Annotated in this window: 108 protein-coding genes, 1 tRNA gene, 1 pseudogene and 1 riboswitch (1 of these 111 only partly in view); of the genes and pseudogenes, 61 read left to right on the top strand and 49 right to left on the bottom strand. The window is 70.5% G+C overall.

Features of this window, described 5'->3' with window-relative positions:
* A protein-coding gene (locus tag ABD333_RS30320) for a DEAD/DEAH box helicase (RefSeq protein WP_410556126.1) crosses the window boundary here: on the top strand, positions 1-1,398 show its 3' portion. It extends 123 nt beyond the left edge of the window; the window shows 1,398 of its 1,521 coding nt (coding positions 124-1,521); the start codon falls outside the window, past its left edge; the stop codon is at positions 1,396-1,398.
* Between the two features lie 225 nt (positions 1,399-1,623).
* Here ABD333_RS30320 and ABD333_RS30315 read toward each other — a convergent pair whose 3' ends face one another.
* Both ABD333_RS30315 and ABD333_RS30310 read right to left on the bottom strand, forming a co-directional pair.
* Positions 1,624-2,388: an acyltransferase gene (locus ABD333_RS30315; RefSeq protein ID WP_344545947.1), complete on the bottom strand. Its 765-nt coding sequence runs from the start codon at positions 2,386-2,388 to the stop codon at positions 1,624-1,626.
* 144 nt (positions 2,389-2,532) lie between these two features.
* Positions 2,533-2,970 carry a hypothetical protein gene (locus ABD333_RS30310; RefSeq protein ID WP_344545946.1) on the bottom strand — a complete coding sequence of 146 codons (438 nt, stop codon included), beginning with the start codon at positions 2,968-2,970 and terminating at the stop codon, positions 2,533-2,535.
* Between the two features lie 162 nt (positions 2,971-3,132).
* On the opposite strand from ABD333_RS30310, the gene ABD333_RS30305 reads away from it, so the two are divergent.
* Together ABD333_RS30305 and ABD333_RS30300 are read left to right on the top strand one after the other, a co-directional pair.
* Positions 3,133-3,699 (top strand): peptidylprolyl isomerase, encoded by a 567-nt coding sequence (locus ABD333_RS30305; protein ID WP_410556094.1) that lies wholly within the window; start codon positions 3,133-3,135, stop codon positions 3,697-3,699.
* Positions 3,700-3,738: 39 nt separating this feature from the next.
* The gene (locus ABD333_RS30300) at positions 3,739-4,650 is read left to right on the top strand and encodes a rhomboid family intramembrane serine protease (RefSeq protein WP_344545944.1); all 912 of its coding nucleotides are present in this window, start codon (positions 3,739-3,741) and stop codon (positions 4,648-4,650) included.
* A gap of 306 nt (positions 4,651-4,956) precedes the next feature.
* On the opposite strand, the gene ABD333_RS30295 is transcribed toward ABD333_RS30300, so the two are convergent.
* Positions 4,957-5,199 (bottom strand): cell division protein CrgA, encoded by a 243-nt coding sequence (locus ABD333_RS30295; RefSeq protein WP_410556098.1) that lies wholly within the window; start codon positions 5,197-5,199, stop codon positions 4,957-4,959.
* Positions 5,200-5,349: 150 nt separating this feature from the next.
* Between ABD333_RS30295 and ABD333_RS30290 the strand changes: the two genes are divergently transcribed.
* From ABD333_RS30290 to ABD333_RS30250, 9 genes are all read left to right on the top strand, one after another.
* Positions 5,350-6,021, top strand: coding sequence for a DUF881 domain-containing protein (locus tag ABD333_RS30290; RefSeq protein ID WP_344545942.1), 672 nt, complete (start codon positions 5,350-5,352; stop codon positions 6,019-6,021).
* A 13-nt stretch (positions 6,022-6,034) separates the two neighbouring features.
* On the top strand, positions 6,035-6,655 hold the full coding sequence (locus ABD333_RS30285; RefSeq protein ID WP_344545941.1) for a class E sortase: 621 nt from the start codon (positions 6,035-6,037) through the stop codon (positions 6,653-6,655).
* Between the two features lie 8 nt (positions 6,656-6,663).
* Positions 6,664-6,849: a hypothetical protein gene (locus ABD333_RS30280; RefSeq protein WP_344545940.1), complete on the top strand. Its 186-nt coding sequence runs from the start codon at positions 6,664-6,666 to the stop codon at positions 6,847-6,849.
* 12 nt (positions 6,850-6,861) lie between these two features.
* Positions 6,862-7,437, top strand: a complete 576-nt coding sequence (locus ABD333_RS30275) for an anthranilate synthase component II (RefSeq protein WP_344545939.1) — start codon at positions 6,862-6,864, stop codon at positions 7,435-7,437.
* A gap of 1,073 nt (positions 7,438-8,510) precedes the next feature.
* Complete coding sequence (locus tag ABD333_RS30270) at positions 8,511-9,482, top strand: sensor histidine kinase (RefSeq protein WP_344545938.1); 972 nt, start codon at positions 8,511-8,513, stop codon at positions 9,480-9,482.
* Positions 9,475-10,224: a response regulator transcription factor gene (locus ABD333_RS30265; RefSeq protein ID WP_344545937.1), complete on the top strand. Its 750-nt coding sequence runs from the start codon at positions 9,475-9,477 to the stop codon at positions 10,222-10,224. Before ABD333_RS30270 ends, ABD333_RS30265 begins: the two co-directional genes overlap by 8 nt.
* Before the next feature lie 143 nt (positions 10,225-10,367).
* Positions 10,368-12,500 carry an AfsR/SARP family transcriptional regulator gene (locus tag ABD333_RS30260; RefSeq protein ID WP_344545936.1) on the top strand — a complete coding sequence of 711 codons (2,133 nt, stop codon included), beginning with the start codon at positions 10,368-10,370 and terminating at the stop codon, positions 12,498-12,500.
* A gap of 70 nt (positions 12,501-12,570) precedes the next feature.
* Positions 12,571-13,848, top strand: a complete 1,278-nt coding sequence (locus ABD333_RS30255; protein ID WP_344545935.1) for an activator-dependent family glycosyltransferase — start codon at positions 12,571-12,573, stop codon at positions 13,846-13,848.
* Between the two features lie 76 nt (positions 13,849-13,924).
* The gene (locus ABD333_RS30250) at positions 13,925-15,538 is read left to right on the top strand and encodes an FAD-binding oxidoreductase (RefSeq protein WP_344545934.1); all 1,614 of its coding nucleotides are present in this window, start codon (positions 13,925-13,927) and stop codon (positions 15,536-15,538) included.
* On the opposite strand, the gene ABD333_RS30245 is transcribed toward ABD333_RS30250, so the two are convergent.
* Entirely contained in the window at positions 15,535-16,755 is a 1,221-nt protein-coding gene (locus ABD333_RS30245; RefSeq protein WP_344545933.1) for a nucleotide disphospho-sugar-binding domain-containing protein, read from the bottom strand. The genes ABD333_RS30250 and ABD333_RS30245 overlap by 4 nt on opposite strands.
* A gap of 9 nt (positions 16,756-16,764) precedes the next feature.
* A complete protein-coding gene (locus ABD333_RS30240; RefSeq protein WP_344545932.1) occupies positions 16,765-17,943 on the bottom strand; it encodes a class I SAM-dependent methyltransferase in 1,179 nt (392 codons plus the stop codon).
* 188 nt (positions 17,944-18,131) lie between these two features.
* On the opposite strand from ABD333_RS30240, the gene fabG reads away from it, so the two are divergent.
* Genes fabG through ABD333_RS30225 form a run of 3 tightly spaced genes read left to right on the top strand, consistent with a single transcriptional unit; the run spans position 18,132 to position 21,248 of the window.
* On the top strand, positions 18,132-18,917 hold the full coding sequence (gene fabG, locus ABD333_RS30235; protein ID WP_344545931.1) for a 3-oxoacyl-ACP reductase FabG: 786 nt from the start codon (positions 18,132-18,134) through the stop codon (positions 18,915-18,917).
* Positions 18,918-18,946: 29 nt separating this feature from the next.
* A complete protein-coding gene (locus tag ABD333_RS30230; RefSeq protein ID WP_344545930.1) occupies positions 18,947-19,930 on the top strand; it encodes an aromatase/cyclase in 984 nt (327 codons plus the stop codon).
* 34 nt (positions 19,931-19,964) lie between these two features.
* Complete coding sequence (locus ABD333_RS30225; RefSeq protein WP_344545929.1) at positions 19,965-21,248, top strand: activator-dependent family glycosyltransferase; 1,284 nt, start codon at positions 19,965-19,967, stop codon at positions 21,246-21,248.
* A gap of 7 nt (positions 21,249-21,255) precedes the next feature.
* On the opposite strand, the gene ABD333_RS30220 is transcribed toward ABD333_RS30225, so the two are convergent.
* Positions 21,256-22,008: an NAD-dependent epimerase/dehydratase family protein gene (locus tag ABD333_RS30220; protein ID WP_344545928.1), complete on the bottom strand. Its 753-nt coding sequence runs from the start codon at positions 22,006-22,008 to the stop codon at positions 21,256-21,258.
* A 192-nt stretch (positions 22,009-22,200) separates the two neighbouring features.
* On the opposite strand from ABD333_RS30220, the gene ABD333_RS30215 reads away from it, so the two are divergent.
* The gene (locus ABD333_RS30215) at positions 22,201-23,148 is read left to right on the top strand and encodes an NAD-dependent epimerase/dehydratase family protein (RefSeq protein ID WP_344545927.1); all 948 of its coding nucleotides are present in this window, start codon (positions 22,201-22,203) and stop codon (positions 23,146-23,148) included.
* 84 nt (positions 23,149-23,232) lie between these two features.
* Entirely contained in the window at positions 23,233-24,006 is a 774-nt protein-coding gene (locus ABD333_RS30210; protein ID WP_344545926.1) for a phytanoyl-CoA dioxygenase family protein, read from the top strand.
* Here ABD333_RS30210 and ABD333_RS30205 read toward each other — a convergent pair.
* Positions 23,994-25,211, bottom strand: a complete 1,218-nt coding sequence (locus ABD333_RS30205) for an acyl-CoA dehydrogenase family protein (protein ID WP_344545925.1) — start codon at positions 25,209-25,211, stop codon at positions 23,994-23,996. The two genes, ABD333_RS30210 and ABD333_RS30205, sit on opposite strands and share 13 nt — an antisense overlap.
* A 234-nt stretch (positions 25,212-25,445) precedes the next feature.
* On the opposite strand from ABD333_RS30205, the gene ABD333_RS30200 reads away from it, so the two are divergent.
* From ABD333_RS30200 to ABD333_RS30180, 5 genes are read left to right on the top strand one after another with little or no spacing between them, the layout of a single operon-like run.
* Positions 25,446-26,750, top strand: a complete 1,305-nt coding sequence (locus ABD333_RS30200) for an activator-dependent family glycosyltransferase (protein WP_344545924.1) — start codon at positions 25,446-25,448, stop codon at positions 26,748-26,750.
* Between the two features lie 33 nt (positions 26,751-26,783).
* Positions 26,784-27,713 (top strand): NAD-dependent epimerase/dehydratase family protein, encoded by a 930-nt coding sequence (locus ABD333_RS30195; RefSeq protein ID WP_344545923.1) that lies wholly within the window; start codon positions 26,784-26,786, stop codon positions 27,711-27,713.
* 36 nt (positions 27,714-27,749) lie between these two features.
* A complete protein-coding gene (locus ABD333_RS30190) occupies positions 27,750-29,216 on the top strand; it encodes an NDP-hexose 2,3-dehydratase family protein (RefSeq protein WP_344545922.1) in 1,467 nt (488 codons plus the stop codon).
* 47 nt (positions 29,217-29,263) lie between these two features.
* Entirely contained in the window at positions 29,264-30,586 is a 1,323-nt protein-coding gene (locus ABD333_RS30185) for a cytochrome P450 family protein (RefSeq protein WP_344545921.1), read from the top strand.
* Positions 30,587-30,606: 20 nt separating this feature from the next.
* Complete coding sequence (locus ABD333_RS30180) at positions 30,607-31,875, top strand: methyltransferase domain-containing protein (RefSeq protein ID WP_344545920.1); 1,269 nt, start codon at positions 30,607-30,609, stop codon at positions 31,873-31,875.
* 66 nt (positions 31,876-31,941) lie between these two features.
* Here the strand turns inward: ABD333_RS30180 and ABD333_RS30175 are convergent, their stop codons facing one another.
* The 9 genes from ABD333_RS30175 to ABD333_RS30135 all read right to left on the bottom strand — a co-directional run bounded on the left by ABD333_RS30175 (position 31,942) and on the right by ABD333_RS30135 (position 39,879).
* On the bottom strand, positions 31,942-32,751 hold the full coding sequence (locus tag ABD333_RS30175) for a methyltransferase domain-containing protein (RefSeq protein ID WP_344545919.1): 810 nt from the start codon (positions 32,749-32,751) through the stop codon (positions 31,942-31,944).
* Positions 32,748-33,809: a dTDP-glucose 4,6-dehydratase gene (gene rfbB / locus ABD333_RS30170; protein ID WP_344545918.1), complete on the bottom strand. Its 1,062-nt coding sequence runs from the start codon at positions 33,807-33,809 to the stop codon at positions 32,748-32,750. The genes ABD333_RS30175 and rfbB overlap by 4 nt, the downstream gene beginning before the upstream one ends.
* Positions 33,806-34,945, bottom strand: coding sequence for an aromatic ring-hydroxylating oxygenase subunit alpha (locus ABD333_RS30165; RefSeq protein WP_344545917.1), 1,140 nt, complete (start codon positions 34,943-34,945; stop codon positions 33,806-33,808). The genes rfbB and ABD333_RS30165 overlap by 4 nt, the downstream gene beginning before the upstream one ends.
* Positions 34,939-36,285, bottom strand: a complete 1,347-nt coding sequence (locus ABD333_RS30160) for an activator-dependent family glycosyltransferase (protein WP_344545916.1) — start codon at positions 36,283-36,285, stop codon at positions 34,939-34,941. Before ABD333_RS30160 ends, ABD333_RS30165 begins: the two co-directional genes overlap by 7 nt.
* 10 nt (positions 36,286-36,295) lie before the next feature.
* Positions 36,296-37,102, bottom strand: a complete 807-nt coding sequence (locus tag ABD333_RS30155; RefSeq protein WP_344545915.1) for a phytanoyl-CoA dioxygenase family protein — start codon at positions 37,100-37,102, stop codon at positions 36,296-36,298.
* Complete coding sequence (locus ABD333_RS30150; protein ID WP_344545914.1) at positions 37,099-38,268, bottom strand: nucleotide disphospho-sugar-binding domain-containing protein; 1,170 nt, start codon at positions 38,266-38,268, stop codon at positions 37,099-37,101. The genes ABD333_RS30155 and ABD333_RS30150 overlap by 4 nt, the downstream gene beginning before the upstream one ends.
* A gap of 43 nt (positions 38,269-38,311) precedes the next feature.
* A complete protein-coding gene (locus ABD333_RS30145; RefSeq protein ID WP_344545913.1) occupies positions 38,312-38,470 on the bottom strand; it encodes a hypothetical protein in 159 nt (52 codons plus the stop codon).
* Between the two features lie 16 nt (positions 38,471-38,486).
* The gene (locus ABD333_RS30140; protein WP_344545912.1) at positions 38,487-39,266 is read right to left on the bottom strand and encodes an SDR family NAD(P)-dependent oxidoreductase; all 780 of its coding nucleotides are present in this window, start codon (positions 39,264-39,266) and stop codon (positions 38,487-38,489) included.
* 112 nt (positions 39,267-39,378) lie between these two features.
* Positions 39,379-39,879: a nuclear transport factor 2 family protein gene (locus ABD333_RS30135; protein ID WP_344545911.1), complete on the bottom strand. Its 501-nt coding sequence runs from the start codon at positions 39,877-39,879 to the stop codon at positions 39,379-39,381.
* A gap of 43 nt (positions 39,880-39,922) precedes the next feature.
* On the opposite strand from ABD333_RS30135, the gene ABD333_RS30130 reads away from it, so the two are divergent.
* Both ABD333_RS30130 and ABD333_RS30125 read left to right on the top strand, forming a co-directional pair.
* Entirely contained in the window at positions 39,923-40,831 is a 909-nt protein-coding gene (locus tag ABD333_RS30130; RefSeq protein WP_344545910.1) for a cyclase family protein, read from the top strand.
* A gap of 31 nt (positions 40,832-40,862) precedes the next feature.
* Positions 40,863-41,573, top strand: a complete 711-nt coding sequence (locus ABD333_RS30125; RefSeq protein ID WP_344545909.1) for a class I SAM-dependent methyltransferase — start codon at positions 40,863-40,865, stop codon at positions 41,571-41,573.
* Between the two features lie 54 nt (positions 41,574-41,627).
* On the opposite strand, the gene rfbA is transcribed toward ABD333_RS30125, so the two are convergent.
* Positions 41,628-42,503 carry a glucose-1-phosphate thymidylyltransferase RfbA gene (gene rfbA, locus ABD333_RS30120; protein WP_344545908.1) on the bottom strand — a complete coding sequence of 292 codons (876 nt, stop codon included), beginning with the start codon at positions 42,501-42,503 and terminating at the stop codon, positions 41,628-41,630.
* A gap of 174 nt (positions 42,504-42,677) precedes the next feature.
* Here rfbA and ABD333_RS30115 point away from each other — a divergent pair, with 174 nt between their 5' ends.
* Positions 42,678-43,790 (top strand): DegT/DnrJ/EryC1/StrS family aminotransferase, encoded by a 1,113-nt coding sequence (locus ABD333_RS30115; protein WP_344545907.1) that lies wholly within the window; start codon positions 42,678-42,680, stop codon positions 43,788-43,790.
* Positions 43,791-43,896: 106 nt separating this feature from the next.
* Here ABD333_RS30115 and ABD333_RS30110 read toward each other — a convergent pair whose 3' ends face one another.
* The 5 genes from ABD333_RS30110 to ABD333_RS30090 all read right to left on the bottom strand — a co-directional run bounded on the left by ABD333_RS30110 (position 43,897) and on the right by ABD333_RS30090 (position 47,480).
* Entirely contained in the window at positions 43,897-44,154 is a 258-nt protein-coding gene (locus tag ABD333_RS30110; RefSeq protein ID WP_344545906.1) for an acyl carrier protein, read from the bottom strand.
* On the bottom strand, positions 44,142-45,404 hold the full coding sequence (locus ABD333_RS30105; protein WP_344545905.1) for a ketosynthase chain-length factor: 1,263 nt from the start codon (positions 45,402-45,404) through the stop codon (positions 44,142-44,144). The genes ABD333_RS30110 and ABD333_RS30105 overlap by 13 nt, the downstream gene beginning before the upstream one ends.
* Complete coding sequence (locus ABD333_RS30100; RefSeq protein WP_344545904.1) at positions 45,401-46,669, bottom strand: beta-ketoacyl-[acyl-carrier-protein] synthase family protein; 1,269 nt, start codon at positions 46,667-46,669, stop codon at positions 45,401-45,403. Before ABD333_RS30100 ends, ABD333_RS30105 begins: the two co-directional genes overlap by 4 nt.
* 15 nt (positions 46,670-46,684) lie before the next feature.
* On the bottom strand, positions 46,685-47,005 hold the full coding sequence (locus ABD333_RS30095; RefSeq protein ID WP_344545903.1) for an antibiotic biosynthesis monooxygenase family protein: 321 nt from the start codon (positions 47,003-47,005) through the stop codon (positions 46,685-46,687).
* A 160-nt stretch (positions 47,006-47,165) separates the two neighbouring features.
* A complete protein-coding gene (locus tag ABD333_RS30090) occupies positions 47,166-47,480 on the bottom strand; it encodes a muconolactone Delta-isomerase family protein (protein ID WP_344545902.1) in 315 nt (104 codons plus the stop codon).
* Positions 47,481-47,623: 143 nt separating this feature from the next.
* On the opposite strand from ABD333_RS30090, the gene rfbD reads away from it, so the two are divergent.
* Positions 47,624-48,505 (top strand): dTDP-4-dehydrorhamnose reductase, encoded by an 882-nt coding sequence (rfbD, locus tag ABD333_RS30085; protein ID WP_344545901.1) that lies wholly within the window; start codon positions 47,624-47,626, stop codon positions 48,503-48,505.
* Here rfbD and ABD333_RS30080 read toward each other — a convergent pair.
* Both ABD333_RS30080 and ABD333_RS30075 read right to left on the bottom strand, forming a co-directional pair.
* The gene (locus tag ABD333_RS30080; protein WP_344545900.1) at positions 48,486-49,295 is read right to left on the bottom strand and encodes an SDR family NAD(P)-dependent oxidoreductase; all 810 of its coding nucleotides are present in this window, start codon (positions 49,293-49,295) and stop codon (positions 48,486-48,488) included. The two genes, rfbD and ABD333_RS30080, sit on opposite strands and share 20 nt — an antisense overlap.
* A 126-nt stretch (positions 49,296-49,421) precedes the next feature.
* Complete coding sequence (locus ABD333_RS30075) at positions 49,422-50,246, bottom strand: NAD(P)H-binding protein (RefSeq protein ID WP_344545899.1); 825 nt, start codon at positions 50,244-50,246, stop codon at positions 49,422-49,424.
* A gap of 185 nt (positions 50,247-50,431) precedes the next feature.
* Here ABD333_RS30075 and ABD333_RS30070 point away from each other — a divergent pair, with 185 nt between their 5' ends.
* A complete protein-coding gene (locus ABD333_RS30070; protein ID WP_344545898.1) occupies positions 50,432-51,721 on the top strand; it encodes an activator-dependent family glycosyltransferase in 1,290 nt (429 codons plus the stop codon).
* Between the two features lie 27 nt (positions 51,722-51,748).
* The gene (locus ABD333_RS30065; protein WP_344545897.1) at positions 51,749-53,035 is read left to right on the top strand and encodes an activator-dependent family glycosyltransferase; all 1,287 of its coding nucleotides are present in this window, start codon (positions 51,749-51,751) and stop codon (positions 53,033-53,035) included.
* A 38-nt stretch (positions 53,036-53,073) separates the two neighbouring features.
* Here the strand turns inward: ABD333_RS30065 and ABD333_RS30060 are convergent, their stop codons facing one another.
* Positions 53,074-53,655 carry a TetR/AcrR family transcriptional regulator gene (locus ABD333_RS30060; protein ID WP_344545896.1) on the bottom strand — a complete coding sequence of 194 codons (582 nt, stop codon included), beginning with the start codon at positions 53,653-53,655 and terminating at the stop codon, positions 53,074-53,076.
* 104 nt (positions 53,656-53,759) lie between these two features.
* On the opposite strand from ABD333_RS30060, the gene ABD333_RS30055 reads away from it, so the two are divergent.
* The 8 genes from ABD333_RS30055 (at position 53,760) to ABD333_RS30020 (ending at position 62,226) form a co-directional block, all read left to right on the top strand.
* On the top strand, positions 53,760-54,776 hold the full coding sequence (locus tag ABD333_RS30055; RefSeq protein WP_344545895.1) for an ATP-binding cassette domain-containing protein: 1,017 nt from the start codon (positions 53,760-53,762) through the stop codon (positions 54,774-54,776).
* Complete coding sequence (locus tag ABD333_RS30050) at positions 54,773-55,600, top strand: ABC transporter permease (protein WP_344545894.1); 828 nt, start codon at positions 54,773-54,775, stop codon at positions 55,598-55,600. Before ABD333_RS30055 ends, ABD333_RS30050 begins: the two co-directional genes overlap by 4 nt.
* A 179-nt stretch (positions 55,601-55,779) precedes the next feature.
* Positions 55,780-56,991 (top strand): methyltransferase domain-containing protein, encoded by a 1,212-nt coding sequence (locus ABD333_RS30045; RefSeq protein WP_344545893.1) that lies wholly within the window; start codon positions 55,780-55,782, stop codon positions 56,989-56,991.
* A 68-nt stretch (positions 56,992-57,059) separates the two neighbouring features.
* Positions 57,060-57,662, top strand: coding sequence for a dTDP-4-dehydrorhamnose 3,5-epimerase family protein (locus tag ABD333_RS30040; protein ID WP_344545892.1), 603 nt, complete (start codon positions 57,060-57,062; stop codon positions 57,660-57,662).
* A gap of 3 nt (positions 57,663-57,665) precedes the next feature.
* Positions 57,666-58,976 carry an activator-dependent family glycosyltransferase gene (locus ABD333_RS30035; protein WP_344545891.1) on the top strand — a complete coding sequence of 437 codons (1,311 nt, stop codon included), beginning with the start codon at positions 57,666-57,668 and terminating at the stop codon, positions 58,974-58,976.
* 39 nt (positions 58,977-59,015) lie between these two features.
* Positions 59,016-60,284, top strand: a complete 1,269-nt coding sequence (locus ABD333_RS30030; RefSeq protein ID WP_344545890.1) for a cytochrome P450 family protein — start codon at positions 59,016-59,018, stop codon at positions 60,282-60,284.
* Positions 60,285-60,377: 93 nt separating this feature from the next.
* Entirely contained in the window at positions 60,378-61,520 is a 1,143-nt protein-coding gene (locus ABD333_RS30025) for a DegT/DnrJ/EryC1/StrS family aminotransferase (RefSeq protein ID WP_344545889.1), read from the top strand.
* Positions 61,507-62,226 (top strand): class I SAM-dependent methyltransferase, encoded by a 720-nt coding sequence (locus ABD333_RS30020; protein ID WP_344545888.1) that lies wholly within the window; start codon positions 61,507-61,509, stop codon positions 62,224-62,226. The genes ABD333_RS30025 and ABD333_RS30020 overlap by 14 nt, the downstream gene beginning before the upstream one ends.
* A gap of 54 nt (positions 62,227-62,280) precedes the next feature.
* Here ABD333_RS30020 and pknB read toward each other — a convergent pair whose 3' ends face one another.
* From pknB to ABD333_RS29985, 7 genes are all read right to left on the bottom strand, one after another.
* On the bottom strand, positions 62,281-64,086 hold the full coding sequence (pknB, locus tag ABD333_RS30015) for a Stk1 family PASTA domain-containing Ser/Thr kinase (protein ID WP_344545887.1): 1,806 nt from the start codon (positions 64,084-64,086) through the stop codon (positions 62,281-62,283).
* A 22-nt stretch (positions 64,087-64,108) separates the two neighbouring features.
* Positions 64,109-65,395 (bottom strand): serine/threonine-protein kinase, encoded by a 1,287-nt coding sequence (locus tag ABD333_RS30010; RefSeq protein WP_344545886.1) that lies wholly within the window; start codon positions 65,393-65,395, stop codon positions 64,109-64,111.
* Between the two features lie 82 nt (positions 65,396-65,477).
* Positions 65,478-66,932: a penicillin-binding transpeptidase domain-containing protein gene (locus ABD333_RS30005; RefSeq protein WP_344545885.1), complete on the bottom strand. Its 1,455-nt coding sequence runs from the start codon at positions 66,930-66,932 to the stop codon at positions 65,478-65,480.
* Positions 66,933-66,989: 57 nt separating this feature from the next.
* Positions 66,990-68,576 (bottom strand): FtsW/RodA/SpoVE family cell cycle protein, encoded by a 1,587-nt coding sequence (locus ABD333_RS30000; protein WP_344545884.1) that lies wholly within the window; start codon positions 68,574-68,576, stop codon positions 66,990-66,992.
* A complete protein-coding gene (locus ABD333_RS29995; protein ID WP_344545883.1) occupies positions 68,573-70,171 on the bottom strand; it encodes a Stp1/IreP family PP2C-type Ser/Thr phosphatase in 1,599 nt (532 codons plus the stop codon). The genes ABD333_RS30000 and ABD333_RS29995 overlap by 4 nt, the downstream gene beginning before the upstream one ends.
* Positions 70,168-70,647 carry an FHA domain-containing protein FhaB/FipA gene (locus ABD333_RS29990; protein WP_344545882.1) on the bottom strand — a complete coding sequence of 160 codons (480 nt, stop codon included), beginning with the start codon at positions 70,645-70,647 and terminating at the stop codon, positions 70,168-70,170. The genes ABD333_RS29995 and ABD333_RS29990 overlap by 4 nt, the downstream gene beginning before the upstream one ends.
* An 11-nt stretch (positions 70,648-70,658) precedes the next feature.
* Positions 70,659-71,411, bottom strand: a complete 753-nt coding sequence (locus ABD333_RS29985) for an FHA domain-containing protein (protein WP_344546241.1) — start codon at positions 71,409-71,411, stop codon at positions 70,659-70,661.
* A gap of 133 nt (positions 71,412-71,544) precedes the next feature.
* On the opposite strand from ABD333_RS29985, the gene ABD333_RS29980 reads away from it, so the two are divergent.
* Positions 71,545-71,627: transfer RNA gene (locus ABD333_RS29980), tRNA-Leu, on the top strand.
* A gap of 369 nt (positions 71,628-71,996) precedes the next feature.
* Here the strand turns inward: ABD333_RS29980 and ABD333_RS29975 are convergent.
* A complete protein-coding gene (locus ABD333_RS29975) occupies positions 71,997-72,143 on the bottom strand; it encodes a hypothetical protein (RefSeq protein WP_344545881.1) in 147 nt (48 codons plus the stop codon).
* A 160-nt stretch (positions 72,144-72,303) separates the two neighbouring features.
* Here ABD333_RS29975 and ABD333_RS29970 point away from each other — a divergent pair, with 160 nt between their 5' ends.
* From ABD333_RS29970 to ABD333_RS29945, 6 genes are all read left to right on the top strand, one after another.
* Positions 72,304-73,167 (top strand): aldo/keto reductase, encoded by an 864-nt coding sequence (locus ABD333_RS29970; protein WP_344545880.1) that lies wholly within the window; start codon positions 72,304-72,306, stop codon positions 73,165-73,167.
* A 93-nt stretch (positions 73,168-73,260) separates the two neighbouring features.
* Positions 73,261-73,857, top strand: coding sequence for a TetR/AcrR family transcriptional regulator (locus ABD333_RS29965; RefSeq protein WP_344545879.1), 597 nt, complete (start codon positions 73,261-73,263; stop codon positions 73,855-73,857).
* A 71-nt stretch (positions 73,858-73,928) separates the two neighbouring features.
* Positions 73,929-74,423, top strand: a complete 495-nt coding sequence (locus tag ABD333_RS29960) for a hypothetical protein (RefSeq protein ID WP_344545878.1) — start codon at positions 73,929-73,931, stop codon at positions 74,421-74,423.
* 92 nt (positions 74,424-74,515) lie between these two features.
* Positions 74,516-75,157 carry a TetR/AcrR family transcriptional regulator gene (locus ABD333_RS29955; protein ID WP_344545877.1) on the top strand — a complete coding sequence of 214 codons (642 nt, stop codon included), beginning with the start codon at positions 74,516-74,518 and terminating at the stop codon, positions 75,155-75,157.
* Between the two features lie 55 nt (positions 75,158-75,212).
* Complete coding sequence (locus ABD333_RS29950; RefSeq protein ID WP_344545876.1) at positions 75,213-76,073, top strand: SDR family oxidoreductase; 861 nt, start codon at positions 75,213-75,215, stop codon at positions 76,071-76,073.
* Positions 76,066-76,620: a carboxymuconolactone decarboxylase family protein gene (locus ABD333_RS29945; protein ID WP_344545875.1), complete on the top strand. Its 555-nt coding sequence runs from the start codon at positions 76,066-76,068 to the stop codon at positions 76,618-76,620. Before ABD333_RS29950 ends, ABD333_RS29945 begins: the two co-directional genes overlap by 8 nt.
* On the opposite strand, the gene ABD333_RS29940 is transcribed toward ABD333_RS29945, so the two are convergent.
* A complete protein-coding gene (locus ABD333_RS29940) occupies positions 76,568-77,359 on the bottom strand; it encodes an alpha/beta fold hydrolase (RefSeq protein WP_344545874.1) in 792 nt (263 codons plus the stop codon). The two genes, ABD333_RS29945 and ABD333_RS29940, sit on opposite strands and share 53 nt — an antisense overlap.
* A 252-nt stretch (positions 77,360-77,611) precedes the next feature.
* Entirely contained in the window at positions 77,612-78,418 is an 807-nt protein-coding gene (locus ABD333_RS29935; protein ID WP_344545873.1) for a glutamate ABC transporter substrate-binding protein, read from the bottom strand.
* Between the two features lie 299 nt (positions 78,419-78,717).
* Here ABD333_RS29935 and ABD333_RS29930 point away from each other — a divergent pair, with 299 nt between their 5' ends.
* Positions 78,718-79,326 carry a TenA family protein gene (locus ABD333_RS29930; protein WP_344545872.1) on the top strand — a complete coding sequence of 203 codons (609 nt, stop codon included), beginning with the start codon at positions 78,718-78,720 and terminating at the stop codon, positions 79,324-79,326.
* Between the two features lie 13 nt (positions 79,327-79,339).
* On the opposite strand, the gene ABD333_RS29925 is transcribed toward ABD333_RS29930, so the two are convergent.
* Positions 79,340-80,428 carry an alkene reductase gene (locus ABD333_RS29925; RefSeq protein WP_344545871.1) on the bottom strand — a complete coding sequence of 363 codons (1,089 nt, stop codon included), beginning with the start codon at positions 80,426-80,428 and terminating at the stop codon, positions 79,340-79,342.
* A 65-nt stretch (positions 80,429-80,493) separates the two neighbouring features.
* Positions 80,494-80,880 (bottom strand): RidA family protein, encoded by a 387-nt coding sequence (locus tag ABD333_RS29920; protein WP_344545870.1) that lies wholly within the window; start codon positions 80,878-80,880, stop codon positions 80,494-80,496.
* Positions 80,881-80,987: 107 nt separating this feature from the next.
* On the opposite strand from ABD333_RS29920, the gene ABD333_RS29915 reads away from it, so the two are divergent.
* The gene (locus ABD333_RS29915) at positions 80,988-81,410 is read left to right on the top strand and encodes a MarR family winged helix-turn-helix transcriptional regulator (RefSeq protein ID WP_344545869.1); all 423 of its coding nucleotides are present in this window, start codon (positions 80,988-80,990) and stop codon (positions 81,408-81,410) included.
* A 254-nt stretch (positions 81,411-81,664) separates the two neighbouring features.
* A complete protein-coding gene (locus ABD333_RS29910; RefSeq protein ID WP_344545868.1) occupies positions 81,665-83,128 on the top strand; it encodes a M28 family metallopeptidase in 1,464 nt (487 codons plus the stop codon).
* A 40-nt stretch (positions 83,129-83,168) separates the two neighbouring features.
* Here the strand turns inward: ABD333_RS29910 and ABD333_RS29905 are convergent, their stop codons facing one another.
* On the bottom strand, positions 83,169-83,924 hold the full coding sequence (locus ABD333_RS29905; RefSeq protein ID WP_344545867.1) for an SDR family oxidoreductase: 756 nt from the start codon (positions 83,922-83,924) through the stop codon (positions 83,169-83,171).
* A gap of 65 nt (positions 83,925-83,989) precedes the next feature.
* Complete coding sequence (locus ABD333_RS29900; RefSeq protein WP_344545866.1) at positions 83,990-84,742, bottom strand: hypothetical protein; 753 nt, start codon at positions 84,740-84,742, stop codon at positions 83,990-83,992.
* A gap of 1,315 nt (positions 84,743-86,057) precedes the next feature.
* Between ABD333_RS29900 and ABD333_RS29895 the strand changes: the two genes are divergently transcribed.
* Positions 86,058-86,303: a hypothetical protein gene (locus tag ABD333_RS29895; protein ID WP_344545865.1), complete on the top strand. Its 246-nt coding sequence runs from the start codon at positions 86,058-86,060 to the stop codon at positions 86,301-86,303.
* Positions 86,304-86,350: 47 nt separating this feature from the next.
* On the opposite strand, the gene ABD333_RS29890 is transcribed toward ABD333_RS29895, so the two are convergent.
* The 3 genes from ABD333_RS29890 to ABD333_RS29880 are packed head-to-tail and all read right to left on the bottom strand — an operon-like array spanning position 86,351 to position 89,844.
* Positions 86,351-88,639 carry a heavy metal translocating P-type ATPase gene (locus tag ABD333_RS29890; RefSeq protein WP_344545864.1) on the bottom strand — a complete coding sequence of 763 codons (2,289 nt, stop codon included), beginning with the start codon at positions 88,637-88,639 and terminating at the stop codon, positions 86,351-86,353.
* 31 nt (positions 88,640-88,670) lie between these two features.
* Positions 88,671-89,630, bottom strand: a complete 960-nt coding sequence (locus ABD333_RS29885) for a hypothetical protein (RefSeq protein ID WP_344545863.1) — start codon at positions 89,628-89,630, stop codon at positions 88,671-88,673.
* Between the two features lie 7 nt (positions 89,631-89,637).
* A complete protein-coding gene (locus ABD333_RS29880; RefSeq protein ID WP_344545862.1) occupies positions 89,638-89,844 on the bottom strand; it encodes a heavy-metal-associated domain-containing protein in 207 nt (68 codons plus the stop codon).
* A gap of 363 nt (positions 89,845-90,207) precedes the next feature.
* On the opposite strand from ABD333_RS29880, the gene ABD333_RS29875 reads away from it, so the two are divergent.
* Positions 90,208-91,071 carry an Fpg/Nei family DNA glycosylase gene (locus ABD333_RS29875; protein WP_344545861.1) on the top strand — a complete coding sequence of 288 codons (864 nt, stop codon included), beginning with the start codon at positions 90,208-90,210 and terminating at the stop codon, positions 91,069-91,071.
* A 190-nt stretch (positions 91,072-91,261) separates the two neighbouring features.
* Here the strand turns inward: ABD333_RS29875 and ABD333_RS29870 are convergent, their stop codons facing one another.
* Positions 91,262-91,696: an SSI family serine proteinase inhibitor gene (locus ABD333_RS29870; RefSeq protein ID WP_344545860.1), complete on the bottom strand. Its 435-nt coding sequence runs from the start codon at positions 91,694-91,696 to the stop codon at positions 91,262-91,264.
* A 73-nt stretch (positions 91,697-91,769) separates the two neighbouring features.
* On the opposite strand from ABD333_RS29870, the gene ABD333_RS29865 reads away from it, so the two are divergent.
* From ABD333_RS29865 to ABD333_RS29845, 5 genes are all read left to right on the top strand, one after another.
* On the top strand, positions 91,770-92,102 hold the full coding sequence (locus ABD333_RS29865) for a rhodanese-like domain-containing protein (protein WP_344546240.1): 333 nt from the start codon (positions 91,770-91,772) through the stop codon (positions 92,100-92,102).
* 49 nt (positions 92,103-92,151) lie between these two features.
* Positions 92,152-92,269: riboswitch (TPP riboswitch) on the top strand.
* Entirely contained in the window at positions 92,262-93,641 is a 1,380-nt protein-coding gene (locus ABD333_RS29860; RefSeq protein WP_344545859.1) for a purine-cytosine permease family protein, read from the top strand. Its footprint overlaps the riboswitch before it by 8 nt.
* Positions 93,642-93,744: 103 nt before the next feature.
* A complete protein-coding gene (locus tag ABD333_RS29855; RefSeq protein WP_344545858.1) occupies positions 93,745-95,607 on the top strand; it encodes a sensor histidine kinase in 1,863 nt (620 codons plus the stop codon).
* 40 nt (positions 95,608-95,647) lie between these two features.
* Positions 95,648-96,331, top strand: a complete 684-nt coding sequence (locus ABD333_RS29850) for a hypothetical protein (protein ID WP_344545857.1) — start codon at positions 95,648-95,650, stop codon at positions 96,329-96,331.
* A 344-nt stretch (positions 96,332-96,675) separates the two neighbouring features.
* Positions 96,676-97,221, top strand: a complete 546-nt coding sequence (locus ABD333_RS29845; RefSeq protein WP_344545856.1) for an ATP-binding protein — start codon at positions 96,676-96,678, stop codon at positions 97,219-97,221.
* 191 nt (positions 97,222-97,412) lie between these two features.
* Here ABD333_RS29845 and ABD333_RS29840 read toward each other — a convergent pair whose 3' ends face one another.
* Complete coding sequence (locus ABD333_RS29840; RefSeq protein WP_344545855.1) at positions 97,413-98,630, bottom strand: arginine deiminase; 1,218 nt, start codon at positions 98,628-98,630, stop codon at positions 97,413-97,415.
* 67 nt (positions 98,631-98,697) lie between these two features.
* Between ABD333_RS29840 and ABD333_RS29835 the strand changes: the two genes are divergently transcribed.
* Together ABD333_RS29835 and ABD333_RS29830 are read left to right on the top strand one after the other, a co-directional pair.
* Entirely contained in the window at positions 98,698-100,317 is a 1,620-nt protein-coding gene (locus tag ABD333_RS29835) for an MFS transporter (RefSeq protein ID WP_344545854.1), read from the top strand.
* A gap of 120 nt (positions 100,318-100,437) precedes the next feature.
* The gene (locus ABD333_RS29830; RefSeq protein WP_344545853.1) at positions 100,438-101,463 is read left to right on the top strand and encodes an NBR1-Ig-like domain-containing protein; all 1,026 of its coding nucleotides are present in this window, start codon (positions 100,438-100,440) and stop codon (positions 101,461-101,463) included.
* 724 nt (positions 101,464-102,187) lie between these two features.
* Here ABD333_RS29830 and ABD333_RS29825 read toward each other — a convergent pair.
* On the bottom strand, positions 102,188-102,544 hold the full coding sequence (locus ABD333_RS29825) for a hypothetical protein (protein ID WP_344545852.1): 357 nt from the start codon (positions 102,542-102,544) through the stop codon (positions 102,188-102,190).
* On the bottom strand, positions 102,541-102,843 hold the full coding sequence (locus ABD333_RS29820) for a hypothetical protein (RefSeq protein ID WP_344545851.1): 303 nt from the start codon (positions 102,841-102,843) through the stop codon (positions 102,541-102,543). The genes ABD333_RS29825 and ABD333_RS29820 overlap by 4 nt, the downstream gene beginning before the upstream one ends.
* A gap of 276 nt (positions 102,844-103,119) precedes the next feature.
* On the opposite strand from ABD333_RS29820, the gene ABD333_RS29815 reads away from it, so the two are divergent.
* The 4 genes and pseudogenes from ABD333_RS29815 (at position 103,120) to ABD333_RS29800 (ending at position 106,724) form a co-directional block, all read left to right on the top strand.
* On the top strand, positions 103,120-103,899 hold the full coding sequence (locus ABD333_RS29815) for a helix-turn-helix domain-containing protein (RefSeq protein ID WP_344545850.1): 780 nt from the start codon (positions 103,120-103,122) through the stop codon (positions 103,897-103,899).
* Positions 103,896-104,084, top strand: a complete 189-nt coding sequence (locus ABD333_RS29810; RefSeq protein WP_344545849.1) for a DUF397 domain-containing protein — start codon at positions 103,896-103,898, stop codon at positions 104,082-104,084. The genes ABD333_RS29815 and ABD333_RS29810 overlap by 4 nt, the downstream gene beginning before the upstream one ends.
* Before the next feature lie 271 nt (positions 104,085-104,355).
* Positions 104,356-105,300, top strand: a pseudogene (locus ABD333_RS29805) (elongation factor Tu); the annotation flags it as partial.
* Between the two features lie 533 nt (positions 105,301-105,833).
* Positions 105,834-106,724, top strand: a complete 891-nt coding sequence (locus tag ABD333_RS29800) for an endonuclease/exonuclease/phosphatase family protein (protein ID WP_344545848.1) — start codon at positions 105,834-105,836, stop codon at positions 106,722-106,724.
* A 42-nt stretch (positions 106,725-106,766) separates the two neighbouring features.
* Here the strand turns inward: ABD333_RS29800 and ABD333_RS29795 are convergent, their stop codons facing one another.
* From ABD333_RS29795 to ABD333_RS29785, 3 genes are all read right to left on the bottom strand, one after another.
* Complete coding sequence (locus ABD333_RS29795; RefSeq protein ID WP_344545847.1) at positions 106,767-108,317, bottom strand: long-chain-fatty-acid--CoA ligase; 1,551 nt, start codon at positions 108,315-108,317, stop codon at positions 106,767-106,769.
* Between the two features lie 121 nt (positions 108,318-108,438).
* Positions 108,439-108,609, bottom strand: a complete 171-nt coding sequence (locus ABD333_RS29790; protein WP_344545846.1) for a hypothetical protein — start codon at positions 108,607-108,609, stop codon at positions 108,439-108,441.
* Positions 108,610-108,673: 64 nt separating this feature from the next.
* Positions 108,674-109,492 carry a hypothetical protein gene (locus tag ABD333_RS29785; protein ID WP_344545845.1) on the bottom strand — a complete coding sequence of 273 codons (819 nt, stop codon included), beginning with the start codon at positions 109,490-109,492 and terminating at the stop codon, positions 108,674-108,676.
* Between the two features lie 124 nt (positions 109,493-109,616).
* Between ABD333_RS29785 and ABD333_RS29780 the strand changes: the two genes are divergently transcribed.
* Positions 109,617-110,327, top strand: a complete 711-nt coding sequence (locus ABD333_RS29780; protein ID WP_344545844.1) for a response regulator — start codon at positions 109,617-109,619, stop codon at positions 110,325-110,327.
* Positions 110,324-111,442, top strand: coding sequence for a sensor histidine kinase (locus ABD333_RS29775; RefSeq protein WP_344545843.1), 1,119 nt, complete (start codon positions 110,324-110,326; stop codon positions 111,440-111,442). The genes ABD333_RS29780 and ABD333_RS29775 overlap by 4 nt, the downstream gene beginning before the upstream one ends.
* Positions 111,443-111,864: the final 422 nt, after the last annotated feature.

Raw genomic sequence — 111,864 nt, 5'->3', positions numbered from 1 at the left:
TCCGGAAAGACCCTGGCCTTCGGGCTGCCGATGCTGGCCCGGCTGGCCGGCCAGAAGGCCGGGCCCAAGCGCCCGCTCGGCCTCATCCTCGTCCCCACCCGCGAGCTCGCCCAGCAGGTGCAGACCAACCTCGAACCGCTCGGCCGCACGCTCGGCCTGCGGTTCAAGACCGTCATCGGCCAGACCTCGATGTTCAAGCAGATCGACGCGCTGCGGCGCGGCGTCGAGGTGCTCGTGGCCACGCCCGGCCGGCTCAAGGACCTCATGCGCCAGGGCGCGTGCGACCTCGGCGATGTCCGGATCGTCGTCCTGGACGAGGCCGACCACATGGCCGACATGGGCTTCCTGCCCGACGTCACCGACATCCTCGACCAGGCCAAGCGCGGCGGGCAGCGCATGCTGTTCTCGGCCACCCTGGACAAGGACGTCGACGTCCTGGTCAAGCGTTACCTGAATGACCCGGTGACGCACGCCATCGGCCAGGTCGACGAGTCGGTCGACACCATGGACCACCACCTCCTGCTGGTGGCGCCCAAGGAGAAGGCCGCCATCACCGCTGAGATCGCGAACCGCGAGGGCAAGACCATCATGTTCGCCCGCACCAAGCACGGTGTGGACCGGCTGGCCAAGCAGCTCGCGCAGGCGGGCGTGCGGGCCGCGGGCCTGCACGGCGGCAAGAGCCAGGGGCTGCGCACCCGGACGCTGGCCGAGTTCATGGAGGGCTCGTTCGACGTCCTCGTCGCCACCGACGTCGCCGCGCGCGGCATCCACGTCGACGACATCAGCCTGGTCCTGCACGTCGACCCGCCGGCCGACCACAAGGACTACATGCACCGCGCCGGGCGTACGGCCCGCGCCGGTGAGCGCGGCACCGTCGTGACGCTCGTGCTGCCGCACCAGGTGCGCGCCACCCAGCAGATGACCAAGCGGGCGGGCATCCACGCTCCCCGCACGCGGGTGGCCGCCGGTGACGCCGACCTGGTCAAGGTGACGGGAGCGCGCCGGCCGTCCGGCATCCCGATCGAGGGTCCGATCATCCCCGAGCGCCCCAAGCGCGAGGGTGGCCGTGGCCGCCAGGGCGGCCGCCGCGGTGGCGGCGGCGGTGGCGGTGGCCGTGGCTTCAACGGCCGTGGTTCGCGCCCGTACGACCGCGGAGAAGGCGGCCAGCGCCGCGAAGGCTCCGCCTCGTACGGCGGCGAGCGCCGCGGCTCCTACAGCGGCGGGGAGCGCGGTTCCTACAGCGGCGGGGAGCGCGGCTCCTACGGTGACCGCTCCCCGCGCGGTGAGCGCAGCTCCTTCGGCGGCGACCGCCGCGGAGGCGGCGCCGCTGCGCACGGTGCACGTCGCGGAGGCCCGCGCCGCGAGGGCGGCGACCGCCGCCCCGCCCGCACCACCTGACGAACGACTCCGAGGCCCCGTCCAGAACCCCTGGACGGGGCCTCACCCTTATCCAGCGACTTTTAAGGGTGGAGGGCGCGGCGTCCGTGCGGGGGCGGGCAACCCCCACCCTCGACGAACGCCCAAGCCACCTCACCCAGACCGAGCGGGGGCGTCTGCCCTCCGCTGTCCACACCGGGAGGCGGGGCGTGGGGGGTGGGGCTGCCTGCTATTCAGGCTGGTCTGTTAGCCGGCTTCTTCGCGGAGCTTGTCTTGGAGGATCTGGAGGCCGTCCAGGCCGTCGACTGACAGGGCGGCCAGTTCGTCCAGCGAGATCAAGGGGTGCTTGCGCAGCGGTGGTTGCCAGCCCTGGTCCGGGTCATGGCTGCGCAGGACCTTCGCGGGGACGCCGCCGATGACCGAGTGGTCGGGGAACTCGCCGCGTACCACCGCGCCGCCCGCGACCGCCACGTTCCTGCCGAGGCGGGTGCCGGGCAGGATGATCGCGCCGGTGCCGATCCAGCATCCGTCGCCGATCGTCACGGGGTTGTTCTCCGGCCACTGGCGTCCGATGGGCACGTCCAGGTCGCCGTAGCTGTGATTCTGGTCGGTGATGTAGACGTTGGGGCCGGTGAACACATCGTCGCCGATCTCGATCGACTGGTGCCCGACGATGTGCGTACCGCGGCCGAGCGAACAGCTCGACCCGATCTTCACGATCACGTCGGGTCCGAGGTCCAGGCCGGGCACGAAACCGGCCGAGATCGTCACATGCGTGCCGACCAGTGTGTGGTCGCCGATCGAGATCCAGGGCTCTCCGTAGATCGCGCCCACCGGGAAGCCGATGCACGCCCCCTCGCCCAGATAGGCGAACTTCCGCCGCCCCGGCGTGTGCGGTGTGATCTCTCCGTGCCGCCGCACCCAGTCCCAGCCGCGATGCACGGCCGTATGCACGCCTTGGCGGGCCTTGGCCGCCAGTAGCTGCCGGATCGAGCTGGCTCTCGGAGGCATGCGGTGTACCTTGCTTTCTCTGCCGTGAACGGATGTCAAGGTACCGGTAGGTAGCCCTGACTCGGCAAAGCCCCCCTCCGCTTCCACGGCAGTACATGCGAAAGGCCCGGCCTGGTGTGGCCGGGCCTTCCTTACGCCGTTCGGCTAGGGCGTGTGCACGTGGCTGTTGGCTTCAGACCTCACCGGCGTTTCGTGCTCCGATTTGGTCGTGTCGTCCATCAGCGACTGCATGGAGCTCCGCTTGGTCATGATCGCTCCGGCGACCCCGACCGCGGCCATGGCGGCGAGCATCATCAAGGTGATGTTGCGTCCGCGATGGCTGGGCTTGGGCGGCTCGACCCTGCCGGCCATGTCGGTCAGGAACGAGCTCACCCGCGGAGCGAGCCCACCTTCCACATACCGGGCGGCAGAGTCGATCCGGGGAGCGCTCCAGCTGCGAGCATCCATGATGCGGTCAGCGGCGACATCGCGGGTGCGCTGCGCCGCCGGGGCGATACGATCCGCCGCGACGGACGCGTTCTGCCGCCACGACTCGGCGCCGTGCCGACATGCTTCACGCACACGCCCGTACCGCGAGAGCACTTCGTCACGCGGCTTCCGGCGGATACTCATCATTAGGGACACGCTAACCTCCCTGTTTGCGAGGTCCTGCCAAGCAACCTTCCCCGAGCACGGAAGGTAAACCCTGTGCGCGGGATCATTGGGTCACGCACAGTAGGTACACGTGTGTGTCCGAAACCGCATATGCCCATATCGACGAGGAGGCGGCCATCCGTGGCTGAACAAATCTTTGCGACGCTCAACACCACCCTGGGCAAGATCGTCATCCAGCTCTACCCGGAGCAGGCGCCCGTCACGGTCGACAACTTCGTCGGCCTCGCGGAGGGCACCCGCGAATGGCGGCATCCCGAGACCGGGCAGAAGCAGTCCGGCACGCCGCTCTACAACGGCACGGTCTTCCACCGCGTCATCCCCGGCTTCATGATCCAGGGCGGGGACCCGCTCGGCAGCGGCACCGGCGGGCCGGGCTACGAGTTCAAGGACGAGTTCCACCCGGACCTGAAGTTCAACAAGCCGTACCTGCTGGCCATGGCCAACGCCGGGGCCGGCACCAACGGCTCCCAGTTCTTCATCACCACCGACAACATCGGCCAGGTCCAGCACCTGACCGGCCGCCACACGATCTTCGGCAAGGTCATCGAGGGCACCGACGTCGTCGACAAGATCAGCAACACGCCGACCGGGCGCAATGACAAGCCGGCGAACGATGTCGTCATCGAGTCGGTGACGATCGACCGCCGTCAGTCGTAATACCTGAAGAGACCCCCGCGCCGGCCCTACGGAGCCACGATGAGCACAGATCCCAACCCTTCGTCCGGGTCGGACACCCCAGTGCCGACCTGCTACCGGCATCCGGGGCGCGAGACCTACGTGCGCTGTACCCGGTGCGACCGTTACATCTGCCCGGACTGCATGCGCGACGCCGCGGTCGGGCATCAGTGCGTCGAGTGCGTGGCCGAGGCCAACAAGGGCGTCCGCCCGGCCCGAACGCGGCTAGGGGCCCGAGACACGCAGGACGCCCCGCCAGTGGTCACCTACTCGCTGATCGGGCTGTGCCTGCTGGCGTACGTGGCCGAGCTGGCCTCGCCGAGAGTGGTCGACGAGTTCGCGATGTTCGGCGGCGAGAGCCGCTTCGGCCAGATGATCCCCGGGTTGGGCGTCGCCGGCGGCGAGTGGTACCGGATGATCACCTCGATGTTCCTGCACCAGCCGCTGAGCGCGGGTGGGTTCGCGCTCACCCACATCCTGTTCAACATGTGGGCGCTGTGGGCACTCGGCCCGGCGCTGGAGCGGGAACTGGGGCGCCTGCGGTTCTTCACGCTCTACATGATCGCCGGATTCGGCGGGTCGGTGCTGATCTATCTCGTCGACGCGGGACAGGTCGCCGTCGGGGCCTCCGGTGCCATCTTCGGACTGTTCGCGGCGTTCTTCGTGATCGGGCGCAAGCTGGGCGGTGATGTCAGGCCGATCGTGTTCCTGCTGGTCCTCAACCTGGTGATCACCTTCTCCGCGAGCTCCGCGATCTCGTGGGAGGCCCACATCGGCGGTCTGGTGACCGGGGCCCTGGTGGCCGTGGCGTACGCGTACGCACCCGAGGCCCGGCGCAAGATCGTCCACCTGGTCGCTCCGCTGGTCGTGCTGGCGGGGCTGGTGGTGCTGGTCGTGGTGAAGACGTCGCAGCTCACCTCGGGTGTTGCTTAGCGGCTGCGGAGCGGGTCGGCTGGACGCGGGGTACCCAGGGAACGATCAGAGCCCGGCATCAGGCAATGCCTGGCGCCGGGCTCTTTCGTTCGTGGCGACGTCCTGCGCCGAGGAAGTGAACGATCCTTGGCGCTTGCTCCCGGGGTCGCTGAATGGCCACGTGTGGCCTTTCCTGGGCCGCTGCCGTTGAACGGGGGCGGCGGCACCTCGGAGAACGCTTCCCTGTGGAAAAGCTGTGGGAAACTCAGTCGCCCATCCCCAGGCTGTGGATAACTCTGGTGGATTACGCGACGTGAATGTGGGTACTCAGCGCCAGCGCGTGGAGAGGATCACGCCCAGGATGATCGCGGTGAAGCCGATGCCCAGGTTCCAGTTCCCCAGATCGGTCATCACCGGCACATCGGTGCCCGTGCTCGCCGTCACGTAGAACACTGCGATCCAGGCCAGCCCGACCAGCCAGAGGGCGATCATCGTCGGAACCAGCCAACGGGGGCTGACCTCGGGCGCCTTCGACTTCTGCGGCGGGGTGTAGACGGCCTTCTTGCGCACTTTGGACTTGGCCACGGTGGGATCGATCTCCTCGGGCGGGCGACGGCCGGAGCGCCGGTCCGCGCATGGGTGTTTTGTCGGTTAGCGTAGTCGCTGGTGAGCAGCGTACGGCGTCGAACGTGGGGAAGCATCATTCCAGGCCTCACGCTTGTGGCGGGAACTTTGTTCGCGGCGAGCGCGAGCACGGCCCGCGGTACCGACCTGCGTGAGGAGGGCCGGACCCGGATCACCGAGCTGATCAGCGCCGAACAGCGCAGGACCCGCCACGACCGCGCCGGCTACCAGCGGCTTCGCCGTGAGGTCGACTCGATCGCCCGTCAGGCCGGCCGCCGTGACGCGCGAGTCCAGGAGGCCCAGGCCCGGGCCGACGCGCTGGCCGCCCGTTCCGGCTTCACCCCGCTGCGGGGTTCCGGCGTCCGCGTGATCTTGAACGACGCTCCGCAACGAGACTATGGCCGCCAGGTCAGTCCCGATGACCTCGTGGTCCACCAGACCGACGTTCAGGCCGTCGTGAACGCCCTGTGGGCGGGCGGCGCGGCCGGAATGCAAATTATGGACCAACGCGTGATCTCGACCAGCGCGGTGCGGTGCGTGGGCAATACCCTCATCCTGCAAGGGGTCGTCTACTCGCCTCCGTTCACGATCACCGCTGTGGGAGATCCGCGACGGCTGCGGGCCGCGCTCGACGGCTCCCCGGAGATTTCGATCTACAAGCGCTACGTTCGTGAGTACGGGCTCGGCTACTCGGTCAGGGCCGCGGACCAGGTCACCCTGCCCGGCTACAGCGGGAACGTGACGTTGAACCACGCGACGGTGCCGTAGGAGGAGACGCGCAGTGCGGATTCTGCTCCGTAACGTAGGCGAACTGTGCATCACCGCCGGCCTCGTCATGCTCCTGTTCGTCACGTACTCGCTCTGGGGCACCGGTCGCTACACCCGCCAGCAGCAGGACCAGCTCAACAAGGAACTCCTCAAGAGCTGGCAGGCGCCGAACGTCACCACCGAGCGGGTCACGCTCGGCAAGGGCCTGGCCATGATCCGCATCCCGCGCTTCGGGCCGAAGTACCGCTTCGTCATCATCGAGGGCGTCGACCTCGCCGACCTGCGCAAGGGCCCCGGCCACTACCCCGGCAGCGCCCTGCCGGGGGAGGTGGGCAACTTCGTGGTCTCCGGCCACCGGACGACCTACTCCGCCCCGTTCAACCGCGCGAGCGAGCTCCGCACCGGCGACAAGATCCTCATCGACACCCGGCAGAAGCAGTACGTCTACGAGGTGACCGGCAAGAGGATCGTGAAGCCCTCGGCCGTCGAGGTCACCGCGCCCGTCCCGTTCAAGCCCAAGGACAGTCCCAGCAAGCGGTTGATCACTCTGACCACCTGCCACCCCAAGTACTCCGCCGCCGAGCGGCTGGTGATCTTCGGTGAGCTGGCCGGTGAGCTGCCCCGCCGCGCCTAGGAGGAGCCGTGTACGCCTGGATCTGGCGCCATCTGCCCGGTCAGTGGCAGACCAGGACCGCCATCGCGGCGGCCCTCGTCCTCGCCGTCACGGCCGTTCTCTGGTACCTGGTCTTCCCGTGGCTCGAACCCAAGGTCCAGTTCGACCGCGGCGTCATCGACACCCCGTCGTCCCCCGCCACCGACCGCCGCTGAGACACTGAGGGTGTGCGTCTCCTCGTCGTCGACAACCACGACAGCTTCGTCTTCAACATCGTCCAGTACCTCCTCGAACTGGGAGCCGACTGCACGGTGAAGGACCGCTCGGACGTGACGCTCGCCGACGCCTCCGTGGACGGGATCCTGGTGAGCCCCGGACCGGGCCATCCCGCCGACGCCGAGATCTGCCTGGATCTCGTCCGGCACGCGCACGAACGCCGCACACCGCTCCTCGGGGTCTGCCTGGGCCACCAGATCATCGCCCACGTCTACGGAGGGGTGGTCTCGCGCGCCCCGGACATCGTCCACGGCTACACGAGCCAGATCCACCATGACGGCCGCGGGGTCTTCGAGGGCCTTCCCGACCCCCTGGAGGCCACCCGTTACCACTCGCTCGCCGTGGAGCCCGCCACGGTCCCCGCGGAGCTGGAGGTCAGCGCCCGTACGTCCGACGGCGTCATCATGGGGCTCCGTCACCGCGACCGCCCGATCGAGGGCGTGCAGTTCCATCCCGAGTCCGTGCTCTCCGCCCATGGCCACGACCTGCTCCGCAACTGGCTCACGACCTGCGCGTCCACCGTCTGAACGCCCGGCCGCGAGCCGTCCGCGCAACCCGGGAGAAGTTTCCGGGAGAAATCTGTAACACCGGAGCTCCTTGATCCGAAAACCATGACAGAGGGCTTCCGCCATTGCCCCCGAGTGGCGGAAGCCCTCCTTCGCGTCTTCAGGCCCGCGTCGGCGTCGCCGGCGGCGGCGGTAGAGGTGGAGGTGAGGCTGCGGCGCGCGTCCTGCCACGCGGGCCGGCGCGCCGTTCGTCGGCGTCGAGCGCCACATCGGGCTCCCCGGCGGGGTTGAAGCGCGTCCATCAGGTCATGCTGCCGGGCGGCCCGGGTCACCGAAACCCAGGGCCGGATGCGCAAGGGCGCCGGGGCGGCATTGCTGCCAGAAATGAGTGGTAGGGACCTCGCTGAATAGCCGCCGAGTTGCAGAAGCGCGGTCCGGAGGCGTGAACCTGATTCGGAATATAGCGAGGCGCCCGGCCGGCGGCGCTCCCGGCCGGCGGACGCGGCATGGCCCCGGCGGGGTCGTCGGTTCAAGGGCCGCCACGTGGACCATTGTCAAGGAAGACGAACGACTTTGTGTTTCTTTTAACTAACTCGCGTCACACCAGTCACACCAGAAACACCGGTCACAAGCCCGCCCTGCTGGTCTGTAGTCGAATTGTGACTGTGAATGATTTCAATGCCGATCAAGGGTGAGGTGTTGACCTTTCTTCTGACTATTTGCCAGTATTTGTGCCGAAAGGGGCGTGGCGGTCCTTCCGGGATGCAGGGGTATTGTCGCGCGATCGTTTCGAGCCGATGCAAGAGCCGACTCACTAGCCGTCCGGTCAAGCGGCGTTGGTCAGGACAGTCGTTCGATGGTCATGCCCCTCCGCGTGTCTTCGCTTCCTCCCTACGGGGTGGGCACACCGTCGGTGGCCGGCAGCCGGACGATCGCAGACGGCGGCCGCGACGGTTCTTGGAGTTCGGGGACAAGGGGTGTCGAGGTCAATGGAATGTTGCCAACACCGGGAAATCGATTCACCGGACCTGGCATCACTGATGGAAGCGGAAAGGACGAGATTCAGAGAAGCCTGCGAGCGCGCCCTCAACGCGATGAACGGGCCGATCGCGGCCGACGCGGCCGCCCGCCGGCGCCTGCTGTCCGACTCCGAGCTGATCGTGTCCGAGATGGTGGAGAGCCTGCGCGCCGGACGACCCCGGGTGGCCGAACCCAGCCTCGTGACGGCCGGTCCGCAGGTCGACCCACGCGACTCCCTGCTGTTCTGGGAGGAGTTCTTCTCCATCGTGCTGCGGCGGCTGATCGCCTACGCCGACATCGACGACAGGTCGCGCGAACCGTTCATGCTGGCGGTCTCGGTTCTCTACGAGGGAATCACCGCACGGCTGTCGGAGAGCCTGGTCTCCTACTCCGGCCACCTGCTCGACAAGGTGCACGAGGCGCAGCGCGACGAGCGGAGCCGCATCACGCGTGAGCTTCACGACCGCGTGGGGTTCTGGCTCAACACCGCCTCCCGGCAGATGGAGCTGTTCGAGGTGGCCCGCGAGCGCGGGGCCGACCTGATCGGCGCCAGCCAGCGGGTGGAGAAGGCACGGTTCGCGGTCCGGGAGGCCATGCGGAGCCTGCGCGCGACGACCACGGAACTGCGGTTGCACGAGCCGGTGCAGCATCTGGAGAAGGCCCTGCTCACGGCGTTCGCGGCGCTCCCCGCCGGCGAGGCGACGATACGGCTCAACATCAACGGTGACGAGGACTGGGCACCGCACGGCGTCAAGGACGAGGTCTTCCTCATCGTCCGGGAGGCGGTCCGCAACGCGCTCGTGCACGGACGCTCCCGGCTGGTGGTCGTGGGCGTCCACATCGCGCCGCACGAGCTGCGCGTCTACGTCGACGACGACGGCGTCGGGTTCGACACCGGGACGCTCTCCAACGGCAAGGGCATCGGCCTGTCGGTGATGCGGGAGCGCGCCGAGGCCCTGAACGGAACGCTGACCGTGTCGGGAACGCAGGGAAGAGGTGCCCATGTCGGGCTCTACGTTCCGCTCCCCGGGCACGCCGATGCCTGAGCCGGCGCGGACCGGGATTCTGATCGTTGACGACCACGCTCTCGTACGGGACGGCGTGCGGGAGATCCTGGAGACCCAGGAGGACATGGTCGTGGTCGGGGAGGCGAGCGGCAGCCACTCCGCCGTCGCGCTCGTCGCCGAGACCCGGCCCCAGGTCGTGCTGCTCGACGTCAGCATTCCGGGCGACGACGCCGTCACCACCGTGGGCCGCATCCGGGCGCTCTCACCCGGGACGGCCGTCGTCATCCTCAGCATGTTCGAGGGGCCGTACCTGCTGCGCAGCCTGCTGGACGCGGGTATCCGGGGCTACCTGCTCAAGAGCGCCACACGCCAGGAACTCGTCGCCGCGATCCGCAGCGTCGCGGCCGACGAGGCGCGCACCGTGCTCTCGGTCTCCCAGGAGAGCCTGCTCCACCTGCACGGACCTACCGAAGACGTGCTGACGCCGCTGGAGCGCGAGATCCTCCAGCTCACCGCGGAGGCGCTGAGCAACGCCCAGATCGCCGCCCGGCTGTCGCTGACCGAGGCGGCGGTGAAGCGGCATCTGGGCAAGATCTTCGGCAAGCTGGGCGCGGTCTCGCGGATCGACGCGGTGAACAAGGCGGCCGCCGCGTCACTGATCACCGTGGCGACGGTGCATCCGGGACCCGCGCCGCCCGAGGCCGGCGGCCGGCGAGGGCGCCGGCTCGACCAGCAAAGAACGAGTGGAATTCGAGGCGAGCGTGCCCCGGGCACCCGATGACCGGCGTTCGCGAACTTTCGGTACGCCTCTGCCGCGCCGACAGTTCGCGGCTCACGGACTTTGGTCGTAAGCGTCTTGTGAGCGACGCAGTGGCTGAGTAGTTTCGATGGCATCTGCACCGATTTACATGCCTTGGGGGCTTCGTGGACTTTCGCGTGCTCGGTCCGGTGGAGATTATCAGTAACGGGCGCAATGTGTTGCCCACCGCGTCAAAACCCCGTCAGGTCATTTCCCTCTTGCTGCTTCGCAGGAACACCGTTGTGCGGACCGATGAGCTCATCGACGAGCTCTGGGAGGAACGTCCGCCCATGAGCGCCATGACGACGCTCCAGACCTACATATACAAACTGCGGAAGATTCTGGCCGGGCTCGGTGGTGAGGAACTTCTCAGCACCCGGCCGGGTGGATATCTTCTGGCGATCCCCGACAACTCGATCGACCTGTACCGGTTCGAGCAGGACTCGACTCTCGGGCAAGCGGCGCTCGATGGCGGCGACGCGGCCGGCGCGGCCGAGACACTGCGCCGGGCGCTCGGACTGTGGCGCGGCCAGGCCCTGGTCGACGTCGTCCACGGTGGGCTGCTGTCCTCGTACGCCACCCGGCTTGAGGAGCTGAGGTCCCGCGCCCTGGAGCTGCGCATCGAGGCCGATCTTCAGCTCGGCCGCCACCGAGAGCTGATCAGCGAGCTCAGGTCGCTGGTGGTCACCTATCCCCTCCACGAGCACCTGCACGCCGCCCTGATGATCGCCCTGCACCGCTCGGGACGTCGCCACGAGGCGCTGGAGATCTACCGGGCGCTGCGCGAGAACATGGTCGAGAAGCTCGGCCTGGACCCGGGCCGGGAACTGCGCGAGCTCCACCAGGCGCTGCTGGCGGACGCCCCGCTCGGCGGGCCGTACGAGCAGGAGCGGGTCACCGTGGTGGCCCAGGCGACGGCGGCCGTCGCGTCCCGTCCCGTCCCCCTCGCCCACGAGACCGTCCTCTCCGGCGCCGCCCTCAACGGCAACGGCCACATCAACGGGAACGGCCACATCAACGGGAACGGCCACATCAACGGGAACGGCCAAGGGCAGCTCAATGGCCACCCCGACGGGAACGGCAATGGTTCGGTCGCCGTCGTCGCCGCCCCCGAGCTCGCCGAACCGCTCGTCCGGCCCGAGCTGCTCGTCCTGCCGGCCGAGCCACCGGGCGGCGCCGAGCCGGAGCCGCCCGGGCTCATGACCCCGCCGTTGGGCCCTCCGGCGCAACTGCCGGCCGACATCGCGGACTTCACCGGCCGTACGGAGATCGTCGAGGAGGTCCTGGCCGGCCTGGCGTCCGCCGGAGCGGCCCAGGACTGGACCGCCACCCCCGTCGTCACCATCAGCGGAACGCCCGGAGTCGGCAAGACCGCGCTGGCGATCCATCTCGCCCACCGCCTGCGGCCCCGGTTCACCGACGGGCAGCTCTACGCCGACCTGGGCGGCTCGGCCGGCGGCTCCCGCGACCTGCCCGAGGTGCTCGGCGGTTTCCTCCAGGCGATGGGCGTCCCCGAGACGCACATCCCCTTCGGGCTTGAGGAGCGCAGCACGCTGCTCCGCTCGGTCACCGCCGGGCGGCGCCTGCTGATCGTCCTGGACGACGCGCCCTCGTCGGCGTACGTGCGGCCGCTGATCCCGGGCGACCCGGGGTGCACCCTCATCGTCACCAGCAGGCGCAGGCTGCACGGGCTGGCCGGCAACTGGGACATCGACCTCGACGTCATGGACCACGCCGAGAGCGTCGAGCTGCTGCGCAGCGTGGTCGGCCGCGCCCGGCTCGACCGGGCGCCGAGCGCCGCCGACCGGCTGGTGGAGCTCGGCGGCCGCCTGCCCCTCGCCCTGCGGTGCATCGGCAGCCGCCTGGCCACCATGCCCGACGTCTCGATCACCGAGATGGCCGAGCGCCTGGCCGAGACGCCGCGTTCCCTCGACCTGCTGAGCATCGGCGAGCTGGACCTGCGCGCCCGCTACGACTCCAGCTACGGCGCGCTGAGCCGCCGCGAGCAGGCGGTCTTCCGGCTGCTCAGCATGCTGCCGTCGCCGCGCTTCACCGCGCAGGAGGCCGCCGAGCTGCTCGGCTGGGACGCCGCAGACATCCAGCCCGCCCTCGAAGGCCTGGTGGACCATCGCCTGATCCGGGCGACGCAGGGTGAGGACGGGCAGATCCGTTACCGGTTCCCTGAGCTGGTGCTCAGCTACGCACGTGAACGGCTGAACGAGGCACTTGATCCCGGACACCCCGTTCCGACCGGCTGACAGTCGAGCACCGTTCAAGGGGATGTTCCTAGGTTCGGTCGCGGACGCCCAACGCCCCGAGGAGAGTTCCATGCGGGTTCTGTTCTTCGCGCCGCCCGCGAAGGTGCACATCTTCGCCCAGGTGCCCATCGCCTGGGCACTGCGGGCGGCGGGGCACGAGGTGCGCGCCGCCAACCGGCCCAACATGCTGGACGACATCACCCGGGCCGGCCTGGCGGCGGTCCCGGTCGGCCCGTCCTTCGACCCCGGCTCGTTCGCCGCCGCCGAGGAGCGGGAGCCGCTGCCCTGGGAGTCATGGCAGGAGGTACTGGAGTTCGCCGAGCTGCGTCCCGAGAGACTCACCTACGACTACATGCACGCGGTGTTCGCCGCGTGGACGCTGGTCTTCCAGGGCGTCTCACCCCCCGAGGTCGTGAACGACCTCGTCCGGTACGCCCGGGCGTGGAAGCCGGACCTGGTGGTCTGGGACACGCTGGCCTTCGCCGGCCCCGTGGCGGCCCGGGCGTGCGGAGCCGCCCACGCCCGCGTGATGTTCGGCCTCGACGTGATCGGGCGGATGCGGGGAACCTACCTGGAAGCGGTGCGGCAGCGTCCCGCAGAGCTGCGAGAGGACCCCCTCGAAGAGTGGCTGAGCCCCGTCCTCGCACAGCACGGCGGGTTCGACGAGGACGTCGTCATGGGCCAGTGGACCGTCGACCCGCTCCCGACGTCGCTGCGCCTGGAGGTGGATCACCACTACGTGCCGATGCGCCACGTGCCCTACCACGGCCCCGCCGCCGTCCCCGGCTGGCTGCTGGAGCCGCCCAAGCGGCGCCGCGTGTGCCTCACCCTCGGTCTCTCGGTCCGCGAGGTGCTGGGCGGCGACAGGGTGTCGATCGGCAGCCTGCTTGAAGCGGTCGCGGACCTGGACGCCGAGGTCGTGGCCACGCTGAACGACGACCAGCTGGCCGGGATCTCCCGCCTTCCGGACAACGTGCGCGCGGTCGACTTCGTCCCGCTGAACGAACTCCTGCCGAGCTGCTCGGCGATCCTGCACCAGGGCGGCTTCGGCACCCTCCAAGCGGCGACGACGCACGGCGTCCCCCAGGTGATCCTGCCGCCCCGGGCGGGGGACTGGGACAGCCGGATCTGGGCGCACCGGGTGCAGGACGCCGGGGCCGGACTGAGCGCCCCCGACTCCAGGCAGGTGACGGCCGGCGAAGTGCGGGCCATGCTCGACCGGGTGCTGGCCGAGCCCTCCTTCCAAGCCGGCGCCGACCGCCTGCGCACCGAGATGGTCGGCACCCCGGCACCCCGCGAGGTGGTTCCGGTCCTGGAGCGACTGACCACACGCTGCCGCTCCCTCTAGCCACGTTCGAGCGCCCAACGAGCCCGACCGCCAAAGCTCGGGCAGGCGTGGGCGTACGACGGGCAGGCGTGGGCGTATGACGGGAAGGTCGGTGGTGACGGTGGCCGGGACGACGCGGCGGGGGTTCCTTGGCGGGACTCTCGCGGGCGGCGGCGTGCTCGTTGGCGGCAAGGTGCTCGACGTGCCCGGGACGCCTGCGGAGTGCCCGCCGCCGCTCGGGCCGGTGAGCGTCGGCGCCGATGACCCTCGATATGCCGAGCTCGTTTCGCGGGGCCGTAACGGCCGCTTCGTGGGACGTCCGGAGTCGGTGCATCTTGTCGGGTCCACGGACCAGGTCGTGCGCATCGTGGGGGACGCGGTGCGGGCGGGTAAACGTGTCACCGTACGCAGCGGCGGCCACTGCTACGAGAACTTCGTCGACGACCCTGACGTGCGGGTGCTGATCGACCTCTCAGAGATGAGGTCGGTGTACTTCGACCCCGGCAGGAAGGCCTTCGCCGTCGAAGCCGGCGCGACGCTCGGGGAGGTCTACCGGACCCTGTACCTCGGGTGGGGCGTCACCGTGCCGGGTGGGTCGTGCCCGAGCGTGGGCGTTGGAGGACACATCGCCGGTGGTGGTTACGGACCGCTGTCGCGCCGGTACGGCCTGGCCGCCGACCATCTGTACGCCGTGGAGGTCGTCGTGGTGGACGCGGCGGGACGGGCTCGCGCGGTGGTGGCGACGGCGGACGCCTCCGATCCCAATCGCGACCTGTGGTGGGCGCACACGGGAGGCGGCGGCGGGAACTTCGGGATCGTCACCCGCTATTGGCTTCGCTCGCCGGACGCCCGCGGCGCCTCCCCTACCGGGCTCCTGCCCAAGCCCCCTGGAACCCTGGTAAGCGCTTCGGTGAGCTGGCAGTGGACGGGGTTGACTGAGCAGGCCTTCACCGGCATCGTCCGCAACTACGGCACCTGGCATGCGTCCAATACCGGGCCGGGTTCTCCGTACGCGGGGCTGATGAGCGGGATGACCCTCGCGCACCGGGAGAACGGGGCGCTCACCGTGCACGGGTCGCTCGACGCCGAGGAACCCGGGGCGGGCCAGTTGCTGGAGCGTTTCGTTAAGGAGATGGCCAAGGGCGCCGACGTACCGCCCACCTCGCACACGACCCGGTCGCCGTGGTTGAAGGCCACGCTTTCGGTGCCGCAGGGCATCGGCACCGTCTCGTTCAAGGTGAAGTCCGGGTTCCTGCGCCGTCCGTGGTCGGACCGGCAGATCGCCGTCCTGCACCGGTTCCTCACCGAGAGCGGCGGTGACCGCTGGGGCACCTCGGTCAACCTCACCCTTCTCGGCGGCCGGATGAACGCGGCGCGCCCGGCGACGGCGATGCCCCACCGCGACGCCCTCTTCAGCGCGGTGTACGAGACCATGTGGGGTGATCCGGCCGGGGCCGAGAGCCAGCTGAAGTGGATTCGCGAGTTCTACCGGGATCTGCATCAGGACACCGGCGGCGTTCCCGCTCCCGGACCCGCCAATGCGGGGGCGTACATCAACTATCCAGATGTGGATCTCGCCGACCCGCGCTGGAACACCTCGGGCGTGCCGTGGCAGACCCTCTATTACGGGAGCAACTACCCCGCTCTACAGCGGGCCAAGAAGCGCTGGGATCCCCGCAACGTTTTCCACCACGCCCTCGGAATCCGTTAACGAGCGGCTAGTTCCTCTAGGGACTCTACGAACTTGGCTGGGGTTGGGCGGGCTAGTAGTTCGCGGCGGAGACGGTCGGCTGCCACTCGGTAGGTCGAGGTGAAGAGGAGGTCTTTCACCGCGTCGCGGATGGTCTCGCGGTCGGCCAGGTGGCCGAGCGTGTGGCGGCCGGCTCCGGCGGCGGCCACGCGTTCGCCGGTGACCGTCTGCTCGGCGGCGAAGGTCGCGATGAACTGGGGGATTCCGGCGCACAGTGCCGTCATCGCGCTGCCGCTGCCGCCGTGGTGCACGACGACGTCGCACCCGGGGAGCACCATCCGCAAGGGGACGTGCTCGACGACGCGCACTGAGACCGGTACCGGGCCGAGTGCCGCCACGTCCGCGGACGTGGCGGTGACGATCACGTCGCAGTCCAGGTCGCGGAGGGCGTGGATCACTTCGGGGAGCAGGTAGGAGTCGGGTCCCGAGACCGTGGACAGCGCCGTCGACCAGGTGACGCAGACGCGTGGCCGGTCGGCGGGGTGCAGCAGCCAGGCCGGGGCGGGCCGGTTGCCGTTGTAGGGGACGTAGCGGACGGGGAGACGAGCCGCCGGGGTCGGTGGGGCGAGCGCGGCGGGGCAGGGGTCCACCACGTGCTCGATCATGTCGAGGTCGAACTCGCCCAGCCCGTGGCGGGGGAACGAGCCGCTGTGGTCGGTCGGCACGATGCGCATGTGCTCGGCCTCGTGGGTGCCGACCGGACCCCACAGGCACAGCGCGGCGGGCACCCCGAGGACCCGCGCGGCGAGCAGTCCCTCCAGGCTCGCCGGATCGTGCAGCACGACGTCCGGCCGCCACACGCGGGCGAACTCGACGGCGGCGTCGAAGCTGCGCGCGGCGCGGGCGGCGAGCTCGGGCGCCACCTCGGCCCGGAAGCCGTCGACGTCGAAGTCGGCGAGGTCGCGCAGCCGCTCCCCGGACACGGGATGCGGTGGGAGCCACGGAAAGGGCCACACCCCGGCGACCGCCTCCTCGTAGTACTGGAGCCGCAGCCGGGTGACGACCTCCATGCCGTCCAGCACCGGGACGGGCGGCAGCGCGGCCTGGCTGACCGGGCCGACCTGTGCAGGCGTGCACAGCACGCGGATCTCGTGTCCCGCCGCCTGCAACGCCCAGCCCAGCGGCACCATCGCCGAGTAGTGGGTCGGCCAGGACGACACCGTGAACAGCAAGCGCATGAGTACTCCTCAGGCGTCGGTCGCTCCCAGCGCGTCCCATGCCGCCACGTCCATCCATCCGGGCAGGCCGTCCTCGCCGTTGGTGCCCTTCTCGACGAACGCGATGTTGTGGTAGACGTGCACTCCGGTCACCGAACGCTGGGTGACGCTCGGCTCCGCGCCGTTCCGCCGGGGACGTTCCCGGTGGTGCAGGTCGTCCAGGAGTCCCTTGACGAGCCCGATCGAGGTGCCCGGTCCCGCGGAGTCGTCGGGACTGCCGCCGAAGCTCGGCAGGTAGGACGTCTGCATGTCCTCGATCACGTAGATCCCGCCGTCGCGCACGTACGGGAACAGCGTGGCGAACGAGGTGTGCACGTGCTCGTTCATGTGGCTGCCGTCGTCGATGACGATGTCGAACGGTCCGTGCCGCTCGGCCAGGGCCACCAGGCAGTCGGGGTCGTTCTGGTCGCCGACCAGCGCGGTCAGCCGTGACTCGGTCAGCTCGGTCTTGTCGAAGATGTCGAGCCCGAAGATCAGGCCGCGGTGGAAGTAGCGCTTCCACATCCGCAGCGAGCCGCCGCCGAGCTGCTCGTCGTAGCCGCCGATGCCGATCTCCAGCACCCGCACCGGCTCGTCGCGGAACCGCGCGAAGTGCCGTTCGTAGTGCGGCGTGTACCAGTGGAAGCTCGCCCACTTGTCCGACCCCGAGCGCACCGACAGGCTGCCGAGGTCGGCGCTGTAGGCGGCGCAGCCGGCGATCACCGTGCCGGTCGCCTGGGTCGCGGAGTTGAAGATCTCCGGCAGCTCGAAGTACATGTCCTGCGGCGACGGGGCGTCCGGCACGAACGAGTTGTGGAAGTCGCCGGTGCGCCGGTGGCCGGTCCGGCCGTAGAGGCGGCGGATGAGGTCGGTCGCGGTGATGCCGAGGCGGCTCCAGACCACCGGCGCCGGCTCGTCGGCGACCCGGACCGGCTCGTCGCGGTGCACCCGCAGCACCACCCGGCGCCGCTCGTCGCCGTGGTCGACGTCCAGGGCGATGTGCACGGCCTTGATGTTCACCGGCTGCTCGCACCGGGAGAGGATCTCCTCGACGAGGGCGTCGACCACCGCGTCCAGCCCGGCGTCGTCGACCAGCTCGGCGATCTCGCGGTCCGAGGCGGTCCCGGCGAGGATGAGGCTTTCCGTCAGCGTCGTGCTCGTTTTCGGCATTGACCGTCCCTCTTCCTGCTGTCTCGGGTGCCCCCGCAGCTTGCCGGGGTCTCCTCGGATCGGGCTCAACGATCGCTCGGCGCCCGGCCGTCCGGGCGTCAAGCGTCCGGCCGTCCGGGCGTCAAGTGCGGCACGAGCGGCCGGTGCGAGGCTCGTCCCCAGGCTTGGCCGAACCACAAGGAGCGCCGATGACCAGCGAAGAGACGAGGAGCGCCGTCGTCACCGGAGGGACGAGCGGGATCGGGCTGGCGGTCGCGCGGCTGCTCGGCCGCGGCGGCCTGCGGGTCTTCCTCTGCGCCCGCGACGCCGACAACGTGGCCCACGTCGTCAAGGAACTGCGCGACGAGGGGATCGACGCCGACGGGCAGGCGTGCGACGTGCGTTCCACCGAGGAGGTGAACGCGTTCGTGCGCGCGGCCGTCGACCGGTACGGCCCGGTGGACGTGCTGGTCAACAATGCCGGCCGCAACGGCGGCGGCCCCACCGCGCAGCTCACCGACGAGCTGTGGTCGGACGTCATCGACACCAACCTCACCAGCGTGCTGCGGGTGACCCGCGCCGTGCTGGCCCTCGGCGGAATGCTGGAGCGGGGCACCGGACGGGTGATCAACATCGCCTCGACCGGCGGCAAGCAGGGCGTGGTGCTCGGGGCCCCGTACTCGGCGTCCAAGCACGGCGTGATCGGCTTCACCAAGGCCCTCGGCCTGGAGCTGGCCAAGACCGGCATCACGGTGAACGCCGTCTGCCCCGGCTACGTCGAGACCCCGATGGCCCGGCGCGTCCGGCAGGGCTACGCGCAGGTCTGGGACACCTCCGAGGACGAGGTCCTCGAGAGGTTCCAGGCCAAGATCCCGATCGGCCGCTACGGCACGCCGGAGGAGGTGGCCGGGATGGTCGGCTATCTGATCACCGAGCCCGCCGCCCCCATCACCGCGCAGGCCATCAACGTCTGCGGCGGCCTCGGCAACTACTGACCTCGGCGACCACCGAACGGAGGCAAGGCATGCAGGAGACGACGCCGTCCGGCGACGTTCACCGGACCGAGCACCAGATCACGCTCCAGGCCGCGCCCGAAGACGTCTTCGCCCTCGTCGCGGACGTGACGCGGTGGCCGCGGATCTTCCCGCCCACCGTGTACGCCGACTACGCCGAGCGCGGCGCGGACGAGGAGCGCATCCGCCTCTGGGCGACCGCGAACGGGGAGGTCAAGAGCTGGACGTCGCGGCGTCACCTCGACCGGGAGCGCCTCAGCGTCGCCTTCCGGCAGGAGGTCTCCCAGCCGCCGGTCGCCGCGATGGGCGGGGAGTGGCTGATCGAGCCGGTCTCGCCGGGCCGGACGCGGGTGCGGCTGCTGCACGACTTCCAGGCCGTCGGCGACGATCCGGAGAAGGTCGCGTGGATACACCGGGCCGTGGACCGCAACAGCGACGCGGAACTGGCGGCGCTGCGCTCGGCGGCCGAGAACGATGACCCCGGGCTGGTGCACTCCTTCGACGACTCCGTGCGCGTGGCCGGGACCGCCAAGGACGTCTACGACTTCATCTACGACGCCGGCCGCTGGGCGGAACGGCTGCCGCACGTGGCCCGGGTCGAGCTGACGGAGGACACCCCGAACGTGCAGACCCTGGAGATGGACACCCGGACGGCCGACGGTTCCGTCCACACCACGAAGTCCGTACGTATCTGCTTCCCGCACGACACGATCGTCTACAAGCAGCTCCAGACCCCCGCGCTGATGTCGGCGCACACCGGCCGGTGGCGGATCGAGGAGGACGCCGGCGGTGTCGTCGTCACCTCCGCCCACACGGTCGTCATCCGGCCCGAAGCGATCCCGTCGGTGCTGGGAGAGGACGCGACGGTCGCCGACGCCCGCACGTTCGTCCGCGGCGCCCTCGGGCGCAACAGCACCGCCACGATGAACCACGCGAAGGCGTACGCGGAGCGGAACGCCGCGGCCGCCGCCGCCTCCCGCGCCGCCGCGCCCTGAACGATCCGGAGAGGAAGCCGTGCGAGTCCTGTTCGTGACGCTACCGACCAAGGCCCACGCGTTCGCGCAGGTCCCGCTCGCGTGGGCGCTGCGGGCCGCGGGGCACGAGGTGTGCGTGGCCAGCCAGCCCGAACTGGTCGACGACATCACCCGGACAGGGCTGACGGCCGTGCCGATCGGCCCCGAGCTGGACCAGGCGGGCATGGTGGAGGAGAACCGCCGCCAGCGCGAGGAGGCCGAGCAGGCCGACTTCGACGGTCCCGATCCCGAACTGCTGCTCAAGCTCGACGGGCTGCCTCCCGAGGCCGTGACCTACGACTACATGCAGGGCCTGTTCACGGTCATGACCACACTGGCGTTCAAGGCGCTCTCCCCGGAGCACGCCATGGACGAGCTGGTGGGCTTCGCGCGTGAATGGCGTCCCGACCTGGTGGTGTGGGACACCCTCGTCCTCGCCGGTCCCGTGGCGGCGAAGGCCTGCGGGGCGGCGCATGCCCGCCTTCTCTACAGCCTGGACCTGCTGGGCCGGATGCGGGAGCGGTACCGGGGTGAGCTGGCGCTCCGGCCGGCGGAGGTCTGGGACGACCCGGTCCAGGAGTGGCTGGAGTCGACGCTGGAGCGTTACGGCTGTGCCTACTCCGATGACCTGATGCTGGGTCAGTGGACGATCGATCCGGTTCCGCCGTCGATGCGGTTGCCGGTGGACCTGCCGTACGTGCCGGTGCGGTTCATCCCGTACAACGGCCGCGCGGAGCTACCCGACTGGCTGCGGCCGCTTCCGGAGAGGCGGCGGGTCTGCCTCACCTTGGGTCTGTCGTTCCGCGAGATGCTCGGCGGCGACCGCGCGTCGGTCTCGGAGTTGCTGGAGGCGGTTGCGGATCTGGACGTCGAGGTGGTGGCGACGTTGAACGCCGAGCAGCTGGAGGGGGTGGCGAAGGTTCCCGACAACGTGCGTGCGGTTGATTTCGTGCCGTTGAACGAGTTGCTGCCCACGTGTTCGGCCATCGTCCATCAGGGCGGTTTCGGTCAGGTCCAGACGGCGATGGCCCATGGCGTCCCCCAGGTCGTCCTCCCCAACGGGACCTGGGACACCGTTCCCCGAGCCCAGCAGGTGCAGGACTCTGGGGCGGGTTTGGCTGTGGACGATCCGGATCGGGTGAGTGCGGTGGAGATCAGGGAGAAGTTGGTGCGGGTGTTGGAGGAGCCGGGGTTCGCGGTGAACGCGGCGCGCCTTCGTGCGGAGATGCTGGCCACGCCCGCTCCGGCCGAGATCGTGCCGTTGCTGGAACGACTGACCGCCGAACATCGCGCCCGCTGACCCCCGATCAGGCCGTCCTGCTGAGGTGTCCGGTCTCGGCGAGGTACCGGCTGAGGGCGTGCCGGTGGTAGCCCGGCCCGAGCCCCATCTCCCCGAATTCGGGCAGGAGGGTCCGGAGCTTGTCCACCGACGGGCAGTGCGAGACGTGCGAGCCCTCGATGATCTGGTGTTCGGGCGCGACGCCGAGCCGCCGTTCGAGGTGCTCCACGACGTGGAGGATCTCCGCGCAGTCGCCCGAGGCGACGTTCAGGATGTCGTTGGTGACTCCCGCGCCGAACAGCCGGTCGAGCACCGCCACGAAGTCGGAGACGTGCAGCATGTCCCGGCGGGCGCCGCGCAGGATGCGCACCCGTCCGGACAGGATCTGTTTCATCAGCGCCGGGACCAGCCGGAAGTCGGGGCCGTTAGGCCCGAGCACATAGCTCAGGCGGAGGATGAGGTGGTCCACGCCGGACTCCCGTATCCGCAGCTCCAGATCCCGTTTGTGGGCGCCGTAACGGGTGGACGGGACGATCGGGTCGTCCTCCAGCCCACGGCATCCCGGGGCGCCGTACATGCTCGCGGTGGAGAAGAACACCAGCGTCCGCCGCTGTCGCAGGCCGCGCTCGATCATGTCGTCCACCAGGGCGGCCTCGCGCCGGTGGTCCCGGTCCGGCAGCTGCTGGCGCGGGACCCCCGCCGCGAGGACGAGGTACCCCGGATGGGCGTCGCGCAACGGCTGGAGATGGTGCGCGAGGAATCCGGTTCCGATGATCTCCATGTCCCGTACCTGCCGTGTCCCTGGCCTCCTGGGGCCAGGCCCACCGTAGGCGGCCCGGCTGGCGGCCCCTTCGTGGGGCGCTCGACTCCGCCTGGGACCGGCGGCGGCGAGCGCGCACCGGTCTTCCAGCCCGTCACCACCGAGGGGTGGAAGGGTCGTCCGCAGAACGGCTCGCCCGATCCTGGAGATCCCATGCCTGGAAGAGTCCGGCCCGCCGTGGGGCGCGTAGCCGTGCTCGGCGGCACCGGCTGGGTCGGCCGGTTCGTCTGCGCGGCGCTGGCCGAGCGCGGGCGGGACCCGCTGGTCGTCGCGCGCAACCACGTCCCGCACGCCGCCGGCTACGACTTCCGGTCGATCGACCTCGGCGCGGCCGACGTCGGCACGCTGGCGAAGCTGCTGCGCACCGAGGGCGTCGACGTGGTGATCAACGCGACGGACGGCGCCAACACCACCGACGGCTGGGACCGGACCGAGGCGGAGCTGAGACGGGCGAACGTCGAGGCGGTCCACCGGGTGCTGGCCGCGATGGCCGAGCTGCCGTGGCGGTCCAGGGTGGTGCACATCGGGACGATCCACGAGTACGGGCCGGTCGGCGCGGGCATCTCCATCAACGAGTCGCTCACCCCGAGGCCGGTCAATGCCTACGCGCGCACCAAGCTCGCCGGGTCGGCCGCGGCGCTGGAGGCGGTGCGCGAGGGCGTCGTGGACGGGCTGGTGCTGCGGCTCGCCAACGTGTGCGGGCCTCATCCGTCGCCCGCGAGCTTCCCCGGCAAGCTGCTGAGCCTGTTCCGCGAGGCGGCGGCCGGAGGCGAGGTCAAGCTGAGCATCGCCGACGCCCGGCGCGACTTCGTGGACGTCCGCGACGCGGCCGACGCCGCGGTGAAGGCCGCCGAGGCGTCGGTGACCGGCCGGGCCGTCAACATCGGCAGCGGCGTGGCGGTGGAGATCCGCGAGCTGGTCGCCCACCTCGCCGCGGCGGCCGGAGTCCCGCCGGACGCCGTCAAGGAGACCGGGGCGCCCGTGCCGAGCCTGGGCGGGGACTGGATCCAGGCCGACATCCGGCTGGCCGCGCGCCTCCTGCGCTGGCGGCCTCGCATCGGCCTCGCCGAGTCCCTGCGCGCCATGTGGGAGGCGGGCTGAAGGCCAGCCCGCGTCGAGTTCTGTGCGAGAAGCCGCGGCTAGCGTCATGGGGCCACGCCGGCTCGCAGCCCACTGGAGGGGATTGTGCTGAGCACTGCCGAGACCCTGTCCGCCGAGACCGTCGCCAGCTACCGGCGGGACGGCTTCGTCCACGTCCCGCGGGTCCTGGACGCGGCGGAGATCGACGAGTTCCTGCCGGACGCGCTGGACGTCCTTTCCGCCGTGGAGAAGACCCATTGGGGCGAGGGCGACGACACCGTGCTGGACTTCGTCGAGAACGCCCAGCTCACGAGCGAGGCCATGCGCCGTCTCGCGCTCCACCCGCGCGTCACCGGCGTGGCCGAACGGCTGGCCGGGGCGCCGCTGCGGCTCTTCAAGTCGGAGCTGCTCCGCAAGAACGGCGGGTCGCTGCCGACCGAGGCGCACTTCGACGAGTTCGCCCTCCCGTTCGCGGGCGCCGAGGTGGGGCTGACCGCCTGGGTCGCCCTCGTCGACGTGCCGGTGGAACGAGGCTGTCTCAGCTTCGTGCCGGGATCGCACCGGCTGCCGCCGTCCGGGCGGGCCGCCGACGCGTGGGACGCCTACGGCCGCGAGGAGGTGCGGTGGATGCCCCGGGTCGCGGTGCCGGTCCGGGCCGGTGACTGCACGTTCCACCACACGCGCGTGGTGCACGCGGCGGCCGGGAACTCCACCGGCCGCCCCCGCATCTCCGTGGCCACCGTCTACATGGACGCCGCCGCCGTCTTCCGGCCGACGGGCAACGAGCACATCGACGGCCTGGCCGGCGGTGGACTGGTGACCGGGCAGCCCCTCACGGGCGAGCGCTTCCCCCTGGTAGGGGAAGCTCACTCGCCCTGAGGGAGGGCCACACCGCTCAGGTAGTCGACGGCGTCCGGGTAACCGAAGGGATGCATGAACCCTCCGGCCCGGACGTCGCGGTAGTAGCGCGACAGCGGGTTGGCCGCGGTGTACGAGGCTCCGCCGATCATGGTGAGACAGCCGTCCACGATGTCGGGCGCCAGCCGGTTGACCATCAGCTTGGTCCGCTGGAACGCGTGCATCATCCGCCGCCCCCGTTCACCGGCGTCCCCGGTGAACTCATAGGACAGGTAGTCGGCGTTCGCCAGGCACGCGGCCACGGTCGTCCGCAGCGCGTACAACTGCGCGTCGATCTCGGCGATCAGCGTGCGGACGCCCGCCTTGGGCGTGCCGCCGCGCCGCCGCAGCATGCCGACGGCGGCGTCGCGCGCCGCCTGGGCGATGCCGGTGTAGATGCCGAGCATGGTGATCGAGCTGACCGTCTGACCCGCCAGCGCCCCGTCGTCGTGGGCACCGACGGGGCCGCGCAGGAAGACGTCCCCGGCCGGCACGGTGCAGCCGTCCATGCGGACGTCGACGCTGCCGGACGCGCGCATGCCGAGGCCGTCCCAGTCGTCCAGCACCGCGAAGCCCGGGGATTGCCGGGACACCACCGCGGCGGCGGCGTGGGGCGTGCCGCCGTCCTTGTCGATCAGGGCCGAGATGACGAAGTGCGTGGCGATCGGGGCCATGCTCGCGAGCGTCTTGCGGCCGCTCAGCACCCAGCCGCCGCCGGGCGCGGGGGCCAGCGTGGTGCGGACGCGGGGGGCGTCCTTGACCGTCGTGCAGATCACGCCTTCACCCGAGCCCATGGCGCGCAGCAGCCGTTCGGCCAGCGATCGTGCCAGGTCGTCGCCGTGCCGCCACTCGTAGGCGAGCGTCAGCCCCCGGCTCAGCTGCATGTGCAGCGCGAGCGCGGTCGAGGCGTCGGCCTCCGCCACGGTCAGCAGCGCCAGGCAGACGTCGTGCAGGCAGCCGAGGCCGAGCCCGCCGAGCTCGACCGGTACGGTCGCGCCGAGCGCGCCGTCCTTGCGCAGGTTCATGAACGTCTCGGCGGGAAAGGCGGCCCGCCGGTCGTTCTCCTCGGCGTCCGCCCGGATCTGGGCGAGATGCCCGGTCAGCAGGTCGAGCAGCGCGCGGCCTTGAGAGGTCCTCGGCTCGCGCAGTTCTCCGGGCCCCGAAGGGTCGTCGCCGTGCACAGCCATCGTCTGCCCCGCTTTCTCCGGTCGATGTCCGGTCCGGTGCGCCCGATGGTTCCGCGACTCCTTCGAGGCTCAGTGGAAGCCGAGCATCATCCGGCGGCTCCAGCGGGCTTCCACGCCTTTTCCAGGGGCTGCCGAGAGCATGAGGGCCGGTCAAGGGCCGCTGCCCTCCCAGGCTCCTGAGCCGGTGGGGCGCGCGCCCCGCTCGCGTCGGAGGGTGGGAGTACCTTGCGAGTCTTGTTCGTCACGCTGCCGGTGAAGGCGCATCTGTTCGTGCAGGTCTCGCTGGCGTGGGCGCTGCGGGCGGCGGGGCACGAGGTGTGCGTCGCCGGCCAGTCCCAGGTGGTCGACGACATCACCCACACCGGCCTGACCGCGGTGCCGATCGGAGCGCCGCTGGACCACGAGGCGGCGATGGCCGAGGTACGCCAGCGCCAGGAGGAGTCGCAGGAGGCCGAGGAACGCGGCGAAGAGGCGCACCCCTGGGAGACCGAGTGGGAGAAGGTGCTCGACATCTCCGAGTCCCGGCCCGAGAAGCTGACCCACGACTACCTGCACGGGGTCAACACCGTCTGGACGTTCAACATCCAGACCCTCTCCCCACCGGACATGATCGACGACCTCGTGGCGTTCGCGCGCACCTGGCTGCCGGACCTGGTGATCTGGGACGCGCTCATGTACGCGGGTCCGGTGGCGGCGAAGGCGTGCGGGGCGGCACATGCCCGGATGCTCTTCAGCCTGGACCTGCTGGGCCGGATGCACGAGCGGTACCGGGGTGAGCTGGCGCGCCGTCCGGCGGAGGTCTGGGACGACCCGCTGGAGGAGTGGCTCGGGGCGGCGCTGGAGCGTTATGGCTGTGCCTACTCCGATGACCTGATGCTGGGTCAGTGGACGATCGATCCGGTTCCGCCGTCGATGCGGTTGTCGGTGGACCTGCCGTACGTGCCGGTCCGGTTCGTCCCGTACAACGGCCGCGCCGAAGTGCCGGACTGGCTGAGCGAGCCCGCCGACCGCCGCCGTCTGTGTCTGACTCTCGGCCTCTCGCTGCGCTCCATGGGCGGCGACCGTGCCTCGGTGGTGGAGCTGCTGGAGGCGGTGGCGGATCTGGACGTCGAGGTGGTGGCGACGTTGAACGCCGAGCAGCTGGAGGGCGTGGGGAAGATCCCTGACAACGTGCGTGCGGTCGATTTCGTGCCGTTGAACGAGTTGTTGCCTACGTGTTCGGCCATCGTGCATCAGGGCGGGTTTGGCCAGGTCCAGACGGCGATGGCTCACGGCGTCCCCCAGGTCGTGCTGCCCAACGGTTACTGGGACACCGTTCTCCGCTCTCGCCAGGTGCAGGATTCCGGAGCCGGTCTGGCTGTGGACGATCCGGACCGGGTGAGTGCGGTGGAGATCAGGGAGAAGCTGGTGCGGGTGTTGGAGGAGCCGGGGTTCGCGGTGAACGCGGCGCGCCTTCGTGCGGAGATGCTGGCCACGCCCGCTCCGGCCGAGATCGTGCCCTTGCTGGAACGACTGACCGCCGAGCATCGCGCCCGCTGACCGCGCGGGCGAACGAGAGGACGGGGAGAGATCGTGGGGAGCCGATCGGACGTGGCCATGGTCCTCGGGGCCACGGGGTTCGTCGGCGGTGCGGTGAGCGAGGCGTTCACGGCCGCCGGATACGACGTCGTCCGCGTCGCCCGCAACCGCCCGGCGCACCTGCCGGAGTCCTCGTTCGTCCCGCTGGACGTCGCGACCGCGCCCCCCGCCGCCATCGCGCGGATCGTGACGCGGTGGAGGCCGGCAGTACTGGTCAACGCGACGGGCGGCTGGCTCGCCACCGAGGACGCCAACCGCCTGTACCACGAGACCCTCGTGGACAACCTCCTCGCCGGGCTGGCGCTGGCCGACACCCCGCCGCGGCTTGTGCAGGTCGGCTCGATTCACGAGTACGGCCCGGTGCCGTCCGGCGAGCCGATCCATGAGGGGATCAGCCCGCGTCCCCAGACCCCGTACGCGCGCACCAAGCTGGCCGGGTCGGAGATGATCCTGCGCGCCGCCCAGAAGAAGCTCGTGGACGGCGTCGTGCTGCGTTCGGTCAACCTCTGCGGACCGCACGTCACCCAGGCGAGCTTCCTCGGCTTCGTGCTGTCCGAGCTGCGCGCGCTGCCGCCGCGCCGGCGGCTGACGCTGCGCGTCGGCGACGACCGGCGCGACTTCCTGGACGTGCGCGACCTCGCGGACGCGGTCGTCCGGGCGGCACGGGCGCCGGTCTCGGGACGGGTCGTCAACGTCGGACGCGGCGCCGCGATCGCGGTCCGGGAGCTGGTCTCCCTGCTCGTCGCCGCGGCGGGGTTCCCGCCCGGCGTGCTCGACCTCGACGGGAACGGGGAGCCGGTGGCCTCACGGGGCGGCGGCTGGACCATGGCCGACATCCGTCTCGCCGGTGAGCTGCTGGGCTGGGCCCCCCGGATCGGCCTTCACGAATCTGTTCGGGACATGTGGGAGGCGGCCGCGCGCTGACCCCCCGGTCCCCGGTGCCTAACCAGGAGAGCGCTCATGGCGGAACTGTTGACGCGGTCCTCGGCCGTCCCAGCCGGGACGAGAGACCACACGGCCCTGCGGATCGCGGAGTCGGCGATGTGCCGGGACGGGCGGGTCATGGATCTCGCGACGTTCCGCGAATGGTTCGCGGGCGTCGGGCGCCGCGCCTACACCCGGGCCGAGCGCGTCCCCATCGAGAAGCTGGAGGGCTGGGACGACGACCCGGTCACCGGCAACATCGGCCACCACAGCGGCGGGTTCTTCACGATCGAGGGACTTGAGGTGCGTCTCTCCGACGGTCCGGTGCCGGACTGGAGCCAGCCGATCATCAACCAGCCCGAGGTCGGCATCCTCGGCATCCTGGTCAAGGAGTTCGACGGGGTACTGCACTGCCTGATGCAGGCGAAGGTCGAGCCGGGCAACTGCGACGGCCCGCAGCTCTCACCGACCGTCCAGGCCACGCGCAGCAACTACCGCAGGGTGCATCGCGGGAAGGCGACGCCCTACCTGGAGTACTTCCGCGACGCCGCACGGCACCACGTGATCGCCGACGTGCGCCAGTCGGAGCAGGGGTCGGCGTTCCACCACAAGCGCAACCGCAACATGGTCGTCGAGGTCACCGAGGACGTCGAGCCGCTCGACGGCTTCTGCTGGCTGAGCATCGGCCAGCTCCACCGGCTGCTGGCCGACGACGACATGATCAACATGGACGCCCGGACGGTGCTGGCGTGCCTTCCGGTGGCGCACGGCGGGCTCGCGGACGTGCTGCGCCCGCGGCCGGACGGTTTCCGCGCGGCGCTCGTCCGCTCGTGCGACCCGGACACCACCGGGGCCTGGTCGATGGGCGACGTGCTGAGCTGGATCACCGACGCGCGCAGCCGCACCGACGTGCGCATCCGCCGGGTGCCGCTCAGGGACCTGCCGGGATGGCGCCGCGTGGACGGGCGGATCTCGCATGAGAGCGGCCGTTTCTTCGACGTCATCGGGGTGCGCGTGGAGGCCAGCGGGCGCGAGGTGTCGCGCTGGTGCCAGCCGATGGTCGAGCCGCACGGCATGGGCGTCGTGGCGTTCCTGGTCAAGCGGCTCGACGGGGTACTGCACGTCCTCGTCCACGCGCGTGTCGAGGCCGGTTACGTGGACGTCGTGGAGTTGGCTCCCACGGTCCAGTGCACGCCCGCCAACTACGAGGTGCTGCCGGATGCGGCCCGTCCGCGGTTCCTGGACGTGGTCCTGGCGGCCGACCGCGAGCAGATCAGGTACGAGGCCGTCCTCTCGGAGGAGGGCGGGCGTTTCTACCACGCGCGGAACCGGTACCTCGTCATCGAGGCCGACCCGGGACCCGGTGCCGAGTCCGGCGACTACCGCTGGCTGACCGTGCACCAGATCGCCGATCTGCTGCGCCACAGCCACTACGTCAACGTCCAGGCGCGCAGCCTGATCGCCTGCCTCTACAGCCTCGCCGCCGCGCCCGCCGAGGCGTGAGAGAGGGAATCGAGGGAGGTTATAGCGCCCGATCCTAGGTTGGCCGCATGGTGCAGACAGCGACGGACAGGCAGACAGCGACGGACGGCAAGCTCGGCGACAACCTGCTGACGCTCCGCGGTGTCCAGTGGATTCTCGGGACCAAGGACGACCCGTACGCCCTGCTGCTGCGGGCGGCAAGCGACGATCCGCGCGAGCTGGGGCGGCGGCTCCGTGAGCGCGGTCCGCTCTCCTTCAGCCATGCGATGGCCTGGGTCACCGCTTCCGCGGAGCCCGGGGAGGCCGTCCTCGGTGACGCGCGGCTGAGCCCACGGCACCCCGACGACCAGGCGGAGACGGCCGAGGACGCCGACCCCGGCGCCGAGGCGATGCCCTGGGACATCCCCGTCCTGCGCAAGGTGCTGCCGCTCCGCGACGCCTTCGTGACGCTGGACCGGGCCGAGTACGTCCGGCTGGCGCGCTGGGCGGAGCCGGTGACCGCCGGCGCGCTCGAACGCCACCGGGAGGCGATCGCCGACCGCTACCGCGCCCGCGTGCGGCACCTGCCCGGCGAGTTCGACCTGATGACCGACCTGGCGCGCGGCGTCTCGGCCGCCGTGGTCGCCGACCTGCTCGGACTCCCCGACGACCGGAGGGAACGGTTCGCCGAGCTGTGCGCCGGGACGGCCGGGACGCTGGACGCGACGTTCTGCCCGCCGCGCCTCACCGCCGCCCGTGACCTGCTGACCTCCTTGGCCGAGCTGCGCGAACTGCTCGGCGAGGTCATCGAGTCTGCGCGTACCTCACCGGGCGAGGGCCTGGCCGGTGGACTGCTGCGGGCCGCCGCGGACGACGCCGAGGCCGGGCCGGACGACGTGCTCGCCGTGTGCGTGCTGCTCGCCGTCGTCGGTTCCGACACCGCGGCCAACCTCGTCTGCGAGGCGGTCGCGTCGCTGCTCGACCACCCGGACCAGTGGAAGCTGGTGCGCGACGACCCCGGACTGGCGTCCGCGGCGGTCGAGGAGACGTTGCGCTACGCGCCCCCGATCCGGCTGCACCAGCGCTACGCCCAGGAAGACCTCGAACTGGCCGGACAGCGGATCGAGGCGGGACAGGAAGTGGTCGTCGTGGCCGAGGCCGCGAACCGTGATCCCGCCCTCCACAGCGACCCCGACGGCTTCGACATCCGGCGGCCGGAGATCCGGCATCTGACGTTCCCCGACGGGTCGCCCGTGGCCCTGGTCGCCTCGCTCGCGCGTGCCCAGGCGGCAGCGGCCGTCGCGGCCGTGGCGGCCGGGCTGCCCGACCTCCGCCGCGCCGACGGCGTGCTCCGCCGCCTGCGGTCGCCCGCCACCGCGGCGGTCCTGCGACTGCCGGTTCGCACCGGCTGACATCGAGAGGGAGGCCATTGATGGGTGCCAGCGGCGGCAGCGTGCGCGAGGTCGCGGACTGCCGGGTCTGCGGTGGAACCGACTGGCAGGAGGTCGTGTCCTTCGGGCCGGTCCCCCTGGCCAACGGGTTCCTGGACCCGGCCGACTCCTACGACGGCGAACCGTTCTATCCGCTCGGCGTCATCTCGTGCCGGTCCTGCCGGCTGCTGAGCGTGACCCACATCGTCGACCCGGAGATCCTCTACCGCGACTATCCCTACGTCACCTCCGACTCCGACACCATCACCCGGCACATGAGGTGGGTCGCGGACACCTGCCGGGAACGGTTCGGGCTGCCCCCGGGAAGCCTCGTCGTCGAGGTCGGGAGCAACACCGGATCGCAGCTCATCGCGTTCCAGGACGCCGGGATGCGCGCCCTGGGCGTCGACCCGGCGCGCAATCTCGCGAGCGTGGCGGCCGAGCGGGGCGTCGAGACCCTCCCGGACTTCTTCTCGGCCGGGACCGCGAGCGCGATCACTCGCAGCCACGGCCGGGCGCGGTTGGTGCTGGCCCGCCACGTCTTCGCCCATATCGACCACGTGGCGGGCGTCGTCCAAGGCGTGCGAGGTCTCCTGTCCAGGGAGGGGGTGTTCGCCGTGGAGATCCCCTACCTTCTGGACCTCTTCGAGCAGAACGCCTTCGACACGATCTACCACGAGCATCTGTCCTACTTCAGCGTGGGCACGCTGGTCTCGCTCTTCGAACGGCACGGCATGCGGCTCTTCGACGTCGAGCGGCTCGCGGTGCACGGCGGCTCGATCCTGGTCTTCGTCCAGCGGGACGACGGGCCGTGGCCGGTGCGCCCGGCGGTCGGTGAACTGCTGGAGCTGGAACGCCTGGCCGGGCTGGACGGTGACGCCGTCTACCGGGACTTCGCCCTCAACGTCGACCGGGTCAGGGACGAGTTGCCGGCCCTCGTGCGGCGCCTCACGGCCGAAGGGAAGCGCATCGCGGGCTACGGCGCCTCCGCGAAGGGCAACACGATCCTGAACGTGTGCGGGTTCAAGCCGGGAGAGCTCGAATTCTGTAGTGACACCACGCCCCTGAAACAAGGGAAGGTGCTGCCGGGGACGCACGTTCCGGTGCGCTCTCCCGAGTACGCCAAGGCCCATACCCCTGATTGCTATCTGCTCCTGGCCTGGAACTACTCGGACGAGATCCTCCGCAAGGAGGCGGACTTCCTCAGGGACGGAGGACGGTTCATCCGGCCGATACCCAAGCCCGTCGTCGTCTCGGCCGACGCGCTCTGACCGACTGCCAAGGCCGTGCCCCCGGACCTCCCCGGGGGCACGGCCTTGAACGTTCCGTACGAACGGTCAGCGGGTGGCGGTGACGAGGGCGTAGCCGAGCCGCACCGCGCGCAGCATGGGCACCGTCGAGGTGATCTGGTCGACCAGCTCGGCGCCGAACCGCTCCACGAAACGCGTGCGATCGGCGGTGATCTTCTCCTGGATGCGGTCGAGCGTGCGTCCGACCGAGTTCTCGGTGATGTCGGTGGTCTCCACCGGGGTGAGCCCGGCCCGCTCCAGCAGCGGCGGGTAGTCGTGGAGCTGGATCGGCTCGCCGAACAACGACGAGTACGGCTTGTCCGGCACATCGTGGGCCGGCGAGGTCAGCACGTCGGTCAGCGCCAGCCGCCCGCCGGGCCGGAGCACCCTCGCGGCCTGGCGGAGCGGACCGATCCGGTCGGGCATGTGGAAGATCGACTCGAACAGCCACACGGCGTCGAAGGACTCCGCGGGGAACGGCAGCTCCATGGCGTCCGCCTGCTGGAAGGTCACCCGGTCGCTCAGGCCGGACGACTCGGCCAGCGCCCTGGCCTTCTCCACCTGCACCGGGCTGATGGTGACGCCCACGACCGTCGCGCCCGTCTCCCGGGCGAGCTGGACGGCGGGCCCGCCCGTGCCGCAGCCGATGTCGAGCACCCGGTCACCGGGCCGCACCGCGATCTTCTCGATCATCAGGTCGGTGAGCTGCCGGGAGGCGACCTCCATCGGGGCCTCGTCGGCGGGGGCGGTCCAGTAGCCGAAGTGCAGGCTCCCGCCGGTCAGCTCGGCGAGGAGCAGGGTCGACTGCTCGTAGAAGTCGGCGACGTCCTCTTGCTGTGGTGTGTGGGTCGAGGTCATCTTTCCCTCTCTCGTGGGGCGTGCTGGACCGCGACCGCGGCGCCGTTGACGGCACGGTGGCGCAGGGCCTTGCCGCCGTACGCGGCGCTGCGGTGCTTGAGCGGCTCCCACCAGTCACGGTTGTCGCGATACCAGTCGACCGTGGCGGCGAGACCGGAGACGAAGTCGTGCAGCGGGGCGTAACCGAGCTCCGCGCGGGCCCTGCCGCAGTCGAGGGAGTACCTCAGGTCGTGGCCCTTGCGGTCGGCGACGTACCTGACCATGCCCCAGTCGGAGTCGCAGGCGTCCAGCAGGAGCCCGGTGAGCTCGCGGTTGGTCAGCAGGGTTCCGCCGCCGAGGTTGTAGACCCGGCCCGGCCGGCCCCTGGTGCGCGCCAGTTCGATGCCGCGGCAGTGGTCCTCGACGTGCAGCCACTCGCGGACGTTCCGCCCGTCGCCGTAGAGCGGCACGAGCTCGCCGTCGAGCAGGTTGGTGATGAAGAGCGGGATCACCTTCTCCGGGAACTGGTGGGGGCCGTAGGTGTTGGAGGCCCGGGTGATCCTCACGTCAAGGCCGTGGGTCCGGTGATACGACAGTGCCAGCAGGTCGGAGGCCGCCTTCGAGGCCGAGTACGGCGAGTTGGGCGCGAGCGGCCGGTCCTCGGTCCACGAGCCGTGCTCGATCGAGCCGTAGACCTCGTCGGTCGAGACGTGGACGAACCGTTCCACCCCGTGCCTCAGCGCGGCGTCGAGCAGCGTCTGGGTGCCCAGCACGTTCGTGCGGACGAAGTCGCCCGCCTCGTCGATCGAACGGTCCACGTGCGACTCGGCGGCGAAGTGCACCACCTGATGCGTCCGCGTCATCAGCCGGCCCACGAGGGCGGCGTCGCAGATGTCGCCATGGACGAACCGCAGCCGCGGGTGACCGTCGACGAAGCCGCCGAGGTTGCTGACGTTTCCCGCGTAGGTGAGCTTGTCGAGCACGGTGATCTGCGGCGCGTCCGGTGCGTCGGAGCGCAGCATCATGCGCGCGTAGGCGGAGCCGATGAAGCCGGCGGCCCCGGTGACGAGGAGGTTCATCCCGTGTCCTTCTCTTTGGGGCGGGCGAGGGCTTGGGCCAGTCCGCGATAGAAGGCGAGCACACCGGGCTCCTTCGTGCTGAGGTGCCCCCGGCCCGTGAAGCGCGAGCCGATCGTGCGCTGCACCGCCTCCAGGCCGTCGCGGTCCTCGCCGTTGACGGTGGCCGCACTCGCCTCGTGCTCCTTGCGCAGGGCCTCGGTGTCGGCGCCGTCCAGCAGCGCCGGCGGCAGCAGGACCCCGCCGCGCACCTCGGTCCGGTCGATCGACAGCGGTACGAAACTGATCCAGACGATGGAGTCGGCGAACGTGGCGATGCTCCCGGACGGGAAGACGCAGTAGTTGTCCATGAACGCGCGCTGCTCGTCGCGGAGCGGCAGCACGCCGGGCTCCATGGGTTCCTTGAAGGGACCGCGCAGGCGGGTCGCCCAGGGCGAGTCCGTCCGGACGTCCATGTCGCCGCCGCCGCGCGGGGTGATCAGCGCGACCGTGGTGGGGTGCAGGCCCATGGCGTGGTAGTTCTCGTGCGCGTTCTCGACCGCGAGCTTCCAGTTGACGCGCCATTCCTCCTGCCAGGAGGCGACCTGGACCAGGGAGTCCAGGCCGTAGTTCGCCATCTCCTCCTCGGCCCGGCCCAGATGGGGGGCCAGCGGCTCGGCGTCCCGATCGAGGTTGACGAACACGAAGCCGTGCCACTCCTCGACCGCGAACGCCGGCAGGCGGCAGGCCGACGGGTCGAACGCCGTGTTCTCCCGCATGAACGTCGCGCCGAGCAGCCGCCCGTCCAGCCCGTACCGCCACAGGTGGTACCGGCAGGTGAACGCGTCGGTGTGACCGGAGCCCGGCTCGACCAGCGGCATGTTCCGGTGCCGGCAGATCGGCGCCAGCGCGTGCGCCGTGCCGTCCCGCTCCCGGGTGACCAGGACGGGTTCGCCCGCCACCGTCAGCGCGAGGTAGTCTCCCGGCTCCGCGAGCTGGCTCGCGTGGCCCACCAGCACCCAGGAACGGCCGAAGATCTGCGAGCGCTCCAGCTCGTAGAGCTCGGGATGGGTGTAGGCGCGCGGCGGCAGGCTGATCGCGGGTGCGCCGGCGTCGTCCAGATAGCGGCCCAGCTCACCGATGAGCTCGTCCGTCAGCATACGATTCCCTCCGTCAGGCGCTCGGCCGCGGGCCGCTCGATCGTGAGCCGCTCGATCGTCGGCACGATGTCGTTCGGCGTTCTCATGGCGAGGAGCTCGTCGCGCACGCGCAGCGCGCTCGCGGCGAACGACGGGTCGGTCAGGACCCGCTCCAGCCGCTCGCGGAGCAGCTCGGCGGTGAACGCGCGGAGCGGGATCGACAGGAGCGTTCCCTGGCGCTCGTACTCGCGGCCCATGCCCTCGCTGACCCACTCCCAGCCGGTGACGATCACCTGCGGGACGCCGTGCAGCTCCGCCGTGGCCTTGGTCTGGTAGCCGCCGTGGTGGACGACGGCCGCGCACGTGGGCAGCAGGTCGTCGATGGGGACGAAGTCCACGACCCGGACGTTCTCCGGTATCTCCCGGAGCAGCGCCCGCTGCTTGGGCGCGAGGGCCGCCACGACCTCGATCTCCATGCCCGCCAGCGTGCGCATCAGGGCGTTGAGCATGGTGTCCAGGTCGAACATCGCGTAGTCGCCGTCGATGCTCGAACCCAGGGTGAGGCACACGCGGGGCCGTTCCGGCGGCGGCTCCCGCAGCCACTCGGGCACGACGCACCGCCCGTTGTAGGGGACGTACCGTACGGGCACGGTGGGGACGCCGAGGTCCTCGCGCATGCTCGGCGGCCGGGTGTCGATGATCCACTGGCCGGTCAGCATCGTCTCGTCGAAGCGGCGGTCGCAGCCGATCCGCTCCAGCGTCCAGTCGAGCCACTCCGCCGTCGGATCCTCGCGGTTCTCCGGCGGCAGCTCGCGCGACCGCCGGACGAACTCGCGTCGCGGCCCCAGCTGCAGGGCCATGTCGGGGCCGGACACCATCCGCGCGTGGGCGGCGCCGCAGGCGAGGGCCGCCACGGGCCCGCCCATGCAGAAGCTCTCCCAGAGCACCAGGTCCGGCTTCCAGAACCGGGCGTACTCCACCAGGCCGTCGATCATCTCGTCGCGGTTGAGCCTCGACCACAGCGCTGGGACCACGAGGCTCTCGTAGGCGAGCAACGTCTCCCACGTCGGCGGCGCCGGGACCGCGCCGGCGAAATCGGAGGCCGTCCGGCCGAGGCGCTCCAGCTCGGTGGTCTCCAGCTCGTTGCAGCGGGCGAGGGCCTCCTGATGAAACCGGCCGAGACCCTCCTGCCAGGGCGGGCAGTCCACCGGAACCGCCGTCAGCCCGGCCTGGGTGACCGCGTCGACCAGGTCGCGCTTGCAGACCGCCCGGACCTGGTGGCCCGCGGTACGCAGTGCCCAGGCCATCGGCACCATGAGCTGGAAGTGGCTGCCTTCGAGCGAGGCGAACATGACTTTCATCAGGGGGCGCTCATCCCACCGGTGGGAACTTCTCGCCCTCCAGCCGCTGACCGGGCTGGAAGTGGGTGAGGTACTGGTCCTGGACGCCGGGCCGATAGGTGGCCTCCTCGTCCGCGTAGATGACCCCGTGGGCCATGCGCGGCACGTCGGTGGTGTTCGGCCCGGCCATGTGCACGGTGCGGAAATGGTGGAAGGCGACGTCTCCGGCGCGCAGCGGCACCGAGACCCTCGGCTGCCACGGGAAGCCCGGCCAGACGTCCTCCATCGGGCGGTAGTCGTCGAAGCTCTCCATGTGGATCTGGCGGTCGGCGTCCGGGCGCAGGTGGGAGCCCGGCACGTACGTCAGGCATCCGCGCTCCACCGGCACGTCGACCAGCGCGACCCAGGCCGTCAGCGTCCGCGACAGGTTCGCCAGCGGAAGGCCCGCCTCGTCGTCGTGGATCATCGTGGGCAGGGCCTCGCGCGGCTTCTTGACCAGCACGTCGCTGCTGTAGAGGCGCAGCGGCCCGCCGGCGAGGCGCCGGGCCAGGCCGATGAGGCGCGGATGCAGCGCCAGCCCGCGCAGCGTGCCGCTCTTGAGCCACGCCTCCTCGACGTAGTGCACCTGGGCCACGTCCTCGCTGGCGCCCCAGATCGTGGGCGTCTCCTTGCGGAGCAGCTCCTCGGACGCCGCCCGGAACGCCGTCACCTCGTCCTCGGACAGGACGTTCGGGACATGGACGAAGCCCTGATCGCGGTACAGCCGGACGACGTGGTCGGGCAGCGTCTCGGCCGCGCTCAGCTCGTCTTGGGCGGTCATGCCGTCTTGGGCGGTCATGCCGATCGACCGCCCGCCCGCGCGTCCGCCGCCGCCAGCTCGGCGAGCCTCGGGACCACCTCGGCCGGTGCGGGCATCGACCGCATCTCGTCGCGGGCCCGGCGTGCCGCGTCCCGCATGGCGTCGTCCTTCAGCAGCGTGTAGCACTCGGCGGCGCCCAGCGACGCGGCGTCGGCCAGGAAGCCGATCCCGAGCTCGGCGATCACGTCCACGTCGCTGTGCTGGTAGGAGCCCTGGGGCAAGACGCACTGCGGGATGCCCGACTGGATGGCGGTCATCGAGGTCCCGCTTCCGCCGTGGTGGATGACGGCCTCGCAGGTCTCCAGGAGAGCGTCCAGCGGGGCCCACTCCACGACGCGGACGTTCGGCGGCAGAGTCCCCAGCAACGACACGTCGCCGCCGCCGAGCGTGAGCACGAACTCGGCGTCGACCGCGCCCGCGGCGGCCATCAGGGGCGCGAGCACCGCGATGCCGCCCCACTGGGCCTCGATGGTGCCGAGCGTGACCGCGATCCGGGGGCGCTCGGGCCGTTCGCGCAGCCAGTCCGGGAGGACGGACCCGCCGTTGTACGACACGTGCCGCATGGGCCAGGCGTCGCCGGGCCTCGTCCCTTCGGGGAGGTGCTCGGCGAAGCTCGGCAGGCAGGTGCTGATCCGGACGGTCACGGGCGGGCGGCCGGTGACGCCGTGCCGCTCGTAGTGCTCGGTCATGGCCTCGCGCACCATGTCGGGCAGGTCGTGGCGGGCGTCGTACAGGCCGACGGGCATGTCCACGTACGGGATGCCCAGCGCGGCGGCGGCGAGCGGTCCCGCGCCCTGGAGCGGCGGGGCGAAGATGAGGTCGGGCGACCACGCGCGGGCCGCGTCGAGGACGCCGTCGACCATGACCCCCGACACGCGGCCGAAGAGGCGGGCGAGCATCTCGTCCTCGGGGTCGTCGGCGTGGATCGGCCGGGGCCCGTCGCCCCCGCCCGCGTCGATGAAGATCGGGGCGTAGTCGAGGCCGGGCGTGACGTCGACGACGGTGAATCCCGCCTCGGACGCGGCGACGCTGAGGCCTCCGGTGGCGTAGCGGACCTCGTGTCCGGCGGCGCGGATCGCCTGCGCGAGGGGCACCGTCGGAAAGAGGTGCCCCAGACCCGGGGAGGCGACGAACAGTACTCGCATGGTTCCTCCAGCGAAGTTTCCGGTTGCTCGTTCGTGCTGGGGCTTAGGCCCGGGGTTGGTCGGTCGCGTGCTCGGCGGTCCGGCGGGCCAGGGAGTTGGGGAACCGCGTGACCATGGCGACGGGCATCGCCCGCAGGCGTGCCAGCCAGAAGCGCGCGAGCCCGTTCCAGTGGTCCGTCCACCGGTCTCGGGTGTTGGTCATCTCGTTCTCCGGCGTCTCAGGTGAGGGACAGCCCGCCGTCCACCGGCACCACCGCGCCCGTGAGGTAGGCGGCCTGCGGGAGGGTCAGCTGCGTGATCCACCACGCGATCTCCTCGGGGGTGCCGACGCGGCCGAGCGGCGTACGCGTGGCGATCTGCTCCAGGAAGCCGTCGTAGGCCTCCTCCGACAGCCCCATGCGCGGGGCGGACCTGGTGTCGATCACCCCGGGGGCGACGGCCACGACCCGGATGCCGCGCGGAGCCAGCTCCACCGCCCAGGTCCGGGTGAGGAAGTCGAGCGCGACCTTGGCTGCGCCGTACACGCCGTTGTCCGGCCACGAACGCATCCCGAGCGACCCGGCCGTGCTGACGTTCACCACGGTGCCGCCGGCCGCCTCCAGCGCGTCGAGCGCGTACCGGGTGAGCAGGATCGGGGCGATGAGGTTGGTGCCGAGTTGGGTGTCGACCAGTTCGCGGTCGACCTGCGCCAGCGGGCGGTAGCCGAGCGCGGCGGCGTTGTTGACGAGCACGTCGATCCGGCCGAACTCGCGCAGCGCGGCGTCCACGACCAGCCGGGGGCCGTCCGGGTCGGTGACGTCGGCCGTCAGCACGCGGATCGTGTCGTGGTCCTTGGCGGTCTCGATGAGGGCGGACTCGGTCCGTCCGACCACCAGGACGCCGTCGCCGCGTTCGGCGAACGCTCGCGCGGTGGCGCGGCCGATGCCGGTGCCGCCGCCGGTCACGATCACGGCGCGTGGCCGCGGGCCGTCGTTCGTCGTCCCACTCGTCGTCGTCATGCCCGGCACCGTAGAAATCGCTGCTCGAACGCGGATCGACTCCGGCTGAGCGTCCGGCCGAGCCGCCCGTCCGGCGTCCGGCCGAGCCGCCGGTCCGGCGTCCGCTCGCCGGTCACCGGGCATCGGCCCGGCGGTCGCCGCCCGAGGCGGGCTGAAGGTCGGGCCGGTCGTCGCGGGTGACCCGCCGCTCGCGGACGCGCAGTTCGCCGTCCTCGCGGACGAGCACGTCCTCGCAGACGCACATCAGGTGCAGCCGGGCCGCGCCGTCCCGAGGGGTGGCGATGACCTGGGCATAGCTGCGCACCAGCAGGGAGCCGTCGGGTCGCGGCTCCACGGCGACCATGCTCAGCAGGTGCCGGTGCACCTCGCCCGCGGCGGTCAGTTTCGCGAAGGACTCGCGGACGCCCGCCGCGAGGCTCGCCCGCCCTCTGATCGGCTCGGGCGCCGAGGGCGGCGCGAAGACCCCGTCCTCGGTGAAGGTCGCCGCCCACTCGTCGGCGGCCCCGGCGTCGAGCAGGTGCATGTGCCGGGCGTAGAACTGCTGGACGTCGGCGTAGACCGCGGCGAACGGCGGGCTCTCGGGCCGGACGGACCCTTCGGTTCGGACGGACACGGCGTCTCCTCGTGCATCGATCCGATGGCTGGAAGGTCCGATCGTGCGCGGCGGCCCCGGAGCCCCGGTGGAGCTCGGCCGCCGGTACGGGTTCGAGCGAGGCTCCAGGCGTTCGCTGGCGGCGGGGACGACGATCGGGACGTTCCGTGGCGCCCGCTCTCCGGAGGCCCGTGTGCGGCTCATCGACCTGTCATCGCCCGTGGACTCCTCGTCCTACGAGCCGGATCCCGTGACGCACGAGGTCCTCACTCCGCGCGAGGGCGCCGTCCATATGAGCTCGGAGATGCGCGAGCACTTCGGGATCGAGTTCGATCCGGCGGAGCTGCCGGACGGCGAGTTCCTCTCGCTCGACCGGATCACGCTCACCACCCACACCGGCACCCACGTCGACGCCCCCTCGCACTACGGCTCGCGCGCCTCCTACGGCGACGGCGTGCCGAAGCACATCGACCAGATGCCGCTGGAATGGTTCTTCAACCCGGGCGTGGTGCTCGACCTGACCGACGCCGCGACCGGAGCCGTCGGCGCCGACCGGGTGAAGGAGGCGCTCGACCGGGCCGGCTACGCGCCGCGCCCTCTCGACATCGTGCTGCTGCACACCGGGGCGCAACGCAACGCCGGCACCTCGCGCTACTTCACCGACTTCGCCGGACTCGACGGTTCCGCCGTCCACCTGCTGCTGGACATGGGGGTGCGCGTGATCGGCACCGACGCGTTCAGCCTGGACGCTCCGTTCGGGGACATCATCGCCAGGTACCGGGCGTCGGGAGACCGCTCGGTGCTGTGGCCGGCCCATTTCGCCGGCCGGGACCGCGAGTACTGCCAGATCGAGCGGCTCGCCAACCTGGAGAGTCTCCCGAGGCCCCACGGCTTCCGCGTGGCGTGCTTTCCCGTGAAGATCGCCGGGGGCGGCGCGGGGTGGACGCGCGCGGTCGCCGTCCTCGACGACTGACCGCCGCGGACCGACCCGCGAAGGAGACGTGATGTTCAGCCACGAGCTCGCCGACGTCTACGAGCTGATCTACGAGAGCCGGGGGAAGGACTGGGGGGACGAGGCCGAGCGGACCGGCCGGTTGATCAGGTCACGGCTGCCGGACGCGGACTCCCTGCTCGACGTCGCCTGCGGGACGGGGGCGCACCTGGAGACCTTCGGCAAGCTGTTCGCCCACACCGAGGGGCTGGAGCTGGCGCGGCCGATGCTCGACCTGGCCGTGCGGCGGCTGCCCGCCGTACCGCTGCACGCCGGCGACATGCGCGACTTCGACCTCGGCCGGACGTTCGACGCGGTGGCCTGCATGTTCACCGCGATCGGCTACCTGCGCAGCCTGGACGACATGCGGTCCGCCGTCCGGTCGATGGCCCGGCATCTGGAACCCGGCGGGGTGCTCGTCGTGGAGCCGTGGTGGTTCCCCGAGCGGTTCATCGATGGCTACGTCGCGGGCGACCTCGCCCAGTCGGGGAGCAGGACGGTCGCCCGGGTGTCGCACTCGACGCGGCAGGGGCGGACCACTCGCATGGAGGTCAAGTTCCTCGTGGGGGACTCGACGGGCATCAGGGAGTTCACCGAGGTCGACCTGCTGACGCTCTTCACCCTGGAGGAGTACCTGGCGGCGTTCGCCGACGCCGGATGCCCGGCGGAGTTCGTCCAGGTCGCCTGGAGCGAGCGGGGAATGTTCATCGGCCGCCGGGTGTGACGGTGTGACGGCCGCCGGGTGTCGCAATGCCGGTCGGCTGGTGTGGCGGCCGGCTCAGGCCGCCAGCTCGTCGGCGATGGCCATGACGTACTGGCCATAGGCCGACTTGCCGATGTTCTCCCCGAGCCGATGGCACTGCTCGACCCCGATGTAGCCCATCCGCAGCGCCACCTCTTCGATGCAGGCGATGCGCACGCCCTGGCGTTCCTCCAGGGTCCGCACGTACATGCTGGCCTGGAGCAGTGACTCGGGCGTGCCGGTGTCGAGCCAGGCGAAACCGCGGCCGAGGTCGACCAGCCTCGCCTGCCCCCGCTTGAGGTACGCGTGGTTGAGGTCGGTGATCTCCAGCTCGCCGCGAGCGGACGGCCGCAGGTCCTTGGCCAGTTCGAGCACGTCGTTGTCGTAGAAGTACAGCCCGGTGATGGCCCGGTTGGACCGCGGCCGGAGGGGCTTCTCCTCGATGGACACCAGCCGTCCCTCGCCGTCGGTCTCGCCGACGCCGTACCGCTCGGGATCGGTGACCGGATAGCCGAACAGTGTGCAGCCGTTCAGGTTCGCGCTTTCGCGCTCCAGCAGTTCGGAGAACGCGTTGCCGTGGAAGATGTTGTCGCCGAGCACGAGCGCCACGTCGTCGGCGCCGACGTGCCCGGCCCCGATGAGGAACGCCTCGGCGATCCCGCGGGGCTCGTCCTGCCGTGCGTAGGTGATGTTGAGGCCGAGGTGCGAGCCGTCGCCGAGCAGCCTGCGGAACTGCGGGGTGTCGCCCGGCATCGTGATGACCAGGACGTCCCGGATGCCCGCGAGCATCAGCACCGACAGCGGATAATAGATCATCGGTTTGTCGCCCACCGGCAACAATTGTTTGGAAACCGCGAGCGTCGCCGGATGCAATCGGGTCCCGTTGCCGCCGGCCAGGATTATTCCCCGCATACGCCATTCGTCCCATCAGTTCGGAAAACACGGTCATGGTATCGACGGCGCGCCTTTGGCCACAAGGTCATGACCCCGGGATCAAGGGGGGTTCGAGCTGCGCACGAGTGACGTGCATTGTGCTGAATGGCGAATCCCAAGGAGGTTCAAAACTCCAAGGAGGGTGAAAGCGACATGACCACTCGGGTGTGGGACTATTTGCCGGAGTACGAGAAAGAGCGCGAGGATATTCTCGACGCGGTCGAGACCGTTTTCTCCTCAGGGCGGCTCGTTCTCGGCGCGAGCGTGCGGGGCTTCGAGGAGGAGTTCGCCGCCTACCACGGCGTGCGGCACTGCGCGGGCGTCGACAACGGGACCAACGCCATCAAGCTGGGCCTCCAGGCACTGGGCGTCGGACCGGGGGACGAGGTCGTCACGGTCTCCAACACCGCGGCGCCGACGGTGGTGGCGATCGACGCCGTGGGCGCCACGCCCGTCTTCGTGGACGTCGATCCCCGGACCTTCCTCATGGACGTCGGGCAGGTGGCCGCGGCCATCACTCCGCGCACCCGCTGCCTGCTCCCCGTGCACCTCTACGGCCAGTGCGTCGACATGGAGCCGCTGCGGTCGCTGGCCGCCGAGCACGGCCTGGTCATCCTCGAAGACTGCGCGCAGGCCCATGGCGCCCGGCACCATGGCGCCCTGGCCGGGACGATGGGCCAGGCGGCGGCGTTCTCCTTCTACCCGACCAAGGTGCTCGGCGCGTACGGGGACGGCGGCGCGACCATCACCTCCGACGACGAGGTCGACCGCAATCTGCGGCGGCTGCGCTACTACGGCATGGAGGAGCGCTACTACGTCGTCCAGACCCCGGGTCACAACAGCAGGCTCGACGAGCTGCACGCGGAGATCCTGCGGCGCAAGCTGCGCCGCCTCGACGGCTACATCGCGGCCCGCCGCGAGGTGGCCCGGCGATACGCCGAGGGCCTGGCGGACGTGGGGCTCGTCCTCCCCCAGCTGGCACCCGGCAACGACCACGTCTACTACGTCTACGTCGTGCGCCACCCCCGCCGCGACGACATCATCGCCGCGCTCAAGGGCTACGACATCGAGCTGAACATCAGCTACCCGTGGCCTGTGCACACGATGACCGGCTTCGCGCACCTCGGCTACGAACGGGGTTCCCTCCCGGTCACCGAGCGGCTCGCCACCGAGATCTTCTCGCTGCCGATGTACGCGTCGCTGAGCCCCGACCTGCAGGACAAGGTCATCAGCGCGCTTCGCGAGGTCGTGTCGAACCTCGGATGAGCGCCCCCGGACGAGACACGAGGGCGGGCCCGGCTTCCATCGCCGGGCCCGCCCTGTTCACGCGCCCGCACGCGCCCGCACACGCGGGCGTTCATCGCGAGACCTCTCAGGGCGACTCGGCCGCGGCGTCGTGGACGAGGCTGAGGAAGGCATGCGGGGTCGTCGCCTCCGTCACCCGCTCGTCGGGCAGCCGGATGCCGTAGTCGCGCTCGATCCGCCCGGCGGTCTCCAGCATCGCGAGCGAGTCGTAGCCGAGCTCGCTGAACTCCACGTCGAGGACGTTGTCCGTCGTGGCCAGCCCCTCGCCCTCACCGGCGCACTCACGAATGATCTCCATGAGCCTGGTCACGGTCAGCTCGTGCATGTCTCGCTCCTTCGTGCGTTGTCGGGAAGCCTCGTGCCCCGCCCGCCGCGGACGACCATGGCGGCGTTGAACCCGCCGTGACCGCGGGCCAGCACCAGGGCGGCCGTGAGCGGGACGCGCCGGGCACGCGGCACCAGGTCGAGCTCGTAGGCGGGGACGGGCCGGGTCACGTTCACCGTTGGCGGGATCACCCCGCGCTCCAGCGCCAGCAGGGCCGTGGCGAGGTCGAGCGCCGCCCCGCCGGCGGCCAGCCGCCCGGTCATCGTCTTCGGCGCGGTCACCGGCACGCCGTACGGACCGAACACCGCGCGCAATGCCTGCGCCTCGGCCCGGTCGAGCTCGGGCACACCGGCGGCGTCGGCGAAGACCACCCCGATGTCGGCCGGTGCCGCTCCGGCGTCGTCCAGCGCCCGTTCGATCGCCCGGCGCAGCGTCGGCGGACGGCCCGACCTCGCGGGCGGGTCGAACGTCGCCGCGTACCCGGCGATCTCGCCGTACCAGCGCACGCCGCGCTCGGCGGCGGCGTCCGCGCGCTCCAGCACGAACAGGGCGCCGCCGTCACCCGGGACGTGGCCCGCCGCGTCCTCGTCGAAGGGCAGGTAGGCGCGTGCCGGGTCGCGGGCGGCGCTCAGCCGTCCGCTGGTCTGCTGGGCGACCCATCCCCACGGACACGGGGAGCCGTCCACCCCGCCGCCGATCATCGCCGGGACGCCGTCGCGCAGGTGCCGCCGCGCCTGGGCGATCGCGTCGAGCCCGCCGGCCTGCTCGGTCACCAGCACGCCGCTGGGTCCCCGCAGCCCGTGGCGGATCGAGATCTGGCCCGTGTTGACCGCGTAGAACCAGGCGAACGACTGGTAGGCGCTGACGTGTTCGGGCCCCTTGCTCCACAGCTTCTCCAGCTCGCGGTGGCCGAACTCGAAGCCCCCGGCGGAGCCGGCCGTCACCACGCCCACGCCGTACTCGGGCAGCTCCGCGGGGGCGAGCGCGGCGTCCTGGAGCGCCCATTCCGCCGCCACGAGCGCCAGCCGGGTCATGTGGTCGGTCTGCGGGAGCAGGCGGCTCGGCAGTCGCTCGGCCGCGACGAAACCGTCGATCTCGGCGGCCAGGCGACTGGTGTACGGCGTGGCGTCGAACCGCGTGATCGGCCCGATCGCACTCTGGCCGCGCAGGGTGGCCGACCAGTGCGCGGTCGTGCCGAGCCCGGTCGGAGCCAGCACGCCCATGCCGGTCACCACCGTGGCGGCCGTCACCGGTCGTCCCCTGAGACGGCCGACAGCACCATCGCGCTCTGGAAGCCGCCGAACCCGCTGCCGACGGTCAGCGCGGTGCCGACCCGGCCTTCGCGTGCCCGCAGCGGCACGTAGTCCAGGTCGCACTCGGGATCGGGCTCGTGCAGGTTCGCGGTCGGCGGGATGACGCCGTCCTCGATGGCCAGGGCGCACGCGGCGATCTCCAGGGAGCCGATGGCGCCGAGGGAGTGGCCGACCATCGACTTGATCCCGCTGACCGGGACGCGGTAGGCGTGCTCGCCCAAGGCCCGTTTGAAGGCCGCCGTCTCGTGCCGGTCGTTCTGCTTGGTCCCCGAGCCGTGCGCGTTCACGTAGGCCACGTCTTCCGGGGCTGTCCGGGCCTGGGCCAGCGCTGCGCGGATGGCCTCGGCCATCTCGCGTCCGTCGGAGCGCAGCCCGGTCATGTGGTAGGCGTTGGACCGGGTGGCGAACCCGCTGATCTCCGCACGGATGTGCGCCCCGCGGCGGCGTGCGTGCTCCAGTTCCTCCAGCACGAACACCGCCGCACCCTCGCCGAGCACGAACCCGTTCCTGGTCAGGTCGAACGGCCGGGACGCCGTCGCCGGATCGTCCTTGCGCGGCGTGGTCGCCTTGATCGCGTCGAAGCAGGCCATGGTGATCGGGGAGATGGGCGCGTCGGTCGCCCCGGCCACCATGAGGTCGGCCGTCCCCTCCCGGATCAGCTCGACGGCGTGCCCGACCGAGTCCAGGCCCGACGTGCAGCCGGTGGACACCGTGGCGACCGGGCCCTCGGCGCCGACGTCCCAGGCCACCTCGGCGGCGATGGTACTGGGCACGAAGTGGCCGAACAGGTGCCGGACGGCGTACTCCTCGTCGACCAGGTGCCGCCGTCCGCCGTCGCTGACGACCACGTACTCGCGCTCCAGGCTCATCGTGGCGCCCACGGCGCTGCCGATGACCACCCCGGTGCGGGACGGGTCGAGGTCCGGTGCGTCGAGCCCGCTGTCGGCCAGGCTCTCCCGCGCGGACACGACGGCGAACTGGGTGGTGCGGTCCATCCGGCGGATCTGCTGCGGGGACAGCCCCTCGCGCAGCGGGTCGAAGTCGACCTCGGCGGCGACCTGCGAGCGGAAGGGCGACGGGTCGAAGAAGGTGATGCGCCTGGTGGCCGTCCGTCCGGCGGTCAGCAGGTCCCAGAAGCGCTTGGTGCCGACGGCCTCGGGTGCGACGACTCCGATGCCGGTGATCGCGACGCGACGGTTCATCAATGTTCTCGCTGGTCAGAAGCGGGCGGCGGAGCCCTCGCCGACCTCGGCCAAGGGGCTTCGCCGGGTCGGTCCGGCCGGTGTGTAGAGGTTGGGCTCACTGGTGCTGAGCGCGCGCAGGGCTGCGGCGTGCGGCCCGAAACCCGGTGCCGCCACCGCCGCCCGGAAGGCGGCCTCGTCCCGCCATCGCGCGATGTTGACGTACCTGTGTTCGTCGTCCACATGGCGCAGTAGCGTGTGCTCGATGAAGCCGTCCTGCCGCGCCATGAACTCGGCGGTCTCCACGAAGGCGCGCTCGAACTCGGCGGGCGACGCGTGCACCGTGAACCTGTTCACGAAAGTGACGGTGCCGTCTCTGGCGTCTTCGTCGTCTCTGGCGTCCTCGGGCATCGTGCCTCACTCGTATCGACGGAAACGGAAGGCCGGCTCGACCGGATTCGAAGGGCAGCCGGGATCTCGCTGCCGTCAACGATGTGGGGTCTGTCTCGCACGTCGCTCAACGCGCGCTGGTCCCGGCCTTTTCGTGGGCCACGGGATCGAACTCGGCCGGCTGCGCCAGCGGAATGACCTCGAACTCCAGATGAGGGCTGACGGGATTCGCGTACAGCAGCGACAGCAGCTCCTCGTGCGAGCCGACGTCGTAGATGAGCAGCCCGCCCGAGGCGCCCACCCGGATCCAACTGTGCTTGATGATGCCCTTGTCGACGAGTGCTCTGGTGTAGGCGAAGCCCTCGGGCAGCCGCCGGCGGAACTCGTCGGCGCTGATGCCCACCGGGTGCTGGGTCGCGAGAACGGCGAACAGTGCCATCATGCTCCTTCGCGCTGTTTGTGGTGCGCCCAGGAGTCTGGCGGTCGCCGGTCAGCCGCCCGTCGAGCCGCGTTGGAGCACGCGGCCGGGCAGGCGGGCGAGCCGCGCTCGACGGATCTGCTAACCGGCCGGGACACGATCCTGGCATGAGATGGCTGGTCACGGGAGCGGGCGGGCTGCTCGGGCACCATCTGCTGGAGTGCCTGGCGGCCGGCCGCCCGGACGACGCCGTCGTCGGCCTGCCACGCGCGCTGCTCGACGTCACCTCGCCGCGGTCGGTGCGCCGCGCGTTCGGCGAGCACCGGCCGGACGTGGTGGTCAACTGCGCCGGTTACACGGCGGTCGACGCCGCCGAGGCGCACGAGCCGGAGGCGCTGCGCGTCAACGGCGCCGCGCCGCACGCCCTGGCGCTCGCCTGCGCCGAGACGGGGGCGAGGCTCGTCCACGTCTCGACCGACCACGTGTTCTCCGGCGAGGCGCGCACCCCGTACGCCGAAGACCATCCGCCCGCCCCGCGGACCGCGTACGGCCGGACGAAACTGGCCGGGGAGCAGGCCGTGCTGGACGTCCTGCCGCGCACGGGCGTCGTCGTGCGGACCGCCTGGCTGCACGGCGACCGGGGACGCAGCTTCGTGCGGACCATGATGCGGCTCGCCGCCGGTCCCGAGCCGGTCGACGTCGTGACCGACCAGGTCGGCCAGCCCACCTGGGCGGCCGACGTGGCCGAACGGCTCGTCCTGCTGGGCGCGCGGCCCGAGGCGACCGGCGTCTTCCACGCCACCAACGCCGGCGCGGCCAGCCGCTACGAGCTGGCCGCCGAGGTGTTCCGGCTGGTCGGGGCGGACCCCGGACGGATCCGCCCGACCACCAGCGACGCGTTCCCCACGCCGGCTCGCAGGCCGCCCTACGCCGTGCTCGGCCACGCGCGGTGGCGCGAGCTCGGCGTCGCGCCGCCGCGTGACTGGCGCGTGGCGCTCCGGGCGGCGCTGGCCCGCGAGGCAGCACCGGTCACGCGCCGGTCTCCTTGAAGAACCGCAGCGTGGCCGGGCCGCCCGACAGCACGTCCAGCCCTCCGTCGAGGGTGAGGCAGGAGCCCGTGGCGAAGCCGGCGGCGTCGCTCGCCAGGTAGACGACCGCGCCCGCCACGTCCTCCGGCCGGCCCCATCGCCCGGCCGGGACGGCGTCGAGCAGGCTCGCGCTCGTCGCCGGGTCGGCCGACAGCGGCGCGGTCAGGTCGGTGGCGATCCAGCCGGGCACGACCGCGTTGACGCGGACGTCGCTGAGCGCCCACTCCGCCGCCAGCGAGCGGGTGAGGGAGATCAGCGCCGCCTTCGCCGCCGCGTACGGCGCGAGCAGGGGCAGCCCGCCCTGCCCGGCGAAGGACGCGACGTTGACGACCGAGCCGCCGCGCTGCCCGGTCAGGTGAGGCCCGACGGCCCGGCAGACGTGCACCGCGGAGTCGAAGTTCAGCCGCATGGCCTGCTCCCATGCGCTGTGCGGAAGGGACAGGAACGGCCCGAACCGGCCGGTTCCGCCGGCGTTGTTGACGACCACGTCCAGCCGGCCGAACTCGGTGAGAGCGGTGTCGACCGCACGCTCCACCTGCGCTGGGACGGTGACGTCGGCCGGGACGGAGACGGCGCGCACGTCATGGTCGGCGATCTCTCCGGCGAGCTTGTCCAGGTCGTCGGCGCCGCGCGCGAGCAGCGCCACGTCCGCCCCGGCCTGGGCGAGCGCGAGCGAGATCGCCCGGCCGATTCCCCGGGACGCCCCGGTGACGAGGGCCTTCCTGCCCTGGAGGTCGAACGGAAACGGCATGGGCGCTCCTCCTCGGTGGTCCGACGCGTCGGTCGCCCACGTGGCGTTCGGTCACCCACGTGGCGTGCGCCGACTCTCCGTCACCGCGGTCGAGCCCCGGTCGATCCGGTGTCCAGCACGGCCGGATCAGCTGAAGTCCGCCCGGTGGTCGGCGACCCACTGGGCGAAGGTGCGGGCGGGACGGCCGGTGACCTGTTCGGAGGTCGGGCCGACGGTGGCCTTCGGCGGGGGCGGCGTCAGCAGCCAGTCGACCGCCTCGGCCGGCATGCCCTGGCTGATCCACAGCTCCCGGGTCTGTTCCTTGGTCAGCTCCTCGAAGCGGACGTCCCGTCCGAGCACCTCACCGATGATGCGGACCTGCTCGACCTTCGTGAGCGCCTCGGGACCCGTCAGGGGGTACTGCTCCCCCGCATGGCCGTCCTCGACCAGCGCCCGCACCGCGACGTCGGCGATGTCGGCCTCATGGACCATCGCGCTCTCGGCGTCGCCGTAGGGGGCCCGCACCACGCCTTCGGCCTGGACGAACGGCGCCCACAGGAACAGCAGGTTGGCCATGAACTCGCCCGGGCGCACGTGCGTCCACTCGATCCCGGACGCCTCCACCGCCACCTCGACGGCGCGGTGCTGGTCACCGCTCAGGTCGCCCTCGGCGTACCCGGCGGACACCGACGACAGCACCACCACGCGCCGTACGCCCGCCTTGCCGGCGAGCCGCATGACCGCTTCGGCCGTCTCCGGCACGGGGAAGAGGTACAGCCGGTCGACGTCCGCGAGCGCGGGCTCCACCGACTCGGGCGCGGTGAGGTCGCCCCGCACCACCTCGACCTCGCCGGGCAGCCCCGCCGTCTCGGGCGAGCGGGTCAGCGCCCGTACGGACGCCCCCGAACGCAGGAGGCCGTCCACCACGTGCCGTCCGACGGTGCCCGTGGCTCCCGTCACCAGAACCCTCATGTCCGTCTTCCCTCCGGTCGCGCGTACTCCCCGCGGAACCTACCCTCGCGCCGCCTCCGGACCCTCGCAAGCGAGTCGAGACGCCGGGTGTCGAGCGGGCCGCGAGGACCGCGTGGCAGCCTGCGGCCAGGCCCGACGTGGTCGGCCGGGACCGCGCCGGGGCACCGACGGCGAAAGGGGACGCGGTGCGCATCCTGATCACGACGCTTCCGTTCAAGGCCCACGCGTATCCGCGGGTGCCGCTGGCGTGGGCGCTGCGGGCCGCGGGGCACGAGGTCCGCGTGGCCGCCAGCCCGGACGTGGTGGGCGACATCACCGACGCGGGCCTGACCGGCGTGCCGATCGGCGAGGCCTTCGACGCGGAGGCGCTGATGGCCGAGATCCGGGAACGGGAGGCGACCGGCGACGTGCCCGACCCCGGGCCGCTGATGAGGATCGACGAACGGCGCCCGGAGCGGCTGACCTACGACTTCATGCACGGGCTCTTCACCGTGCTGACCACCGTCGTGTTCAAGAACCACGCGCCGGTCGCGGCGACCGACGACCTGGTCGCCTTCGCCCGCGAGTGGCGGCCCGACCTGGTGGTCTGGGACCCGCTGGGCTTCGGTGGCGCGATCGCCGCCCGTGCGTGCGGAGCGGCCCACGCGCGGATGATGTACGGGCTGGACGTGATCGGGTGGATGCGTGAACGCTACCTGGACGCCGTGCGCGAACGCCCGGCCCCGCTCCGCGAGGACCCGCTGGAGGAGTGGCTGGCCCCCTGGCTGGAGCGGTACGGCTGCTCGTTCGGCGAGGACGTCGTCATGGGGCAGTGGACCATCGACCCCGGCCCGTCCTGGATGCGCCTCCCGGTCGACCACCTCTACGTTCCGATGCGGCACGTGTCGTACAACGGCCGGGCGACGGTCCCCGGATGGCTGCGCGAGCCGCCCGCGCGCCGCCGGGTCTGCCTGACGCTGGGGCTCTCGCACCGCGAGGTGCTCGGCGGCAACCGGGTCTCGATGAGCGACCTGCTGGAGGCGATGGCCGACCTGGACGCCGAGGTCGTGGCGACCCTCACCGCCGACCAGCTCTCGGACGTCCGGCGCGTCCCGGACAACGTGCGCGTCGTGGACTTCGTCCCGCTGAACGAACTGCTGCCGAGCTGCTCGGCCATCGTCCACCAGGGCGGCACCGGCACGATGCAGACCGCGCTCGCGCACGGGATTCCCCAGGTGCTCCTGCCGGGCGACCTCTGGGACACGATGCTCAAGGCGGAGCGGCTGGAGGACTCCGGCGCGGGCCTGTGCGTCCGCGACATCGAGCGGTTCGAGGCCCGCGAGCTGCGCGACCTGGTCGGCCGTGTCCTCGACGACCCCTCCTTCGCGCGGGCCGCGGCGCGACTGCGCACGCGGATGACCGGCACCCCCGCGCCCGCGGACGTCGTGCCGTCGCTGGAACGACTGACCGCCGGGCACCGCGCCCGGCAGGGGTGAGCTCTTGAGGAGTGCACTGTGCGTGTCATGTTCGTGACGACCCCGACCAAGGCCCCGGGGCACCACCGCGTGCCGCTGGCCTGGGCGCTGCGGGCGGCCGGGCACGAGGTCCGCCTCGTCGACCGGCCCAACCTCGTGGCCGACATCACGCGGACCGGCCTCACCGCCGTCCCCATCGGGGAGGCTCTGGAGGCCGACGAGAACATCGCGGCCAGCGACCGGCTGCGCGAGGGCGGGGGGATCGCGGCCGACGTGCCCGACCCCGAGGACCTGATGCGGATCGAGGAGAACCGCCCGGAAAAGCTCACCTACGACTTCATGCACGGCGTTCTCACGGTGATGACGACGACCGTCTTCCGGACGTTCAGCCCGCCGACCACCATCGAGGAGCTGGTCGCCTACGCCCGCGAATGGTGCCCTGACCTGGTGCTGTGGGATCCGCTCGTCTTCGCCGGCCCGGTGGCCGCCAAGGCGTGCGGCGCCGCCCACGCCCGTCTCCTCTACGGGCTCGACATGGTCGCCCTCATGCGCGGGCACTACCTGGCGGCCATGGCCGAACGTCCGCCCGAGTGGCGCGAGGACCCGCTGGAGGAGTGGCTGGCGCCCTGGCTGGAGCGGTACGGCTGCTCGTTCGGTGAGGACGTCGTCACGGGACAGTGGACGATCGACCCGGTTCCGCCGTCCCAGCAGCTTCCGACGGGCATCGACTACGTCCAGATGCGGCACGTCCCGTACAACGGCCCGGCGGTCGTGCCGAAGTTGCTGCACGAGGCGCCGAAGCGACCGCGGGTGTGCCTCAGCCTGACCCTTCCGCACCCCGAGGTGACGGGCGGCGACCGGGTGCCCGTCGCCGCGCTCCTGGAGGTCCTCGGCGGCCTCGACATCGAGGTGGTCGCGCCGCCGAGCCCGCTGCTTCGAAGCGTGGAACTCCCGGACAACGTGCGGGTGGTCGAGTCCGCGCCGCTGAACGAGCTGCTGCCGACCTGCTCGGTGATCATTCACCAGTCGGACGTGTGGACGTTGCACACCGCGTTCGCGCATGGCGTCCCCCAGCTCATCCTGCCGGGAGAGCTCTGGGACATCCCGATGAGGGCCGTGCAGGTGCGCGAGGCGGGCATCGGCCTGACCGTGCCCGACGTCGAGCACGCGACCGCCGGCGAGCTTCGCGCCCTGCTGCTGCGCCTGCTGAACGAACCGTCCTTCGCGCGCAACGCGGCCGGACTCCAGCGGGAGCTGATGAGCACGCCCGCCCCCAGCGACACCGTGGCAAGGCTGGAGGCGCTGACCGCCCAACACCGCCGCCGCACAGCCTGACCGCTCCGCGTGGCGCGACTGGGTGATCGCGGCGGTCGTCAGGGGGCGTGGACGCGGATGCCGTTCTCGAAGGTGCGGACCACCGTGGCGTAGACGCCGTGCCGGGGCATCAAGCCCTTCTCGACCTGCTCGACGCCCGTGTAGACGACGGCCCACAGCACGTTCTGGATCCAGTCGGCGCTGACCTCCGGGTCGAACACGCCCTCGGCCTGACCGCGTTCGATGAGGTCGACGACGGACTGCGGTGCCGCCCCGGAGCCGTCCTCGCCGGGGGAGGACTTGTCGAAGGCCTCCAGGACGCGCGGGTCGCCCCACAGGAACATCAGCCGGTCGGCGACGTCCAGCATCGCCGCGACCAGGCGGCGCATTCCTTCCAGCGGCGGGCCCTGCCCGAGGGCGGCCTCGTCGATGGAACGGCTGATCACCGTCAGCGAGTCCTCCACGACCGCGTTCATCAGTTCTTCCCGGTCGGCGAAGTAGCGGTGCAGCGTGCTGCGCCCGACTCCGGCCGCCTCGGCGATGTCGGCCAAGGTCGCGGCGCGGTCGCGGGCGAGCGCGGAGGCGGCGGCCGCCAGGATCGCGCGGCGGGTGCGGCCCCGCACCCCGGACTCGTTCTGCATGCCAGAAGTGTACATAGAAGACTCAAAGTAGAATCACGCGCCTTGTATTGACACATCGGTGTCCTAAATTGATAGAGTGAAGTCCTCTAATCGAAGGGAGCGTCGTGACCAGGTTCGCGATCGAGGCCGAAGGGCTCCGCAAGCGCTACGGCGACACGCACGCGCTCGCCGGGTTCGACCTGGCCGTGGCCGAGGGCACGGTCTGCGGGCTGCTCGGGCCCAACGGGGCCGGCAAGACCACGGCCGTTCGCATCCTCAGCACCCTGCTGCTGCCGGACGGGGGGACCGCCCGGGTCGCGGGGTTCGACGTGGTGGGCGACTCCGGGCAGGTCCGCTACCGGATCGGCCTCGCCGGCCAGCAGCCCTCGGTCGACGAGATCCTCACCGGCCGGGAAAACCTGCGCATGTGGGCGCGGCTGTTCCGGCTCCGCTCCCGCGACGCCAAGCGCCGTACCGACGAACTCCTGGAGTGGTTCGGCCTCGCCGACGCGGCCGACAAGCGGGTCAAGCACTACTCCGGGGGGATGCGCCGCCGGCTGGACCTCGCGGCGAGCTTCATCCTGAGGCCGCAGGTGCTGTTCCTCGACGAGCCGACGACCGGGCTCGACCCGCGCAGCCGCACCGAGGTCTGGCGGGCGGTGCGCGAGCTCGTCGCGCAGGGCACCACGGTCCTGCTGACCACGCAGTACCTGGAGGAGGCCGACCGGCTCGCGCACCAGATCGCGGTGCTGGACGCGGGCGCCGTGATCGCCGACGGGTCGCCGAACCGGCTGAAGTCCATGATCGGCGGTGACCAGATCGACGTGGTGCTGCGGGACGCCGCCGACGTGCCCTCGGCCGCGGAGATCATCGCCAGGGTCGCCGATGCCAGCCCCGAGATCGATCCCGATTCCGCCCGCGTCACGGCGCCCGTCAAGGACCCTCTGGAGGCCATCACCGTGACGGCCCGCGAGCTGCGCGACGCGGGCCTGCAAGTGGAGGACCTCACGCTGCGCCGGCCGACGCTCGACGAGGTGTTCCTCAGCCTCACCGGCCGCGCCGCCGGTGGCGACGGTGATGCCGGTGCCGACGGTGCCGATGGCGGCCGGCCGGCCGAGGAGAAGAGGATGGTGCGACCGTGAGCCTGCCGACGACTCTCCCGATCCCGACCACCCGCGCCGAGCGGGTGCGCTGGGCGCTCTCCGACGCCCGTGTTGTGTCCGGGCGCGAGCTGATCCACTGGAGGCGCAACCCGACGGTGATCCTCAGCACGCTGCTGTTCCCGCTCGTCATGGTGCTGCTGTTCGGGTACGTCTTCGGCAGCGCCATGCGGGTGGCCGGAGGCGGCGACTACCGCGAGTTCCTCATGCCCGGCATGTTCGGGCAGACGATGGTCTTCGGCGTGATCTCGACCGTGTACGTCGTCGCGACCAACGCCGCCCGCGGGGTCACCGACCGGTTCAGGTCGATGCCGGTGTCGTCGTTCGGCGTCCTGATGGGCCGGGTCATCGCTGACATGCTCACCTCGACGCTCGACCTGGTGATCCTGACGCTGTGCGGCCTGCTGGTCGGCTGGCGCGCGCACGACGGGCTCGGTCCCGCGCTGGCGGCGGCCGGGCTGCTGTTGCTGCTGCGGTTCTCGCTGGTGTGGGTGGGGATCTGCATGGGGCTCCGGCTGACCCCGGAGGGCGCCGGAGCGGCCTGGATGCCGCTGTTCCCGCTGACCTTGCTGGCCAACACGTTCGTCTCGCCGGAGCTGATGCCCGACTGGTTGCGGGTCATCGCCGAGTGGAACCCGCTGTCGGCCACCGTGCAGGCGTGCCGCGACCTGTTCGGCAACCCCGGGCTGAGCGGCGGGTCGTGGGCGGCCGAGCACGCGATCGAGCTGGCGGTCGCCTGGCCGATACTGATCACCGCGGTGTTCCTGCCGCTGTCGATCCGGCGCTACCGCCGCCTCAACCGCTGATCTTCGAGGACGACCCGCCGGGCCGCGCCGCGTTCGTGCGGCCCGGCCCGGGCTCCAGCGAACGTCCACGGCCGCTCAAGAGCGGGGGACGACGATCGAAGCAGTCAAGCCCCGCCTCACAGTCCCGCGGAGCCGCCCGGACGACCGGCGCGGCGTCCCACGAGTCCGAGGAAGATCTCATGTGCCGTGTCTGCGGTGGTGCCGTCCACGAGTTCTTCGACTTTGGGCGTCAGCCCCTCTCCGACGCCTTCCTCGACCCCGCGGGGGTCGGGCACGAGTACTTCTTCCGGCTCGCGGTGGGGATCTGCGAGTCCTGCACGATGACGCAGCTCATCGACGAGGTGGCGCGTGACCGCATGTTCCACGAGGCCTACCCGTACCACTCGTCCGGCTCGGTCCGGATGCGCCGGCACTTCGAGGAGACCGCCCAGCTCCTGCTGGACTCCCACCTGACCGGGGACGATCCGTTCATCGTCGAGGTCGGCTGCAACGACGGCGTCATGCTCAAGACGATCGACAAGGCGGGCGTCCGCCATCTGGGGGTGGAGCCCTCCGGCGGTGTCGCCGAGCTGGCCCGCGGGCAGGGCGTGCGGGTGCGCGTCGACTTCTTCGAGGAGTCCGTGGCCTCCGCCATCGTCGCCGAGGACGGGCCCGCCGACGTCATCTACGCCGCCAACACGATGTGCCACATCCCCTACATCGGCTCCATCTTCCGCGGGGTCGACGCGCTGCTGGCGCCCGACGGGGTCCTGGTGTTCGAGGACCCGTACCTGGGCGACATCCTGCGCCGCAACACCTTCGACCAGATCTACGACGAGCATTTCTTCTTCTTCACCGTCCGTTCCGTGCGCAACGCCGCGGCCCGGTTCGGGTTCGAGCTGGTCGACGTCGAACGGCTGCCGGTGCACGGCGGAGAGCTGCGCTACACGATCGCGCGGGCGGGACGGCGCGCACCGTCGCCGGCTGTCGAGGAACTGGCCGCCGAGGAGCTGGAACGCGGCCTGGCCGCCCCGGCGGACTTCGCCGGCTTCGCCGCCGGCGTGAACCGCATCCGCGACGACCTCATGGGCCTGCTGCGCGGCCTGCGCGCCGAGGGGAAAAGGGTCGTCGGCTACGGCGCGACGGCCAAGAGCGCGACCGTGACCAACTTCTGCGGGATCACCCCCGAGCTGGTCTCGTTCGTGTGCGACGCCACCCCGGCCAAGAACGGCAAGCTGATGCCCGGCTCGCACATCCCGGTGCGGTCCCCCGAAGCGCTGGCCGATCCCTACCCCGACTACGCCGTGCTGTTCGCCTGGAACCACGCCGAAGAGATCATGGCGAAGGAGCGCGCCTTCCACGAGGCGGGCGGCCGATGGATCCTCTACGTACCCGAGGTCCATGTCGTCTGAGCCGGCTCCATGTCGTCCGGGACGGCACCGGCCCCGGACAGGCGATCCCACGATCCGAAGGACACCTCATGCAGTTTCGGAAGCTCGCCGTCCAGGGCGCATTCGAGTTCCGGCCGCCGGTCTTCACCGACGAGCGGGGGCTGTTCGTCTCGCCGTACCAGGAGGCGGCGCTCCGCGAGGCGATGGGCCACGGCCTGTTCCCGGTGGCCCAGACCAACCACAGCAGGTCCCGCAGAGGCGTGGTGCGCGGCGCCCACTTCACCCTCACCCCGCCGGGCATCGCCAAGTACGTCTACTGCGCGCGCGGCAGAGCGCTCGACCTGGTCATCGACATCCGGGTGGGGTCGCCGACCTTCGGGCTCTCCGACTCCTCGGTGCTCGACCCGGAGGAGTTCCGCGCGATGTACTTCCCGGTCGGCGTGGCGCACGCCTTCGTCGCCCTGGAGGACGACACGGTCATGGCCTACATGCTGTCCGGCGAGTACGTGAAGGAGAACGAGCTCGCCCTCTCGGTGTTCGACCCCGCTCTCGAACTTCCCCTCCCCGCGGGCGTCGACCCGATCCTGTCGGAACGTGATCGCGCCGCGCCCACCCTGGCCAAGCTGGAGGTGGACGGCATCCTGCCCGACTACGCCGAATGCCTCCAGATCGAGCGCGCCCTCTACGCATAGGTGATGCCGGTGCGAATCCTGATCATGGCGTTGCCCGTCAAGGCCCACGTCTATCCGCACGTCCCGCTGGCCTGGGCCCTGCGGGCGGCGGGCCACGAGGTGTGCGTCGCGAGCCAGCCCGACCTGGTCGACGAGATCGCCGAGACCGGGCTCACCGTCGTGCCCGTCGGCGAGGCGCTCAACCTGGAGGACGCCATCACCGCCATGCCCATGGAGTCGGACCGGACGCTGAACCCGTGGGACCTCATGCGCATGGACGAGTTCGCCGGGGACGACCTCGACGACGACTTCGTGCACGGCGTCTCGCTCGTCATGACCACCCTGGGGTTCCCTCCCGTGTCCTATGGCGGGCTGGTGGACGACCTCGTCGGCTTCGCCCGCGCGTGGAAGCCCGACCTGGTGATCTGGGACATGCTCGTGTTCGCCGGCCCGGTGGCGGCCAGGGCCTGCGGCGCGGCGCACGCGCGGATGGTGTTCGGCGTCGACCTGCTCGGCGTGATGCGCGAGAGGTTCCGCGCCGTCCAGGCACGCAGGCCGCCGGAGCTGCGCGAGGACCCCATGCGGGAGTGGCTGGAGCCGGAGCTCGCGCGGTTCGGCTGCCCGTTCGGCGAGGACGTGATCGTCGGTCAGTGGACGATCGACCCCGTACCGCCGTCCATGCGGCTGCCGACCGGCACGCACCGGGTGCCGCTGCGCCATGTGCCCTACAGCGGAGGGACGACGGTCCCGGCCTGGCTGAGGGAGCCGCCGCGCCGCCGCCGGGTCTGCCTCACCCTCGGGCTGTCCCGCCGTGAACTGGCAGGACGCGAGCGGGCCGTCGTGTCCGAGCTGCTGGAGGGCGTGGCCGACCTCGACATCGAGGTGGTGGCCACCCTGAACGCCGACCAACTCGCCACCGTGGCGCGCGTGCCGGACAACGTCCGGACCGTGGACTTCGCGCCCCTGCACGAGCTGCTCCCGACCTGCGCGGCGAGCATCCACCAGGGCGGCTTCGGCACGATGCAGACCGTCCTGGCGCACGGTGTGCCGCAGATCGTCCTGCCGAGCGGCCTGTGGGACACCACGCTCAAGGCGCGCCTGGTGGCGGAGGCGGGAGCGGGCCTCTACGTGGAGCCTGACCGGCTCACGGCGGCCGGGCTGCGGGACATGCTGGTGAGGGTCCTCGACGAGCCCTCGTTCACGGCGGGGGCCGACCGCCTCGCCGCCGAGATCCGTGACATGCCATCCCCCAGCGAGGTCGTCCCGGTGCTGGAGAAGCTCACCGCCGAGCACCGCGCGTCCGCGACGGCGCCGGCGGCCTCGCTTCAGCCCTGATCGAGGAAGGCTAGAGCGGCCCTCCGTAGCGTCTGTCCCATGGCGGACGGCTCGATGGGCAAGGCACTGGCGACCGAGATGGCGGACCCTGAGCTGAGCTACCTCTTGCTGCTCATGCACGGCGCCCAATGGATCATGGGAGTGCGGGACGACCCGTACGCGCTCTTGCTCCGCGCGGCGAGCGACGACCCGCACGACCTCGGACGGCGGATGCGGGCGCGAGGCCCCCTCTACCGCAGCCAGGCTTCCGTCTGGGTGACGGCCCACCATGACCTGGCGGCCACCGCGCTGGCGGACGCGCGCCTCAGCCCCGAGTACGCGGCGCCGCAGGAACCGGACGAGGCACGCGCCGAGCAGGAGCGCATCCTCCCGTTCGACCTGCCCCGGATGGAACAGCTCCTGCCCTTGGACCAGGCGTCCCTCACCCTCGGCCGCCCGACCTGCGAACGTCTGCGGACGTTGACGCGAGCCGTCCTCGACGACCTGGACGGCCTGGCCGCAAATCTGTGCGCACAGCGGCTCCGGACGCTCGACGGGGACTTCGACCTGCGCGACGACCTCGCACGTCCGGTCGCCATGGAAGCGGTCGCCGAGGTGCTCGGCCCGCACGCGCCCGACCGCTTCGCCGCCCTGTGCGCCGGAACGGACGACGCCCTGGACGCCACCCTGTGCCCGCCCCTGCTCGCGTCGGCCCGCAGGCTGACCACTGCGATCACCGGCCTGCGCGAACTGCTGGACGACACCCTCCGCCTGAAGACCGGCCGCCTGTCGGACGCGGGCGCGGAGCATCCCCTCGACGACACGCTCGCCACCGGCGTCTCCCTCGCGGTCATCGGTGTCGACATGACGGTCAACCTGGTCTGCGACGCGCTGCAGGCCCTGCTCGACCAGCCCGAGGCATGGGAACGGGTACGGGACGACCCGGCGTGCGCGGCCCTCGCGATCGACGAGACGAGGCGGTACGCGCCTCCGGTCCGGCTGCACCGGCTCTTCGCCCACGAAGACGTCGAACTGGCCGGGCACAAGCTGCGGATCGGCGACGAGCTTTCCGTGGTGGTCGAGGCAGCCGAGCGCGACCCGGCCGTACACGAGGACCCCGACCGCTTCGATCTCGACCGCGACCGTGCGGTCCTGCCCGACGGCCCGCTGACCGCGCCCGCCGCCCCGGCGGCCCGCCGTCTGGCGGCGGCGACGCTGCGGACGATCGCCGTCGAACTGCCGCGCGTACGCCGGACCGGCCCGGTGCTCCGCCGCCCCCGGTCCCCCGTCACCCGCGGGGTGCTGCGGTTCCCGGCGGCCACCGGCTGAGGCTCGCGGCCCGCTCAACGATCGCTGGACGCTGCCACCATCGGTTCTCTGCCACCCGCCGGTACGGTGCCCGAAACGGTTCCCGGAGGCGAGATGATCAACGTTTTCCAGCCGAGTCTCGGCGAAGAGGAGCTCGAAGCGGTCCGTGAGGTGTTCGCCCGCAACTGGCTGGGATACGGCCCGCGCACCCAGACCTTCGAGGCGGAGTTCGCCGCGCACCTCAAGGTGGAACGCGACGGAGTGCTCTTCATCAACTCCTGCACCTCAGGCCTGTTCATGGCGATGGAACTCCTGGGGCTCGGCCCCGGCGACGACGTGGTGCTCCCGTCGGTGAACTTCATCGCCAACGCCAACGCGGTCGCCGTCACCGGCGCCCGGCCGGTCTTCTGCGACGTCGACTCCCGCACGCTCAACCCGACGGTCGCCGACATCGACCAGGCGCTGACCCCCCGGACGAAGGCCGTGATCGTGCTGCACTACGGCGGCCATCCCGGTGAGATCGAGGGCATCGCGGCCCTGTGCCGCGAACGCGGCGTCGCGCTGGTCGAGGACGCCGCGTGCTCGATCGCCTCCAGCGTGTCCGGCACGATGTGCGGGACGTTCGGCGACATCGGCGTGTGGAGCCTGGACGCCCGGAAGATCATCACCACCGGTGACGGCGGCGTGCTGTGGGTCCGCGACCCCGAACTGGCCCGCCGCGCCCACCGGCTGGCCTACCACGGCATGGTGGACCGCAGCTCGTTCACCGCGATGGCCGACATGCGGCGCCGCTGGTGGGAACTGGCCATCGAGGAGATCGGCCGCCGCGGCATCGGCAACGACGTCACCGCCGCGATCGGGAGCGTCCAGCTGCGCCGCCTGCCCGGTTTCGTGGCACGACGCCGCGCCATAGCCGAGACCTACGACCACCTCCTCGCCGGCGTCGAGGGCGTCCGCACACCGCCCCCGCTCCCAGCGGGCCACGTGGGCTCGTACTACTTCTACTGGATCCAGCTCGACGCGGCGATCCGCGACCAGGTGGCCGAAGACCTGCTCGACGCGGACATCTACACCACCTTCCGCTACCCGCCGCTGCACCACACGTCCCTCCACCACTCCGACGTGGACCTGCCGCGCACCGACGAAGCGGCCGAGACGACCCTCCTGCTGCCGATCCACCAGAGCCTCACCGACCAGGACGTCGAGACGGTGGTCGACCAGCTCGCCAAGGCGGTCAGCGGGAATGTTCGACGCTGACCTCGCTGAGGTGTACGACCTGGTCTACCGAGAACGAGGCCAGGACTTCCGTGCCGAATCACAACTGGTGACCCAACTGATCCGCACCCGGCGTCCCGACGCGACCTCGCTGCTCGACGTCGGCTGCGGCACCGGCGAGCACCTGAGCGCCCTGCGCGAATCCTTCGAAGTCGAAGGGCTCGACCGCTCCGAACCAATGATCGCAATGGCCCGAGCCAAGCTGCCCGGCGTGCGCCTCCACACCGCGGACATGTGCGACTTCGATCTGGGCCGCCGATACGACGCCGTGATCTCCCTCTCGGCCGCCGTCGCCTACCTGCCCTCCGTCCAGGCCATGCGGACCGCCATAGCGCGCATGGCCGCCCACCTCGCACCCAACGGCGTCCTGCTCATCGAGCCCTGGTACTTCCCCGAGACCTTCGTGGAGGGCCACATAGCCGGCGACCTCCTCCGGTCGAACGGACGCACCGTCTCCCGTGTCTCCCGAGCCGAGCGGACCGGAGACTCCGTCCGCGTGGACAGCCACTACCTCGTAGCGGACCACCAGAACATCAAACACTTCGCCGAACAACAGACCTTCGGCCTCTGGCCCCGCACCCTCTACGAACAAGCCCTCCAAGAAGCAGGCTGCGCAACCGACTACCGAGAGTCCGTCCAATCAACCCGAGGCCTCTTCATAGCCCACCTAACCCAAAACGTCGCGTAATGCCGAACGTCCGGCCCGCAGGGGGACCGGACGTTCGCTTGCTCTCAGGTTTGATCAGTTGTCGGGATCGGGCGGGGTGGTCCCAGGGAACGGCGGGCTCGTGGAAGGACTTGGAGGCGTCTTCGGCACGACCATGATGGTCACCGTTTCACCCGGGGTGATGTCCGTGCCCTCACCCGGGGTCTGCTGCCAGACGTAGCCGGGCGGGACGGCCGTGCCGTCAGGAGGCGCGGCGATCTGGATGTTGCACTTCAATCCCAGCGACTTCAGCCGGACGCAAGCCGTCCGCGAGCTCTGATTCATCAGGTCCGGGACCTTCACCAGGTCCGCACCCGACGAGATGTAGAGCTTGACGGTCGTGCCCTTCCGGGCGCTGTCGCCGGCGGACGGGTCGGTCCGGACTGCCGAACCCTGCTGGACGCTGTTGGACTTCTCGTTCACGACCTGGACGTCGAAGCCCACTCTTCGAAGCTCTTGCTCAGCCTCGGCTTGGGACATTCCCTTGACCCTCGGGACCTCTACCGCGGTCGGTGGCTTCTTGCCTCGGGAGACGGTGAGGGTGACCGTGGAGTCCTTGGGGGCCTCCGCGCCGGCCTTCGGGTCGGTCTCGATCACATTGCCCTTGGCGACGTCGTTGTTGTACTCCTGCTTGACGTCCACCTTGAGGCCCTTGGCCTCGATCTCCTGCTTGGCCGAGGCGAGGGCCATGCCGGCGACCTCGGGGACCTTGATCTTGTCTCCGTCACCGCCGCCGCCGTTGCCTTGGGGCATCAGGACGCCGATGACGGCGGCGCCGCCTATGAAGAGGACGGCTAGGGCTATCCAGAGGGCGGCCTTCTTGCCGCCGCCGCCTCGGCGGTCGAGGTTTTGGTCGTCGTAGTGGACCGGTGGGAGGTCGTAGCCGGTGCCTACCGGGCGCTGCATCTGGGTGCGCGGTGGCATGGCGCCCATTACCTGGGTGCCCTGCGGCTGTTGCTGGGCGCCCATCATCATGGTCGAGGCCGCCGTGGACGCTACGGGCTGGCCGTGGAGGACCCGCTGGATCTCCTGCCGGAACTCCGTGGCGTCCTGGTAGCGGTGGTCGGCGTCCTTGGCCATCGCCTTCAGGACGATCGCGTCGGCCCACTGGGGGATCTCCGGATCGACCTGGGACGGGGGGATCGGCTCCTCCCGGACGTGCTGATAGGCGATCGCCACCGGGGAGTCGCCGGTGAACGGAGGCTTGCCGGTGAGGAGCTCGTACAGCACGCAGCCGGTGGAGTAGATGTCGCTCCGGGCGTCCACGCGCTCGCCGCGGGCCTGTTCGGGCGACAGGTACTGGGCGGTGCCGATCACCTGGGCCGTCTGGGTCATCGTGGACGCGGCGTCGTGCATGGCCCGGGCGATCCCGAAGTCCATGACCTTGACCTCGTGATTGCGGGTGAGCATCACGTTGGCCGGCTTGATGTCGCGGTGCACGATCTGGCCGCGGTGGCTGTAGTCGAGGGCACGCAGGATGCCGTCGGTGATCTCCAGCGCCTTGTCGGGCAGGAGCGCGCGGTTCTCGCGGAGGAGGTCGCGCAGCGTGCTGCCGTCCACGTACTCCATGACGATGTACGGGATCGAGGTGTCGCCGATCTGGTCTTCGCCGGTGTCGTACACGGCGATGACCGACGGGTGGTTGAGCGACGCGGCCGACTGGGCCTCGCGGCGGAACCGGGCCTGGAACGTCGGGTCGCGGGCGAGGTCGGACCGGAGGGTCTTGACGGCGACCACCCGATCGAGGCGCAGGTCTCGGGCACGGTAGACCTCGGCCATGCCGCCGCGCCCGATGACGCCATCGAGCTCGTAGCGGCCGCCGAGCAGCCGAGGTTGACTCATATGTGCACTTTCCCTCGTACGTCTACACCTTGTCCTCCGAACCTAGCTCCCCGCTGTCCGTGGGTGAGGGAACCGGGCTCGGAGTCGACGGAGTCGTGGTGCTTTCCGTCGGTGTGGGTGTTGGGGCGGTGGGAGTTTCCTTGGTCGGTTTCCTGGTGGGCTTCTTGTGGGACGTCTGGGACGGCCTGATCGTTGACCGGGGACCGGGAACGATCGGCGGCCGCCCGTTCGTCGGTCGTGGTCGCAGGGCGGGCGGCGTGACCTTGAACGCGGGGTCGCCACCGGGCCGCGTGGTCGGCAGCGGGCTCCGGGTCTCCACGAGGCCCGCCGAGCTGAAACCGCGCCACAGCGAGCCGACCACGATGACCCCGAGCAGGACGACGCCGGTGGCCACCGAGGTGTACATCAGGGCCGAGCGTCGTTGCCCGGGCACCTCCGTGAGGTTATCCGGCCTGCCGCCGCCGTCAAACTCTGGCAGGTCTCCGCCGACCAGCAGCACCTGGCGGATCAACTCGGCGCGGGCGGCCACCTCGGCCGCGCCCGGCGGGCGTTCGGCCGGGAGCTTGGCGAGGAGCGCGGTGATCAAGGACCGGACCGGGGCCGGCACGGCCGCGGGGAGCTCCGGCGGGGCGTCGCGCACGTGCTTGAGCGCGATCGTCACGGGCGTGTCGGCGTCGAACGGGGCGCTGCCGGTCAGGCACTCGTACGCCACCACGCCGAGCGAGTAGAGATCGGACGCCGGGGTGATCTGCTGGCCGGAGGCCTGTTCGGGAGAGATGTAGTGCGCGGTGCCCATGACCATGCCGGTCTGCGTCTGCGAGCTCGTGGCCGACAGCGCCCGGGCGATTCCGAAGTCAGTGATCTTGACGGTGCCGTCCGCGGTGATCATCAGATTGGCGGGCTTGACATCGCGGTGCACGATGCCGTGATCATGCGCGACCGCCAGCGCGCGGGCGGCCTGCGCGACCAGGTCGAGGGTGACCTCGGGGGTCAGCGCGCCGGCGCGGTCGAGGATGTCGGAGAGCGGCTCGCCGGGCACGAGCTCCATGACGAGGTAGGCCCGGCCGTCCTGCTCGCCGTAGTCGTACACCTGAGCGATGCCGCCGTGGTGCAGCCCGGCCGCGAAACGCGCCTCCGCGCCGAACCGGCCGCACGCGCGGGCGTCGGAGACCAGTTCCAGGCGCAGAAGCTTGACCGCCACCTCGCGCGCCAGAGCCTCATCACTCGCCCGCCACACTTCTCCCATCCCGCCAGTGGCCAGCAACTCCAGCAGCCTGTACCGCCCGTCAAGCAGAGGACCGCCGCTCATGCGACCTCCCCTACGCGTGCCGTGGCATGCGTCACCGGCGCGGCCGGGTGGGACGCGCCGGTGGGCGGGGTGGCGGGGCGGCTCAATCCTTGCGCACCGCCTGCATGATCTTGCCGGCGACCGGGCCGGCGAACTCGCCACCGGAGCCATCGCCCTGGGTGAAGACGGCGAAGGCGTAGCGGGGCTTCTCGATCGGGGAGAAGCCGACGAACCACCGGTTGTTGAACTCGACGCCGTCGATGTCGGCGGTGCCGGTCTTGCCGGCGATGTCGAACTGCGCCAGCGACTTGCCGGTGCCGGAACGGACGACCTCGCGCATCATGTCGGCCAGCTGGTCGGCGGCGCCGCTCGACATGGCCTGGCCGAACTCCGTGGGGTCGGCCTGCTCGATGACCTTCTGGGTGTCACCGGACACGACCTTGTCCATCAGGTAGGGCTTCATGATCTTGCCGTTGTTGGCGGCCGCGGCGGCGACCATCGCCATGTGGAGGGGGGTCGCGGAATTGCTGCCCTGGCCGATCGAGGCGAGCGCCGTCTTGGCGGCGTCGTCGTTGGGGAAGGAGCTCTTGGCCGACCGCATGCCGGGTTCGACTTCGATCGCCTGGTCGTAACCGAACTTCTTCACCGTGGGGATGACCTTGTCCTTGCCGAGCTGCTCCGCTCCCAGGATGCCGTACGTCGTGTTGCAGGACTCGGCGAACGTGAGGATGAGGGGCGCCTGACCGGCACCGCCGCAGGCGCCGCCCTCGTGGCTGTTGGGCAGCGAGACGGACGTGCCGGGCAGCAGGTAGGTCGACGGCGCCGGGACGCTGGTGTTCTTGTCGATCCCGTTCTCCAGCGCGCTGGCGGCGATCACCGCCTTGAACGACGAGCCGGGGAAGTTGGTGTCGCTCATCGCCTTGTCGACGTTGGGCTTGGTGCGGTCCTTGTTGAGCGCGTCGAACCGCTTGACGCCCGCCTCACCGGTCTGCGGGGCCACCGTGGTCGGGTCGAACGAGGGGAACGAGGCCAGCACCTTGATCGCGCCGGTCTTGACGTCCATGACGACCGCGGCTGCCTTGCGGGTCGTGCTGGCCTTGAGCGCGTTGTAGGCGATCCGCTGGGCCCGCGGGTCGATCGTGGTCTGGACGTTGGCGGCCTTGGCCTTCTTGCCGATGAACGTGTCGAACCACTCCTGGTTCGCGAGCCGCTTGTCCTGCCCGCTGAGCAGCAGGTTGTAGGCCTTCTCAAGCCCGCCCGAGCCGGCCGCGCCGGTGAAGTAGCCGGTGATCGGTGCGAAGATCTCGCCGTCCTTGTAGGCCCGGCCGTACTTCGGGTTGCTCTTGCCGGTCTTGACCGACGTCACCAGCACGTCCGGGCCGGCCATGATCGTGCCGCGCGGCTCGTTGAAGAGGTTGAGGTACTGGCGCGAGTTGTTGGCGTCGGTGCGCAGCTTGTCCGCCTGGCTGCCCTGCACGTAGTTGATCTGTGCCATCAGCCCGAAGAACAACAACAGGCCGAAGATCGCCACGCGGCGAAGCGGCTTGTCCATGTTCATGAGTGATCGCTCCACATCCTGCGTTCGGGGGGCGTGCCGTTCATTGCGAGTGAGTCCCTACCTCGTGCTCACGATCTGGGTCATGCCCTCGTCCTGGATCGCCTGGGGGGCCGGCTTGCGGGCGTCGTGGCTCATCCGGACCAGGATCGCGATCAGGATCCAGTTCGCCATCAGCGAGGATCCACCCTGGGAGAGGAACGGTGTCGTCAGACCGGTGAGCGGGATGAGTTTGGTCACGCCGCCGACGATGACGAAGACCTGCAGTGCCAGGACGAACGACACTCCACCCGCGAAAAGTTTGAGGAACGGGTCGCGGGCGGCGATGGCGGTCTTCATTCCGCGCTGCACGATCAGCGCGTACATCAGCAGCAACGCCATCAGCCCGGTCAGGCCGATCTCCTCACCGAGCGAGTCGAAGATGAAGTCGCTGAAGGACAGGGGGGTACGCCAGGGCTCGCCCTGGCCGAGGCCGGTGCCGAGCACGCCGCCCTCACCGAGCGCGAACAGGCCCTTCATCAGCTGGGCGCTGTCGGAGTACTCGCCGCCGAGCTTCGCGCAGGCGGTGAAGCCCGGGAACTTGCTGCCGGCGGCGGCGGCCTGCTTGTAGAGGTCGGTGTCGGGGTTGACCGGCACGACCTCGCCGCTCTTGACCAGGCAGCCGCCGTCGAAGTACGGGCCGGGGTTCTGCCAGATGTCGATGCGCTGGTTGACGTGGCCCATGAACGGCAGCAGCGTGGCGATGAAGATGCCGACGGCCAGCAGGCCGACACCGATCATGACCCAGGAGACCCGCTGCGTGGCGATGTAGAGCATCGACACGAACAGGCCGAAGTACAGCAGCGCGGTGCCGAGGTCCTTCTGGACGAACAGCACGCCCAGCGCGAAGAACCAGATCACCATGATCGGACCGAGGTCGCGGGCGCGGGGCAGGCTCAGCGGGCCGATCTTCTTGCCGATCAGCGACATCGCCTGCCGCTTGTTGACCAGATAGCCGGCGAAGAACACCACCAGCATCAGCTTGGCGAACTCGCCCGGCTGCACCGAGAACGGGCCGATGAAGATCCAGACGCGGGCGCCGTTCACCGAGCCGCCGAGCCCCGGAACGATGGGCAGCAGCAGGAGGACCATGGCCGAGAGGCCGATGATGTAGGTGTAGCGCTGCATGGTCTTGGGGCTGACCGCGAGCGGGCCCTCGCCGTTCTTGGTGTCCCGCATGATCAGCACCGCCACGACGAACATGGCGATCCCGACGAACGTCCACATCAGCTGGCCGGGCGCGGACGCCTCGTCCTCGGCCAGCTTGCGCCCGGCCTGGACGGCTTCGAGCTTGGCCTTGCTGAAGTCCAGGTCGAGCCGGTAGATCATCGCCAGGCCGAGCCCGTTCAGCGCCACCGCCAGCGGCAGCAGCAACGGGTCGGCATACGGGGCGAACTTGGCCTGCACGAAGTAGGCCGCGAAGCCCAGAATCGCCAGGCCGCCGCCGTACAGGGGAAGCCCGATCGGGAGGCGGCCGTCGCGCGCCAGGCCGACCTCGGCGAAGGCGGACAGCGTCAGCACCATCGCGAAGACCAGCAGCGCCAGTGACGCCGCGTTCCGTTTGGCGTACGGAAGCTGCGCGCGGATCTGCTGCCCGATCGAACTCATGGCTTGTCCGCCCCGTCCTGCGGGCAGTCTTTCACCTGCGGGTCCTTGGCCGCGCACCGCTCCTTGAGCGTGGTCAGCTCGGCGAGCTTGCGCTCCGCGCCGGCGACGCCGATGAACGAGTGCATGCCCTTCTCCACGGCGTCGGCGTCGGCCTGGGGCAGTTCGGCCGTCTTCAGCTCGCTGCCCTTGACCTTGGCCTCCCTGCAGCTCTTCTGTTCCTTGCCCTTCACGATGACGACCTTGCCGGCCTCCTGCTGGAGGGAGTACTTGCAGACGGCGGTCTTGAGGTCGTTGACGGCGACGGCGGGGCTGCCCTTGACCGGGTAGGTGTCCTGGACGGCCTTGGCACGGTCGGCGGGCAGGTCGGCGACCAGGATCGGCGGATTGGGCTGGTCCTTCTGGGCGGCCTTCTTGGACAGGGGCAGGCCCGGGACCTTCTGGGAGGTGCCGCGGAAGAGCACGACGTGCCCGTTCTCCGCCCCGATGTAGTAGCCGTCCTGCAGATACTTCACGGTCGCGAAGCCGCCCGCGGCGAGCGCGACCACGACCACGCCGGCGGTCACGACCAGCCAGGTCCAGCGGCGGGGGCCGCCGCGGCCGGCCCGCCGGGCATCGCGCCGCGACATCGGCTGCCGCATCGCGGCGGGCGGCGGCGCCGCGCCCACGGGCTCGTTCATCGGGCCGGCGGGCGGTGGCATCTCGTCCACCGCGACCGGCGGCTGCGGCATGGTGTCGCGCAGCTGCGCGGCACGTCCGGCGGGCGTGTCGATCGCCGTGGGGGCCGCGCCGCCGCCGCCCGGCAGGTCCGACGAGGGCGCGGCGTTGGCCGCCGCGCCCACGGCCCGCCCGGGGCCGCCCGGTTGCTGCTGCTGGCCCAGCTCGACGACGTCGGCCACCACGCACGTGATGTTGTCGGGGCCGCCGCCCCGGTTGGCCAGGTCGATCAGGTTGCGGACCGCCTGGTCGGCGTCGTCCACATCGGTGAGCACCTGGAAGATCGTCTCTGCGGTGACCACGCTGGACAGACCGTCGGAACACAGCAGGTAGCGGTCGCCGACCTTGGCCTCGCGCAGCGACAGATCGGGATCCACCTCGCCGCGCCCGTCCAGCGCGCGCAGCAGCAACGACCGCTGCGGATGGGAGGCCGCCTCGTCCGGGCTGATCCGGCCCTCGTCCACCAGCGACTGGACCAGGGTGTGGTCGTGCGTGATCTGGAACAGGCTGCCGTCGCGCAGCAGATAGGCGCGCGAGTCGCCGATGTGCACCAGCGCGACCTGGTTGCCGGCCCACAACATCGCCGTCAGCGTGGTGCCCATGCCCTGCAGAGCGGGGTCGGACTCCACGATGCGGTGCAGGTTGTCGTTGGCCGACTTGACCGTGTGCTCCAGCGCGGCCAGCAGCTCGGTGGCCGGGAGCTCCTTGTCGAGCTTGCGCAGCGCCTCGATGGCGGCGGCGCTGGCGATCTCGCCGCCGACATGCCCGCCCATCCCGTCGGCCACCGCGAGCAGGTGCGCGCCCGCGTATGCCGAGTCCTCGTTGCCCTCGCGCAGCATGCCGACGTCGGAGCGCGCGGCGTAACGGATTCCCAGAGTCATTTGCGCAGCTCGATCACGGTCTTGCCGATACGGACCGGCACGCCCGGGGGCACCGGCATCGGCCGGCTCACCTTCGTGCGGCCGAGGTAGGTGCCATTGGTCGACCCGAGATCTTCCACGATCCACTGACCGTCCTGCGCGTAAATTCGGGCATGCCGGCTCGAAGCGTAGTCGTCGGTCACCACGAGCGTGGCGTCATTCGCCCGACCGATGGTGATGGGCACCCCCGTGAGATCTATGACGGTCCCCGCCCGTTCGCCTTGGACGACCACCAGTTTCGTCGGAGCGCTGCGCTGCTGCTGTGCCCGCGGTTGCCGAGGCGGTTTCGCCGCCTTGGCGGGCCGGGGCTGGGCGGCCCGCGTGGCCGCCTTCGAGCCGAACAGATCGGCCCGGATCACACCGACGGCCGCGATGACGAAGAGCCAGAGCACCGCGAGGAACGCCAGCTTGATCAGCGTGAGGGTGAATGGGGACATCGGAGTCGGGGTTACTCCCTATCGCGGCGGAACACAAGGGTCGTACGGCCCATCGTGACGCGGGAACCGTCGACGAGCGTCACTCGCCGGATCGGTTGACCGTTCACGAAAGAGCCGTTGGTCGACCCTAGATCCACGAGGACGATTTCGGGACCTTCTACGCGGATCTCGGCATGGTGCCGGGAAACGCCCGGGTCGACGAGTCGCAGGTCGCAGTCGGTACCGCGGCCCAGCAAGGTCACCGGAGTATTGATCTCGTACGTGCGCTGTGTGGCGGGCGTGCCCTCCACGGCCGTGGTGACCAGCAGCCGCGGTTGGCCGCCGAACGCCCCGGCCGGCCCCCTGGGCACGTCGGTCGGCGGCTGGCGGATCTCGCCGCCCTCCACCGTCGTGCCACGGATGACGCCTGACCTGATCCGGAACATGCCCGTGGCCAGATCGCCCGCGTTCTCGAACCGGACGCGCACCGGCCCTACGAAGGAGTACCCCTGCTCCTTCGCGTACTCCCGGGCCAGATTCGCCAGCTCCTGACTCAGGCTGTCGGCGTACACCTGCAGCCGTTGACCGTCCTGCTCCGAGATCTCGACGACGAAATCGTTCGGCACCAGAGTCCGGCCCTGAGCCACGATCGCGGCACGATCGTCCATCTCGCGCTGCACAGCACTGGCCACCTCGACCGGCTGAAGCTCCGACTTGAAGGCCCGGGCGAAGGCTCCTTCGACCATGCCCTCGAGCCGTCGCTCGAAGCGCTGAATGACGCCCACGGGCACCTCCCTTCCCCACTGGTAGACGATCGTATCGGTGCGAAGGTTCGCTCGAAGTATCTGGATACCTAACCACTGCTGGGCCCGTGCTAGCCTTTTCGAGCACGCCCGACGAGGGCCGATGCGACACCCTGGGCGGGTGGCGGAACGGCAGACGCGCACGGTTCAGGTCCGTGTGTCCGAAAGGATGTGAGGGTTCAAATCCCTCCTCGCCCACTCGGAGTTCGGAGTGGTGTGGTCGCGGGCGAAAGCCCGCTTCCCCGCCACTCCTTCGTCGTATTTGCCTGGGGGGCGCCCCCCAGACCCCCGATGTGGGGGCTCCGCCCCCACGCCCCCGATGGGGCTCCGCCCCATACCCCGGCCTCTTCCGGGGTGCGAGCCCTCCGTGGAGTCTTCGAGCCTGCCCGCACCCCTCGATGCACCGGCCGCTGGGGTACGCGGACGTGCTTCGCGGAGGGGTGCGAGAGGACATGTCCTTACTCTCCCTGGCCTGGGGCGCCCTGGCCACCCGTCCTGGTCACGGCTTTACCTCTGGCGTGAGGTATGCACCGGTTTATGCCCCTCGGACGAAACTTATGCTCTGGGTCACCTGCCTTCAGCCAGCGTGCGCTCCGCCTCTTGCAGCCATGCGCGGCGGGCGGCCATGGCCTCTTCGGCGTCCCTGATCTCCTTCTCCTGAGCCCTGGCCAGTCTTCTCTCCAGCTGTTCGATGGAGAGGCGCAGCTGCGCCATCGTCGTCTCGGCGCGCGCGGGCCTCGGGGTTGGTGCGCCGCCACTCCTGCTCCGCAGCGCCTGCCGGGCCTGGCGGACGTCCTTGAGTAGCCCGGAATGTACGCCGCGGGGTCGGGGTTCGACCCGATGTCCGTGATGATTCAAGTTTGAAGGAAGCGACATGGGGACGTTCGAGCTGGGCGGCGACCTCCGGGTGAACCGGATCGGATACGGGGCGATGAGGCTCGCGGCGCCGCCGGAGCCGGGCATCGATCCGGGCATGGGACACATCTGGCGCGCGCCCGGTGACCGGGAGGCGGCCTCGGCGGTCTTGCGGCGGGCCGTGGAGCTGGGCGTGAACCTCATCGACACGGCCGACTCGTACGGTCTCGGGGAGAACGAGGAACTGATCGCCGAGGCCTTGCGGCCGTATCGGGACGACGTGGTGATCGCGACGAAGGTGGGCGTGGTGCGGCCGTCGCCACTGGAGTGGGTGCCGCTGGGTCATCCGGCCTACCTCCGCCAGCAGACCGAGTTGAGCCTGCGCAGATTGCGGGTGGAACGGATCGACCTGCTGCAGCTGCACAGGATCGATCCGGAGGTGCCGCTGGCGGACCAGATCGGGACCTTGAAGCAGCTGCGGGACGAGGGCAAGGTGCGGCACATCGGGCTCTCCGAGGTGTCGGCCGGGCAACTGCGCGAGGCGGCCGAGATCACGCCGATCGCGAGCGTCCAGAACATGTACAACCTGGTCACCCGCCACCACGAGGACGTCGTGGACTACGCGGCCGAGCAGGGCATCGCGTTCATCCCGTTCTTCCCGGTGGCCATGGGCGAGCACGCCGGACCGGACGGCCCGGTGGCGGCGGTGGCCAAGGAGATCGGCGCGACCCCCGCCCAGACCGCGCTGGCCTGGCTGCTGCGCCGGTCCCCGGCCGTTCTGCCGATCCCCGGCACGACGTCGATCGCGCACCTGGAGGAGAACGTCGCGGCGGGCGGCGTGGAGCTGTCCGACGAGCAGTTCGAGAGGCTCTCCGCGCTCTGAGGACCGAGGGCCGGTGAGCGCTCTCACCGGCCCTTCGCGGTGCACTCGGTTACTAACCGGCAAGATTTGTATCGACCGCTATACAATGAGTCCATGAGCAGAACGCCCGGCCGCCCCCGCGCCTTCGATCGTGACGCGGCGCTGGAGAAGGCCCTCCGGGAGTTCTGGCGGCACGGGTACGAGGCGACCTCGATCGCGGGGCTGACCGCCGCCATGGGCATCCGCCCGCCGAGCCTGTACGCGGCGTTCGGCGACAAGCGCGGGCTCTTCAGCGAGGCCGTCGAGCGTTACCAGCGCACCCACGGCGCGTTCACCACGCGTGCTCTCGCCGAGGAGCCCACTGGCCGTCAGGCGATCGAACGCGTCCTGCGCGAAGCGGCCGTCAACTACGCCGATCCCGGGCACCCGCCCGGCTGCCTGATCATCACCGCCGTGGTCAACCACGGGCCCGAGGCCGAAGACATCGAAGCGGAGCTGCGCGTCCACCGTGTCGCGGCCAAACGCGCGTTCGCCGAACGCATCGAAGGCGACGTCCAGGCGGGCCGCATCCCCGCCGACACCGATGTGGAGGGCCTCGCCACATTCTATGCGGCGACCGTCCAGGGCATGTCGCGCCAGTCCCAGGACGGCGCGACGGCTGACGAACTGGATCGCGTGGCCACTTTCGCCATGCGCGCCTACCCCGCCTAGGTCATCTGGATGGCGCGCCCGGTCGCCGGGAGGCTTGTTGCAGACAAATCGGGATGGATAGCGTCGTTCTCATGTTCAAGCGGACTGTCGCCTTTGCCGCCGCGGCGGCTTCTGTCATGGCCGTGAACGTCGCCGTCGCCCCGTCGGCGAATGCCGGGGGCTACGGATGCGCGGGCAACCTCGTGCGTTCCATCCCGGTGCCCATGAAGGACCGGCTCACGGGCAAGACGTACTACCGGAGCGACGTCAAGCTCTACTACAACCCCAAGAGCGGCTGGAACTGCGCCGCTCTGGTCAAGCGCCCCGGCAAGCCGCGCTACAACGACCGCACTCCGATGTACATCCAGATCTACAACTCGCGGTACGCCGAGGACCGTGCCAAGGGCAACGTCGCCACCGACCAGGGCAACTTCAAGCGCTACGCCGGTCCGGTGAAGGTACGCGGACGGTGGAAGGGCAAGGGCCTGTGCATCTCGGTCTACGCGCTGCACGCCGACCATCGGGCCGACGGTGACAGGCCCGACTACAACGGGCGTCTCTACAAGACGCGTCTGGCCTGTCGCTGACCTTGAGTCCGCCCCGCCGGTCGACCGGCGGGGCGGTCGCCTGTTCGCCCGCGCCGGTGAACGGGAACCCTGGCGGCTCCTAGCATGGCCGGGTGGAGAAGCCGTCCTCGTTGCGCACGCATTCCGCCGGACCCCTGCCGGGCGGGTCGCATGGCCTGACCCGCGAAGAGGTCGCGACCCAGCAGCGGAACCGCCTGCTGGTGGCGATGGTCGAGGTGGCCGCCGAGAAGGGGTACGTCGCGACGTCGGTCGCGGACGTGCTCAGGCGCTCCCGGGTGTCGCGGCTGACCTTCTATGAGCACTTCGCCAACAAGGAGGCGTGCTTCATCGCCGCGTACGAGCTGGTCACCGACATCCTCGCCGAACGCATCGAGGAGGCCGCGCGGCTCGGCGGCACGCCGCTGGAGCGCCTCGACCGGGTGATCGGCGCGTACCTCACGGGCCTGGCGGCGGAACCCGAGGTGGCCAGGGTCTTCCTCGTCGAGGTGTACGCGGCGGGCGTCGAGGTGCTCGGCCGCCGGTTGACCGTGCAGGCCACGCTGACGGCCTGGGTGGCGGAGCTGTTCGGCGCCACCACCGCCGAGCAGCGCCTCGCGTGCGAGACGGTCGTGGGCGCGCTGGTCTCGCTGGTCACGACGCGCGTCCTGACGGGGGATCTCGCGGCGCTCGCCGCGCTCAGGGAACCGTTCGTCGCGCTGGTCGCGCGATTGATGCCGCCGGAGAACGAGCCATAGACAGCGATGTTTATGGCTATAGACATCCGTGTCTATAGCCGTCTAGGTTGTGCCGATGACCAGTTTGTCCGGCAAGCTCTGCCTGATCACCGGCGCGGCCAGCGGGCTGGGGCGCAGCACGGCCCTGACGGCGGCGGCCCGCCGCGCCAGGCTCGTGCTCACCGACATCGACGCGGACGGCCTGGCGGAGACGGTGTCGCTCCTCCGCGCTCGCGGCGCCGAGGTCCTGCTGGCGGAGCCGGCGGACGTCGCCGACCACGCCGACGTGCTGCGCCTGGCCGAACGGGTGCACGCCGAGGTCGGGAGCATGGACGTGGTCATGAACGTCGCCGGGGTCTCCGCCTGGGGCACGGTCGACCGCCTCACGCACCGGCACTGGCGGCGGATGGTGGACGTGAACCTCATGGGCCCGGTCCACGTCATCGAGGCGTTCGTCCCCCCGATGATCGACGCCGGTGGCGGGGGACATCTGGTGAACGTCTCGTCGGCGGCGGGCCTGTTCGGGCTGCCGTGGCACGCCGCCTACAGCGCCGGCAAGTTCGGCCTGCGCGGGGTGTCGGAAGTGCTCCGCTTCGACCTGCGCCGGCACGGGATCGGCGTGAGCCTGGTGTGTCCCGGCGGGATCGACACACCGCTGGTGCGCACCGTGGACATCGTCGGCGTCGACCGTGAGGCGCGTCGGACGCGGCGCGCGATCGCGCTGTTCCGCAAGCACGCCGTCTCGCCGGACAAGGCGGCCCAGGCGATCGTCCGGGGCGTTGAACGCGACAAGTACCTGATCTTCACGTCCGGGGACATCCGCGCCCTGCACCTGCTGCAGCGCTACGTACCGATCGTGTACACAGTGCTCATGCGGGCACTGAACGTAGCGATGACCCGCTACCTGGACCAGCCGAGGAAGGACGCCCGTGCCTGAGCCCCGCATCCCGCCCGGCGGGCCGCGTGAGGTGGGCCTGCCCAACTGGGCGGCCGCCCAGATCGCCGGGCTGGTGGGCGGCACGGCCGCCCCGAACCTCTTCCTGACCCTGGGCAGGCATCGCAGGCTCTTCCGCTCCTGGGGCAGGTTCGCCGGACGGCTGATGCCGCGCGGCATCCTCCCGCGTCGTGAGACCGAGCTGGTGATCCTGCGGGTCGCGTCCCTCCGGGACTGCGCGTACGAGTTCGAGCACCATGTCCGGCTCGGGCGCCGCGCGGGCGTGGACGCCGACGACGTCGCGCGGATCGGCGCCGGGCCCGCCGCCGACGGCTGGACGCCGCGCGAGCGGGCGATGCTCGCCGCCGTCGACCACATGCACGCCCACGGCGATCTGGACGACCGGGCCTGGGAAGGGCTGCGCCGTCACCTGAGCCCCCGCGAGTGCATCGAGCTGTGCATGCTCGCCGCGCACTACGAGATGCTCGCCACGGTGATCACCTCACTGCGGATCCAGCCTGATCCGCCACGCCGGCGAGGAAGCCGGTGATCAGCTTGGCCCAGGCGTCCGGTCGTTCGGCGAACGGGAGATGACCCGTCTCCAGCTCGGCGAGGCGGGCGCCCCTGATCCCCGCGGCGACCTCGCGGTGCAGGGACGGGGGTACGAGCGCGTCCTCGGTGGTCGAGATCACCAGGGTGGGGACGTTGATCCGGGCCAGGTCGGCACGGACGTCCACCCGGGGCAGGATCTCGGTCTGCTCGGGAGTGCCGGGCGGCAGTGAGGCGGCGGTCGCGGTCACTATGTCCGCGAGGCCGGCCGCGGGGATCGAGGCGAGCGCGTCCGGGCCGCCCGCGTGGAGCAGGAGGAACTCGGCCAGCAGCGTGCGGTCGCCGGAGGCGTAGAGCCTGGACCAGATCGACGCCGCGAGGCGCAAGCGGGTGTCGGGGTGGGCGAACGGAGCGGTCAGGACGAGGGCGGTCACCCGTTCCGGATGGCGGGTCGCGGCGCGCACGGCCACGGCGCCGCCCAGGGAGTAGCCGAAGATCGCGAACTTCTCCAGGCCTTCGGCGACGGCGGCGGCCACGAGTTCGTCCGCCAGTTCGTCCAGTTCGAACGGGGCGGAGGCGCGGGGTGTCGTGCCGGAGCCGGGGTAGTCCACGCCCACGACGGTGTGCTCGGTCGCGAGGTCGTTCAGGATCGGGCCGTAGTTGTCGGCGATGCCGCCGCCCGCGCCGTGGGCGAGAGCGAGGCCGGTGCCTGTGCCTTGGACGGTCCGGGCGTAGGACATGATGACTCCTCTGTTTTGTAGTGTTCGCTACAGAATAGTCGAATCGAGTGGCGAACGCTACGTACGGGAGCCGGGAACAACCCGGAAGCCTCGGCGGTTACATCACATGGTCGGTGTGCCTGGTGTCCCCGGGCCCTACCTATCGCCTTTGCGGAATACCGTCCGGCTGGAGCCGCATTGAGCCTTTCGCCGAGAGGCGACCCGCACATCGGCCGGACGAAGGACCCCGCCGCGCGCGGGGTCTTTCGTCGTTCAGGAGCAGCCTTCGAACTCCGGGACCGACGTGGTGAGCCGTAGCCCGGAGGCGCCGAACCATTTGTCCAGAAGGTGCGCGGCCGTGCCGTCCTGGTACATCTGCGTGATCGCCTTGTTGACGCCCTCGCAGCCCTCGATGTCGCCCTTGCGCAGGCCGACCCCGTACCGTTCGTCGGTGAACGGGGTGTTGGTGATCCGCACCCGGTCCCGTGCCCGGGTCGCGAAGCCGGCCAGGACGAGGTCGCCCGTCGACACCGCGTCGACCTCGTCGGCCAGCAGCTTTTTGAAACACTCGCTGTAGGAGGGCGACGGCACCAGCCGGGTCGCGATGCCGAGGCCGCTGGTGACCCGCTGCGACGAGACCGACCCGCTCGCCTGGCACATGCGGCGGCCCGCAAGGTCGCGGACCGAACGGATGCCCTGCTCGTCCTTGCGGACCATGATGTCCTGGTGGGCCACGTAGTAGGGCCCGCCGAACGTGACCTTCGTCGAGCGTTCGGCCGTGATGGAGTACGAGGCCAGCACGAGGTCGACCGTGCCCGCGGCGAGGAGGCGCTCCCGGTCCTCCGACGTCACGGTCTTGAACGTGACGCGCGTCGCCCCGAGCCGCCGCGCGATGTACGTGCCGGCGTCGACCTCGAAGCCCCGGTGCGCGCCGTTCTCCAGAAGTCCCAGGCCGGGCTGGTCGGACTTGACGCCCACGACGATCGTCTTCTTCTGCGAGGCCGTCGCGGCGGCCGTGCACCCCGTCAACGCGAGGGCAAGGAACAGCGCTGCGGTCTTACGAACGAGGCCGGCTTGCACGCCGTTCACGCTGCCGTGCCCGGACTGCCCTCCGGAGGCCCGCCGGCGGCCCTCGGACGGCCACCGGATGAACGGATGGTGGCGGGAACAATCCCAGGTAGCGGACGGTTACACACTGTGGCCGGTGTGCCTGGGTGTCCCCGGGCCTCACCTATCGCCTTTGCGGAATACCGTCCGGCTGGAGCCGCATTGAGCCTTTCGCCGAGAGGCGACCCCACACATCGGTCAAGACGCGGGACCCCGCCGGATCACCTCCGGCGGGGTCCGCGTCATTCCGGGCTCGGTGGGAGACTTCGGGCATGAGTCTCGCGGCACATCTGGAAGAGCTCGGCCTGCCGCTGGTCGAGGAGCAGCTGAAGCACCCGACGGTGGCGGGCATCGCCGGCGGCGACCTGGACGAGGCGGTGTTCCGCTCCTGGCTGGAGCAGGACTACCTCTTCCTTCTCGACTACGTGCGGGTGTTCTCCCGGCTGGCCTGGCAGGCGCCCGCGGCGCACCTCGGTGATCTCGTCGATCTCGCGCACGCCACGTTCCACGACGAGCTGTCCCTGCACCGCTCGCTGGCCGCGGAATTCGGCGCCGATCTGGAGGGCGCGAGCAAGGGGCCGGCGTGCGCCGCGTACACGCGTTTCCTCCTGGACAGCGCGGCCTCGTACGGCGAAGGCCTCGCGGCGCTCTATCCCTGTATGTGGGGCTACTCCACGCTCGGTGCCCGGCTGGCCGACAATCCACCGGCCGAGCCGCGCTACCGACGCTGGGTCGACACCTACGCCGATCCCGGCTTCGCCGAGCTGACCCGGCGCTGCGCCCAGATGATCGACGAGGCCGCACCGGACCGGGAGCGGGCCGAGAAGCTGTTCCTGGACGGCATGCGGCACGAGATCGACTTCTGGGACGTCCCGCTGTGATCGCCGGAGCGCCTCAAACGCGCGAGCCGGAGAGCGAGGGGTAGTCGACGTAGCCCTCGGCGCCGCCGCCATAGACGGGACCCCGGTCCGGCGTGCTCAGCGGCGCGCCCGACGCGATCCGGGCGGGCAGGTCGGGATTGGCGATGAAGTGCCGCCCGAACGAGAACAGGTCGGCGAGGTCCGCGTTGAGGACGTTCTCCCCCGCGCCCGGCATGGTGGCCTCCGGGCCGTTGAAGTTCCCGACCAGCGTGCCCGACCAGCGTGGCCGCAGGTCGGCGAGCGCGCCGTACGCGCCGCGTTCGATCACGTGCAGGTAGGCGAGCCCGAGCGGGTCCAGCGTGTCGACGAGCGTCCGGTAGGTCTCCTGCGCGTCCTCCTCCACGAGTTCGTTCTCCGGGTTGTCGGGGGAGATCCGCAGCCCAGTGCGTTCCGCGCCCGCCTCCGCCACGACCGCCTCCACCACCTCGATCGCGAACCGCAGCCGCCCGTCGCGGGAGCCGCCGTAGCGGTCGGTGCGCAGGTTGGTGTTGCCGGCGAGGAACTGGTGGATCAGGTAGCCGTTCGCGCCGTGGATCTCGACGCCGTCGAAACCGGCCGCGATCGCGTTGCGGGCTTCGGCGGCGTAGTCCGCGACCGTCGCCTCGGCCTCCGCCGTGGTCAGGGGACGCGGGGTGACGTGGTCGACCCAGCCGCGGGCCGTGAAGATCTGCTCGCCCTCGATCCGGACGGCGGACGGGGCGACGGGCCGCTGACCGTCCGGCAGCACGTGCGGGTGCGTCATCCGGCCGACATGCCAGAGCTGGGCGAAGATCCGCCCGCCTGCCGCGTGGACGGCCTCGGTCACCTCGCGCCAGGCAGCCACCTGGGCGTCCGTCACCAGACCGGGGATGCCCGGGCCGCCCTTGGCGAGCGCGTTCGCGTAGATCCCCTCGGTGACGATCAACCCGGCCCCGGCGCGCTGCGCGTAGTAGTCCTTGGTCAACGGGTTCGGGACCCCGGTCAGATCGTCGGCCCTGCCCCTGGTCATGGGGGCCATCACGATGCGGTTGGGAAGGTCGAGAGCGCCTCGTCGGTACGGGCGCAGCAACGGGTTGACGGGCATGGTCGTCTTCTCTCTCCGGACGGTCTCCGGGCTCGGGGCGATCACTACGGGCGGCGTGGCGGGAGTCAGGGGGCGAGCGCGGTGACCTCGACCTCGATCAGCCAGTCGGGCTGGGCGAGCGACGAGACCTCGATCAGGGTGTCGGCGGGGTAGGGCTCGCTGAGAAACTCCCCGCGCAGCTCGATCAGCTTGTCGAGGTCGGACGCCATGTCGGTCACGAAGATGCCGATCTTGACGATGTCGCCGAGACCGGCGCCGGCCTCGGCCAGCACCCGCTCGATGTTGGCGAACGCCTGCCGGCCCTGGGCGAGGAAGCCGCCCGGGACGGTCCTGCCCTCTTCGTCGATGCCTGCCTGGCCCGACACGTGGATCAGGCCGCCGGCCTTGATCGCCTGCGAGATCCGGTAAGGCGCGTACCAGTCCGGGGTGGTGGCGATCTTCTCGATGCGCATGATCTGCTCCTCGATCGAAATTTCTATGCATGTACATGCGTTGCATGCACATGCAGATATTGGACCTGCATGTACTCTGTTGTCAACCGCTGAAGGCGAGGACGATCATGGATGCGCAGGCCTGGGACCAGGTGGTGACGTTGCACGGCCGGGTCGAGCACGAGCTGGCCAAGGCGCTCCAGCGCCGGCACGGCATCGGGCTCTCGGAGTTCCGGGCGCTGTGCCGCCTGTCGCGCGCCGACGACGGCGAGCTGCGCATGCAGGAGCTGGCCGACCTCATCGGCCTCAACCAGAGCTCGGTCAGCCGCCTCGTCGCCCGCCTGGAGGCCGCGAACCTCACCCGCCGTGACCTGTGCGCGAACGACCGCCGCGGGGTCTACACGGTGATCACCGAGGAGGGACGCGCCACCGTGGAGAAGGCGTCGCCCACGTACTACGAGACGCTCAGCCGTTCCCTGGACGACGCCTCGAACGACCCGCGCGTATCCGCCCTGGTCGCGGCGCTTCGCGGCGGGGCCCCGGTCGCCTGACGGTTCGGCGCGCCTGAAGCCGCACGTTCCGAGACGGCCTTCGGTTCAGATTTCAACTTTTGGTCGGCTGGCCGATTGTGGGCGGGACTCCGCATGCCAAACGGGTGACTGCGCCCTTTCCTCCGCTCGTGGCCGGGGTTACTTTCCAGGCACGGGAAGTTCGGGGGGTCTGCGTCGTTCGTCCTAACAAAGGAGTTGGCGTGCGTATTCGCCGTCGCAGGCGGGTCGCGGGTGCCGTTATGGTCGCTGCCGCCGTGATTCTGCCACTGTCCGTGTCAGCCCCGGCCGAAGCCGGTTCGCTCGACGACCTGTTCGCCAAGGTGCTGGTGAAGAAGGTCAAGGGCGAGAACGTCAAGAAGCATCTGGACGCCCTTCAGGCGATCGCCACCGCGAACGGGGGCAACCGGGCCGCGGGTACGCCCGGCTACAACGCCTCCCGTGACTATGTCGCGGGCAAGCTGCGCGCCGCCGGCTACAAGGTGACGCTCCAGCCGATCAACTTCGTCGAGAGCTGGAGCGAGAACTCTCCGGCCGTCCTGGCGCAGCAGTCCCCGAACCCGAAGACCTACACGCCGGGGACGGACTTCATCACGTTCGAGCCGTCGCCCGCCGGTGACGTGACGGCGCAGGTCCAGGCCGTGGACCTGGTACTGCCGCCGACACCCGCACCCACGTCCACCAGCGGTTGCGAGGCTGCGGACTTCAACGGGTTCGTGGCGGGCCGGATCGCACTGATCCAGCGCGGCACCTGCCCGTTCGCCACCAAGGTGCTCAACGCCGGGCGGGCCGGGGCGTCGGGCATCATCATCTTCAACGAGGGCCAGCCCGGCCGGACCGACCCGTTCCCGCTCAACATCGGTGAATGGCGGGCCGGCATCCCCATGGTGTTCTCCAGCTTCGCCGTGGGCAACGAGCTCGCCGCCAATCCGGGCACGGTCGTCCGGCTGAAGGTCGACTCCAACCTGGTGCTCGGCACCAACCACAACGTCATCGCCGAGTCGCGGCACGGCAACCCCGGCAACGTGGTCATGATCGGAGCCCACCTCGACAGCGTGACCGAGGGGCCGGGCATCAACGACAACGGGTCGGGCACCGCGGCGATCCTGGAGACCGCGCTGCAGATGCGGAACTTCCCGGTCAAGAACAAGATGCGGTTCGCGTTCTGGGCCGCCGAGGAGATCGGCCTGCTCGGCTCCGACCAGTACGTGGCGAAGTTGTCCCAGGCGGAGCGCGACAAGATCCGGCTCTACCTGAACTTCGACATGGTCGCGTCCCCCAACTACGCCTACAAGCTGTACGACGGCGACGACTCCGACGCCACGGGCGCACCCGCCGGCCCGCCAGGCTCGGCGCAGATCGAGAAGCAGCTGGAGAGGTTCTTCGACGCCCGCAAGCTCGGCCACGTCGGCACTGACTTCGACGGCCGCTCCGACTACGGGCCGTTCATCTTGGTCGGCATCCCGTCCGGTGGGATCTTCACCGGCGCCGAGGGCATCAAGACGCCCGCCGAGGCGGCGCTCTTCGGCGGCACCGCGGGGGTCGCGTACGACGTCTGCTACCACCTGGCCTGTGACACGATCAACAACGTCAACCTGACCGCGCTGGACGTCAACTCCGACGCCATCGCCGACTCGGCGGCCAGGTACGCCTTCAACACCAGGTCGATCCCCGACAGTTCGCCCGCGCCCGCCACGCGCGTGGCATCCGGCGCACGATGAGCTGAAGGCCGCCCGGACCTCGCCGAGGCCGGGCGGTCTTTCACAGGTGGGAGCCTCCGGTGGCGTCCAGCGTGGTCCCGGTGACCCAGCGGCCGTCATCGGAGGCGAGGAAGGCGACGGCCGCGGCGACGTCGTCCGGCCTACCGACGCGGCCGAGCGCGGCCCGCGAGGCGGCATAGGCCTCGGCCTCGGGATCGCCGCGCAGCCAGTCCGCGTTGACGTCGGTGTCGATGATCCCGGGGGCCACGTTGTTGACGGTGATGCCGCGCGGCCCGAGGTGCTGGGCGAGCGCGAGGGTGAACGTCTCGATCGCTCCCTTCGTCATCGCGTAGGCGATGCCCTCGGGGAAGGCGATCCGGGTGGCGCCCGAGGTGATGTTGATGACGCGGCCGCCGTCGCGCAGCCGGGACAGCGCCCGCTGGGTCGTGAAGAACGTGGCGCGCGTGTTGACCGCGAAGACCTCGTCGTAAAGAGCAGGCGTGACGTCCTCGATCGTGACCGGCGCGGCGACGCCGGCGTTGTTGACCAGAATGTCGATCTCGCGACCTGCGCCGTGCTCGCGCAGCCCCCGATCGAGCGCCGCGAACAGCGTGTCGACATCGCCCTCGGCACCAAGACGGGCCTGGACGGCGAACGCCCGTCCGCCGATCGCCGTGACGACCTCCTTGGCGGCGGTCTCGTCCTGTGCGTAGCCGACCGCGACGAGCGCGCCGTCGGCGGCGAGCCGTTCGGCGACGGCCCGCCCGATGCCCCGGCTGGCGCCCGTCACCAGTGCCGTCTTACCCGCAAGCGTCATCACGGTCTCCTTATGTAGTGGTCGATACAGAATAACAGAGATATGTATCGACCACTACATAACAGTCACTGGGCGACGATGGTGAACGCGGCGGTGCGCACCACGTCACCGTGCTTGAAGTCGAGGAAGGCGCGGTAGGTCCCCGGCCCCGGGACCTGTGCGTGGAACGTGATGTCAGGCCCGGGCGCGGTCACCCCGTCGCCGGGTTCGCCGTCGGGGTGGACGTGCACGTAGGCCAGGTCTCCCGCGCGCAGAACGACGAGGTGACCGTAGGCGGCGAGGTAGGGCTGCAGGTCGGTGACCGGCTGCCCGTTCCTGCGAACGCTGAGGGTCAGCCGCCGGGCTTCACCGGCCGCGAGACCGCCTTCGAGCTCGACCTCGTAGCCGTCCACGGCATGCCTCGCCGCCGGCTCGGGTACCGGCTCGGGCTCGTACTGCCCGGCCACCGCGAGGTCGGCGCCGAGCGTGATCGTACGGCCGAGCTCACGCGGGGCGATGTCGGTGAAGACCCGGTACGCGCCCGCCTCGGGCAGGTTCAGCCGGACCGACCAGGTGCCGTCCTCGGCGCGTTCCGGGTGGACGTGCCAGAAGCCCGTGAGCTCCCGGCGCACCACGATCAAGTGCAGTTCCCGGTCATGGATCGGAGTGAACGCCGTGACCGGCCGCCCATCGGGCCCGAGAATCCGGAACCGAAAATCGATCTCACCGGGCCGCACGATCGTGTCCTGCAGTTCGAGCGTGTGCCCGTCCGTCGAGATCTGCAGCCCGCCGGCCGCGTGGTGACCCTCGTGGTGCGCGGTGTGCGTCGTGGTGGTCATTTTGGTCTCCCGTTCACGTGTGGTTCCGATGGCCTGAATCTATTACCCCCAGGGGGTATATGACAAGGGCGAACGCCAGTGAAGCGGGTCACTCCCGACCGACTGGCACATTACGCTCAGTAAAGATTGACCTACACAGAGTTAGGTAAGGTCATCGGTGTGGCAGGACGTCGATACCGAGCGGTATTGGCCGACCGCAGGACGGGGATGCTGTGGCCGGTCATCTTCGCCATGGCGCTCCTGCTGACCGCCTCGGACGTAAGCAACCTGGCCGTCCACCCCCCAGCCCTCACCAGCCCAAACGCCCCGGCCACCGAGCGCGAGCCGCGCAATCCCCCGCGCAAGCATGAGCCCGCAAGTGAGCGCACCCAGCTGCGCCCCACCCCGCCTGTGGACGCCGAGGTAAGTCTCGCCCCGCGCGACCACGACAGTGCGGCGCGCCACGTGCCGCCCGCGGCCGGCAGCGAACTAGGCCACGCCAGGAGCAAGCCCGGCGAGACGCGCAACCTGCCACGCCAACGTGGCGGTGCTGTGCACCACGTCTTGCATGTGCGCGGCGGCGAGCTGCGCCACATCTCGCGTGTGGGTGCCGAGGTAAGTCTCGCCCCGCGCGACCACGACAGTGCGGCGCGCCACGTGCCGCCCGCGGCCGGCAGCGAACTAGGCCACGCCAGGAGCAAGCCCGGCGAGACGCGCAACCTGCCACGCCAACGTGGCGGTGCTGTGCACCACGTCTTGCATGTGCGCGGCGGCGAGCTTTGCCACGTGCCGCGTGCGCGCGCGAGCGAGGCGGGTCTCATCTCGCGTGTACGTGACGGACTGGTGCTCTGCGTGCCGGGGGTGCGCGGCGGCGATGTGGGTCTCGATTCAAGTGAGCGCGGCGGAGAGCTGCGGTACGTGGTGCTTGTGGGTGGCTGCGAGGTGGGCGAACCTTCGCGTGAGTGCGGGGGCGGGGGGCGTCACGTTCTGGGTATGCGCGGTGGCGAGGCCTCCGGTGAGCGTGGTGACTCGGGGCATGTTCCGAGTGAGCGTGACGCGGAGATGGGCACTGGGGATCATGAGGCTGCCCGGCCGCGGCCGGTCGGTGTTGGCGGCTGTCGCGGCTTTGGTCCCATTCCTTCGTATGTCTCAGGGGGTCCGCCGCTTGCTGTGAGAGGCGTCGTCCGGCGGGCTGTGGGTCCCCGGGTGCATGTCCGGCAGTCAAGTCGGACGCCAGGGGCGTGCCTGCTTATCGCGCTGAACATCTCCCGGACGTAGGTCACGTGGCGCTTCGACGCGATCCATTCGTCCGTAGATGAGCAGGAACGGGATTCGCATGCGAACTCGGGAGATTCAGGTCATCAAGGAGCGGTGGTACTTCTACTGCCTCGACTGTCTCCGGCCATACGACGAAGAGTACGAGGCGCGTCACGCCGACGACGGGCACGGCGGTGACGCCGTCGCCTGGTTCCATGCCGGGATGGCGAGCCAGCCGCCGTGGGCGGAGCCGCGGTGCCCGCACTGTGACGGCCTGCACGTCAAGGTGCTGCCTCGGGGTTCTCTGGTACCGAGGCAGCGCTGACGGCTGGGGCCGTGCTCTCCCCGGTAGGGAGGGCACGGCCCCTTGCCTCAGGCGGCGACTGCCTGCTTGGCCGGGGTCTGGGACCCGGTGGCCGGGGCGGCGCCGGTGCTCAGCGGCTTGAAGCGGCGGAGGCGGAGGCTGTTGGTGACGACGAAGACGGAGGAGAACGCCATCGCGCCACCGGCGATCATCGGGGTGAGCAGGCCGGCCGCTGCCAGGGGGATGGCGGCCAGGTTGTAGGCGAACGCCCAGAACAGGTTGCCCTTGATGGTGGCCAGCGTGCGGCGTGACAACCGGATGGCGTCGGCCGCGGCGCGCAGGTCGCCGCGGACCAGCGTCAGGTCGGAGGCCTCGATGGCCACGTCGGTGCCGGTACCCATGGCGAGGCCGAGATCGGCCTGGGCGAGCGCGGCGGCGTCGTTGACGCCGTCGCCGACCATCGCGACGGTGTGCCCTTCGGACTGGAGGCGCTTGACCACGTCCACCTTGTCCTGGGGCAGTACCTCGGCGATGACCTCCTCGATGCCGACGGCGTCGGCCACCGTGCGGGCGACCGTCTCGTTGTCGCCGGTGAGGAGGACGGGCCGCAGCCCGAGGGCCTTGAACTGCCCGATCGCCTCGGCGGAGGTGGGCTTGACCTGGTCCGCGACCGTGATCACGGCTCGGGCCGCGCCGTCCCAGCCCACCGCGACCGCGGTGTGGCCGAGCGCCTGCGCCGTGGTCATCGCCTCCTCCAAGTCGGAGGGCAGGTGTTGTGACCACTCCGCCAGGAGTTGCGGCCGGCCCACGAGGACGCCGTGTCCGTCGACCACGCCCTGGACGCCCAGGCCTTCGATGTTGGCGAAGTCCTCGACCGTGGCGAGCGTGCCTACGCGTTCGGTCGCGCCCTTGGCGATGGCCTGCGCGATCGGGTGCTCGGAGGCGTCCTCCAGGGCGCCGGCCAGGCGGAGCACCTCGTCGGCGTCCACGCCTTCGGCGGTGACGACGTCGACCAGCGCCATGCGCCCGGTGGTGACCGTGCCGGTCTTGTCGAGCACGACGGTGTCGATCGTCCGGGTGGACTCCAGCACCTCCGGGCCCTTGATCAGGATGCCCAGCTGGGCGCCGCGGCCCGTGCCGACCATGAGCGCGGTCGGGGTGGCGAGGCCCAGGGCGCACGGGCAGGCGATGATGAGCACGGCGACCGCGGCGGTGAAGGCCGCGGCGATCCCGCCGCCGGTACCGACCCAGAAGCCGAGGGTGGCCACGGCGAGCGCGATCACGATGGGAACGAAGATCCCGGAGATCGAGTCGGCGAGCCGCTGCACCTGGGCCTTGCCGGTCTGCGCCTCCTCGACCAGCCTGGCCATCTGGGCGAGCTGGGTGTCGGAGCCGACCCGGGTGGCGCGGATCAGCAGGCGGCCGCCGGCGTTGACGGTCGCGCCGACCACGGTGTCGCCCGGGCCGACCTCGACGGGCACGGACTCGCCGGTCAGCATCGACGCGTCGACCGCGGAGGATCCCTCCTCGACCACGCCGTCGGTGGCGATCTTCTCGCCGGGACGGACGACGAACGTGTCGCCGGCGGTGAGCCGGTCGACGGCGATGCGTTCCTCACGTCCGTTCCGTACGACCGAGACCTCTTTGGCGCCGAGCTCCAGCAGCGCCTTCAGGGCGGCACCGGCGCGGCGCTTGGAGCGTGCCTCGAAGTAGCGCCCGGCGAGGATGAACGCGATCACACCGGCGGCGGCCTCAAAGTAGATGTTCATCGAGCCGTCGGACCGGGTCATCGAGAACTCGAAGCCGTGCCGCATGCCGGGCTCGCCCGCCGTGCCGAAGAACAGCGCCCACAGCGACCAGCCGAACGCGGCCAGCGTGCCGACCGACACCAGGGTGTCCATGGTCGCGGCGCCATGCCGGAGGTTGGTCAGGGCCGCCCGGTGGAACGGCCAGCCCGCGTACACCACCACGGGAGCCGCCAACGTCAGTGACAGCCACTGCCAGTTGTCGAACTGCAGGGCAGGAATCATCGCCATCGCGATGATCGGGATCGACAGGACCACCGAGGTGATCAGCCGCTGCCGGAGCGGACGGAGCTCGTCCGCATCCTCGGCGTTCTCCGTCTTGGGCGGCGCGGGCAGCTCGGCGGTGTAGCCCGCCTTCTCGACCGAGGCGATCAGTTCGTCCGGGCTCACCCCTGCGGGGAACTCGACCTTGGCCTTCTCGGTCGCGTAGTTGACCGTCGCGGTCACACCCTCGATCTTGTTGAGGCGTTTCTCGATGCGGGCCGCGCACGACGCGCAGGTCATACCGCCGATCGCCAGCTCGATCTGCCCGGCTGCGGGTCCGGAAGTCATCGCTCTCCTCCTTCGTGATCTGTCGCGGCGGTCAGCCGTGGGTGTGGCCGTCGTCGTCGTGGTCGCCCTTGGCCGGGGCGGGTTGCGCCGGTGCGGTGCCGGCGACCGCGGTGAACTCGGCGGTACGGACCTTGCCCGCGTGCTGGAAGTCCAGGTACAGACGGTACGCACCGGAGCTCGGGACTTCGGCGTAGAACGTGATTTCGGGTCCGGGCTTGGTCTTGCCGTCGCCGGGCTCGCCATCTGGGTGAACGTGCAGGTAGGCGAGGTCTCCAGCGCGTAGCGCGACCAGGTGCCCGTAGGCCTCAAGGTACGGCTGCAGGTCGGTGACCGGTCGGCCCGCCTTGCTCACCGAGAGGGTGAGCTTGCTGGTCTTGCCTGGGACGAGAGCGCCGTCGAGCTTGACCTCGTAGCCGTCGACCTTGACGGTGCGTTCGGTCTTGGGCAGCGCGGCGGGCTTGTAGTCGCCGGCCGCGGTGAGATCGGCGCCCAGCGTCAACTGCTCCTTGACGCCCGTCGGCTGGATGTCGGTGAAGAACCGGTAGGCACCGGCCTTGGGAATCCGCACCGGGACGGACCAGACTCCTCCGCCCGCCTCGGTCGGGTGCAGGTGCTGGAAGCCGGACAGGTCCCGGCGGGCCAGAATGAAGTGGATCTTCTTGCCGTGGATGGTCTCGTACCGGCTGACCGGCTTGCCGTCCGGGCCGTTCACCGTGAACCGGAAGTCGGTCTGCTCGCCGGGCGTGACCGTGGTGGTCTGGGGTACCAAGGTGTAGCCGTCCTGCGAGATCTGCAGGCCGCCGGGGATGGGGGCGGACGCCGCTTCGGTGGCGGGGGACTTCTCGGTGCCGCCGTGGGCGTGCCCGTCACCCTGCTCGCCGGTCTCCGCCGTGGCGCCGACGGGGCCGACGATGTTCCCGGCCCCGACGGCCCCTCCGAAGACGGCGGCCAGGCCCAGGGCGAACGCCCCCAGCTTGGTCGCGGTGTTCATGACGTCCTCACACCTTCACTTCGTATCCGGCCTCTTCGACGGCCGCCGTGATCTCGGCGTCGTCGACGGGGCGCTCGCTGGTCACGGTCACCTGGCCGGTCTTGAGATCGACGTCGACGGCGGTGACCCCGGCGACCTGACCGACCTCCTCCTTGACCGAACCGACGCAGTGGCCGCAGGTCATCCCGGTGACGGTGTAAGTGGCGGTGCTCATCGTCGTCAGCTCCTTCGTGCTATTACCCTAGGGGGGTATCTCGTGATCCTCATCGTGCCATAACCCGATGAGCGTTTCAACCCCTACCCCCTAGGGGTTATTTCGAGATGCGCGTCACAGCCACGCTGCCTCGCGCCGTGGGAGGCGGGGTATGGCCGAGCTCAGGGAAACGGCTCCCGCCGCCCCTGGTTATCCACAGGTTGTCAGGAGCGCTTGTTGCGATCTTCCGGCGTTTTCGGGTGGTGTTCGTAGAGGTGTCGCCCTCGGAAACCACCCGCGCCATGGTTGATCGCGAGTTTCACACAGTGTTGTCCACAGGAATCCACAGGCCTGTGGACAGCGGATGTCACGGATACTGGAGACATGCCTGAGCTACCTGAGGTGGAGGCACTCGCCACCTTCCTGCGAGAGCGCGCGGTCGGCCATGCGGTCGCCCGTGTCGATGTTCTCGCCATCTCCGCGCTCAAGACGTACGACCCGCCGATCACCGCGCTCGGCGGGCTGAGCGTCACCGGCGTCGCCCGGCACGGCAAGTTCCTCGACTTCGACATCGACGGTCTCCACCTGGTCGTTCACCTGGCCAGGGCGGGGTGGTTGCGGTGGCGGGACGAGATCCCCACCAGGCCGGTACGCCCCGGGGGTAAGAACCCGCTGGCCTTGCGCGCGCACCTGGACGACGGCTCCGGCTTCGACCTCACCGAGGCGGGAACGAAGAAGGGCCTGGCCGTCTACCTGGTGCGAAAACCGGAAGACGTTCCCGGCGTAGCCGCGCTTGGGCCCGATCCGCTCGACGAGGCGTTCACGCCCGCCGCGCTGGGCGAGATCGTCAAGGGCCGGCGCACCCAGATCAAGGGGCTGCTGCGCGACCAGAAGATCATCGCCGGAATCGGCAACGCCTACTCCGACGAGGTACTGCACGCGGCCAGGATGTCCCCGTTCAAGATCGCCTCCTCGCTCACCGACGAGGACATCGCGACCCTCCACGACACGATCGTCACCACGCTGCGGGACGCCGTCGAGCGCTCACGCGGCCTGGAGGCCCAGGATCTGAAGGGCGAGAAGAAGACGGGCCTGCGCGTACACGGCCGTACCGGCGAGAAATGCCCCGTGTGCGGCGACACGGTCCGCGAGGTCTCGTTCGCCGACTCCTCCCTGCAGTACTGCGCCACCTGCCAGACCGGCGGCAAGCCCCTGGCGGACCGCCGCATGTCGCGCCTCCTCAAATAACCGAACGCGAGACACCCGCCGCGGAGAAGGACGAAGGACACCGCAAGCCAGACGACGCGAGCCAGACGACGCGAGCCAGGCGGTGCGCGGCAGACGACGCGAGCCGGGCGGTGCGCGGCAGACGCTGGGAGGTAGGCGGGGCTCGGTGGGCAGGGCTTCGCGGGGTGGCGGGCGGCTGACGGGGTTGGTGTCAGTTGGCTTGGGGGCTGTCGCCGAAGAGCGGGGCCAGCTTCTGCCAGCGGTGGAGCTCGCAGCCGTCAGCACGGGTGAACCTGGCTTCGACCGGCTTGCCCTGCCACGTACCCGTCACGGTGGCGACCTGGGGGCCGCCGTAGATCTTCGTGCAGATCTGGCCGGTGGGCGGGGGCTGGAAGGGGTCCTTGACCTTGGCGACGGCCGCGCAGGCCTGGGCCGCCTTCGGATGATCGCCTCCGACCGGGTCGCAGGTCAGGGTCCAGGTCTTGGCGGGGGCCTTGGCGGATGGCTTGACCCGTACGGTCAGCGTTTCTTTGGCGCTGGCGGAGGGGGAGACCGACGTTGTGGGTGAGGACTCGCCAGAGCTGGTGGAGGGGCGTTCGGAGCCGCAGGCCGCCACCGCCATGACCATGGCTAGGCCGGGCGTCATGAAAAGGAGCGTCCGATACCGCATGGGTGATTCGACGCGGGCGGGTCTCGCGCGGTTCCATGGAGGCGTGATGATTTTCGGGGATGACGTCCCGGCCGTGGACGCGGCCGACGTACCGCAGGGCGCATACCTTCTCGACGTCCGTGAGCAGTACGAGTGGGACGCCGGGCACGCGCCGGGGGCCGCGCACATCTCGATGGCCGAGCTGAGTGACCGTGCCGGGGAGATTCCGCGTGACCAGGACGTGTACGTGATCTGCCGGTCGGGGGCGCGTTCCGCTCAGGTGACCGTCGCGCTCAACCAGGCGGGCTGGCTGGCCAAGAACGTCGACGGGGGCATGAAACGCTGGGCCGAGGCGGGACGCCCGATGGAGGGCGGTGCGGACGGGCCGCCGCACGTGGCCTGAGGTCTCGCGGACTTACGCTCCTCGATGTACGATTCGTCCCGTTCAAGGCCAACCCCACCGCGGGAGCTCGGGCCGACCGGGCTGAGAGGGCGACATGGCACAGGCGTCGCCGACCGCATGAACCTGTCCGGGTAATGCCGGCGTAGGGAGCGTGTCACGATGACGTCTGCCATAAAAGAACGCCCTCGCAACGAGGTCCCGTACACCCTGGACGAGCCCGCGCCCAAGGTCCTCAGCTTCTGGGACCAGGGCGCCTTCTGGGCCAATCTCGGGGTCAGCCTGTTCGCGTTCTCCGGCGCCTACACCGTGCTAGCCCCGGACGCCGACGGCAAGCCGGGGCTGTCCATCGTGGCGGGCATCGTCGCGATGGTCGTCGGTACGGCGATCGGCGGGCTGATGCTGGGCCTGGCCGCGGCGCCGGGCGCTGTCACCGGCAAGCCCGCGATGGTGTTGCTGCGGGGGCTGTTCGGCGCGCGGCTGTCGTACGTGCCGACCGCGCTCAACATCGCCCAGCTCATCGGCTGGGGCACGTTCGAGCTGATCGTCATCGCGGACGCGGCGCGGGCGTTGTGGGATGGGGTGCCGCGCTGGACGTACGTGATCGCGGCTGGCGTGCTCACCACGGTCCTGACCATCTGGCCGCTCGGCTCGGTCCGGATGCTGCGCCGGTACGTGACGGCCGCGGTGATGATCGCGCTGGTCTACTTCTACGTCCAGTTGCTGCGCGAGCCGCTGCCGGACCTGACCGAGGGGTCGTGGGGCGGGTTCTGGATCGGCGCCGACGCGGCGCTGGCCGTCTCGATCTCGTGGGTGCCGGTGGCGGCCGACTACACCCGGCACGCGCGCAGTGCCCGCGGGGCGTTCGGCGCGGCGGCCGTGGGCTACTCGGCGACCCAGATCTTCGCCTACATTCTCGGCCTGCTGGCACTGGCCCTGGTCGCCGGCGACTCGACCAAGGTCTTCGACCCGTTCCTGGGCGTGACGCTGGGCGTGCTGTTCTTCGCGGTCTTCGTGCTGCGCGAGGCCGACCAGTCGTTCGCCAACGTCTACTCCACCGCCGTCTCCATCCAGAACCTGGTGCCGCGCGCCGACCGGCGGGTGCTGTCGATCGCGCTCGGCGCGCTGATCACCGGTCTGGCCCTGCTGCTGGACATCGGCGACTACGCCAGCTTCCTGTCCCTGATCGGCTCGGTGTTCGTGCCCATGCTGGGCGTGCTGGCCGTGGACTTCTTCCTCGGCGCGGGGAAGCGGGGCACGTGGGACATGTCGGTGTCGGCGCCGTCGCGCTGGGGGATGATCGTCGCCTGGGCGGTCGGCTTCGTCACGTACCAGCTGATCAACCCCGGCACGGTGAGCTGGTGGGCGGGCTTCTGGCAGGACGTGCAGGAGGCGGTCGGCTTCAGCACGCAGAGCTGGATGAGCGCCTCGCTGCTGTCGTTCCTCGTCGCAGGGCTCGCCGCGCTCGTCATCGGCCGGTTCGCGCCGGGCGGGGACGGCGGCGGACGATCTGACGGCAAGATCGACTCTGCTGCCGTCTGAACGTCCGGACGACGAAGGTTTGCGGGTGATTCCGCCGGGAGGTGGAAACGTTTCGGCGGTGGTTGCCCGGCGCCGCCGCAAGATCCGGTGGCACGATACAGACGTGCAGCTTTCGGTCCACGACCCGATCCTCCGCGCGGTCATCGAGTGCGCGGCCGACGCGATCGTGGCCGTGGACCACTCGTTCCGGGTCACGGTGTGGAACCCGGCCGCCGAGCGGATGTTCGGCTGGCGGGCCGACGAGGTGCTCGGCCGGGTGCCGCCGATCGTGCCGGACGAGCTCAAGGCCGAGCACAACGCCGTCCAGGAACGGCTGCTGACGCGGCGTGCGGGCGAGGGCGACAGCGGGCGGATCTCGATCGCCACCCGCCGGTTCCACCGCGACGGGAGCCTGATCGACGTCCGCATCGACACCAGCGCGCTGCAGGACCGGGACGGCGCGCTCCTCGGCTGGGTCGGCGTCTACCACCCGGTCGAGGAGGACGAGGTCGCCCAGCACCACATGGCCGAACGCGCGCGGCTCGTCCGGCGGCTGAACGACATCGTCGCCGACCTCAACGCCGAGCTCGACCTCGACGTGGTGCTCGACCGGATCACCGCCGCGCTGATCGAGCTGACCGGCGCCGACGCGGGCGGCTTCGTCCGGATCGACGACGAGCGGCTGCGCCTGGTGAGCATGTACGGGCTGCCCGACCACATGCGGGGCGCCTCGGCCGACCTGCGCTCCAGCCTGGTCGGCGAGCTGCTCCGGTCGGGCAAGACCGTGATGCTGGCGACCGGCGAGCGGCGGCTCGGCGATCTCGTCTGGTCCGAACTGCCGGGGTTGCACACGATCGCGCTGGGCCTGTCGTTCCTGCAGAACCAGCCGTACGGGGCGCTCTACGCGCTGTTCTCCGGGCGCAAGATCGGCCATACCGAGCTGGAGCTTCTGGAGTTGCTCGCCGGGCACGCGGGCGTGGCGGTCGGCAACGCCGTGGCGTACGCCGAGGTCGTGCGGCAGCGCGCGCACGAGCGCGCGGTCATCGACTCCAGCGCGGACGGCATCGCCGTGCTCGACCGCGACGGCACCGTACGCCAGTGGAACCCGGCCGCGCACGTGCTCACCGGGCTGCCCGCCGAGCACGTGATCGGGCATCGGCTGCCGTTCGAGAAGCCCGAGCCCGGCGAGATGCTGACCTTCCAGTGGGAATCGGGCATCTGGCTGAACGTGCTCTCGGCGGAGATCGAGGAGACCGGCGAGCTCGTGGTCGACTTCCGCGACGTCAGTGCCGCCAAGGCGCTGGAGGAGGCCAAGGATCTCTTCCTGGCGACCACCAGCCATGAGCTCCGGACCCCGATCACCGTCGTCCAGGGCTTCGCGAGCACGCTGGTCAACCGGTGGGACGAGCTCGCCGACGCCGACCGCCGGTCCGCCGTGGCCACGATCGCCGAACGCGCCCAGTCACTCGGGCGCCTGGTGGAGCACCTGCTGCTGGGGTCGCGGGCGGGCGCCGACGAGCTCGCCGTGACCATGGAGTCGTTCGACCTGTCCCGGGTGGTGACCGGCGTGGTGGCGGGATTCCGCTCGTTGTCGAGCCTGCACAGCGTCGAGCTCGACATCGCCCCGGACCTACCCCTGGCGGCGGGCGATCCGATGGCGACCGACATCGTCCTCGGCCAGCTCCTGGAGAACGCGTTCAAGTACTCGCCCGACGGAGGCACGGTCAGGGTCCGCGTGTGGCCGGCGGGCGCCGACGTGGTGGTCACCGTCCAGGACGAGGGCATTGGCATCGCCCCGGGAGATCACGAGCGCATCTTCGAGCGCTTCGTCCAGGGCGAGGCCGGAGATAGGCGCCGCTTCGGCGGCATCGGGCTCGGACTCTATATCGTCAAGCGCCTCACCGAGGCCCAGGGCGGAGCGATCTCGGCCCACCCCGGACCAGCGACCGGCACCTGCATGCGCCTGGTCCTGAAGTCCGCTCCCTGACATCCTGCGCGGCGTCTCGCTCGACGTCCCGCGCGGCGCCTTGCCCGGCATCCCGCCTGAGGTCCTGCGCGGCGTCCTGCCCGGCGTCTTGCCCGAGGTCCTGCGCGGCGTCTCGCCCGAGGTCCTGCGCGGCGTCCTGCCCGGCGTCCTGCGCGGCGTCTCGCCCGGCGTCCTGCGCGGCGTCTCGCCCGGGGTCCTGCGCGGCGTCCTGCCCGGCGTCCTGCGCGGCGTCCTGCGCGGCGTCTCGCTCGACGTCCCGCGCGGCGCCTTGCCCGGCATCCCGCCCGAGGACGTCCTGCGCGACGTCATGCCCGGCGCCCTGCCTGACGTCCTGCGTGCGGCGTCTCGGCCGACGTCCTGCCCGGCGTCCTGCGCGGCGTCTCGCCCGGCATCCTGCCCGGCGTCCTGCCCGGCGTCCTGCCCGGCGTCCTGCCCGGCGTCTCGCCCGGGGTCCTGCGCGGCGTCCTGCCCGGCGTCCTGCGTGCGGCATCCTGCCCGGCGTCCTGCCCGGCGTCCTGCGTGCGGCGTCTCGCTCGGCGTCCTGAGCGGCGTCCTGCCTGGCGCCCTGAGCGGCGTCCTGCCCGGCGTCCCGGCCGACGTCTCGCTCGACATTCTGCGCGGTGTCTCACTCGACGTTTTGCCAGAACGCCTTGTGGGTGTCTTGAGCCGGTTAGCCAACGCCTGGATCGGGCGGCTGTCGGGCTGGTGGTGGAGGGGCCGATAGCGGCCATCGGCAAGCGAAACGGCTGTGTTGGCGCACTCTTGGAGTGATCTTGAAGGAGGTCAGGTGCGTGATTCTGCGGGACAGTGCAGTGTGACGGCAGTGTGACGGACGAAACGCGCGTGCGAGGAGTAATCCTCCGTTGGCTGGATAGATCTTTAGTTGGTGTTGCGTTGGGAACGAGGTTCCGTTCGGCGCCAGGTATCGGGGGTGAGGCCCGTGTCCGGAGGGTCGGTCGCTCGTTGTGCGAGTGGCGGGCCGTGCGGCTCAGGTTTCCGGGCGCCCTCATATGGGCATTTCGGTCATACCGGAAGAGAGATCGTTCGATTGGAGAGGGTGACGGCGAGGTGAGGGCATCGAGCGTCGTCATGCTGCCGCACGCTCCGTCCAGCGTCGCGATCGCACGCAAGCGCCTCACGTCCGATCTGATCGCCTCGGGGGTCTTCGACTCCGTCGTGGACGACGCCAGCGTCATCGTCAGCGAACTGCTCAGCAACGCGCTGCGGCACGCGCGGGCGCTGCCGTCCGGACAGGTCCGCGTGACCTGGTCCTACCAGGGAGAGATGCTTGAGGTCGCCGTCAGTGATGGCGGAGCCATGACCGAGCCGCGGCGCGGCCCCGGCACGCTCTCGTCGCTGGGCGGCCGAGGCCTCGGCATCGTCGAGGCCCTGTCCGAGGGCTGGGGGGTCCGCCACGAGGACGGCGCCACCACGGTCTGGGCCCAGTTGCTGGCGCCGCAGGGCTCGGGTGTGAACGGGTCGGCGCCGCGCCAGGCGGCCCACGCCGCGTTGCCCGACTTCTGTGAGCACCCTGACGTGCAGCAACGCAGGGCGGGCAAGGTCCGCACCGAGCCTTGGTATGGAGCGGCGACCGGGCGGGCCCTTCCCGGCTGACCGGCCCGCTTCGATCTCGCCGGGAGAAGTTCCTTCGCAAATCTGGCATACCCGGCTAGCCGGACCTTTCCCCGACCTTGTATGGTCCTCTTCAAGCTCGGGCGCTGTCGTGCCCCCGTCGACACCGCCCGGGCCTCCAACGTGGAACGGCCCCGGGCGCTCAAGGCGTCCGGGGCTTTCACGTTCCAGGCTCAGCCGATCGTCGGCGGCGGATCGCGGAGGATGGGGCACGACATACAGCGCGGGCCGCCCCGGCCGCTGCCCAGTTCGCTGCCGCTGATCCGGATGACCTCGATGCCCGCCGTTTCGAGCTGGGCGTTGGTCTCGATGTTGCGCTCGTACGCCACGGCAAGGCGCGGGCCCACCGCGAGGGTGTTGTTGCCGTCGTCCCACTGCTCGCGTTCGGCGGTCACCGGGTCCAGCCCGGTGTCGATGACCTTGAGCCGCTCCAGGCCCATGGCCTCGGCCGCCGCGTCGAGGAAGGGGCGCGGCTCCGAGACGCGCAGGTCGCCGTTCGCCGCGGTGACGGTGAACGCGGTCAGCGAATGGGCGATCGGCGGGTACATCACGACCGTGTCGACGTCGACCATGGTGCAGACGGTGTCCAGGTGCATGGTCGCCCGCTGCTGCTCGATCGGCACGGCGAGGACGGTGTGCGCCAGACCGGCGGTGAGGACCTGGCGGGCGAGGCGTTCGACGCCCGCGGGCGTGGTGCGTTCGCCCGTGCCCACGGCCACCACGCCGGGAGAGAGCAGGAGGATGTCGCCGCCCTCGACGTGTTCGAGCGCGCGGTCGTAGACCGGCTCCACGCCGGCGAAGCGCGGATGGTGGCTGTAGATCAGCCCGGTGAGGGCCGACTCGCGGCGCCGCGCGGGCATCGCCAGGCTCGTCACGGCCACCCGGTCGCCGATCCAGGCGCTGTTGTCGCGGGTGAACAGCAGGCCGGGCAGCGGATCGATCACGAAGTCCAGCCGGTCCATCAGCCGGTAGACCAGGCCGTGCCCGGCCTTGAGCTCCTCATGCGCGAGGCCGTCGATCAGCGTGTGGGAGAGGTCCTCCGGATCGAGATCACGCAGATAGCCCTCGACCACGCGGCGTAGCTGGTCCCCGAGGCGGTGGTCGCTGAGGACCTCGTTGATCGCCTCGTCGCGCGCCGCCTCGTACTCCAGGGCGTCCTGCAGCAGCTCCGTGACGTACAGCACTTCGACACCGCGGTCCCGCAACGCCTGGGCGAACGCGTCGTGCTCCTCCTGCGCGCGCCCCACCCACGGGATGGCGTCGAACAGCAGCTTGTCGCTGTTGCGCGGGGTGAGGCGCTTCAGTTCGGCGCCGGGGCGATGCAGCAGTACGGTGCGCAGCCGCCCTACCTCACTGGTGACTCGGTGCTCATGCGCTGTTGGTTGTGCCACGTTTCGCAGTCTAAATCGGGTTGTCTCCGACTTTCTGGGCGCCCTGACCGTATGTCACGATCCAGAGGTGATCGGCAGATCGACCGCGCTCCCGCTCTACCTGTCCACGGCGACCTTGCTGCGGGTCTCCGCGGAGGGCGCGGCGACCGCCATCGTCCTCGCCGTTCACGCGCGAACCGACCAGGCCGCGACCGCGGGTTTCCTGCAGACCGCGATGACGCTGCCGTACATCCTCAGCGGCCCGGTCATCGGGCACGCGATGGACCGGACGCCCAGGCCCAGGGGGCTGGCCCTCGTGCTGACCGCCGGCTACGGCATCGCCATCGGGCTGCTCCTGCTGACCGCGGGTGACGCCCCGCTCGGGTTCGCCCTCATGATCGCGGCGGTCGTCGGCTGTACCGAGCCGATCGTGGTGGCGCTGACGAGCCTGCTTCCCCGTTTCGTGGTCGCCGAACGGCTGACCCGGGCGTACGGACTGGAGGCGTCGAGCTACAACCTCGCGGCCATCGCGGGTCCGGGCCTCGCCGCCGGATTCGCCGCCTGGCTGGGCGGCGGCGGTGCCGGCATCCCGATCGTCGTCTGTGCCTTCCTCGGCCTCCTCGCCCTGCCGCTCCTCCCGTTCCGCGCACCCACCCGAGCCAACCGAACCGTCCACACCAAGCAGCCCGCCCAAGCGACCGAAGCGACCACCAAAGCCGACCAATCCGCCCAGCCCGAGGCGACCGCCCAGCCCGAGGCGGCTGCGCCAGCCGAGCAGGCCGCCGCGCCCGAGGGGGCCGCCCTGCCTGAGGCGGCTGCGCCAGCCGAGCGGGGCGTTCCGGGCGAGCGGGGCACTTCGGCAGAGCTCACCTCTCCGGCAGAGCGGATCTCCCCGGCCGAAAGGGTCGCCGAGGCCGAGCGGGTTGCTCCGGCGGAGCCGGTATCTCGGGCCGAGGTGGCACCTCAGGATGAGGTGACCGCTCCGGCTGAGCCGACCTCTCCGGCCGAGGTGGCACCTCCGGCTGGGTCGGGCCCTTCCACTGGGGCGGCTTCGGTGGGGCGGGGCGTTGCTGGGGGGTCGGGAGGGGGTGGGGTGGTTTTGGCGCGGGGGGTGGTGGATGTCGTGGTCGGCGGGTTGACCGTGCTGGTGGACAATCGCGTTCTGCGGGCGTTGACGGCGGCGACGACGCTGGCCTGGTTGGGCTTCGGCGGGATCGCGGTCACCGCGGTGCTGCTGGCCGACCGCATTGGGGCGGCGCCCAGCGCGGGCGGGCAACTGCTCGCGACCATGGCGGTCGGGTCGCTGATCGGGTCGCTGGTCTGCGCGCGGTGGTTGTCGTCCCGCCATGCCGAGACGGTGATGCTGGCCGGGCTGGCCGCGTTCGGGACGGCGCTGGGCAGCCTCGCGCTGGCGCCCTCGCTGCCGTGGGCCATGCTCGGCTTCCTCCTGGCCGGGATCAGCGAGGGGCCGGTGTTCGCGGCGACGCTGACGTTGCGGCAGCGTGAGTCGCCGCCCGAACGGCTGGGGCAGGTCAACACGACCGGGGGGAGTCTGAAGATCGGTGCCTCGGCGGTGGGGGCGGCGCTGACGGCGACGTTCGCCGACCGCATCGGCCCGGTGGGACTGGTCCTGGCCATAGCCGCCTGCCAGTTCGCGGGCCTCGCCCTTGGCTTGGTGATTCTTCGCGCACGCCGCTCCCGTTTGTGAGAGGACATGTTCATGTCACCCGTCCACGCTGGTTCTGCCAGGTTGCCTTAGATTTGACAGGTATCGTCATCATGATCCTGCGGTGCTTGTGGGCAGCTCGAGGCTTGAGAGGCAACAAGGGTGAGTTCAGCGGTTGATCAGGGACAGGACGGCGGCCGGCGCGGACGCAGATCCCGGCGGCCGGACCCGGCGTCGGGACCCGTCGCCGCCCTCGCCGAACGGTTGTGGCGGCTGAAGCAGGAGGCCGGCGACCCTTCGTACGCGGAGATGGCCTCTCTCGGCGCCGCCGCGTCGAAGTCCTCGCTCGCGGCCGCCGCCCAGGGCCGAAACCTGCCGACCTGGGGAACGACCTGGGAGTTCGTCCGGGTCCTCGCGGTCGACCGGCTGGGGCGCGACCCGGAGGAGGCCGAACGTGAGTGGCGCGCGCACTGGCAGCGGGCGCGCGACGCCGTGCAGGCGGCCGAGGACGCCGAGGAGTTCGGGGCCGCCACGGCGGACGGCGCGCGGCCCGCGTCCGGCTCTTCGCGGACGACCGCCGAGATGGTGCTGCCGAACGCGGGGATGGACGAGTACCGCACGTCCGTGGACGACCTCACCGGGGCGCCCGCCCGGATCGTGCACCTTGGCTCGCCGCCTCCGGGGCCGAGGCGGTTCCCGGCGGGTCTGATCGTCGTCGCCGCGACCGCCGCGGTGGTGGTGGCGGCCGGCGCCGTCTATCTCGCCTGGCCGGAGGAGAAGGCCGCGCGCAATAGCGGCCCGGTGGTGAATTCGCCGAACGAGCTGGCCCCCTTGAACGCGCAGGTCAAGGACGACTCGCAATTCGTCGGCGACATCACCTATCCGGACGGAACGCGTGTCAAGGCGGGCGCCACTTTCGAAAAGGTGTGGCGCCTGCGTAATTCGGGAACGGTGCATTGGAAGGGTCGCAAAATGGTCCGGCTCGGGGCGAGTCCGTGCCCCGCCCCCAGGAGCGTGTCCATTCCGCCCACGCCGCCCGGCCAGCTCGTCGACGTGCGTGTCCGCATCCAGGCCGCCAGGCACCCGACCCGCTGCAAGATCTACTGGAAGATGCACGACGCGGCCGGCCGGGTGACCATGCCCGCCAAGCGCCCGATCTTCTTGGACGTCCGGGTCGTACGCGCCTGACCTGCACCTTCTTTTGTCCAGCGAGAGCTGTACGTCCGTTGGACGAAGTTCCCTTGGCGGACGGCGGCGGCGCGTGCCAACGTTGCCGTGCAGCAACCGGCCGGTCGCTCTCCCCGCTCAGGGCCCCCTTTCATTCCGTTTGGGCCCGATGTCATCGTGTTGCCCAGACAATGGAAGGAATCGCGGTCCTCGTGTGCCTGCCACCGCCATATCTCGATGACCGAGGCGGTCATGGTCAGGCGATGTCGCCGAGCGGCTCGGCGGCGTCAATGAACCGGTCATCATTCAGCGCCGGGCCTGGCGACAACAGGTCCCCCGCATTGACTCGCGGGAAACATAGATAAATCAGAACCATAATGTCCCCTCCCAGTGGGATGTGGGACCGCCGTTATCCCAGGGACGCGGCGTGCTCGGTCGTTCGGCGCGGATGGCCACGGCACGCCGCGTCTCGCCATGGCGCGCCGCGTCCCACCGAAAAACCGTTCAGATGCTCTCTGAGCGCCGTAATGCCTTTCAGGGTCCGCCGACATGGCCCGGACGTGGAAGGGCCCCGGGGAGGTGTGTGGGGACCCCGGGGCCCGCGCACCGCGCGGAGTACTGGCGGAACTCTGAGGCACGCGGACCGGTACTCCGGGTGCCGTCCGGCCGTCCTGCAACGCGCGGGCGAACCATCTGCGCTCCGGGGCGGTTGCGGGGTCGCAGTGGACACGCCCCGGAACGCGGCTCAGCGAGCCGGAGACGGCCCGTCCGTGCCCGCGTGTGCCTTGCGGTGTACGAGCGTCTCCAGCTCCCGCACGACCGTGTCAACGCGGTCCAGGCCGACGCGGTGTTTCGACAGGTGACGGCGGATCGGGTCGCGTACCTCGCTGATGACGAGCAGATAGGCGGGCTCGCGGGGGACCGGGCCCAAGCCGTCAAGACGCAGCTTCGCCTCCTCGTACACGAACATCCGGACAACCTCCCCGATGCGCTCGTGGACCTGCTTCCGCGCCGCGTACTCGAACATGTCGAGCACGTCCGACAGCACATCCATAGGGCGGTACATCGGGCCGCGCGTGGCGCATGGCGCGCTGTCGTTCATGCCTTGGGCTCCTTGAGTAGATCGAGCGCGACCACCCGGGCCGCGTTGCGGGGGTCACGCGTCCGCGCGATCCACGTCGGTAGGTCGTGACGGTCGGTCCCCGTGAACCACCAGTCGCCGGTATCGCGCAGGTACGCGCACCTGATCGTCCGGGACCCGTGCCCGTCCACGCGGGACACCGACAGCGCCGGGTACCCGTCCGCTTCGACCAGCGCGCACGCAAGCGGCGGGTAGTCGGTCAGCGCGACCTGTAGAGCCCTCAGAGCGGTTACACGGTCCGCGTGCGCCGAGAGCAACACCCGGAGCAGGGGAGCAGACGAAACCAGCGGAGCATCCCGCACAACGCGCGGCGGGCGAAGAACTGCCCGCGACTCCGGGGGAGTCGGCGGGGGATCGAGCGACCGCCTACGGCGGAACCGGTGCGTGCCCATCGGGAACCACCTCACGGGGAGATGTTTGTGTCAGGGCTTACAGAATGGGATCGGTCTAGTTAAGGTCGCTACGTTCATGCACCAAATGCAACAGACGGAGCGTGAGGCATGGCAGGCCAAGAGTCACTAGACCCGGACCGGTCGATGTGGGACTTCATCGCCGTTGAACTGCACAGACAACGACGCCTACGAGGGGTCTCGGGGGCACAGCTCGCGCGGATCATCGGACGAGACCGTTCAATCGTTTCACGCATCGAATCCGGCAAGATTCCCATGCAGCTAGACCACGCCGAGATCATCGACCGCGAATGGGACCTAGACCGCCTGTTCACGCGCCTTGTGTCGTTCGCCAAGGACCGCAAGGAAGGCGACTGGCGAATCGGCACTCTCGCGGAGCAAGAGGCGCGTGCAACACGCATCCGCATGTGGGAGATCGGACTCGTTTCCGGGCTTCTCCAGACGCCCGAATACGCCCGCGCGGCGTTCGCTGTCGGACTCGTCAGCGATCTAGACCGCGCCGTCGAAACCCGCCTATCTCGGCAGGCCGCCGTGTTCGAAAGGGAACGCCCGCCGGAGGTGTCCGTGATCCTCAACTGGGTCGTGCTGGAGCAACCCGTGGGATCTCCGGAGATCATGCGGGCTCAACTCGCGAAGCTGCTGGAAGTCGGAGAGCTTCCGCACGTCAGCGTTCGTGTCCTGCCGAAAGAGGCCGGTGCTCACGTCGGATACGACGGTTCGTTGAAGCTGCTGACGGTGGATGCGCGGGACATGGCGTACTCCGATACGCCGCACGGGGCCGGACTGGTGACGGACCCCAAAGACGTCCTGGACTTCCAAGTAAGGTACGACCGTATCGGCGTTCTCGCCGCCCCCACCGGACCGTCGCGAGCGATGATCCAAGACGCTATGGAGAAGTACCGATGACGACGTGGCGCAAGGCGTCCCGAAGCACTACGTCAGACAACACTGACTGCGTGGAAGTTGCACAGCTCGCGGACAACATCGGGGTACGTGACAGCAAGGACCCGGAGGGACCCAAGCTCACGCTCTCCCGCGACGCGTGGCGCTCGCTCGTGTCCCGCGTGAAGGCGGACGACGAGACCGCGTAACCCGACCGACCTAGCCCCGACCCGCCGCGTGTGGGTCGGGGCTTCCTGCTCTCTGGCCTAACAGGCGTGCGCCTGACTGCGGCGGCTTGGGGGTCCGGGTGGTGCTAGACGCACACGGCTCGGCCTACGGCCTCATGCACAGGCACACGGCCCCGTCACGTGTCCGGGCATGTCCAGCGGTACCGAATGTGCTGTCGCGGCGGACGAAGATCGCACGCGCGGTTCTCTCGTTCCGGCCCTTGTGGGGCCCTGACCTGGGGATGTACGGTCATGCCGGGGTGAACACGCCGACTACGTGAAGAACATGATCACGGGCGCGGCCCAGATCGACGGGGCGGTGCTGGTGGTCTCGGCGCAGGACGGCGCGATGCCGCAGACCCGGGAGCACATCGTGCTCGCCCACCAGGTCGGCGTCCGCCACATCGTGGTGGCGCTCAACAAGGCCGACATGGTGGAGGACACCGAACTCCTCGACCTGGTCGAGCTGGAGCTCCGCGAGCTCCTGGACGAGTACGGGTTCCCCGGCGACGAGGTCCCGGTGATCCGCGTGTCCGGCCTGCGGGCACTGGAGGGCGACCCGTACTGGACCGCCCGGATCGGTGACCTGCTCGACGCGATCGACGCGTACGTGCCGGTGCCGCCGCGCATCCTCGACCGGCCGTTCCTGATGCCGGTGGAGAACGTGCTCACCATCACCGGTCGCGGCACCGTCGTGACCGGCGTCGTGGCCCAGGGCGCGGTCCGCGTCGGCGACCACGTCGAGGCGGTCGGGCTCGGTGAGGGCTTCGGCTCGGTCGTGACCGGGCTGGAGACGTTCGGGCAGGCGATGGACCACGCCGAGGCCGGCGACAACACGGCGATGTTGCTGCGCGGCGTCCGGCGGGACCAGATCCGCCGCGGCCAGGTCATCGCCGCACCCGGCTCGATCCGGCCGCACAGCCGGTTCCGTGCCAAGGTGCGGGTGCTCACCGCCGACGAGGGAGGCCGGAGCAAGCCGTTCTTCCACGGCTACCGGCCGCAGTTCCACTTCCGCACGACCGACGTGGTCGGCGGTGTGGACCTCGGTGGCGAGGGCGGCATGGCGCTGCCCGGCGACTCCGTCGAGATGACGGTCGAGCTGGGCAAGCCGGTGGCGATGGCCGAGGGGCTGGGCTTCGCCATCCGTGAAGGCGGCCGCACCGTCGGCGCCGGCACGGTGACGACCCTCCTCGACTAGCACCCGGTCGGCGGCAGGCCAGCGCCCGCCCTGCGTCCGGCCCAGCGCCAGGCCAGTGCACGGCCAATGGTCGGCCTGGCGTCCGGTCGGCGTCCGATCGGGGGCTGGCCAGTGCTCGGCCCGGCGTCCGGTCGGGGGGCTGGCCAGTGTTCGGCCCAGCGCCCGGCCAGCGTCCGGGCACGTGCTCAGCCCAGCGCCCCCGGCCAGCGTCCGGGCCAGCGTCCGGGCACGTGCTCAGCCCAGCGCCCCCCGGCCAGCGTCCGGTCGGCCCCCGGCTCAGCGCCAGGCCAGTGCTCGGTCGGGGCTTGGTGCGTTCTTGGCAAGAGGCGGGTCGGCGGTCGGTTGGGCTTGGCGGGCGCCCGTCCTGGCAGTGAGCTGCTGGGGCGGGCGTTCGGGTCGGTGAGCCTGTTACGGGATGCGGACAGAACGTGAAAATCTCTGGAGCGGGTACTGTCGTTCTTCTAGCGCGGGCGCCGGTTCATGTGGTGAGATTCGTCGTGATCTTCCCCGCTTGATCCATCGATGGAGCCTGTGTGCGAGCCCCCCGCGCCCTCATCCCTCTGCTTGCCGTCTCCGGAGCGGCCGTCGTGGTCGTCACCGCCGGAGCCGGCGCGGCCATCGAGCAGGGGGACGACCCCGGCCCGCCTGCCGCCGACATGGCCCAGGACACGCGGACGACGGCGGTCAACGTCCTGAACTGGAACGTCTGCGGCGACACCGATCCCCGCTGCGGTGCCAAGCCCGCCGACGTGGTCAAGACGGTCTCCGCCCAGCTCAAGGGCAACGTGGTCAGCGGACGCAGGATCAAGGCGAACGCGGTGTTCCTGCAGGAGATCTGCCTCGGCCAGGTCAAGGCGATCGCCGCCGGGACGGGCACCTGGAGCTGGCAGTTCGCGCCCGTTCTCCGCGCCGACGGCAAGCCCGCGGCGTGTGCGAACGGCCAGGGGCAGTTCGGGATCGCGCTGGGCTCCCAGCACGAGATCTCTGGTGTGGAGAAGGTCTACCTCCCCGCGCCCCGCGCCCGGCGGCAGCCGGCTCTCTGCGGGAACGTCGCGAGTTGGAGCAATCTCCGGCTCTGCACCGCGCAGTTGAGCGACGAGCCCAACGGGGAATGGCGGCGCAGGCAGACGCAGAAGATCACGGCGCTGGCGGGAGCCGGTCGGGTGGTCTTCGGCGGTGACTTCAACGAGCAGCCGAACAAGCCCGCCCTTGACGTGCTCTACCGTTCGTTCGGCGAGTGCGACCAGACCGCGGGCGGCGCACGCACGGGCGAGCGCACGTACCAGAACGCCCAGGGCCTGGCCGTGGCGAAGACCGACTACGTCTTCGCCACCAAGACCGCGGGCATCGCCTGCGAGGTGCCGAACCAGCCCGTCCGCTCGTCCGACCACCGTCCCATCGCCGCGGTCGTCCACTTCCGCTGACCATCGCCGGACGGTCCGTGTGGACCGCCCGGCGGGGGGCGGTCAGTTCACGGCGCGGTCCTGGCCCTCCCAGTACGGGGCGCGGAGCTCGCGCTTGAGGATCTTGCCGGTCGGGTTGCGCGGGATCGCGTCGCGGCGTTCGACCGACGTCGGGCACTTGAAGTGGGCCAGCCGCTCGCGGCAGTAGGCGATCAGATCCTGCTCGGAGACGTCCTCGGACAGCACCACGACGGCCTTAGGCGTCTCGCCCCACTTGGCGTCCGGAACGCCGATGACCGCGCAGTCGGTGACGGCCGGATGGCTCATCACGACGTTCTCGACCTCGGCCGGGTAGATGTTCTCCCCGCCAGAGATGATCATGTCTTTCACGCGGTCGTGGATGTAGAGGTAGCCGTCCTCGTCGAGGTAGCCGGCGTCGCCGGTGCGGAACCAGTTGTCCGGAAGGAGAGCCGACGACGTGGCCTCGGGCATGCCCCAGTAGCCCTGCATGTTCTGCGGGGTCCGGCAGAGGATCTCGCCGACCTCGCCGAGCGGGACCTCCTCCAGCGTGGCCGGATCGACGATCTTCAGTTGGCACTCCGGGTTGGGGATGCCCGCGCTGCGCAGACGATCGCCCGGGACGTGGTCCGCGGGCGGCAGCGACGTGATCGCCCCGGTGGTCTCGGTGAGCCCGTACACCTGCATGAACTCCGTGCCCGGCAACATCTTCATCGCGCCGCGCAGGACGTCCTCGCTGATCGGTGACGCCCCGTACAGCAGCAGCCTGAGGCTGGACATGTCCGCCTCCGCCACCTCCGGCATCAGCTGCATGAACTGGAGCAGCACCGGTACGAGGAAGACGTGCGTGACGCGGTCGCGTTCGATCGCCTTGGCGATGCCCACGGGATCGGGCTCGCGCATGATGACGCCGGTGATGCCGTCGAAGACCACGCACACCGCGAGCGCGCTGCCCGCCACGTGGTACATCGGCATCGCGACCATCAGCACGGCGTCGCCGCCGATGCCCCAGATCTCGTTGGTCAGCGGCAGCACGGACGAGAAGTTGTCGTGGCTCAGCATCACGCCCTTGGGCAGACCCGTGGTGCCCGACGAGTAGAGCTGGACGAACGTGTTGGTGGGCTCGATCGCGCCGTCGTCGACGGGCGCGGCGCCCTCATGGGGCCCGACCCAGGCGGCGTAGTCGACGTACTCGTGATCCGAGCCGTCGATGACCACGAGGTGGGTGGTGTGCTGGAGCTTGCCGACGATGGCGTCCAGGACGGGGACGAAGTCGGGCCCGACGATGAAGACCTTCGCCTGCGCGTTGTTGACGATGTAGGCGACCTCGTCGGGCGCGAGCCGGTAGTTGACCGGAACCTGGACGGCGCCGAGCCGGGCGGCACCGAAGAGCTGTTCGACGTACTCGATCGAGTTCTTGTCGAGGACGGCGATCCGGTCGTCGGGGCCTACGCCGGACGCGGCGAGCGCGGCGGCGGCCCGGTCCACCCGCCGATCGAAGTCCTGGTACGTGATCTTCGTTTCGCCCGCGATGAAGGCGACACGGTCGGGTTGTTGGCGCGCACGGTCGCGCAGCACTTCGGTAAGGCCTGGCACGAGGGCCCCTTTCGCCGGGGTAACCGCTTGCTTATGCTGCTTGTCCAGGCATCATGCGGTCCACGGCGGACGCGGGGCAAGGGGTCTCGCGGGTTCGCTCAGGCTTCTTCGCGTTTCCTGGTCAACGGCTGCGGGCCATCTTGGCGACGATGGTCACCGCCAGCACGACCAGCACGGCGACGAAACCGATGAAGAAGAAGAACTTCAGCATCGAAATGATCGAGCCGATGACCGTCATGAGCAGCCATACGGCGAGCACGACACCAATGATTGTCAGAATTGTCCGACCCATGTCCCACACCGTACGCGCCGGTCAGGGGGTCGTCATCACCCTGCGGGACGATCCCGCCCTGAGATCAACCCTGAGGTGTTCCCGGAGGCGGCTGCTGCCCGGGATAGGGCTGTCCCGGCGCGGGCGGGCCAGGTGGGGCGTAGCCGCCAGGGCCGGGCTGGCCCGGGTATGGCTGTCCGGGCGCGCCGTAACCGCCGGGGGTGGGCTGGCCGGGAGCAGGTTGGCCTGGATACGGCTGGCCAGGAGCGGGTTGGCCTGGGTACGGCTGGCCGGGAGTGGGTTGCCCCGGGTAGGGCTGACCGTGAGCGGGTTGGCCTGGGTACGGCTGGCCGGGAGTGGGTTGCCCCGGGTAGGGCTGACCCGGCATGGGCTGGCCGGGCATTGGCTGGCCAGGCGCCAAGGGTGCGCCGGGTTGTGGCGCGTTCCAAGCACCCGCCGCCGGTGCCGGCCGCCGGTTCGGCCCGTTCGCCGTGAGGACGCGGAGGCCCGTGATGGCGGCGGCGGCGACCGGGGCGGCGAGGTCTTCGATGACGAACGGCACGTCGCTGATGCCGTACCCCTTGAGGCCTCGGACGCCCACGAGGTAGATCCAGACCCCGAGCCTGACGCCGACGATCATTGCGACGTACCCGGCCACCGCGGCGGCGAGCGGGATCACCGGCAGGCGGCTGCGGGTCAGGAACACGCCGGCGCCGGTCACCAGCCCCACGACGAGTCCCTGGATCAGAAAGTAGGCCCGTCCGTGCCGGAACTCAGAGGCGATGTTGGTCTCGTAGACCCCGACGATGGTCAGGAGGAGGGAGACCACCGTGGCGACGGCGCCGCCGACCATCAGGGCCACGATGGCGGTGGCGGGCGAGGAGGCAGGGCGGGAATGAGACATCCGGCCATTAAATCGCCAATCCTTACGGTGCGGTGACGGGGAACGGCGAATGTCTCAAACCAGCCGTACCGTTGAGAATGTGATTGCATCGGCCAGTTCAGGACGACGACTTCGTGAGGTATCGATGGTGAGTTCCGCCGACACCACCGGCCGGATCCTGGTGGTCGACGACGATCCCACGGTCGCCGAGGTCGTGGCCCGCTATCTGGTCCGCGACGGGCATCAGGTCGAGTGCGTGGCCGACGGGCTGGCGGCGTTGCGCCGGGCTCAGGGCGATCCCCCCGACCTGGTCGTGCTCGATCTCATGCTGCCCGGCATGGACGGTCTGGAGGTCTGCCGCAGGCTTCGCGAGACGTCCCCCGTGCCGGTCGTGATGCTCACCGCGCTGGGCGAGGAGACCGACCGGCTGGTCGGGCTGGAGCTCGGCGCCGACGACTACGTGACCAAGCCGTTCAGCCCGCGTGAACTCGCGCTGCGCGTCAAGTCCGTGCTGCGGCGGGCCCGGGGCGCGCTCGCACCCCTGAAGACGGGAGTGTTGCGGGACGGGGATCTCGTGGTGGACGTCAGCGCGCACGAGGCGCACCGCGGCGGCGAGGAGCTGTCCCTGACCGCTCGCGAGTTCGACCTGCTCGCGTTCCTGCTGCGGCATCCACGGCAGGCGTTCGGCCGCGACCAGTTGCTGCAGGAGGTCTGGGGCTGGTCGTTCGGGGACGCCTCCACGGTCACCGTGCACGTACGCCGGCTGCGCGAGAAGATCGAGGACGATCCCACCGTGCCACGGCGCATCGTCACCGTCTGGGGAGTCGGCTACCGCTACGAGCCGGAGAGCGAATGAAGATCCGGTTCGAGGATCTGCTCTGGATCGCCTGGTACGCGACGCTTCCCGCGGGGATCGTCGCCGCCGGCGGTCTGGTCGTCCTGCACAAGCTGCGCAGCCGTTCCGTGGCGACCCAGCTGAACGTCGTGGGGGTGGCCACCGTGCTGGCGACGATCTCCGGCATCATCGTGATCGCGCTGATGATGGTGATCAACGAGCACGACCTCGCGGTGGTGCTCGCGGTCGTGACCGCCGCCGGGATCGTGGCCGTCGGGGTGTCGGTCCTGCTGGGCCGCCGGCTCGTCGCGGCCAACCGGGTGCTGCTGGAAGCCGTGCGGTCCGACTCGTTCGCCGTCCCCGCCACCCCGCTCCCCGCCGAACTGGCCGAGCTCTCCCGCGAGCTGGACGCCGCGTACGCCCGCCTGGCCGACGCGCACGCCCGCGAGCAGGCACTGGAGGCCAGCCGCCGCGAACTGGTCGCCTGGGTCAGCCACGACCTGCGCACTCCGCTCGCCGGGCTGCGGGCCATGGCCGAGGCGCTGGAGGACGAGGTGGTCGACGATCCCGAGACCGTCAGCACCTACCACCGTCGCATCCGCGTCGAGTCCGACCGGCTGACCGAGATGGTGGACGATCTCTTCGAGCTGTCGCGCATCCACGCCGGCGCGCTGCGCCTGTCGCGGCGCCGGATCGGGCTGGCCGACCTGGTGGCCGAGGCGGTCGCGGGTGCCGAGGTACTGGCCCGCGCCAAGGGCATCCGGCTGCACGGCAACGTCCAGGCGGGCCTGCCCGTGGAGGCCGACGCGGGCGAGCTGGGCCGTGCCCTGCGCAACCTCGTCGTGAACGCGATCCGCCACACGCCGAGCGACGGGACCATCGAGATCATCGGCGAGGTCCGCGACGGCAGCGCCTGCGTGACGGTGGCGGACGCGTGCGGCGGCATCCCTGAAGAGGATCTCCCACGCGTCTTCGACGTGGCCTTCCGCGGCGAGACCGCGCGGACACCGGGCGGTGGCGCGGGACTCGGCCTGGCCATCGCCCGCGGCATCGTGGAGGCGCACGCGGGCGAGATCGGCGTCGTGAACGCCGGCCCCGGCTGCCGTTTCGTCGTCCGGCTGCCACTCGACGCCTGACGGTAAATGGCTTTGGCGCCGAGTCACTTTGTCGACAAATCGACTCGGCTCCTGTGATCAGCACCTCACGGGTGATCTGGATCATCGTGACGGGCGGGCGGGAGCGGCCGGCGAGGGCCCGCCGTGTGCCGGGTGAACGCTGGCATGGTCATTGACCAGGCATTACTTCGTTCCGGATCGCGGGCGGCCGAGGCGATGTGGGCTGCGTCACTCCTTATAAGCGAACGCTTACGCACGGTAGCGTTCCGCCCAGCTATTGGACATGGCGTGCCATATCGGGCAAGTCGTGAGCTGGAGGTATCACTGTGCGTTCTCGGGTTGCGGGTGCCCTGGCGGCAAGCGCGGCGACCATGAGCCTCACGAGCGTCCTCGCACCGGCACCAGCCGCCGCCGCGCCGACCGCGACCGCTGCCGGGTCGACG

The sequence above is a fragment of the Actinomadura fulvescens genome (genome assembly GCF_039533225.1).
GTDB lineage: Bacteria > Actinomycetota > Actinomycetes > Streptosporangiales > Streptosporangiaceae > Spirillospora > Spirillospora fulvescens.
This window is presented reverse-complemented; position numbering and strand designations above follow the sequence as displayed.

Bases quoted from the DNA above. Each gene is read 5' to 3' on its own strand.
- ABD333_RS30245 (WP_344545933.1), bottom strand. From the start codon at position 16,755: ATGCGCTTGCTGTTCACGGTGTCGTCCTGGCCGACCCACTACTCGGCG.
- rfbD (WP_344545901.1), top strand. From the start codon at position 47,624: ATGAGATGGCTGGTCACGGGAGCGGGCGGGCTGCTCGGGCACCATCTG.
- ABD333_RS30140 (WP_344545912.1), bottom strand. From the start codon at position 39,266: ATGACGACGACGAGTGGGACGACGAACGACGGCCCGCGGCCACGCGCC.
- ABD333_RS29925 (WP_344545871.1), bottom strand. From the start codon at position 80,428: ATGCCCGTCAACCCGTTGCTGCGCCCGTACCGACGAGGCGCTCTCGAC.
- ABD333_RS30255 (WP_344545935.1), top strand. From the start codon at position 12,571: ATGCGGGTTCTGTTCTTCGCGCCGCCCGCGAAGGTGCACATCTTCGCC.
- ABD333_RS30155 (WP_344545915.1), bottom strand. From the start codon at position 37,102: ATGACCGCCCAAGACGGCATGACCGCCCAAGACGAGCTGAGCGCGGCC.
- ABD333_RS29995 (WP_344545883.1), bottom strand. From the start codon at position 70,171: ATGACTCTGGGAATCCGTTACGCCGCGCGCTCCGACGTCGGCATGCTG.
- ABD333_RS29810 (WP_344545849.1), top strand. From the start codon at position 103,896: ATGACGACGTGGCGCAAGGCGTCCCGAAGCACTACGTCAGACAACACT.
- ABD333_RS30090 (WP_344545902.1), bottom strand. From the start codon at position 47,480: ATGATGGCACTGTTCGCCGTTCTCGCGACCCAGCACCCGGTGGGCATC.
- ABD333_RS29870 (WP_344545860.1), bottom strand. From the start codon at position 91,696: ATGACGCCCGGCCTAGCCATGGTCATGGCGGTGGCGGCCTGCGGCTCC.
- fabG (WP_344545931.1), top strand. From the start codon at position 18,132: ATGACCAGCGAAGAGACGAGGAGCGCCGTCGTCACCGGAGGGACGAGC.
- ABD333_RS29780 (WP_344545844.1), top strand. From the start codon at position 109,617: ATGGTGAGTTCCGCCGACACCACCGGCCGGATCCTGGTGGTCGACGAC.
- ABD333_RS30160 (WP_344545916.1), bottom strand. From the start codon at position 36,285: ATGAAAGTCATGTTCGCCTCGCTCGAAGGCAGCCACTTCCAGCTCATG.
- ABD333_RS29880 (WP_344545862.1), bottom strand. From the start codon at position 89,844: ATGAGCACCGCCACTTACACCGTCACCGGGATGACCTGCGGCCACTGC.
- ABD333_RS30265 (WP_344545937.1), top strand. From the start codon at position 9,475: ATGCCTGAGCCGGCGCGGACCGGGATTCTGATCGTTGACGACCACGCT.
- ABD333_RS29775 (WP_344545843.1), top strand. From the start codon at position 110,324: ATGAAGATCCGGTTCGAGGATCTGCTCTGGATCGCCTGGTACGCGACG.
- rfbB (WP_344545918.1), bottom strand. From the start codon at position 33,809: ATGAACCTCCTCGTCACCGGGGCCGCCGGCTTCATCGGCTCCGCCTAC.
- ABD333_RS30305 (WP_410556094.1), top strand. From the start codon at position 3,133: ATGCCCATATCGACGAGGAGGCGGCCATCCGTGGCTGAACAAATCTTT.
- ABD333_RS29960 (WP_344545878.1), top strand. From the start codon at position 73,929: ATGTTCAAGCGGACTGTCGCCTTTGCCGCCGCGGCGGCTTCTGTCATG.
- ABD333_RS30215 (WP_344545927.1), top strand. From the start codon at position 22,201: ATGCCTGGAAGAGTCCGGCCCGCCGTGGGGCGCGTAGCCGTGCTCGGC.
- ABD333_RS29975 (WP_344545881.1), bottom strand. From the start codon at position 72,143: ATGGCGCAGCTGCGCCTCTCCATCGAACAGCTGGAGAGAAGACTGGCC.
- ABD333_RS30075 (WP_344545899.1), bottom strand. From the start codon at position 50,246: ATGAGGGTTCTGGTGACGGGAGCCACGGGCACCGTCGGACGGCACGTG.
- ABD333_RS30230 (WP_344545930.1), top strand. From the start codon at position 18,947: ATGCAGGAGACGACGCCGTCCGGCGACGTTCACCGGACCGAGCACCAG.
- ABD333_RS30000 (WP_344545884.1), bottom strand. From the start codon at position 68,576: ATGAGTTCGATCGGGCAGCAGATCCGCGCGCAGCTTCCGTACGCCAAA.
- ABD333_RS29900 (WP_344545866.1), bottom strand. From the start codon at position 84,742: ATGACCACCACGACGCACACCGCGCACCACGAGGGTCACCACGCGGCC.
- ABD333_RS30180 (WP_344545920.1), top strand. From the start codon at position 30,607: ATGGGTGCCAGCGGCGGCAGCGTGCGCGAGGTCGCGGACTGCCGGGTC.
- ABD333_RS29940 (WP_344545874.1), bottom strand. From the start codon at position 77,359: ATGTCCTACGCCCGGACCGTCCAAGGCACAGGCACCGGCCTCGCTCTC.
- ABD333_RS30185 (WP_344545921.1), top strand. From the start codon at position 29,264: ATGGTGCAGACAGCGACGGACAGGCAGACAGCGACGGACGGCAAGCTC.
- ABD333_RS29915 (WP_344545869.1), top strand. From the start codon at position 80,988: ATGGATGCGCAGGCCTGGGACCAGGTGGTGACGTTGCACGGCCGGGTC.
- ABD333_RS30045 (WP_344545893.1), top strand. From the start codon at position 55,780: ATGTGCCGTGTCTGCGGTGGTGCCGTCCACGAGTTCTTCGACTTTGGG.
- ABD333_RS30165 (WP_344545917.1), bottom strand. From the start codon at position 34,945: ATGCTGACGGACGAGCTCATCGGTGAGCTGGGCCGCTATCTGGACGAC.
- ABD333_RS30020 (WP_344545888.1), top strand. From the start codon at position 61,507: ATGTTCGACGCTGACCTCGCTGAGGTGTACGACCTGGTCTACCGAGAA.
- ABD333_RS30060 (WP_344545896.1), bottom strand. From the start codon at position 53,655: ATGCAGAACGAGTCCGGGGTGCGGGGCCGCACCCGCCGCGCGATCCTG.
- ABD333_RS30035 (WP_344545891.1), top strand. From the start codon at position 57,666: ATGCCGGTGCGAATCCTGATCATGGCGTTGCCCGTCAAGGCCCACGTC.
- ABD333_RS30315 (WP_344545947.1), bottom strand. From the start codon at position 2,388: ATGCCTCCGAGAGCCAGCTCGATCCGGCAGCTACTGGCGGCCAAGGCC.
- ABD333_RS29875 (WP_344545861.1), top strand. From the start codon at position 90,208: ATGCCTGAGCTACCTGAGGTGGAGGCACTCGCCACCTTCCTGCGAGAG.
- ABD333_RS30065 (WP_344545897.1), top strand. From the start codon at position 51,749: ATGTTCGTGACGACCCCGACCAAGGCCCCGGGGCACCACCGCGTGCCG.
- ABD333_RS30270 (WP_344545938.1), top strand. From the start codon at position 8,511: ATGAACGGGCCGATCGCGGCCGACGCGGCCGCCCGCCGGCGCCTGCTG.
- ABD333_RS30300 (WP_344545944.1), top strand. From the start codon at position 3,739: ATGAGCACAGATCCCAACCCTTCGTCCGGGTCGGACACCCCAGTGCCG.
- ABD333_RS30110 (WP_344545906.1), bottom strand. From the start codon at position 44,154: ATGCACGAGCTGACCGTGACCAGGCTCATGGAGATCATTCGTGAGTGC.
- ABD333_RS30025 (WP_344545889.1), top strand. From the start codon at position 60,378: ATGATCAACGTTTTCCAGCCGAGTCTCGGCGAAGAGGAGCTCGAAGCG.
- ABD333_RS29790 (WP_344545846.1), bottom strand. From the start codon at position 108,609: ATGGGTCGGACAATTCTGACAATCATTGGTGTCGTGCTCGCCGTATGG.
- ABD333_RS30205 (WP_344545925.1), bottom strand. From the start codon at position 25,211: ATGGCTGTGCACGGCGACGACCCTTCGGGGCCCGGAGAACTGCGCGAG.
- ABD333_RS29950 (WP_344545876.1), top strand. From the start codon at position 75,213: ATGACCAGTTTGTCCGGCAAGCTCTGCCTGATCACCGGCGCGGCCAGC.
- ABD333_RS29860 (WP_344545859.1), top strand. From the start codon at position 92,262: ATGACGTCTGCCATAAAAGAACGCCCTCGCAACGAGGTCCCGTACACC.
- ABD333_RS30080 (WP_344545900.1), bottom strand. From the start codon at position 49,295: ATGCCGTTTCCGTTCGACCTCCAGGGCAGGAAGGCCCTCGTCACCGGG.
- ABD333_RS30005 (WP_344545885.1), bottom strand. From the start codon at position 66,932: ATGAACATGGACAAGCCGCTTCGCCGCGTGGCGATCTTCGGCCTGTTG.
- ABD333_RS29920 (WP_344545870.1), bottom strand. From the start codon at position 80,880: ATGCGCATCGAGAAGATCGCCACCACCCCGGACTGGTACGCGCCTTAC.
- ABD333_RS30145 (WP_344545913.1), bottom strand. From the start codon at position 38,470: ATGACCAACACCCGAGACCGGTGGACGGACCACTGGAACGGGCTCGCG.
- ABD333_RS29785 (WP_344545845.1), bottom strand. From the start codon at position 109,492: ATGTCTCATTCCCGCCCTGCCTCCTCGCCCGCCACCGCCATCGTGGCC.
- ABD333_RS29990 (WP_344545882.1), bottom strand. From the start codon at position 70,647: ATGTCCCCATTCACCCTCACGCTGATCAAGCTGGCGTTCCTCGCGGTG.
- rfbA (WP_344545908.1), bottom strand. From the start codon at position 42,503: ATGCGGGGAATAATCCTGGCCGGCGGCAACGGGACCCGATTGCATCCG.
- ABD333_RS30150 (WP_344545914.1), bottom strand. From the start codon at position 38,268: ATGCGAGTACTGTTCGTCGCCTCCCCGGGTCTGGGGCACCTCTTTCCG.
- ABD333_RS30115 (WP_344545907.1), top strand. From the start codon at position 42,678: ATGACCACTCGGGTGTGGGACTATTTGCCGGAGTACGAGAAAGAGCGC.
- ABD333_RS29930 (WP_344545872.1), top strand. From the start codon at position 78,718: ATGAGTCTCGCGGCACATCTGGAAGAGCTCGGCCTGCCGCTGGTCGAG.
- ABD333_RS29895 (WP_344545865.1), top strand. From the start codon at position 86,058: ATGCGAACTCGGGAGATTCAGGTCATCAAGGAGCGGTGGTACTTCTAC.
- ABD333_RS30125 (WP_344545909.1), top strand. From the start codon at position 40,863: ATGTTCAGCCACGAGCTCGCCGACGTCTACGAGCTGATCTACGAGAGC.
- ABD333_RS30220 (WP_344545928.1), bottom strand. From the start codon at position 22,008: ATGGAGATCATCGGAACCGGATTCCTCGCGCACCATCTCCAGCCGTTG.
- ABD333_RS29885 (WP_344545863.1), bottom strand. From the start codon at position 89,630: ATGAACACCGCGACCAAGCTGGGGGCGTTCGCCCTGGGCCTGGCCGCC.
- ABD333_RS30190 (WP_344545922.1), top strand. From the start codon at position 27,750: ATGGCGGAACTGTTGACGCGGTCCTCGGCCGTCCCAGCCGGGACGAGA.
- pknB (WP_344545887.1), bottom strand. From the start codon at position 64,086: ATGAGTCAACCTCGGCTGCTCGGCGGCCGCTACGAGCTCGATGGCGTC.
- ABD333_RS30010 (WP_344545886.1), bottom strand. From the start codon at position 65,395: ATGAGCGGCGGTCCTCTGCTTGACGGGCGGTACAGGCTGCTGGAGTTG.
- ABD333_RS30175 (WP_344545919.1), bottom strand. From the start codon at position 32,751: ATGACCTCGACCCACACACCACAGCAAGAGGACGTCGCCGACTTCTAC.
- ABD333_RS29970 (WP_344545880.1), top strand. From the start codon at position 72,304: ATGGGGACGTTCGAGCTGGGCGGCGACCTCCGGGTGAACCGGATCGGA.
- ABD333_RS29815 (WP_344545850.1), top strand. From the start codon at position 103,120: ATGTGGGACTTCATCGCCGTTGAACTGCACAGACAACGACGCCTACGA.
- ABD333_RS29825 (WP_344545852.1), bottom strand. From the start codon at position 102,544: ATGAACGACAGCGCGCCATGCGCCACGCGCGGCCCGATGTACCGCCCT.
- ABD333_RS30100 (WP_344545904.1), bottom strand. From the start codon at position 46,669: ATGAACCGTCGCGTCGCGATCACCGGCATCGGAGTCGTCGCACCCGAG.
- ABD333_RS29890 (WP_344545864.1), bottom strand. From the start codon at position 88,639: ATGACTTCCGGACCCGCAGCCGGGCAGATCGAGCTGGCGATCGGCGGT.
- ABD333_RS29965 (WP_344545879.1), top strand. From the start codon at position 73,261: ATGAGCAGAACGCCCGGCCGCCCCCGCGCCTTCGATCGTGACGCGGCG.
- ABD333_RS29905 (WP_344545867.1), bottom strand. From the start codon at position 83,924: ATGACGCTTGCGGGTAAGACGGCACTGGTGACGGGCGCCAGCCGGGGC.
- ABD333_RS30040 (WP_344545892.1), top strand. From the start codon at position 57,060: ATGCAGTTTCGGAAGCTCGCCGTCCAGGGCGCATTCGAGTTCCGGCCG.
- ABD333_RS30030 (WP_344545890.1), top strand. From the start codon at position 59,016: ATGGCGGACGGCTCGATGGGCAAGGCACTGGCGACCGAGATGGCGGAC.
- ABD333_RS30240 (WP_344545932.1), bottom strand. From the start codon at position 17,943: ATGCCGAAAACGAGCACGACGCTGACGGAAAGCCTCATCCTCGCCGGG.
- ABD333_RS30250 (WP_344545934.1), top strand. From the start codon at position 13,925: ATGACGGGAAGGTCGGTGGTGACGGTGGCCGGGACGACGCGGCGGGGG.